This is a genomic window from Nocardia sp. NPDC051911 (assembly GCF_040681035.1).
Classification (GTDB): Bacteria; Actinomycetota; Actinomycetes; order Mycobacteriales; family Mycobacteriaceae; genus Nocardia; species Nocardia sichangensis.
Genome location: NZ_JBFAXY010000003.1, coordinates 56395 through 171436 on the forward strand (window position 1 = coordinate 56395; position 115042 = coordinate 171436).

Sequence of the window (115042 nt, forward strand, 5' to 3'; positions counted from 1 at the left end):
CTGGGCGGGTCCGTCACCTCGATCGTGACGTCGTCCTCGATCTGCAATTCGACCGCTACGGTGCTCGCGGCCGCATGCCGCACCACGTTGCTCACCGCTTCGCGCATCCGGCGCTGGGTGTCGGTCAACTGCAGAGCGAGGGCCGCCTGGTCGGCGAAGGCTGCCATCATGCCGATCGGGGGAGACCGCACCGCAGATTCAGGACGGCTGTCGCGGCTGTTCCAATTTGGTGGCCAGCACTGCGGCTTGGGTGCGGCGTTCGACGCCGAGTTTGGCCAGCAGTCGTGACACGTAGTTCTTGACAGTCTTCTCCGCGAGGAACATCCGGCTTGCGATCTGCCGATTGGTGAGCCCTTCGCCCAGCAGGGCGAGCAACGTGCGCTCCTGGTCGGTGAGACCGGCGAGCGGTCCGGTCTTGGCTTCCGCTTCCGACCGCAGCTTCGCCATGAGCGCTGCGGCTGCACGGTTGTCCAGCAGCGAGTTACCAGCGCCGACGGCGCGGATGGCATCGATGAGCGCGAGACCCTTGATGTCCTTGACCACGTATCCGCTGGCTCCGGCGAGGATGGCGTTGAGCATGGCCTGTTCGTCGGTGAAGGAGGTGAGGATCAGGCAACGCAGGTCGGGGGCGGCCGAGAGCAGTTCGCGGCACAGTTCGATGCCGTTGCCATCGGGCAGCCGCATGTCCAGCACGGCGACGTCGGGGCGGAGGGCAGGGATCCGGGCCAGCGCTTGCGAGTAGCTGCCCGCTTCGCCGATCACCTCGAGGTCCGGCTCGAGGTCGACGAGGTCGGCGACGCCGCGGCGGACGATCTCATGGTCATCGACCAGAAAGACCTTGACCATGGATGGCCCCTTTCGTCGCTCGGTCATGCTGTTCTCCTGAAGTGTACGAATCGAGGCTCTGCCACCACGGCTTCGGCCGCCGCATCACCCCGCAGCGGGCGTACGGGATTCCGATCCCTACACCGGCGGCACCGGTCGAGCGGCGGACCCGGATATGGGATGCGGTGCAGCTCTCGATATCAGCTGGGGTGAGCGACCCGGTCGAGTTCGGCGCACGCCAGCCGTTGCGCCCATGCGCGTGCCCGCTCGAGTTCGCCATCAGCCAGTGGCCCGGTCACGTCGGTGACGAGGAAATCCATCGGATCGTCCGCGAGTTCGTAACCCGAACGGCGCAACCGTTTCGCCACGCCGCGCGCGGCCGACCCCGGCAGCCACGCTGGAGTTGCGGCTTTGGTGCCGAACGCCGCAGCTCTGCTGCCCGCCGGAACGGTGAACGCCGCGTCGAGCCATTCCCTGACTCCGATATCGACGGCTACTGCTGCTGTGGTCCGCTCGGCGGCGTCGCGTCGGGTGCGTGGTCTGCTCAGTCCGAAGGCATGCGTGGGCGCGCCGACCACCAGCAGATCCACCTGTACCGCGCTCATTTGGGCGGCCGTAGCGACGTCCATGACCTCCACTGTGGCGTATGCGCCCAGACCCTCGGCGATCGCCCCGGCGATGGCGGCGGTGTTGCCGAACATTGATTCATAGACGACTCGCGCCAGCATCTCGATCTCCTCCAAGGGCCTACCTGCGGAACCTCGACGTTACGGAGAAGGCGTCGGTGGCAGCAGTGCCGAAGCGCCTCGCGCCGAGGGACTTTCGACCACGGTCGCTTCGAGGAGAGCGCGCTACCGACGAATGCCATTGCGCCCCAGCGAGGGGGTCGGAGGACTCTTTGCCCGGCCTGAGCCTCTCTCGAAGCTTGAAGTGGCCCGAGCGCGGGCGTTTCGACAGCAAGACGGACGGAGATCAGGCAGATGAAGGTCGCGGATGTACTGGCCACGGCGAAGGACTCCTTGACGGTCACGCGGGTGTATGCGGAGCCGGTCGAGCGGGACGGAACCACGGTGATCGCGGCCGCCGCGATCTCCGGTGGCGGCGGCTCCGGTGCAGGCACCGACAACTCGGGGCAGGGAGGGGCGGGTGGCGGTTTCGGTCTGGGGGCCAAACCGGTCGGCGCCTTCGTGGTGAAGAACGGTCATGTGCGCTGGACGCCTGCTGTCGACGTCAATCGGCTGGCGACGGTGATCGGCGTCGTGGCGGTCACCGCTCTCGTCGTCGGTGTTCGCATCGCAAAGATCCAGGCGAAGTAGCCGCCCGGGCCGCATGGGGTCGACGGATGGCAGCGCGATGATGCCGTCGCGCCGGGGTCGTCGAGCACCTACGCCGACATCGATCCCGACGGCCTCGCGCCGCGCATGTCGGGGATGCGCTGCGCGAGTGTCGGCGTAGGCCAGACCGGCTCATATGTTTTGTCCGGCGGGGCTTCGTGTGTATCCGCGGGCGTGAGCGATCGCCTCGGGTGTGTGGGCGAAGATGTGCGCGTCGCCGTCTGCGGGCAGGGCGCCGATCGCGGCCAGGCGGCGTCGATGGTCTTGGCGTAGACCGGACATCAGGACGGTGATGTGGCGCTGTTCGAGTTTGCCGATGGCGTCTTTCAGCACGAGTGCGCCGGTGGTGTCCAAGGCGGTGATTCCGGACATGCGCAGGATGACCACGCGTACATCTGAAACGTCGGCCAGTTCCAGCAGGAACCGATGGGCGGCGGCGAAGAACACGGGGCCATCGATGCGATAGGCGACTATGTGGTCGTGCCGCAGGTCGTCTTCCTCGGCCAAGTGGCCGCTGTCGTCGTGCTCGAGTGGGACTTGCTGGAGCCGGGCTTCTTTCGCCACCGACCGCAGAGCGAGCACGGTGGCGATGCCGACGCCGACGGCGACCGCGGTCACCAGGTCCAAGGCGACGGTGACGCCGAAGGTGATCGCCATGACGACCGCATCCCCGCGTGAGGCGCGGGCGATCGCGGCCAGCGACGCGGTCTCCACCATCCGTACGGTCGTCGCTAAGAGCACACCTGCCAAGGCTGCCAGTGGGATCTTCGCCACGAGGAGTGCGGCGAGGTAGATGATCGCGGCAAGCACGACGGCGTGGGTCAGCGCGGACAGACGCGTGCGGGCACCGGAACGGACGTTGACCGCGGTGCGAGCGATCGCACCAGTGGCAGGCACCCCGCCGAACAGGGGAGCTGCGATGTTCGCCACGCCTTGCCCGAGCAGTTCGCGGTCGGGGTTGTGGCGGGTGCCCACGGCCATCGCATCGGCGGCGGTCGCCGACAACAGAGACTCGAGTGCGGCCAGCGCCGCCACTGCCAGTGCCGGCGCGACCAGCGACCCCAACTGATCGAAGTGTACGAATCCGAGTGTGGGCGCGGGCAATTCGGAGGGAATGGTTCCGATGGGGGTCAGGTCCAGATCGAGCACCTGCGCTGCGAGGGTTGCGGTGGCCACCGCGATCAACGAGAACGGCAGTTTCGGCAGATACCGCCCACCGGCCAGGACGACCGCGGCCACCGTCAGCGTGGTCGCGAGCGCCAAATGATGCGGGTGCGAAATGTATTGTCCCACAGCGTCGAATGCCGACTGCCACACCTTCTCGCCCTCGGCGTGCGCTACCTGCAGCGCGGACGGGACCTGTTGCAGCGCGATGACAACCGCGATGCCGGCGGTGAAGCCTTCGATCACCGGTGCGGGCATGTAGCGCACAGCCCGCCCGACCCCGGCGAAGGCCAGTACCACCAGCACAAGGCCGGCCAGCAGCCCCACGGTCAGCACCCCGCTCGCGCCGTGCCGGCCGACGATCGGCACCAGGACCACCGTCATCGCGCCCGTGGGCCCGGACACTTGGAAGCGGGATCCGCCGAACACCGCCGCGATCGCGCCCGCGACCACAGCGGTGGAGAGTCCAGCGGCCGCGCCCAGCCCGGAGGAGATTCCGAAGCCGAGCGCGAGGGGCAGCGCCACCAAGGCGACGATCAGACCCGACACCAGGTCTGTGCCGGGCGAGCGGAGCGCAGGTTTCCAGTCCGACCGGCGCGGCAGTAGCGCGAGCGCGTTCACAGTGCTCTGGCCAGACGCAACTTCAGCGCGGCCAGCTGTGCACGCAGTTGGTCGGGCAGCCGATTGCCGCCGATGGTGGCGTACCACTCATCGATCGATGCGGTCTCGGCTACCCATTCGTCGATCTCGACCGCCAGCGCCGCGGTGACCCGTTCCCGGGCTCGCTCCGAGAGGCCGGTCAAGTCCAGGGCCTCGGCAGTTGGGACAAACCCGATCGGGGTCTCCACGGCACCGGCGGCACCGTCCAAGCGATCGAGGGCCCACGCGAGGACGCGCACGTTGTCGCCGAATCCTGGCCACAGGAAGCTGCCGTCGGCACTGCGGCGGAACCAATTGACCTGGAAGATCTTCGGCAGCATCGCGGGATCGGCGGCGGCGCCGAGTCTCAGCCAGTGCGCGAAGTAATCGCCGACGTGGTAGCCGAGGAACGGCAGCATCGCCATCGGATCCCGACGCACCACACCCACCGCTCCCGTCGACGCCGCAGTGGTCTCCGACGACAGCACCGATGCGGTGAACACCCCGTGTGCCCAGTCGAAGGTCTCGGTCACCAGTGGCACCGTCGAGCTGCGCCGGCCGCCGAAGAAGATCGCGGAGATCGGCACCCCAGCCGGGTCGTCCCACTCCGCCGCCACCGACGGGCACTGCTGGATCGGGGTGCAATAGCGGGAATTAGGATGAGCGGCCGTGCTTTCCGCATCCGGGGTCCAGTCGTGACCCTGCCAGTCGGTCAGGTGCGCGGGCGGAGTGTCGGTCAAGCCTTCCCACCACACGTCACCATCATCGGTGCGTGCGGTGTTGGTGAAGATCGAATTTCCGGCATCGATCGTGGCGATCGCGTTCGGGTTGGTCTGCGCTCCGGTTCCCGGAGCGACACCGAAGAACCCAGCCTCCGGGTTCACCGCGTACAGTCGGCCGTCAGCTCCGAACCGCATCCACGCGATGTCGTCGCCGATCGTCTCCGCTCTCCAGCCCGGGAGGGCTGGTTCGAGCATCGCGAGGTTGGTCTTACCGCACGAGGACGGGAACGCGGCGGCGATGTAGTGGACCTTCCCTGTGGCGAGGTGAGTTTGAGAATCAGCATGTGCTCGGCCAGCCATTCCTCCTCACGCCCGAGCACCGAGGCGATGCGCAGTGCGAAACACTTCTTGCCCAGCAGCGCGTTGCCGCCGTACCCAGAGCCGTAACTCCAGATCTCCCGGCGCTCGGGAAAATGTGAGATGTACTTGGTCGCATCACATGGCCACGGCACGTCCGCCTCGTCTTCTCGCAGTGGCGCGCCGACCGAGTGCAGGCACTTCACGAAGCCTGTCCCATCGGTGAGCTTGTCCCACACCAGCGCGCCGGAGCGGGTCATGATCTGCATCGTCACCGCCACGTACTCTGAATCGGTCAACTGCACACCGTATTTCGGGTCTTCGGCATCCAACGGCCCCATGCAGAACGCGATCACATACATCGTCCGTCCCGCCATGGCCCCGCGATAGTGCTCGGTCATCACCGTGCGCATGTCCAGTGGATCGACCCAGTTGTTGGTCGGGCCGGCGTCCTCGCGATGTTCCGAGCAGATGAAGGTGCGATCCTCCACTCGCGCCACATCGTCGGGATCCGACGCGCAGCAGAATGAGTTCGGCTTCGCCGCGAGCGGCACAAAGGTGCCCTTCTCCACCAGCAGCCCGGTGAGCCGATCCCATTCCGCCCGGGAGCCGTCGCAGAACACGATGCGATCAGGTGCGGTCAACTCCGCGACTTCGGCGACCCACGCCAGGATGCCCTCATGGTCGGTCGGCGCCTGCACGGTCGCGTTCAGGTGACGGGTCACGATATATCACTCCTTCGAAAGCTGCTAGGTGGCTAGTTTAGAAAATATGCAATCAGTGTCGAGCATCGCCCTCCCATGGCCACGGTCAGGCGGTCATTGGAGAGCTTCGACCTGGCCGGCGACGACGCCGGTGAGTATGGCCCGTGCGACGGCCAGTAGCTCGGCAATCTCGGGGGTTGTCAACTCGTAGGTCACCGACAGCCCTTCGCGGCGAGCTGTCACCAGGCCGGCGCGTCGCAAGATCGACAACTGCTGAGACAGGTTGGCCGCCTCGATCTCGATCTCGGCCAGCATCTCCGAAACGGCGTGCTCACGCTGGCTGAGCAGTTCGAGCACCCGCACCCGCACGGGATGCCCGAGTGTTTTGAAGAAGTCGGCCTTCATCTGATAGAGCGGGCGCTGCAGTCCCGGCATCGACGACCAATCCTTCCAGTCCTACCGACGGCATCTCGGCACCCACGATCGCACGTTGTTTGCAGAGTTTAGCAAACAGCATAACCACTGTTGTGGGGACGACTGTTCCTCACCAGGCGAGAGGCTCCGCCGCGGACGATATCGCGGCTCGCCGCTGGACAGATTTCCGGGGGACAGTGCCGACAGCGGGTTTACCGTGAACCCGCACGGCGTGCGAAACGACGAGTGTGAGATCCGATGGTTCTGGATGAACGCTTCTCGTCAGTCGCCGGCCGAGGCGGGATGAACGACCATGACGGGGCAGGAGGCATGCTGAACGAGGTTGTTGGCAGTGGAGCCGAGGAGCATGCCCGCGAAACCGCCGCGTCCGCGGCTGCCCACGACGAGCAACTGCGCATCCTTCGACCACGACAGCAGATGCGGACCGGGGGCCGCCATCTCCACCTTACGGGTGACGCGCACGCCGGGGAACTTCTCCTGCCAGCCCGCCAGCCGTTCGGCAAGGATCGCACGCTCGATGTCCTCGCGGACCGCGTCGAGTCGGCCGAGTTCGCCGGCGAACCGGCTGGAATCCCAATCGCTCCAGACGTGCACGGCGACCAACTCCGCATCACGGGCGGCGGCCTCTGCGAAAGCGGCCGCGATGGCGGATTCCCCGACCGGGCTGCCGTCCACACCGACCACCACCGGGCCAGAACGATGGACCGTTTCCGGTGTGGCGGAGTCTGCGCGCACGACGATCACCGTGCCCTCGGCGTGTGCGGTCACAGCCAGCAAAGTGGAGCCCAGGTGCGTCAATGTCCCGGTGTCGCCGGTCGCGCCGAGCACGACCGCGTAGGCCTCGGCGCTGTGGTCGATCAGCAGCTGCCTGCCGGTGTCGGTGGACGTACGCCTCGAGACACGCAGGCCGGGTGCGATCGACAGCGCGACATCCTCTGCGCGGGTGAGCATTTGGTTTCCCTGCTCGCGGACTGCGTCGACAATCGACGGGACCAGCACCTCGTAGTCGCCGAGTATCCAGCTGGTACCGACCAGGTCCAGCCCGTGCACGATCTCGAGTTCGCGCCCGCGGTCGGCGGCGAATTCCGCTGCCCACCGTAGGGCTGTCCACGAACCCGCCGAACCATCCACGCCGACGACAACCTTGGCGGTGGCGACATGATGCGGATCGTCGAATTGCTGCTGGCCCATGGAATTCTCCTTGCCCCTGATCGTGGCGTGCCCCGGCGGGCACCCCCGAAGCGTATGACCGGTGTGGCGGGCTTCGGTGCGGCTGATCGTCACCTCGAGTGGGGCCGAAAGACCATCTTCCGCACACCGCAGACACCGATCGGCCGTCCACGAGATCGGAGATCTGTTGCGCACAATGGTGACCTGACTCGCCCGCTACTGGAACGACGCCGCACTGGAGCGACATCAGTGGTTGAAGCCACCGCAGGCGCTACAAAGGTTGGCCGCCGTGCCGCCCGGCTGGTAGCGTCCCGGAGTCCGTGACACTGCCCGAGGAGGTGAGACCCATCAACGCTGTATCCAGTGGGTGCTCCACATCTTCTTCACGGTTGGGCGATTGACGTAGGTGTCGCCGGGAGCGCCGCGAACACGGCAATCCCGAAAGGCAATACCTATGCATTCTGTGAATTTCACTGCGGAGACATCGTTGAACGGTGTCATCGAACGCGACTTCACTGTGGGTGAGGTACCCGGCGTGCTCTTCTCGCCCCCATCCGGCTCCGGCCCCGCACCCTTGGTGCTCATGGCGCACAGCGGCGGCCAGCATAAGAGGGCGCCGGGCATCGTGGGCCGGGCGCACCACTTCGTGACCGGCTACGGTTTCCACGCCGCCGCCATCGACGCACCCGGACACGGCGACCGGCCGCGAACGACGGAGGACGAGCAGCGGATCGCAGTCCTCCGGCGTGCTCAGGCTGCGGGAGAGCCGATCGGCCCTATCATCGTCGAATTGCACACCTACCTGGCCGAGCGCGCCGTGCCGGAATGGCAGGTGACGCTGGACGCCCTGCGGGAACTGCCGCAGATCGGCGCCGACGGGCGGGTCGGATTCTGGGGCATCATGCAGGGTACCGGGATCGGGGTGCCGTTGACGGCCGTCGAACCCAGGATCATCGCGGCGGTCTTCGGCTGCCTGGGGCATGAATCCCTGCTCGAGGCGGCGGCACAGATCACCGTCCCGATCGAGTTCCTGCTCCAGTGGGACGATGAGCTGCTCGACCGTCGATCCGGTCTCGCGTTGTTCGACGCCTTCGCCTCGAAGGAAAAGACGTTGCACGCCAACGCGGGCGGTCATTTCGAGGTACCGAGGTTCGAGGTCGACAGCGCGGCACAGTTCTTCGCGCGGCATCTCGGCCAGGTCGACACGTCACCGGCCTGACGGGACAGGTATCGGCGGCCGGGCGCGAGCCGGCTGCCGATACCTCAGCCGTAGACCGCTCGCCTGCCGGCTGCGGACCTCGCTCGGGGCGTCACGGTGGATGCGCGAGATCGCCAGCGGCGGAGTGACAAGATCGCGCGGTCTGGTCGCCTGAACCGAGCCGGGTGATCATGACATGATCTCGATCATGCCGATCTCCACCAGTTCGTTCGACCATGTCCGCTTGACAGTGACCGACATCGACAGATCCCGGGCCTTCTATGACGCTGTCTTCGGATGGCCGATCGCTTGGGAGTGTCCCGCGGACGCGGACGAGGCCACCCGTGCACGATATGGGTTCCTCTTCGGCGGTGTGATCTACCAGATGGGTGATGCACTGCTCGGACTTCGCCCGGTCGCCAGTGACGAGTTCGACGAAGATCGCGTAGGACTCGACCACCTCGCCTTCGCCCTCGCCACTCGGTCGGATCTCGATTCGGCGGCTGCCTTGCTCGATGAACTCGGCATCGCGCACGCGGGAGTGAAAGACCTGGGCCCCATGTACATTCTGGAATTCCGCGATCCGGACAACATCGCGCTGGAATTGGTTGTGCGCAAACAGTGATCGCTTGCCCGCCGACATGCCGGTCGGCGGCAATGGGATTCCCGCCAAGATCACGATCGGTGACCTATGGGACCTGGTCATCGGCGCCTGCTGACCGTCCTGTGCTTCCGAGGCGAGGAACGGCGGCGCGCGTGTTGAGCGACTCGGCAGCTACCGCGAGCCTGGGGGCAGGAGCCGGCCGCTGAGAACGGGACGTTCGTTGAGGTCATCCAGAGGCACCCCGACGCCGAGGTTCTCTGCAAGCCTGTAGAACATTCCGCGGGACCCCAAGGAACCGTATTCGTGTTCTTCGGGTCGGGCGCCGAGGGCCTGCATCTCGGTGTCGAAGCGGTGCATGTCGCTGCCTGTCCGGTCGGCTGGGACGAGGCTGGTCATGGTGTCGAGTCCGGTGATGAGGCGGCCGTTCTCGGCGTACCGGAACACCACTCCCGGTTTCTCGCTGGCGTTCAGCACCAATGCCGCGGTTCCGACTGAGGCGCGCAACACCAGTCCTCGGTCTTCGATGCATTTCCAGCTACCGTGCTCCCACACCCAGGCCCAGCTTCCATAATGCCCTGCGCTGACCACATATCCGTCGGATGCGTAGAGATGGCCGCCCAGCTCGTAGTGGAAGTCATCCTGCTCGCGCACTGCCACGGTGTTCTGGTCGACGCCCATCCGCTCCAATAGCTCCCGGGCGTTGATCTGACGCGCGAAGGTGATGCTGAGCAGCGGCAGATCCCGGCCGTACATCCACCCAAGGCCACCGGTCATGGCGTTCACGACGCCCCCGGTTCGTTGATCGCGATCAAGGTCGGGAAACGCAGTCCATGATCATCAACCCAGGCGTCGTCATCAGCTGAAGCAGTCATAGCGGCTGACGCTGCCATGAGCCACCGACATCCATGGCCGGGTCCGGATTCGGGGTCTATCGCGCACGTTGGATCCGCAGTCCCTCCAGGGGCGGCGGGAGCGGATGTTCAGGTGGTGTGGGTCTGCTCGATGAGGGTCGCGGTGGCGCGGTCGAGGAATTCGCAGAACTGTTTGTGCTCGTCGGGGGTGAATCGATCGGTGAGGGCGCGTTCGAGCACGATGACTTCCTGATAGGCGCGGTCGAGCAGGTCGCGGCCGGTCGGGGTGAGGGTGGCGATCATGACTTTGGCGTGGACGGGCGACGGTTGCCGGTCGATGAGCTCTTTGTTCTGCATGCCGGTCAAGACAGTAGCCATGCTCTGCTGCGTGACCCCGCACGCGCGGGCCAGTTGGGCACCGGACATGGCGTCGTCGCGGGACAAGATCAGCAGCACCGTGTATTGGGTCATGGTCAGTCCGTAACCGCGTAGCACCGCCTCATGGTGGGCCATGAGCGCCTGCTCGGCTCGGCGAATGCGCGTGCACACGTATTCCTCGACGGGCACGTCGACCATGTCACAACTCCCTAAGTTGACTCAGCATCCTGATACTGCTTAAGTGCTCAGTATCAGGATACTGAGTCAACACAGAAAGTTGTATGTGATGAAGGCTGTTGTGCTGGACACCGATGACACCTTCCGGATCTCGGAGATCGACGAGCCCGTGGCCGGGCCGGGCGAGGTCGCGATCCGCGTCGCCTATGCGGGGGTGCAGTACGGTGACGTGCTGGTGCGTGGCGGGCACTTTCCGGTGCCGCGCCCGTTCGTGCCGGGCTTCGAAGCCGCAGGCCAGATCATCGCGGTGGGCGAGGGCGTGGACGAAGGCCGGATCGGTGAGCAGGTCGTCGCGCTGGTCGGCGGGGGCGGTTACGCCGAGGTCGCGACCGCGCCTTCGGTGCTGGCGATCAATGCCTCGCGCGTCGACGCACGCACCGCGGCAGGGTTCGGATGGGTGACTCCGACTGCCTACGACCTGATCGATTCCGTCGGCGGGGTCCGGGCCGGGGACCGTGTGCTGATCCACGCCGCAGCCGGTGGTGTCGGATCACTGGCCGGGCAGTTCGCCGCTGCCGCCGGCGCGGAACGGATAGTCGGCGTGGTCGGCAACTCCGGTCAGCTCGATTACGCGCGTCAGTTCGGTTACCACGAGGTGCTGACGCGAGAACAGTTCCCCGATGGCATCGGTGCGGAAACCTTCGACGTGATCCTCGACCCGATCGGAGGACCGACGCGGGTCGCGAGCCTGGCCCGGCTGGCTGCCCATGGCCGGATCGTGGTCTACGGCAATATCGCCACCTTCGAACCGGTCACCGTCTCGGCCAACGACCTGCTGATGCACGGCCAGTCGCTGATGACCTACAACAGCAATCTGGGCAGCCAGACCCACCCGCAGCGACTCGCCGACAGCGCCACTCGCGCGATGGCGCTGGTCGCCGACGGGTCGGTGCGCATCGATATCACCGCCGAATACGCCCTCGCCGACGTCGAGACCGCGATCGCGAACCTGGCCGGCGGAGTGACCCGCGGCAAGAGTGTCGTCCGCATCGGATGAATCACCGTCGGCGATCCGGCCGGGACACCTGCTCGAGTGTCGTGCGCTGGATCAGCCGCCTTTTCTCGTTCGGGTCACGTGTGGCCGCCACCGCGGAGCCAGTCGGTCCACGGGATGCTCCAATCGCCGTTGTGCCAGATATCGAGGGGTTCGCCGCCGGTGTTGCGGACCTCGACCACGTCGCCGGGGATGACGAAGTCGTAGAACCATGTGGCGTCGGCGGGGGAGAGGTTCAGGCAGCCGTGTGAGACGTTGGTGTTTCCTTGCGCCCACATGCTCGCGGCCAATTCGTGCACGAAGATTCCGTCGTGGCTGATGCGGACCGCGTGGTTGATGCTCGTGCGGTAGCCGAGCGCGGAGTTGGTGGGCAGGCCGTAGGTGGCGGAGTCCATGATCACCGGGTCGTTTCGGTCCAGCACGGTGTAGATGCCGGGGCGAGTCCAGAACGACATGACTCTGCCGCCGACGACCGCGGTGCCGCCCATGCCCATCGATGTGGGCATGGTGCGCACGAGGTTTCCGTTGTCGAAGACCTCGATCTGTTTGGTGTCGTCGTCGGCGACCGCGACGTGCGCAGGTCCGATGGTCACTGAAACTTGTTGGTCACGCGAGCCGTAACGGCCGTCGCCGAGCGCGCGGCCGAAGAACTCGGCCGCGATCGTTATCCTGGTTCCCGGTGCGTGATAGTGCTCCGGCCGCCAGTGTGCGTTCTGATCGTCGAGCCAGTACCAGGCGCCGGCGACGGCAGGCTGGGTGGTGACCTTCAGGTAGCGTTCCGCGGCGGTCCGGTCCACGGGTTCGTCGAAATGGGCGACGAGCACGAAACCTACTCCGTAGGTGTCGTTTTCGGCCAGCTCGACGAGATTGGACGAGCGTAGTGAGACGTCGATGATCTGTTGCGGTCGCACCGTGGTGCAGGTTGTCGTCGCGGCGACGTCGCCGGTTTCGCCCTGAGCGACGGCTTTCGCGGTGTAGGTGTGTCCGTAGCCGAGTGGTTCGGCACTGGTCCAGGTTCGATGATCGGGTGCCGATACGCCCGGCAGCGATCTGCCCGTTTCATCGATCCATTCGACCGATCGCAGCGTCCCGTCGGTGACGGTGACCGTGCCGAGACTGCGCGGTTCGACATCCTGGGTGCCGGGGGTGGGGTCGAATCGGATTGTGGCAGGTGTGGGTGGCGGCGCGAGTTCTCGCGCCCACCCCCATCCGGCCAAGGCGAGACCACCCGCACCGGCGAAGCCGATCAACAGCCGACGACGTCCCAATGCCACCGTCTATCTCCCTTCTCCGGGGTGCTGGGGCCGACCTCTGTCCGCCAGCATGCGACAGCTACGCGCCGCCCGTGAGACCGACGACCAGCATCTCCACCGATCCGCCGCACAACCGATACCGTTCCTCGATTGATCGGGGTTCTCCCGAGTGCGGATCGGCAGCGATTGCCGGCAGCTCTGGTCGGCTGTGGGGCGCTGGCAGGATAGGTCGCATGCTCATCGTCATCGGCGGACTTCCGGGGGCAGGTAAGACCACGTTGGCGCGCCTATTGGCGGCGCGGATCGGTGGCGTGCATCTGCGGGTCGACACCATCGAGCAGGCGATCGTTCGATCAGGTCTGGCCGAGCATCCCGTGGGGCCTGCCGGTTATATAGTGGGGTACGCGCTGGCCGGGGAGCATCTTCGGCAGGGGTTGACCGTGATCGCCGAATCCGTGAACCCACTGTCGATCACTCGCGACAGCTGGCTGGGCGCTGCCCGAGATGCCGGTGTCGGCGTGGTGGAAATCGAGGTGATCTGCTCGGATCCGGCCGAGCATCGGCACCGTGTCGTTTCGCGATCGGTCGACATCCCTGACCTGCCGCTGCCGGAATGGCAGCAGGTGCTCGACCGCGAATATCAGCCGTGGGATCGGGACCACATCATCCTCGACACGGCTGGCGAGAGACCCGATCAGTCGTTGCGCCGCCTGCTCGGGCGCCTCCGTGACCTCGGGACGTCCAGCGTCCTGACCAGCGGCAGCAACGATCACGAAGTTTAGAATGACGATGTGCAGCGCGCTGCAGTGACCGATCCGTCGCGTGTCGTGGTCCTCGGGTCCGGGTTCGCGGGTCTGTGGGCGGCGCTCGCGGCGACCCGGCGGCTCGACGAGCTCGGTGTGGCGGGCGGGACCGTCGATATCACGATGATCAGTTCCACGCCGTACCACGACATCCGCGTGCGTGACTATGAGACCGATCTGAGCACATCCCGCATCCCGCTCGGCGTTCTTCTCGATCCGGTCGGAATCGAGCACATCACCGGCGAAGTGACGGCGATCGACGCTGCGGCGCGAATCGTGGAATCCACCGCGGGCGCTCACGGCTACGACCGGCTGGTGCTCGCGTTGGGCAGCCAGGTGGTCAAGCCCGATATCCCTGGCCTGCGGGAGTTCGGGTTCGACATCGATACCCACGACGCAGCGACGAGACTGCAGGCTCACTTGCGCCGGCTCGCCGAGGGTCCCGCTGACCCGGCGGCCGCCACCGTAGTCGTCGTCGGGGCGGGTTTGACGGGGATCGAAGAGGCGACCGGGCTGCCCGCGATGCTCGCCGACGTCTTTGCCCCGCGTGCCGTCGCACCGCGGGTCATCCTGGTCGACCGCAACCCGTTCGTCGGCTCGGACATGGGTGTATCAGCCCGACCGGTCATCGAGGCGGCGTTGGCCTCCAGCGGGATCGAGACCAAGTTGGGCGTCGGGGTGATGTCCATCGATGAACGCGGCGTGACGCTTTCCTCGGGTGAAATGGTGCCCGCCGCCACTGTCGTCTGGTGTGCGGGCATGCGGGCCAGCCTGCTGACCGCGGACTTCGGCGTCGACCGTGACCGGCTGGGGCGACTGCCCGTCGACGATTATCTGCGTGTCTGCGGTGTGCCCGGGGTATTCGCCGCAGGTGACGTCGCTGCCGCGAAAATGGACGACGAGCATATGTCGGTGATGTCCTGCCAGCACAGCCGCCCGATGGGCCGATGGGCGGGATACAACGTCATCGGCGATCTTCTGGGCGAGCCCATGAAGCCGTTGCGGATCCCTTGGTATGTAACGGTTCTCGATCTGGGACCGGCAGGAGCGGTGTATACCGAGGGCTGGGACCGCCATGTGGTCGCATGCGGCGAGGCAGCCAAGGACACCAAGCGCGCCATCAACACTCGCCGTATCTACCCTCCGCTGAACCGCGACCGCGACGCGTTGCTGGCCGCCGCCGCACCCGACTTGCAGGCCGCACCCGAGTACGGACACTAAGGTTCGGTATCCCGATCGAGAGAAAGGCCAAGCCGCGATATTGGGGTCCAGCGAATAGAGCCGACCCGCAGCAGTTCGGGGACAACGGCAACAATCCCAATTCGTGGGAGTCCGCACATGCTGCATGAGTGCACCGATATTCGCTGCTGAGCCGGTCATCGGTGATTGCAGATGGACGTGTATCCGGCTGGGGTCTGGTAGCCCACGGCGGAATATCTGCGGTGGTGGTCTGACGCGACGCCGGGGGCGCTTGTTACCGTGGCTTATGACGAGCGAAGCCGTGCCACGACGCCGCGAGTTGCTACGTGACTTTTTGCGTGCCAGGCGGGCGCGGGTGCGGCCCGAGGATGTCGGGATTCCGGCGACGGGCCGGCGGCGCACGCCTGGATTGCGGCGAGAGGAGCTCGCCGTGCTGGCCGGAGTCGGGGTGTCCTGGTACACCTGGTTGGAGCAGGGGCGCGACATCACCGTCTCCGACGAGGTGCTCGATGCGATCGCCCGAGTCCTGATGCTGAGCGAACCGGAACGAATCCATCTGTACCTGCTGGCAGGACTCAATCCGCCCACCCTGGAGTGCGCGCCCGTAACAGCCGTCACGCCGGAAGTGCAGCAGTTGATCGATGCTTGGGACGGGCGGCCCGCGGTACTGCGCGATCGGTACTGGAATGTGCTGAGGTTCAACGACACCGCCCGGATGGTGTTCGGCTACGGCGACGGCGAACACAATTGCCTCCTCACGTATTTCACCAATCCTCGCTATCGCGCCATGGAGGAGCTGTGGGCGGCGAACGCACCCGCCATCGTTGCCGCGTATCGCGCAAGCGCGGGCATTTGCCCCGGCGACACCGATTTCCGCAGGGTGGTCGACAATCTCCGGTTGATGAGCCCGGAATTCACCGAACTGTGGGAGCGGCAGGAAGTCGGAGTTCCGGAGCAGGCGGTGAACGCGCTGCGTCATCCCGACGTCGGTGAATTGTTCTTCGACGCGACGACGTTGACGGTCGCGGACCATCCCGAATGGCAACTCGTGCTGTACAACCCGAGGCCGGGCACCGCGACCGGCGAGCGGCTGGAACGGCTACACCGCGGGCGCGTCGCCTCGCCCGCCTGACGGCCGCAAGGTGGTGGTGCCACACCCACCATAAATGCGCACTGTTTGCTTCGGGGCTGGGTCGGCACGCTGGAGCCATGACGCACGACAGTTCCCGATACAACGGCAAGATCGCACTCGTCACCGGCGGCACCAGCGGCATGGGGGCGGCCACCGCGCGGCGGCTCATCGCCGAAGGAGCGAAGGTGATCGTCACCGGGCGCGACAAGGCCCGGCTCGACGCAGCGGTCGACGAACTCGGGCATCGGGCGATCGGGATTGCCGGTGACGCAGCCGACCTCAGCGATCTGGACACCTTGGTGACGACTATCCGCGACCGGTTCGGCCGGTTGGACGTGGTGTTCGCGAACGCGGGCATCGGCGCGTTCCAGACCATCGAGGAGGTCACCGAAGACGAGTTCTACCGTGTCCTCGACACCAATCTCAAGGCCGCGTTCTTCACCATCCAGAAGACGCTGCCCCTCCTGCCGGACGGTGCGGCGATCGTTATCAACGCGTCCTTCGCCGCGTATCGCGGCGCGCCCGCCGCCGCCCTCTACACCGCGAGCAAAGCCGCGGTGCAGAGTCTGGCCCGGACCCTCGCCGCCGATCTGACAACCCGGCGCATCCGCGTCAACTCCGTGAGCCCTGGGTACATCGACACCCCAGCCTTCCAGGCCGAAGCATCCGCCGAGATCAAGTCCACGATCACTACCACGGTTGCCGCCGGCCGGGTCGGCACCCCGGAGGATGTCGCGGCGGCGGTCGCTTTCCTCGCGTCGGACGAAGCGTCCTACATCAACGGACAGGACATCCTCGTCGACGGCGGACTGATCTCGGTCATCCCGGCAGCGGTGCTGTAGCCGAGCTTCGGTAGGAAAAGCTTGTCCGAAGACGGCCGTGCTGACCGCGGGCGCGTTCGAGGGCGGCGTATCACGTATGCCCTCGAAGATCGCCGCGCTGAGTCGACGACCTGCCGACACTAGTTCTCATCGGGCGTGTGCTCGGAACCGGCGTCGAGGGGGTTCGCGGCCATTCTGACCGCGAGGCCCGACTGTATTGCGCGTGCGGCGGAGCTGCCGGGCTTACGGTCGGCCTGAGCCTGGAAGCAGGCAAGGAACTCGCCGGCGAGCCCGAGCCGGGGGTACCGCTGGAGTACCTCGGCACGGAAGGCGGGGCTGAAATCGTCGATGTTCTTTCCCACGATGTCCAGCGCCGCGGCCCGCGACAGCAAGTGCCCTTCGGGATCATCGGCCACGTCCACGTCAGGCCCCATATGCCCGGCGATGACTTCGCCGAGGCGTTCGCGGCGCTCGCTCGGCCAACCGGCGCCGGCGGCGAACACCCGGGCGACATGGCCGCCGGCCTCCTCGAAGGAGACGGTGTGACTGTCGAACTCCGGCACGAGGCTGATGTCGTGGAACATGGCAGCCGTGAACAGCAGTTCGGTGTCGTAGCGGATGCCCTGTTGACTGCCGTAGGCGGCCGCCCAGATGTAGACGCGGTGCGAGTGGTTCAGCAGGGCGGCGGAGTGGTAGGCGGCGGCTACCTCCAGGGCGGCCGATGAGGCGGCCGTGTCAGGGATCACGAGGTGGTCCACAACGCTCATGCTTCGACAGTACGGCGTGGCGGCCCGTGCTCTTGATCCATTCCGACGGCCCGATCGTCGGCCATCACTACTGAAGGCGGGCCATCGGCTACACCTTCAACTGGCCCGCCGATTGTGGACCTGAAGTGCGTAACGTCGAAGCCGACCAGTACTCCGACGACCGAAGGACCTTCATGCGAGCCATCACAGTCCGGGATCGCGGGGCTGGCATCGGCGGATTGACCCTGACCGATCTGCCCCACCCGCACGCCGCTGAGAACGACGTCATCGTGCAAGTCCACGCCGCCGGCTTCACCCGCGGCGAGCTCGATTGGCCAGGGACGTGGACCGATCGCGCCGGTCGCGACCGCACCCCGAGCGTCCCCGGCCACGAACTGTCAGGTGTAGTCGTCGCGCTCGGCTACGGCACCACTGGATTCACGGTGGGCCAGCACGTCTTCGGGTCGACCGACTGGGCCCGCAACGGTTCGCTCGCGGAGTACACCGCTGTGGAAGCCCGCAACCTGGCCCCGCTCCCCGCTGACGTCGACCACGTCGCCGCGGCCGCGCTACCGATCTCCGGTCTGACGGCCTGGCAAGCCCTGTTCGACCACGCTCACCTCGAAACCGGCCAAACCGTCCTCATCCACGGAGTCGGTGGCGCCGTCGGCTCCGTCGCCGCACAACTCGCCCAGGAGGCGGGAGCCCACATCATCGGCACCGGCCGAGCCTCCGACCGGGACGCGGCCCGAGATTTCGGCGTCCACGAGTTCGTCGACTTGGACGGAGAGCTCCTGGAGGACGTCGGCGAGGTCGACGTGGTACTCGACGTGATCGGCGGCGATATCCGCGACCGCTCTACCGCACTACTACGTCCCGGCGGCACCCTCGTCACCATCGCCGGTCCACCCACCATCCACCCTCACGACGGCCGAGTCATCTTCTTCGTCGTCGAGCCCAACCGCGAGCAACTGGCCCAACTGGCCACCCGCCTCCGTCATGGCCGGCTCATCCCGCTCGTCAGCAGCGTCTGCTCCCTGGCCGACGCCCCCGCGGCGTTCAGCCCCGACGGGCGCACCCGCGGCAGAACGATCGTCAAGGTGACCACGGACTGACGAGACCAGCTGTTTCGGCCGTCGACCGAAGCGTCCAGCTCGGAGGCGCCTGGATTAGCTCATTAGATGCTGTCGCCGAAGTCACGCGGCAACTCGACCGATGAAATGCCGTTAAACACGGAAATGCCACGGCAGAATGTGGCGATGCGAACATTTGCTCGATTGTTGCACGCTGTCGTCGCCGGGGCGCTGGTTGTGGTAGCCGGTCAGGGTGTCGCGGCCGCCCCCGCCGCGAGCGACACCCATATTCAGTTGCCCTGGCTGACGTCTGGGCCGGATGCGGTGCAGGCGTCGGGTGCGGCGCTGGCAGACGGAATCACCGGCACGGTGCTGTGGTCGCGACAGCCGAACACCCCGGTCCCGATAGCCAGCATCACGAAGGTGATGACGGCACTGGTCGTGATCAATGCCGGCGACCTCGACCGGGCCATCACCGTGCCGCAGGAAATCATCGCCTACGACACCGAGTACGACGGAAGCACCGCAGGCCTGGTCCCCGGCGAGGTGCTCACCGCGCGACAGCTCCTGTACGCGATGATGCTGCCGTCCGGCTGCGACGCCGCCTATACCCTTGCCGAAGCCTACGGGCCCGGACAAGACGGTTTCATCGCCAAAATGAACGACACCGCGCGTCAGATGGGCCTGGCGGGAACACATTTCGCCGACCCCAGCGGGCTGCCTGTCCCCACCGACCACTCCACCTACTCCACACCGGCGGACCTGGTCGCCCTCGGCCTGCGCGCGATGAGCCTGCCGGTGTTCCGGGAGATCGTCAGTTCGCAGAGCTATCACGTGCCCGCCGGCCCGGGCAACCGCGCTCACCTCTGGCAGACCACGAACAGGATGCTGCACGACTATCCCGGCACTATCGGCATCAAAACCGGATACACCGACGCTGCGGGAACCTGCCTGCTGTTCGAGACGGTCAGGGCAGGAATACCGCTGATCGGTGTGGTCTTGCACAGCTCACCCGACAGCGGCGCTGCCGCGAAGGATGACGCCGAGCGCATGGTGAACTGGGCCTACAACCCGATCTTCAGCGCGCTGCCGATCAGTTAGCGCCGAATGCGGTGAGCCCTCTGCTGATCCGGTTCCGATGTCGGCCTCCAGCTGTGGTCATGCCGCTTCGAGGGCCGGATCCGTTCGGCGACGAAGTGCCCTCCGGTGGTGGCCGTGCGGGCCGCCTCGACCACCTGTTCGCGCTGTTCGCGGTGATACCGTGAACGCGACAAACGTCCCGTCGACCGACAGTGAGTGGCCAGCGTTGGTGTCCGAGTCCGTTGTGAGTGAGGCCGAGTCTCGTAAAGGACTTCCGCGCACCAAGCGCGGCGAACGCACACGCGCCGCGCTGATCGCCGCGGCGCGCGAGGTATTCGAGCGCGACGGATACCTCGATGCCAAGATCTCCGATATCTCCAAGGCCGCCGGGACGGCGTCGGGGTCGTTCTACACCTATTTCGACGGCAAGGAAGAGATCTTCGCGGCGGTGGCGGAGCAGGTGCAGGAAGAGATGCTGCACCCTCACGTTCGCGGGCGCACGGGCGTCACCGACCCGCGCGACCTCATCGAGGCGGCCAATCGGGACTACCTTCGCTCCTACAAGCGCAACGCGCGCCTGATGGCCGTGCTCGAGGAGGTCGCCCTGATCAACGAGGATTTCCGCGAGCTGCGGATGGAACGAGGCAAGGCTTTCGCGGAGCGCAACGCGAAGATGATCAGCGCGCTGCAGGAATCCGGCCGGGCCAGCGCGGACCTCGATCCCATGATCACCGCGCACGCCTTGTCGGTGATGGTGAGCCGGATGGCCTACCTGGTCTTCGTCCAGAATCAGCGCATCCCGTTCGAGAAGCTCGTCACCACCCTGACGCAGTTGTGGGTCAACGCGCTGCAGCTCGAATCGGACTGATATATCGCGCAGGGTGGGCAGCGTTGATAAGCGATCGTTCGAAGGAAAGACCGCCATCGGTGTCGTTCCTGGTGAGCGAGGGAGCGGGATTCGTGTCCGGCCAGGTCGTCTATGTGGCCGGCGGACCTCGGGACAAGGACGGAAGGACAGCGACCGATGAAAGTATTCCAGGGCTTGGCCGAGATGGAGAAGGCCATCGGAACTCACCTCGGATACAGCGACTGGTACACCGTGACCCAGGAGCAGATCGACCGTTTTGCCGACGCGACGGGCGATCACCAGTGGATTCACGTGGATCCGGTGAAAGCGGCGACGGGACCGTTCGGCACGACCGTCGCCCACGGATTTCTTACGCTGTCTCTCATTCCGATGCTGTCCCGGCAGATCTATCGCGTCGAAGGGTTGTCGATGGGCGTCAACTACGGCGCCAATAAGGTGCGGTTCCCCGCGCCCGTTCCCGTGGGGTCCCGGCTGCGCGCGGGAGTCGAGTTGCTCTCGCTCGCGCCTGCGAACCTGGGATTCCAGGCGGTCAGCCGCGTCACCATCGACATCGACGGCGCCGCCAAGCCCGCGTGTGTCGCCGAGACGGTCGCGGTGCTGGTGCCTTGATGAGCGACCGTAACCGCGAGGATCTGCCCGGCTTGGACCTGGATCGCCTGGCGGCATGGCTGGCCGATGTCGAGCCGGATCTGCTCGCAGGGCCGCTCACCGGCCGCCTGATCGCAGGCGGGAAATCCAACCTGACCTACGAGATCAGCGACGGTAGGTCGGCGTGGATCGTGCGGCGGCCCCCGCTCGGTCACGTGCTGGCAACCGCACACGACATGTCCAGGGAATACGGACGCGCTGTACGGGAGGCTCGCGGCCCACCAGCCTCCGCAGTCTCCGGATGGAATCGTCCACGGCGACTACCGGCTCGACAACATCCTGATGGACTCCGAAGACCGCGTGGTCGCCGTAATCGATTGGGAAATGGCCACTTTAGGTGATCCGCTCACCGATGTGGCGCTCCTGCTGCTGTATCGCCGCCTCGGCGAGATCGGCGTCACCGGTGTCAGCGACGTGGCGCTCGCGCCCGGGTTCCTCACCGAGGCCGAACTGCTCGACCGCTATGCCGAACACAGCGGCCGCGACCTCGCGCACTTCGGTTTCTATCTGGGGCTCGCCGCCTTCAAACTCGCGGCGATCCTCGAAGGCATCCACTACCGCCATCTCCACGGGCAAACCGTGGGATCCGGCTTCGAGACCGTGGGATCCGGGGTCGAACCGCTGTTGCGCATCGGGATCGAAGCACTCGAGTAGAACAACCGATGACCGGCACACTCTCGACGCCCCCGGTGAGACCGTCGTGGGCGGGCGCCGGTCGGCTCGGCAGCCGGGCAGATCGCGCGCGTCGTCGGCATTGCGGGGCGGACCCGGCAATGGGCAAAGTTGAATCTGAAGTCGAATTCAAATACGGTGCGTAGGCAGCCGTCAGTCAGTACGAGGAGTCGCCATGTTCGAGCTCTCGGAGCGATCTCGCCGATACCGCGAGGATCTGCTCGCCTTCATGGACGAGCACGTCTACCCCGCGGAGGCGGTCTACCACGCACAGATGACGGAGTCCGGTGATCCGCACTTCCACCCGCCGATTCTCGAAGAACTCAAGACGGAAGCGCGCAAGCGCGGTCTGTGGAATCTGTTCCACCCGCACCCGGAGTGGGGTCCGGGCCTGACGAATCTGGAGTACGCGCCGCTCGCCGAGATCATGGGACGAAGCGCGCATCTGGCGCCCGAGGCGACCAACTGCAACGCTCCCGACACCGGGAACATGGAAGTGCTGACGCTGTTCGGCACGCCCGAGCACAAACAGACGTGGCTGCGTCCGCTGCTGGACGGCGAGATCGCCTCGGCGTTCGCGATGACCGAGCCGGCGGTCGCCAGCTCCGATGCCACCAACATCGAGCTGCGCATGCGGCCCGACGGCGACGAGTACGTGCTGAACGGCCGAAAGTGGTGGACCTCCAACGCCTTGCACAAGAATTGCAAGGTCCTCATCGTGATGGGCAAGACGGATCCGGATGCGCCCGTGCACCGTCAGCAGAGCATGATGGTCGTCCCGATCGACACCCCTGGCGTGACGGTCCTGCGCAACCTGCCCGTCTTCGGGTATCAGGACCGGGAAGGGCACGCCGAGGTGGTGTTCGAGAACGTCCGAGTGCCGCGCACCGCGCTGCTGGCCGGTGAGGGCGACGGGTTCATGATCAGCCAGGCCCGGCTCGGGCCGGGACGGATCCACCACTGCATGCGAGCGATCGGCATGGCCGAACGGGCGCTGGACCTGATGATCGACCGAGCGCAAGCGCGGACGACGTTCGGCGCGCCGCTGGCCGACCGCGCCAACATTCAGGATTGGATTGCCGAGTCCCGCATCGAAATCGAGATGGCGCGGTTGCTGACACTCCAGGCCGCCTATCTGATGGACACCGTCGGAAATCGCAACGCGCGGGTCCAAATCGCCGCGATCAAGGTGGCCGCGCCCCAAGTCGCGCTGAAGGTGATCGACCGGGCCATCCAGGTCCACGGCGGTGGTGGCGTCTCCGACGACTTCCCTTTGGCGAACATGTACGCGCATCTGCGCACTTTGCGTCTGGCGGACGGGCCGGACGAGGTGCACAAGCGCACGATCGCCCAGATGGAGTTGCGCCGCCGCGACCCTTCATGGGGCAAGCGACCGTAGCCGGACAGGACGAAGCGGCACAACCCACTTCAAGAGGAGGAACGTATGGCCGAGCCCTGTGTGGTGGTGGCGACCATGATCGCGAAGCCGGGCCAGGAAGAGCTGGTGGAGCGGACGTTGCGGACGGCCGCGCCCGCGGTGCACTCCGAGCCGGGCTGTCTGCTCTACGCACTGCATCGACGGATCGGCGAACCCGGTCGATTCGTGATGATCGAGAAATGGGCGTCGAAAGAAGCGCTGCGCGCCCACGGCCAGAGCGCGGTGTTGCGTGAGGTCAACGAGGCCTTGGGCGACGCGCTCAGTCATCCGGCCGAGGTGCTGGTCTTCGACGCGCTGCCCGCGGGCGATTCCGAACTGGGAGCGCTCTGACGCACGAACGACTGCCCGGCACGATGTTCACCGGAGCGAATATCGGAAAGTTCGTGCTAATGCTCTGAATTGGATGCGTCCGGGCTCGCGTTCTCGGCCAGCACGATGTCGGTGGATTCCTTGGTGCTCGGGCTCATTCGGGGTGCCCTCCGTTGTTCTCGCTGAACAGGTGCTTGCGAGCGTAGATCGGCGGAACGCCGAACTCACGACGGGCCGAGAGCGGCCCACAGCCGCTCGATGGTGTCCGCCGCGTCGCGGTGCAGGACGCCGGTGAGCCCCGCGTGTTCGGCCGCGACGATGTTCTGTGGCAGGTCGTCCACCATTACCGTGGCTCCCGGCTCCACATTCAAACGGGCGCAGGCGATGTCGTACGCGCGCCGCGATGGCTTGCGTACACCGATCTCGCCGGAGATGGTGACGGCGTCGAACATCGAAGCGAGGTCGAATCCGGCGTAGCAGTCGTCGCCGAGTGAGTTCGACAGCAGCCCCACACGGAATCCCGCATTCCTGACTTCGGTCACCAGCTCGATCATGGCGCTGTCGGCTCGCAGGCCGGACTGAATGCGGTGAACGAGCCCGGCTCCGTCCACCTCGACCCCGTGCGCACGCAGCCGCGCCGCGAAGCCCTGTTCGAACTCTCGCTCGCCCATGCGTCCCTCCTCGTGGGCGACCAGCAGTGCCCGGGCCTCCACGTCATCGCTGAACAGGCGCAGCGGTAGGCGGGGATCGCAGCCGATCGACTCGCCGAACTCTCGGAACGCCTCGAAGACGCTGGACGTCAGCACACCCCCGAAGTCGAACAGCACGGCGGTCGCCCGGTGCTCGGCGGGTACGGAGGTGGGACCGGTCATGAGAGTTCCTTTCCACTCCGTGCCGCCGGACGCGGCGTCACGTTGTCGAGTGCGTGCAGTTGTCGGCGGCGCGGCCGAACACTGGGCGATGTCCGGCAGTCCGAGCATGCTTTCGCAACCCGAGCATAGTTGAATCTGAGTTCATGTTCAATATCAAACGCTGGGCTAACCGCATGAGGCGCCGATGAAGAGCGGCCCCTACGCCTAGCCGTATCTTGAACGTGACATCGGATTCGGGTAACTATCGAAGTCGACTTTTCAGCACCACGAGATATCGGAGCAGTCTCTTGACCACGGTCTCCCCGCGGAGTGCTCGTCTGACCTTCCGCGCCCTCGAGCCGATCCACGGCATGATCTACTTCACCCCGCACGGCCCCGAGATGTATCGCGACCTCGGTCTGACGGATCCGCGGATGATGTACTTCGCCTCCAGGTCCGCTGCCTTCGGTCCGGTGGCGGCCGATGTCACCGTCGCCGCGTTCTTCAACTTCAATCCGGCCGCGGTGCGTGTCGCCCTGCCTGCCGCGTGGGAAATCGCATCTCCCGCAGCGATCTTGCGCGCTAGGTTGCTCGCCGTGGACCGTTCGCTGCGGCAGGCGTGGAACGGTGACATCGCCGACGCCGACGTCCGCGAGGCCGCCGGTTTGGCACGGCGTGCCGCCGAACGCGCTCGCGAGCGGCCCCAAGGGCGCGCGCTGTTCGCGGCCCATGCGGCGCTGCCCTGGCCCGACGAACCGCATCTGGTGCTCTGGCACGCGCAGACACTGTTGCGGGAGTATCGAGGTGACGGCCATGTGGCGCTACTGGCGACGGAGGGACTGGACGGTATCGAAGCACTGATCACGCACAGCGCGACCGGCGAGGTCGCCGCCGAGGTACTGCGCCTCGGCCGATCCTGGAGTGAGCAGGACTGGGCATCCGGCGTCGACCGGCTTCGTGCCCGCGGGTGGTTGGCGAACGGCGCTCTCGCTCTGAGCGAGCACGGCGCCGCCCGGCGCAGGGCGATCGAGGACAGGACCGACGAGCTGACGGTCTATCCGTACGAGGCGATCGGCGAAGACGGGTGCGCACGTCTGCGCGCTCTGGCCTCGTCGTTGGCGGTTCGGGTCATCGAAGGCGATCTGGGATTTCCGTCCGTGCTGTCGGAGCGCTACCGGCAGGCGATCCAGGCCGAATCTCGATGAGCCGGGCGAAGGTGGCCGCGGTGCGGCCGGAGATCAGCCGGGTACTCGCGGTCCCCGCCGCGTTCATCAGGGAGATTCCGCCGGAGTTCGAGGACGGCAACCGGCACATGAACGTGATGCACTACTTTCGTCTGCACGGCGAGGCGATGTGGCAGCAACACCGTGCGCTCGGCTACACCGAGTCCGGGAAGTTCGGTCTGTTCGCGATGGAGCAGCACGTCGCCTACTACCGGGAAGTGCTGGTGGGACATGAGGTCTCGGTGCACGTCTGCGATCTCGGGCGCACCGACAAGGTCGCGCGCGGCATCTCGTATCTGGTCAATCGCACCGTCGGCGAGGTCGCGAGCTCGTTCGAGTTCCTCAGCATGAACGTCGATCGGGTGTCTCGCCGCCCGGCGGAATTCGCCGACACGGTCGCCGCCGCCCTGGACGAATCAATCGCGCGCGCTCGATCGCTTGGTTTCGGCCCCGACGACGGGGTGCTCGAATTGCGTCCCTCGCTGGCTCGCGAGCGGGACTGAACAGCTCCGGCCGAGCTCATCGGCTCGACTGGAGCAATACCTCGAAATTCTTCTCGGAGAGTGGCATTCGTGCCGCGAAAGTCATCGGTGGACGAGTGGGTGGAGGACGTCCCTATCCGAATTGATGCCAGGGTATCCGGGCGCGGGCGAGTTCGGACTGTTCGTCGGCGGTGAGTGGTGCACGCCCGCTTGCTTTGGCCAATGTGGTGGTGCGGTCCCAGCCAAGGCGCGTGGCGGCTGTGCCGACACCGAGAAAGTCGGTGACGGCGGCTGCGGCCGCGGGTGTGGTCCAAGCGGGGGTGCTGAGGGCGTTGGCCAGGTCGAGGCCGTGCAGGGCCAGTTCCACGACGCGGGTGAGCAGGAATTCTCGCAGAGTCATGCCGTCGCCCCATCGAGTGACGAGGAGCCGCTCGGGCGGTTGTCCGGCGATGGCGCGCAGAGCGCGGCGGCGTTGATGGTCGAAGGCGGCGACGAGCGCCGCTGTATTCGGATGTGCGGCTGCGGCGTCCTGGGCCGCCGACACGCGTGCGGCGTTGGCGGTCGCGTCGAAGATGCGCGGGTGGTAGTAGCCGGCGGCATCGAGGTTCGCGCGGGCGGGCGGGGGAGCGGCCAAGCCGTCGGGGACGCGAGCGATCGCGGCTGTGACGTGCGCGATGAGTTCGGCGACTGTCCATGGTGGGCATGGGGTTGGCAATGTGAACTGGTGTGCCGTCAGTGTGGCGGTGGCCCGCACCCAGGCGGTGCACTCCTCGTCGAAGGCCCGGGCCACGAGGTCATCCGTAGGCGCGTCAGGCATCGACCGGCCCTCGGCGCTTCGTGCGACGCAGTGTCGCGAAGACCGCGAGGGCGGCGGTGATCGCGAGGGTTGGATGCACGATGCGGTCGCGCATGTCGACCGGGATGACGCCGAGGATGGCGTCGCCGCCCACGATGCCCAGGGCGGTTTCGATCGCGTAGAGGATTCCGACTGCGGTGACGACCGGGATGGGTCGGGTGCGCAGCCCGGCGAGCAGGGTGATACCGACTACCGCTTGCAGGGCCGCGCGCCATCCCGATCCAGGAAGGGAGAATGCCGGAGCGCCGAGCAGTGTGGTGAGCGACCGGATGAGAAGGAACAGTCCTACGACGGAGCAATACCACTGTGTGGCAGTCATCTCCGCTGATCTTCGAAAGGTATGGGCAACCACGAGACTCCTTATTGCCATGGTGGCAGTAACTGTATTGCTTATACTGCCACTGTGGCAATAGCGGAGGTGAAACGGCGTAGGCGCACCGTGGCGGAGGCTCGTGCGGAGATTCTGGGAGCGGCTGGCGCGCTGCTGCGTGAGCAGGCATCCGAAGCGGTGACCGTGAGCGCGATCATGGCCCGGACGACATTGTCGCGGAAGTCGTTCTATGTGTACTTCCCGGATCGGGTCGCATTGCTGCGCGAACTACTCGCTCCGTTGCGCGCCGAGACCGATGCCGCCATCGCCCGGTGGCGCACTGCAGCCGATCCCCGCCCGGCCGCGCGTGCCGCGTTGGAATCGGCTGCGCGGATGTATCAATGCGACGGCGCCCTGTTGCGCACCCTGGCCGTGGCCTCGCAGCGGGACGCGGAGGCCGCCCAGTTGTGGCAGGAGTTCCTGGCTCCACTGGAAGAGGTTGCGGCCGAGACGATCACGCGAGCCGACGAGCGGCTTCCCGCTGTGTCGGTTGCCCGGGCCCTGGTCGCGATGAACGTGCACTATCTGCTCGACGAGGTCGTCGGCGCCGCACCCGAGTCGGTGGACGCGGCCGTCGACACGGTCGCCGTCATCTGGGAGCGCACCCTGTATCCCCACGACTGAGACGGCGGTCGTTTCCGGCTCGACATGACCAACCCCAGAATGACCAGCAGGCCCAGGACCTATCGGTGCGGTGTCCGCGCAATCTGCGGCGCGCTGCCGGAATTCGGCTATCGCCCCGCCAGGGCGCTCAGGGCAGGTACCCGACCAGAGCCTCGCTGAGACGACGCGCCGCCTCACACGGTTTTCGAGGTGCATCGGGCTCGGCCGGACTGCTGGAGATCCCGCTGTTGTCGATCACCTAGGCCGCGAAGGCGGACTGGGCCTGCGCCGGAGCGGGGGACATCAGCGCCGCACCGGCGAGGAGGGCGGCAGGCGCGGGTCACCCCTTCGGTCAGCCGCGCACGTGCAGCCCGAAACCCGTGCGGCCCGAGGGCTCCAGCCCTTCCTTCAGTTGCAGCGAGGGGATCTCATAATCACCGAAGTTCTGCCGCCGGAACGCGATCGGCTCGGTCGAATCCAGGGTGAGCAGGCGTTGCTGCCAAGCCTTGGCGACATCCGGGTAGTCCTCGCCGGTCATCCGGTCGGTCCCGTACAGCACGAACGGCGGCAGCACTTCGATGCCCGGGTAGTAGAGGATGCCGTGGTGGATCGGGAACAGTAGATCCTCGATCGGGCCGTTGATGCCGCGGGCGGCGTAATGCGACTCCGGGCCGCCGGCGGTCACCGACAGCAGAGCTTTCCTGCCCGCGAGTGTGCCTTCGCCGAAGCGCTCACCGTACTTCGTGTCGTTGTGCTCGCCGACGCCGTATGCGAAGTGGTAGGTGAACACGCGGTCTACCCAGCCTTTGAGGATCGCGGGCATCGAGTACCACCACAGCGGGAATTGGAAAATGATCATGTCGGCCCACAGCAGTTTCTCCTGCTCGGCCGCGACGTCCGGGGTAAGCGTCCCGGCGTCGAAGGCCCGGCCGGAGTCCAGGGCGACCTTCAGCGGACTCGAGGCGTGGGGCCCGTAGTCTGCGGCGTCCACGACCGCCTTCCAGTTCATCGCGTACAGATCGCTCACTCGTACCTCGTGCCCGGCTGTCTCCAATGTGGACACAGCGAGGTCCTTCAGCGAGCTGTTGAGCGACTTCGGCTCGGGGTGGGCGTAGACGATCAGCGCCTTCATGGGAACTCCTTCGGATCAGGTGCCTTCGATCCTGAGCACCGCTGCGCCCGGTGTTCAGAGACGCTTCTTCCGCCGGACGGGACTTCCTGGTAACGGCAGGACCACCTTCGCGAGCACCACCGAGGCCATACTGGGGACGTGGACGATCTTGCGGGCTACCTGCGGACCCGGCGTTCCCGGGTCGACCCGGCGACCGCCGGCATTCCCATCGACAGGCGCCGCCGGGTCGAAGGGCTTCGCCGCGAGGAGGTCGCGCACCTGTCCGGGGTCAGCGTCGACTATTACGTGCGCCTGGAGCAGGGCCGCGCGACCCAGCCTTCCGAGCAGGTCCTCGACGCGCTCGCTCGCGTCCTGGGCCTCGATGAGACCGAACGCGGGCACCTCTACCGGCTCGCCCGGCAGCGCCGCCGCCGCGCGAAGGCGCCGAGCGGGCGGGTCCGACCGGAGCTGCTACGCGTCCTCGACCTGGTCGCCGACGCACCCGCGCTGATCATGGACCACCGCATGGACGTGCTCGCCGGAAATCGGCTCGCCGGCCTTCTCTACGGCCGACCGATGCCGGGCCTGAACACCGCCCGGCACATCTTCCTTGAGGAGGCCGAGCGCGGCCTCTACGCCGACTGGGAGAATTGCACCCTCGACGTGGTCGGGCACCTGCGCCTGGCCGCAGGCAAATACCCCGAGGACCCCCGCCTGGCCTCGCTTATCGGTGAGCTGGCGATGGGCAGTGAGCGCTTCCGCCGCCTCTGGGCCCGCGCAGACGTGCGCGCCCGCACGCATGGACGCAAGGCGTACCGACACCCGCTGGTCGGATTGCTGGAACTGCATCAGGAGAACTTCGCACTACCGGACGAAACGGGCATGGAGCTGCTGGTGCTGTCCGCGCTCCCCGGCAGCCCCGCCGAGGACGGGCTGCGTCTGCTCGCGGGGCTGGACGCGGACAGCGGTGACACGCAACCCACGATGAACGCTCAGGTTCGCGAGTAACTCAACGCCGGCCCCCGGAAACACCTTAGCTGGCTGCGAGTTGGACCAGTCCGATGTCGTTGCCGCCGATCCCCACGGTGACGAGCGTGGTGTCGGGAGTGAGCGCCTCGTACTGCGGCGCCACGGAAGCTCAGGGTGCTATCCGAGGAAGTTTCGGGAGGCGAGTGGGGAGCTGAGTCGGGCCCGGAGATGCACTTGATCATCGCCGGGCCCAACACTTCAGTCTGAAGCAGCCGTCACCCCCATAACCCGAGAATGCGCGGATTCGACGAGTCGGCCGCTATCCGCCTCCATGTCGGCCTGTCGGGCCGGCTTCACTTCAAGTGCCGGGCGAAGAACCGGTTTGCCTCCTCTCCCGCGAACTGCGGGACGCCGGTGTGCCCGCCCATGTTGGCGTGCAGCGTCTTCTCCTTGGAGCCGAAGGCGTCGAACAGGTCCAGGGCCATCTGCCGGTCGTTTCTCTCGTCGTCCCACTGCAGCAGGACATGCAGTGGAATAGTGACCTGCCGGGCCTCCTCGAATATGGCGCGCGGCACGAAACTCCCGGCGAACAGAACGGCGGCCACGATGCGCTGCTCGACCGCCGCCAGCCGGGTGCCGATGGAGATCACCCCGCCCGAATACCCGACCGGCCCGCCGATCTCGGGCAGCGCGAGAAGGGCGTCCAGGGCGGCCCGCCATTCTGGGACCGCCTGGTCGACCAGCGGGAGGACGAGCCGGTCGACGATGTCGTCGGTGACCGGCTCGCCAGCCCGTAGCACCCGGTGCAGGTCGGCGCGGACCTGCTCGGCGGCAGCCGAACGGGGCCGGTCACCGCTGCCGGGGAGCTCGATGGTGGCTGCGGCAAAGCCCTCCGCCACGGAGTGCCGGGCCCGGGCAATCAGTCGGGGGTACATCTTGTCCAGTCCGCCTGGGTGGCCGATCAGGATCAGCGGTGCCGGCGCGGATGCTGATCCGGGCGTCCACAGGACGCCGGGGATCTCGCCAAGGGTGAATTCGCGCTCGAGGATATCGTCGTCGAGGCGCTGTTCAGAAATGAATTGCACGGTGGTGCCTTTCGGGAGTGCTCTTGAACGGCGCTCCCGGACGATCTATCGCCCGACCGTGACCCCAGAGGGGAGCACCCATGTAGATACTGTGTTCACGGGTACCACCTCCTCGTTCACTTGCACGGCTTCCGGAAGGCTAGCAGTGGTCGCCGCGGTCGACCAACAGGTTTTGCGGAGGCTCCGGGGCCGGTGCCGCGGAGCCGCTCGCTTACGGTGTCCGCCGTGTCTGGTGACGAGGGTGCTGCGGTCGAACGGAGCTCAGTCGGCGAGATAGCGCAGCATCACTGCGGTGTCGAAGTGCCTCGTCTCGACCAATCGGAGCTGGATGCGCTTGTCCAACGATGGGAACAGCGGTGTGCCGCCGCCGAGCACCACGGGCAAGACGAACAGTTGATACTCGTCGATCAGCCCGTGTGGTATCAGCGAAGCCGCGAGGCTCGCGCCACCGATCTCCATGACGCCATCGCCTCCCGCCTTGAGCCTGCGGACCTCCTCGACCGCGTTCTCGCTGATCAACGTGCTGTTCCAGTGGACCTCGGTGAGCGTCCGGGAAAAGACGACCTTCGGCTTCTCCGTCCAGAGCCTGCTGAACTCCCGCTCGATGCGCGGCGCGTCCGCGGGCACATGCGGCCAGTACTCGGCCATCAGCTCGTACAGGCGACGGCCGTGCAGCGAGACCTCGATTTCGCGGTAACGGTCGTTGTGAAACTGGTGTAGCTCCTCGTCAGGGTTGGTCCAGTCGATGCTGCCGTCGCGGTCGTTGATGTAGCCGTCCAGGGACACGCTGAACCCGTAGATCAGTTTCCTCATGACGGGGTAGACGACAGCGAGTTGCGCAGATCCGTGATGGTGGCGCGGCGCTCGTAGGCGATCCAGGCGAAGATCGCGGCAAGCACCAAAGGGAAGATTCCCATCAAGGGCTTGTCGGCGATGAAAGCCTGCGTCGCTGCGGCGAGCACGGTGAGAACGGACAGACCTGCGGCAGCCAGGGCACTGAGCCGTGGCACCATCAGGCCGATACCGCCCGCCACCTCCGCAACTCCGATGAAGACGAGCAACCCGAGGGGGATGGTCAGATTCTCGGGGGCGTTGTCCGTCAGGGCGCTCGGCATAACGAGTTTCGGCCCGCCGGAGGCGATGATGAAGAACAGGCCGAGCAGGATCTGCAGGGCCCACAGGACGCGGTTGCGGACCTTGCCGGGACGGTCGGTGACGTCGCTGGAGAAGTTGGTGGTGGGGTTGGCGGTGGTCATTCCTGGTCCTTCTGGTTGGTGCGCCGCGTTGGCAGCGCGTTCACCGGATAGGACGGAGCACCGTCGGAGAACTCATCGCTGTCCACGAAGATTCTCCGGACCGCTTTACGTGGAGGAGTTTTGCTTCGATAGTGCGAGATCGTGGGTCTCACTCCGTTGATACCGCATGCGAGTAGTCCGCTACGCGGCGGTTCGTTCTGGGCGTGGCGACGAGAGTCATTCGTCGACGTTCGTTGTCTCGCGATCGCGTAGTCGGCTACTCGTGCCGACAGTTCGTGACCTGGGCATGATGGCCGGTGTGCGATAGCCGAGATCGACCGGTCGACGTACGCCTGCGAAATGAAGACCGACGCCGCGATCGAGTAGTGAAATGGTGCTCATCCATAATGCCACGCATGCGACGTGTTTCCAGCTCACGTTGGTCGAAGAATTCGCCCTGCACAGCGGCGACCGCCGACTTTCCATTCCGCACGCGGCGGAGCGGGTGCTGACCTATCTGGCACTGCTGAACCGGCCGGTCTCTCGTGGCCGCCTCGCCGGCGCGCTGTGGCCGGAGTGCGCTGATCACTGCGCGGCGCAGCGTTTGCGAACCGCCCTGTGGCGCTTGCGCCGTATCCAGGACGCGGTCGTGGAGATCAACGGCGACCGTCTTCGCCTCCATCCGGACGTGGTCGTCGATCTGGCGTATCTGACCGAATTGGCGCAGAAACTGGTTCACCAGCCGTGCTCGGAGGATCTCGCGCGCGTCCCGCTGCTGCTGGATCGCGCAGCGCTGCTGGCGGACTGGGACGAGGAGTGGGTGGTCGTCGACCGGGAACGGTACCGATTGGCCTGGGTCGCGGCACTGGAAGCGGCGGCCGAAGCCTTGCTGGAGCGTCGGCAGGTCGGCGCCGCCCTGATGGCCGCGTCGGCGGTGGCGGCGGCGGAGCCGCTCCGGGAAAGCTCCCGCAGGATTCTGATGCGAATCCATCTCGCGCAGGGCAACAAGATCGACGCCCTTCGGGAATACCGGCGATACCGAGACCTGCTGTGGGCCGAGTTCGACACCGGGCCGTCGCCGGAATTCGACGAACTCCTCCTCCGCGTCCAGAAGTGCGACGCCCCGGCGGTCGAGTCGCTCCGGAATCGCTGACACGAGTCGCACGGGCGCGGTGACGATAGACGACGAACACTGTCGGGCACTGCCGCGCTGGGCGAAACGCTGAGGTGACGGTGGTGTGACGCGCCTGAGGAACACTCCGCCAGTAGCGGACATGACCACATCAACCTCTGTTTCCAGGCGGTTGCACCATGAATTCTCGTGAACAAGTCCAAGCGGCGTGGTTGAAGCAGATCGGGGCCGCCGCAGAACGTTACGTCGCGACCGAGACCAAGCGCGAAGACATCGAGCAACGTCGCAAAATGAAGGACAGTCCGGTTGTCGACTCTCCGGAACAGATCTGCGCTCGGGCGCAGCGGCTCGCGACCAGCGGCGAGATGCCGGTCGAGGCCATGATCGAAGTCGGCCGGATCGAGCCCTCCGACCGGGTCACGACGCTCGAGCGGATCATCGGCGCCAGCAACGAACTCCAACCGGCCAACTTCCTTTCCCGCGGTGCTCGCACGGCGGCGTCGGTCGCGCGGATCTCGCTGAGCCGCAACGGCCGAGAAGTACCGCTGGGCACCGGGTTCCTGGTGTCGCCCCGGCTGCTGCTGACCAACAATCACGTACTTCCCGACCAGGACACCGCCCGGCAGGTCGTGATCGAGTTCGGCGCCGAGACGACGATCGACAACGACCCTCGCCTTCCTGCGCGATTCCGTCTCGACCCCGACTTCTTCGTCACCGATGAGCACCTGGATTTCACTTTGGTGCCGGTTCGTCCCGGCGCCGACGGCAAGCCGCTCGGCGACGCCGTCGGCTGGTGGAACCGGCTGATCATGGACCAGGGAAAGATCGTCATCGGTGAGGCGATGAACATCGTCGGGCACCCGATGGGCAGGCTCAAGGAGATCGGCATCCGCCGCAACCAGCTCGACTTGCAGCTCGATGACTTCCTGCATTACTCGACCGACACCGAACCGGGGAACTCCGGCTCGCCGGTCTTCAACGACCAGTGGGAGGTCGTCGCGTTGCACCACTCCGGCGTTCCGCGCACCGACGAGCAAGGGCGGATTCTGCGCCGTGACGGCACAGTCTGGCACGAGGGCGACGGTGACGACGCGATTGCCTGGAGGGCCAACGAGGGAGTGCGCATCAGTGCGATACTCACGCACCTGGCCGGACTGCAGCGCTCGGCGCGCGACCAGGAGTTTCTCGCCGAACTCGGTCCCAACGCCGGGCCGGTCGGCGGACCATCGGCGATCCGCCCCCGCCTCGCACCTGCCGAGGACCGCACCGAACAGATAGGTCCGGCTTCTGCGCCGCGTGAAAGCACGGAACTCCGCCACGGCGTCACCGCCCGAGCAGGCGCCTTCGGCGGCACACGTCACCTGCTGTTCCTGCATGGCCGCAGCCAGCATGGTCGCGATCCCGAACTTCTGCGCCGCGAGTGGACCGCCGGCCTCAACAAGGGCCTCACCCTCGCCGGGCTCAGCACGTTCGATCCCGCGGATGCCTTCTTCCCGTTCTACGGCGACCGTTTGGCAGCCCTGCTGCAGCCCACGGAGGAAACGGCACTCGCGCCCGAGACCATGGCCGTCGATCATGCGCTGGCAATGGCGCCGACCACGCCGCAGGCTCGCCGGCTGTACGAACAGATCCTGCAGAACGCGGCCGCGGACGCGGGCATGCCCGCCGAGGACGGGCAACCGGCCGACCGGGTCGAAGCGGAAGGACTCGGTTCGATCGGCAGCGCGATCGTGAGCAGGCTGCAGCGGCAGCTCAGCTGGCTGGCCGCCCGTACCGACCTGGACGAGCTCATCATCGCCCAAGTCTTCCGGGACGTCGCTTCGTACCTCGCCGACGAGCAGATCCGGCAAGCGGTACTCGACTGTGTCCTCGAGACCGCTCCCGCATCGGGACGGCTCACCCTCGTCAGCCACAGCCTCGGCACCGTGGTCGCGATGGATCTGCTCACCCGGCTCCAGCCCCAGCTCGACGTCGCCGTGCTGCTCACTCTCGGCAGTCCCCTGGGGCTGGACGCGGTTTACAACAAACTCCTGGTCCCAGGACCGCACCGGCCGGAGCGTGTCGGCGACTGGCTGAATGCCTGGTCCGTGGTGGATCCGATCACCATCGGATGCCCGCTGCGCCATATCTGGAAGGGACAGCTGCGGGAGATTCCCGTCGACAATCCCAAGGAACGGGCCCACAGCATCGCTGAGTACCTTGCCCATCCAGCTGTCGCGCAAGCCATCCACAACGGTGTCGCGCCGACGACGGGACCATGACGGGAGTCCGTGGTTCGTGATGGTCCGGCACCCGCGTGACACGTCGGACGCGGCCGGTGAGAGCGGCGGTGCCAGGGCCATCCCGGTCACTTGCTCAACCTGGCCGTCAGGTGCGGAACGGTGGCGAGCGAGTTCGCAGTCGTCGGCAATGACCGAGTTTGTGCCTGAGGACTGCGCGGATACTTCGCGGAGTTGCTGGAACTTTATTCCAGCAGGATTTCTACCGGCTGCTCACAGTCGTGTTCGATGTCGGCGGACCGGTGGCGGATGGCTGTCGGTGCCGCCAGAGTCGTCCCCAACGGTATGAGCTTCCCGCACCGGTTAACGCAATGTGGATTGCCGACGGATATGTGTGGGCGCTGGGTGCGGCGACGGCCTAGCGAAGAGTTCACCGTGGCCCAGCAGGTCCGTCCACCTGGTCGGGGTCACCGTTGCGACCACTATCGGGCTGACCTTCGGTGCCTGCTCTCTCGCTTGCACTCTTTCCCACTCGGCGCGGTTTGACCATGCGCCGAATACCGGCGGCCGGAGCATCGTCACCAGCTCGTTTCCGCCGCAACGCGTCGAGATCGATGACACTGGCATCAGGCTCGGCACTGCCCGGATCATCCTTCGGAGCGGGGTGCCGCGCCGCGCCGGGGTCGACCGGCCACCACCCTGTCTCCCGCTGCAGTTCCGATCGCAGTACGGGCTTGGTCGGTGCAGGATCATAGACGGAGCCACCGTCCGAGCGCCGAGTCTTTTGGAGACGTTCGCCGGCCTCTTCTGCCACGCGCCGCGGGCGACGTGGTAGTCGGGTGACTTTCGACGTGCCGTCTCCCACTCCGGGAGTCTCCACAGCCTTCATCCCTTCGTCCTGTTTCTGCGCGACCGGTCCAGCTCGTCGAACCCCTTCCGGCTGGGCCCTGGCAAGGATTCCGGTGCGTCGCTCACGTCCGTATTCTCCCTCAATAGGTAAACCGCTGGGCACCGGAGCCAGGCCCGGGCCGCCGCGAGACTGGCGGGTATACCGGAATGTGTTGCGCACGCTGGTGTGCACGACCGCGCTGCCACACGGCGTCGATCGCATCCGGAAGACCTTTCAGGCCGTCGCACACCCGCGACACCATGACCGTCGTCGGCCACGCAAGGACCTCCCCATCGATGTCTCGCCGCCCTCTTGCGCAACCGCGGCGGGAGCGCGACGGTGTGAGTGTGAGTCCCACCCCCGCCGGGCTCGTCGGACAATGCGACGGACCGTCCGATCGTTGGGAGGAAAAATGGCGAACAGGTGGACCGAGCAAGACATACCAGCCCAGAAGGGACGACTAGCGGTCGTCACCGGCGCCAACAGCGGGCTGGGGTTCGAGACGGCCCGAGCGCTCGCGGCGCACGGTGCGTCGGTGGTGTTGGCGGTTCGGGATGTCGACAAGGGCAAACACGCCGCAGACCGTATCGCCGGTGCCGTTCCCGGCGCGGACACAACCATCCAACAGCTGGACCTGACCTCGCTGGCATCTGTACGGACTGCTGCCGAACAGCTGAAATCCGCTCACGCCACGATCGACCTCTTGATCAACAACGCCGGGGTGATGTACCCGCCGAGACAGACCACCAGCGACGGGTTCGAGCTGCAATTCGGGACGAATCATCTGGGACACTTCGCGCTCACCGGGCTGTTGCTCGACCGGATGCTGCCGGTGCCGGGCTCGCGGGTGGTCACGGTCAGCAGTGTCGGACATCGAATCCGGGCGCGAATCGACTTCGACGATCTGCAAGGCGAGCGGTCCTACGATCGGGTGGCGGCCTACGGCCAGTCCAAGCTGGCGAACCTGATGTTCACCTACGAACTGCAACGTCGCCTGACCGGCAACGGCAAGACGATCGCGGTCGCGGCTCACCCCGGTGCGGCGAATACCGACCTGATGCGCAACATGCCCGCTGCGCTGCGTGCGCTCGTGCCCGTGGTCGCTCCCATCGTCACGCAGACCCCGGCGATGGGGGCCTTGCCGGTCCTGCGCGCGGCCACCGATCCCGGCGTGCTGGGCGGTGAGTACTACGGGCCGGGCGGATTCCTGGAGACCCGCGGCTACCCGAAGATCGTCGAATCGAGCGCCCGATCCCATGACATGGCGATTCAGCAACGTTTGTGGACGGTCTCCGAGGAACTGACCGGAGTCACCTTCCCGGTCTGATCGCCACCGCACGGCCGGAAGGTCGTTCGACGAAGAACCTCCCCAGGCCTGTCCACGCACCTCTAGCAGTACCTGCACTGGTGCACCGCGCCGCCTCGTCATGGGACGTGCGTGATGCCTCGGCGGATTTCGCCGGGGGAGTGTTCGATTTTCGACAGGTCACGCGAGCGTGAGGAGCGTAGCTGCCACGGGACGCTGGTGACCATCACCCCCGGTTCGAAGAGCAAGCGTGCCTTCAGGCGAAGCGAGCTCTGGTTGTGCAGGAAATTCTCCCACCAGTGACCGACCACGTATTCGGGGATATAGACAGCGACGACGTCGCGGGGATGGTCCTTGCGTAGTCGTTTGATGTAGTCGAGGACGGGGCGGGTGATCTCCCGATACGGCGACTCGATCACCTTGAGCGGGATGCTGACGTTGTGTTTGTCCCAGTCTTGATGCAACAGGCGGGTATCGGTGTCGTCGACGTTGACGGTGATGGCGGTGAGCGTGTCCGGGCGGGTGGCCCGTGCGAATTGGACGGCGCGCTGGGTCGGCTTGTGCCAGCCGGAGACCAACACCAGGGCGTGCACCCGGCTGGGCAGGGTCTCGATGCTGTCCTCGTCGACAGCCAGTTCGGTGCGAACGGTGTTGTAGTGGCGGTTGATCAGCCACATGATCAGTACCAGCACCGGCATGGCGAAAACCACGAGATAGGCGCCGTGGGCGAACTTGGTGACCATGACGACCACCAAGACGACCCCCGTGAAGACCGCGCCGAACGCGTTGATCAGCCGGCCCTGGTGGATGCGGCGCTTGTCGGCAGTTGTCGTCGCAGTCGCGAGTTCGCGATTCCAATGCCGCACCATGCCTGCCTGACAGAGTGTGAACGAGGTGAAGACACCGACGATGTAGAGCTGGATCAGGCGGGTCGTCTCGGCATCGAAGGCGTAGACGAGGCCGCCCGCGACCACCGCGAGCAGGATGATGCCGTTGGAGAATGCCAGCCGATCACCGCGCGTGTGCAACTGCCGCGGCATGTATCGGTGCTGGGCCAGAATCGAATTCAGGAGCGGGAAGCCATTGTAGGCGGTGTTCGCGGCCAGAATGAGGATGAGCGCCGTCGTCACCATCAGGTAGTAGAACGGGAGGCTGTGGCCACCGAACACCGCGGCCGCGATTTGTGCGATCACGGTCTTCTGGGCGTCGGTCTCGCAGTTGCCCTGGAACCCGATCAGATCGCAGGTGTTCTCGGTGACGCGGGTGTGGGAGATCATGGCGAGGACGGTCACGCCCGAGAACATGGTGATGGCGATCAGGCCCATGGCGGACATGGTGCGGGCCGCGTTGAGCGCTTTCGGTTTCCGGAACGCGGGCACACCGTTGGAGATCGCCTCGGCACCCGTCAACGCCGTACAGCCGGACGAGAACGCTCGCAGAGCCAGGAAAGCGATCGCCGCGGCGCTGAGACCGACGTGCTCGGCGCGGATTTCGTAGTGCGCACTCTCGGCGACCGGTGCATGTCCGAGCAGCGCCTGACCCAGACCTACCACGATCATCACCAGTACACCGACGACGAATCCATAGGTGGGGATGGCGAACGCGCGGCCCGATTCGCGCACGCCGCGCAGGTTCATCGCGGTCAGGAACGCGATGAACCCGATATTGATCAGTACGCGATGCGCGTTCAGGTCGGGGATCGCGGAGATGACGTTGTCGACGCCGGCGGCGACCGACACTGCCACGGTCATCACGTAGTCGACCAGCAGTGCCGCCGCCACGACCAGCCCGGGAAGCGGCCCCAGGTTCTCGGCGACCACCTCGTAGGAGCCGCCACCGGAGGGATAGGCCTGCACCACTTGGCGGTAGGACAGGGTGACGACCGCGAGCAGGACGACGACGCCACCCGCGACCCACGGTGTGAGATAGAGGTAGCTGAGCCCACCGAGGGTGAGGATGAGCAGGATCTCCTGCGTCGCATACGCGACCGAGGACAGCGGGTCGCTGGCGAAAATCGGTAGCGCCAGTCGCTTCGGCAGCAACGTCTCACCGAGCCGATCGCTGCGAAACGGGCGTCCGAGCACAACTCGCTTGGCGATGTCGATCGGTGAAACCACGATGAGCGAGCCTAAGGCGACTGACCTCGATCCCGCATCGCACAAACCGTATGTATTCCGTAAAAAATTGCCCAGCCCTCCGCGAGGATTCTTCAAGTCCATGTTATCTGCGCCTTTGCCGCGACCAGCGCGGTTTGCTGAAGCGCGCGTGCGCTGGCGGGCGCCTTGCGAGTGGTCGGCATCCACGGGTCGCGAACATGGGCAGTTCGGACGAGCCGCAGGCAGCCGATACCGTCATGCGGCACACCGAGCGCAGTGTTACGGCCGTTGCGCGCCTTGTCGGTCCAGCGCCACAGGACTATCGGACCGATACGTTCGCGGCGATGGTCGTCGGCGTGACTTGCTTCGCAGGCTGACTTGACGGAATCTTGATGCAGGAGCGCCGGGAAGTCTGGTCGGCATACGTATTCGTCGATCGACGGAAGTGATCTCGTGCCCGAGACATCCCAGCCCGGCGTTGCCCGAGGCCGCGTGTCCGTGGCGCTCAACGCGCGCCTGGCTCTGCTACTCGCATTCGCCTTCGCGGTGATGGCCGATCCGGTGTCGTCGGTGGCCTATGCGATCGAGGCCGCGTTGCGCGCTCTCGATGGTGATCTGGGTCTGTTGCTACCGGCGATGACGCTGGTCGTAGCGGTCATCGCGTTGGTGATCGTGAACTATCAGCAGCTCATCGCGCGGTATCCGCAGGGCGGTGGGGCATCGGCTGCCACAGGGGAGGCCTTCGGTGAGGGTTGGGCGTTCGTGCCGATCGCGGCCTTGATCGTGGATTTCGTCCTCACGATTGCGATCAGCGTCTCCGCCGGTGCCTCGGCGATGATCGCCTACATCCCTGCGCTAGCGCCCGAGCGCAGCGTCTTGGCCCTGGCGCTGGTTGTCCTCGTGGGGGCGGCAACGTGGTTCGGCCATTCGGGACGGATGGTGTTCGGTGCGATGACCATCGCCTTCATCGCCGTTTCCATGGCGGTCCTGGCGTTTGGGCTCGGTGCGCACCCTCAACCGATCGGCACCATCACCACCACTGCCGGACACCGGTCCGTGCTGGCGGTTGTGTTGGCCTTCCCTGTCGCCATGGCACTGGCGACGGGTGTGGAGGCTCCGTCTTCGGCCATCGCCCAGCTCGGTCAACTCGATGATCGGGGCCGCAGGTACTTCGGGAAGGTCACGCTATGGCTGACACTCGCCATCGTCGGCGCCATAACTTTGGGACTGACCCTGGAAGCCCATCACCTTCGCGTCGGGGTCCCGCCCGAGGGCACCACGCAGATCGCCGAGCTGGCTCGGATCGCGGCACCCGCTCCGTTGTTCGCCGCGTTCCAACTCGTGACGGCCTTGTTGTTGCTGTCCGCGGCGAGTTCGTCTTTCCAGGCCGGTCCGGGCCTGCTGAAAGCTCTGGCTCGGCACACCGATGCTGCTGGACGCAGCACCGGAATCCTGCCCCCGATGCTCGCCCGCACGAACACCCGCCACACACCGTATTGGGGCGTGGCGTGGTTCACCGGAATCGCCGCGGCTGTCACCGTGGCGGCAGGCGGCTACGACCAGCGGCTGGTCCTGTTCTACGCGGTGGCGGTGTTTCTGAGCTTCCTGGCCGGGCTGGTGGCCATGGCAGTGTTCTCCCACCGCGAGGGCCGGTTCCGTTCTCTGATGCTCAACATCGTGGGCGTTGTCGTCGTCGGATTCACCTTGCTGGTGAACCTGGCCCGCGGCGAGCCGGTGTTCAGTCTGCTCGTGGCCCTGCTCCTCGCCGCAGGCTTGCATCTGATGTGGGTCAAGGCCGGACGGCCGCGTGGGGTTGGCGACGTCGAAGCGCTCGCCGAGGGCGGCACCTGACCCACTCCCATATCGTTTCCTGGTTAGTGACTTGCTGCGCCGCAGGGGGATGGGCTGAATCGAGTCTCAGGCCGGCGGGTTCGGAGGGTGCCGCCTGTGGGTCTCGGCTATCTGCTCGGCCGCGGCAAGATGGTCGCGCAGTACGTCAGCCGGTGAATGGTCGCTGCCGAGGGCTCGCTTCGTCTGGTCGGACATTGTCTCGAAGAGTTTCACGGCCTCCTCGAATCGGCCTGCCGCGTGATAGGCGAGCGCGAGTCCGTTGACCGAACGCGCGGTGAGGGAGTCGTCGGGGCCGAACTCCTGCTGGTCGATGTTCGCCTCGTACAGGGGAATGGCTTCCTCGAATCGGCCTGCGGCTCGGAGGGTGTCGGCAAGCGCGTTGCGGGTGCTCCGGAGCCGTGGATGGCCGGGAAGCGCGCGGTGGTACTCGGCGAGATTCGTCTTGAACAAGTCGATCGCGGTGTCGAGGTGACCGGCTGAGCGGTACGCGGCCGCGAGGTTGTCGCGAGAGGCGAGGGTGGCGTGGTGGTCTGGTCCGAGGACGCGCAGTCGGTCGGTCAAGGTGGTTCGGTGGTTGGTGAGGGCGTCATCGATGCGGCCTGCCGCGTGGTAGGCGGCGGCGAGGTTGTACCGGTAGGTCAAGGTGTCGGGGTGGTCGAGACCGAGTTCTCGCGCGCTGGCGGAGACGTTGGCCTCCAGCAATGGAATGGCCCGTCCTGGTTGCCGCACTCCCAGGGCGTCGGCGAGGTTGTTGCGCGCCTTCAGGGTGTCGGGATGGTCGGGACCGAGAATCCGGAGGCGATCACGCAGGGAGGCTTCCTGTATGGCGATCGACTCGTCCCAGCGTCCGGACGCGCTGTAGGCGATGGCGAGCCCGCCCTGAGTGAGCAGGGTGATCGGGTGGTCGGAACCGAGTATCCGGGGAAAATCGGCGATATTCGCTTCGAAAAGTGCGATGGCGTCCGCGAGCCGCCCGGCCGTCTGCAAGGCACAGGCGAGGTTGTGGCGGGTTATGAGTGTGTCCGGGTGTTCCGGCCCGAGGACCCGCAGCCGCTCGACGAGGTTTGCTTCGCCGAGACGGACGGCGTCGTCGGCTCTGCCGATGGCCTCGTAGATCTCGGCGAGATTGTTGCGGCAGGCCAGCGTGACGGGATGATCACCTCCGAAGATCCGCATGGCGTCGTCGAGGTTCTTCCGCAGCAGCGGGACGGCCTCGTCGGTGCGTCCTGCCGCCCCGTAAGCGCGGGCGAGTTTGTGCAGGCAGAGGAACGAATCGACGTGATCGGCACCGAGTACCCTCAGGTAGACGGGCAGAAGATCCTCGAAGATGGCGATCGCGTCCGCGAGGTGACCCGCCGACAGGTGGACCTGAGCGAGCCCGCCGCGAAAGTTGAGGGTCTGGTACGCGTCCGCACCGAATACCTGCTGGCTGTGCGCGATGTTCTCGGTGTGCAGGGCCCTGGACTTGTCCAGGAACCCGGCCTGGAGGTACGTGTCCGCCAGTTGAAAGCGCATGGCCAGCGTGACGGGATGGGCAAGTCCGAGAACCTGCCCGGCGTCGGTCAGGTACGCCTCGAGCCGGGCGGCTGCTTCATCGAGCCTGCCGCAGGCGGCGTGGGCCCGGGCCAGTAGATATCGGGCAGTGAACGTATCGGGATGCTCGCCGCCGAGGATCTGCTCGCTGGAGATGACGACATCCTGCGCGAGGGTCAGCGCTCTGGCGGTGTCGGCGGCCTCGGTCAGCTGCTCGACGGCCCATCTGCGAACGGCGATCATTGCCGCGGCATGTTTTCTCGTGCTGTTGTGCACCATTCCGGTGTCCCACAGCGCGTCGATCTGATCGACGAGATGCGCGCCGTCCTGCCGGCGCGCCCACGCCTGCGAGGGCGGAAACGTATTTCGCATGATGATGGCGAGTGCGGACCGGACGAGTTCGACCGTGGACCGCGCGGCAGGAGCCCGATTACGAAGTGCCGCGGTCGCTCGCCGGAACAAGCTGATGGACTGCGTATTCGAACCGCGTTCGCGCAGCACGCGGCTCACGAGCCGGTGCATGATCAGCGCCTCGCCGGAAGTCGACCAGGACAGCAGGGAACCAGCCACACATCGTTCCAGTGCCTCGTCGATTCGCCTGGGGCTGGTGGCGAGCAGGGATCGGTGCACGCCACCGGGCGAGAGCATGGCCATCGCACCCAGAAGCCAGGCGACGTCGGCCGCGAGCTGGTAATCGCCGGTGACGCCCTCGGTGGTTTCGATGCACAACGAGATCGCCTGGACGACCGACCGGGGATAGTCGTGACCGGCGGTGCGCCGCAATACGGTCGGCAATGGGCTGTCGTGCAGCAGCTGCCGGTACTGCGCGTAGCCGAGGCGGCGACCGACCATCGTCGCGGCGGCGGCGGACAGTGCCAGCGGCAGGTCACCCAGGTCCTCGGCGACCTGATCGGCACCGTCGTCGCCGAGTCCGGTCGAGTCGGCGAGGTAGCGCACCGATTCAGGGCGAGTGAAACAGGTGACGTCGACCGCCTCGCCGAAGGCCGCGAAGGACCGGTCGACGCTGGTGATCACGATGCGCGTGCGGCCGCCGGTCGGCAACAGCTCCCGGAGGTGGTCGGCGTCGGTGGCGTTGTCGAACACCAATAGCGCCGCGACGGTGTCTCCGGAGAGGTGATCGCGTAACCGCCGGGCCGACACCGCCGAGTCGCCGTCGGGGTCGGCGACGCCCAGCCGCTGGGCGATATCGGCGAGTCCGGACAGTGTGCTGTCCGGCGTTTCGGCATTGACCCACCCCACCAGACCCTGTCCGGAATCGAACAGTGAGCGTGCGTGAGCGGCCGCCAGGTGGGTCTTGCCCGCGCCGCGCAGTCCGGTGACGACGACGGCCGCCGCAGGGCGCTCCAGTGCTCGACGCAGACGTGCCAGCTCGTCGCGGACGACGAATCGTGGTGGCTGCCGGGGGATCCGGCCGACGACTACCACGCTCGTAGCCGGAGACGACACGCGAATGCCTGCTGTGAGATAGATGTCGCGGGCGTGAACGTCGGAGAGCGTAGTGACGATATGGGTGGTCAGCGCGGGGGCGTCGGTCGAGGCCGCCGCGCTCAGCCGGGGTGTGACGAGTCACCGGCCCCCGCATCGATGTCCTCGATGTGGATATCCCCGCTGAATCGTCCGCCGTGCACCCGCACACCGGTGCCGGTTGCCGTGACGCGGCTGATCCGCAACGCGGCGGCCTCTACCATCTCCAGGTCGACGCCGGCGGCTCCCACGTCCGCTCGCGCTGCCGCGGAAATGAGTTCTGTTGCTGTGGTGAGTAATTCGTGGTCATCGGCGGCGCCGTACGCCTCCAGCGCGCCCGCGAGGGCTTCCCGTTCGGCGGCGGCGTCCGGGTCCGCCTCCACCTGTGCTAGATCCACATCGCGATAGCGGCGGGTGAGTAGACCCTTCAACGCCGCATACGCGTCGGTCACGGATTGCTTGGCAGTATCGGTGAGACCGGCGGCGGCGCCGACCGCGACCGCGGTGGCGACTATGGTGGCCGGGTCCATTCGAATTCCCCCTCTGTGGCGACTCGGACGAGTAGCTCAAGTGTGCACGATCGCGGCAAAGCCAACCTTTTCCGTGAATGATTCTGCGTGCTGCCCGGGGCCGGCCGCTGAGCATGCCGTTCCCAGCGATCACTGGAGACGGCACTTGCGCTCAGTTCAGTGTGAACGTCGCGCTACCCGAGATCAACGCTGCGGTGACACCGGCACGAGCCAAAAACCGTTGCGGCTGTTTGCGATTGGGAGCCATGCCCGGTTTGTCGGGCTGCCCGGCAACTCATCCCGGCCGCCGATCGGATATGCGGACTCGGATACCACAGCCCGGAGAAAGTCACCTTCCGCGCGACGGTTCGGTGTCGCGAAATTGGCGTTCCGGCACCGGGTTTCGTTGTCGATTGATAGCATTCGAGCCGCTGTCGGGCCACTGGATCGGGGGCGTTGATGGAGGTGGAGGACGTCCACCACGCGTACGGCAGACGGTCGGTGCTGCGTGGCGTCGACATAGTGCTGCCTCCGGGGACGCTGGTGGGCATCGTCGGTGAGAACGGGGCGGGTAAGTCGACGCTGCTGAAGGTTCTGTCCGGAGAGCTGCGACCGGACCGGGGGAGGGTCCGCCACCGTGGGCGGTTCGGTTACTGCCCTCAGCAGGTGATCCTGAACGACGCTTTCACAGTGCGTCAGCACCTGAACTTCTTCGCCGAGGCCTATGCGATCCCGGACCTGCGCCGCGCGGAGGAGACCATGGAGATCTTGCGTTTCGCGGAGTACGCCGGTGAGCGGGTCGGGACGCTGAGCGGCGGTACGCGGCAAAAGCTCAACCTGACGCTGGCGGTGATGCATGATCCACAGGTCTTGCTGCTGGATGAGCCGTATCAGGGTTTCGATTGGGAGACGTATCTGCGTTTCTGGGATCTGGTCGCGGAATTCCGTGACACCGACCGGTCGGTCTTGGTGGTCTCGCATCTGGCTCACGACACCGACAAGCTGGACCAGGTGTGGCGGTTGCGCGACGGCGTCTTACGAGGCGGACAGGAGAATGCCGGATGAGTGATCGTGTGCGCTTGTTCGTGATCGCCACGCGCTACGGTCTCATCGAGCACGCGCGTAACCGTTTCGCCATGCTGTTGGTGGCCTTCTTCCTTCCCATATTGATCACCGTGGTCCGCGTGGCCGTCACGGACCTCGAGGTGCCGTTCCGGCTTCGAGACACCGGTCTGGTTCTGCGCGCCAACGGTAACGAGCTCGCTCAGGTCAGCGGCGCCCTGATGGCGGTCTCGCTGATCATAGGGTTCATGATGTTCGCTGCCACTTTCAGCAGCGGCGCATTCGACCGGCGCCTCTCGATGGCGGGGTACCCCCGGGTCTCTTCGGGTTTGGCGAAGATCGCCTGCCTGGTGGTGGCCTCGGTGGTGGTTTGCGTGTACGCCACGGCGGTCATCTGCTGCTACTGGTCGCCGCGGCAGCCTGTCCTGCTCGCCGCGGCGCTTTTCGGCGCGGCGATGACATACGGGGCGCTGGGTGTGGCTTTCGGCGCGCTGCTGCGCCGAGAGGTGGAGGGGATGTTCGCCATCGCGATGATCAGCTGCTTCGACATGGCCGTACAGAACCCCATCGCCAGTGCTGGGGCGGACAGCGATTTCGTGCGCTGGCTGCCCTCCTATGGGGCCATGCAGGCTTCGACCACAGCCGGTTTCTCCGACGCCACGCCATTGACGGGATTCGCCGTACAACTAGCCTGGTTCATCGCGAGCGCCCTCGTCGGTCTGATCGCTTTCCATCGGCGCACCCGTTCCTCTCTTCGACCTACGATGTGGATGCGCATCTGGAGCCCGAAGGGGTCCGGACAGTCGGTGATGCACTGAGGATGCATCTCGCACGACCACACGGTGGAGGTGCGGGACTCTTGCCGACTGCGGGGCTTACGACAGCGTAGGAGCCGGTTCGTCGGCCGGGAGGTAGACCTCACGGCGCAAGCGTTCGAGATCCGGCGCTGCGACAGCGGAGGTCTGCGTATACCGATTGCTTTCACGCCCCCAGAGCCCCACGCTCGTAATGTTCACATACATCTCCGCGTAGTCCTTCCCCTGCCCCGCCAAGCCGGGAAGAACGCGCAGGAGCGCGGGGACGTAGTGGATTATCGCCTCGAGCTGGGCGCGCTGATCCGCCACTTGGCGCCGCACTTGGTCCACGGCTTCGTCGCGAGTGCAGCCGGTTTCGTGACAGACCGCCCGCACCAGGTTGTAGGGAACTCGGTCTGCCTCGTCCTGATCCAGTCCCACCAGGTCGTTCTCCACGAAGGTGACCCAAAAGGCGAGTTCCTCGAGACGGCGGATCACGGGGTGTTCGCGCAGCGTCGATGGCAGTTCCCGGTCGTGGTACACCTCCATGCAGGCGATGGCGGTTTCGATCCCACTGGTCGACATCCGCATCGGCAGGTAGTCGGCCGTGGAAGGGACGTAGCCACTGATGCGATGATGGGCTTCGCGTTCGGCGGCTTCGAACCACTCCTCGATGCCGTCGAGGAACCGCTTCTGCCAGCGGATGGTCCGGCCCTCGCGCAGGCGCGGCCATATGCTCGCCCAAGCCGTCGGAATCGCGCCGGGCCGCCACGGTTTCTCCGGGTCCTGGCGCAACGTCGCCACCATGCCACGTCGCAAGGCGGTCACGGCTTCCGGGTCCCTCAGCTGTGGATCCTCGAAAAGGTCATCCCAGGCGAGGACCAGCACGGCCATGCCGTAGGCGGTCTGTTCCCGGGCCTCGTTCGCCGCTGGGGCCAATGTTTGCGCCGGGATCTGGATCGCCCCCGTCCACCGGTGGTAGTCCGCCTCGGTAGAGGAGACGGCAAGGCCGGTGTCCACCAGCCAGTTCCGCAACCATCGCCCGAGCTGCGCCGGAAGCCCATCGCCGCGGGTTCGAGGCGGCTGCGTCGACCGCCGGGGGACCGCGCGACCAGGAGTTCGCCGGTCGAGTATGGACCGGGCGTAGGCGGTGATCGCGTGGCGAGCGCCCGGATCGACGGGCAGAGTGGCGAGCTGACCGGCGGCCCGGTCCATGAACTCATCAGCCACCGCTTGTGCTTCGTCCACGGCGCCGCAGGCGATGACGATCTCGCGGGCGCGCGCGGCTTGCTCGAGCGTCATTCTGCTCTGCAACAAGCGAGCAAGGCTTCTGTTGCGGGCGGCCGCGCGGATCACGGGCAGTGTGTAAATGCCCGCGGACAGATCCGCGTTGACGGGCTTACCCAGTTCTTCGGTGGTGGAGGTCAAATCGAGGATGTCGTCATACAGCTGGTAGGCCAGTCCGAAGTACCGGCCGAACTGGGCCGACGCCTGTTGCTGATCGTCGGGCCTGCCGGCCTGCATCGCGCCCACCCGGCATGCCAGCGAGAGCACCGCCGCCGTCTTGCCGTCGATCGCGTCCAGGTAGGACTGCTCGCCGCGGGAGGCCACGTAGAGGTCGGCGGCCTCGATCACCATGCCCGCGCACATCCGCTCACCGGCGATTGCCCCCGCCAGGACTTCCCGCCCGCCGAGTTCGGCCAGCATGCGCACACTTGTGAGCATCACGGAGTCCCCACCCAACACGGCCATATGCGAACCCCACACCACATTGGCACTGGGACGGCCTCGACGCTCGTATGCGTGATCGATGACGTCGTCGTGGTAGAGCGAGCCCAGATGCAGCAACTCGACGGCAGCGGCGGCGCGCACCGCCCGGTCGTCGGCCGGGGCCGCGGGATCGGTGAGCAGGTAGTACGACAATAGGGTCAATGTGGGACGGACCAAGCGGCGCGAGGTATCCGGGCCTTCCGCTGTGAGCGCCGCCAGTTCAGGCCTACCCTCCAGCCGAACGGGTCCGAGAACGTCACGGACCCGGTCCAGGTCCGCATCCAGATGGGGGAAGACAGCCGAATCGATTTCACGTGGCACGCGGGCACTCTCCTGACTGGTTGCATCGGTCATCCAGAACACCGCCGATCAATGGCAATGAGACACCATGTCGCTGCGGAACATGTTGGTATCGGCCGAAATTGAGGCCCGATCCGCAAGTGCGGTGCAGCTCGACCGGACATCGGGAGGGTGCGCCGCGCATCGAGCGATGCCCGATTTACAGCGGGAGTTGTTCCAGGAGGTCATGCTGCGCGAGACCGCCGCCGGTACCTGGATCGACGTTCACGCGGCGCGCTGGCAGGCGACGTTCACCTTCTACGCTGTCTTTCGGCCCGCAGATCGTTCGCGATCGTCGACCACCAGCAGGGCCTCTCCGCTGAGCGTGCTCTGGTGATGGCGCGGCCGTGCTGGCACCTGCACGACTCCAGTTGCTCGAAGACTCCCGCGACGGCGAATCAGTCTGCCGTGGTGCAGGTCTGATCAGCGGGGATGCAGGGTTATCCGGGCGTTGTAGGCGGGGCTGAGGCCGGTGTGATAGCGACGTGGGGGCTCGACGAGACCGGTGGCCGCACCGATGCGACGATGCTCGAGAATGGTGCGGAAGAGGATGCGCGCTTCCGCCAAGGCGAATTGGGCACCCAGACAGCGATGCGCGCCGGCGCCGAAGGTCAGCCAGGTGCGGCCGTTCGGCGGCTCGTCGAGGAAGCGTTCAGGGCGGAAGGTCATCGGGTCCGGGTAATGCCGTGGTGATTCGTGAATGAGGAGAATCGGGACTATGACGATGGCCCCCTTGGGGACGTGGACTCCGTTGACCACGGTGTCGCGCAGTGCGCGCCGCCCGGTGAACGGTGACACCGGGCGGATTCGCATTGTTTCGGCGACCACGGCGTCGAGGTATGCGTCGAGCCGGGCGGAGTCGCCTGCGTCGACCGCTGCATCGAGCTCGGCCATGGCTGCCGGGTGGACGGCCAGCATGGCGGCGATCCAGCCGAGCGTGATCGCGGTGGTCTCGTAGGCGCCGAGCAGGATGCCACGCATATTGCGGGCCAATGCGGCGTCGTCGTGCTGATCCAGTTCGGTGCCGACATACCGCGACAGCACATCCTTCCGGCCGTTTCTGTCACCGGGCGTGGACCGGCGCGCGGCGATTTCCTCGATGATGAGGGCGTCGACCTCGGCCTGGCGGCGGCTGAGCGGTGGGTAGGGCAACGTGTAGCCGCCGACCAGCGGGGTGAGCAAGGTGACGGCGAGAAAACCGCGACTTTCTATTTCCCCGAACCACCGGCTCACCGCCTGTTTCAGCCGGTCCTTGCGGGGCGCGGCCACGTCGCCGAAGACGACGCCGAGCAGCACGCCGATGGCCAGGTCGTAGCCGACCTTCAGAAACTCGAACGGTTCACCGACAGGCCAGCTCGGCAGTTCGCGCTGGACCACCTCCACCATGAGGTCCTCGTAGGACCGGAGTGCCTTGCTCTGGAACGGCGGTGCGAACAGCTTACGTTCGCGGCGATGTTCGTCACCGTCGAGGAAGATCAACGTCTGCTTGCCGAACATCATGTCGTGGCTGGAGAAGCGGCTCAGCACCTGCCCGACCGAGAAGTCGTCGTGGTTGGCGAACAGTCCTCGCACATCGTCCATGTCGTAAGTGACCAGCATGGTCGGAAATCCTGGCGGCGAGACGACGAACCGTTCGCCGAATTCCAGCAAGGGGGAACGGTGCGTGCCGGGGCGCATCAGTCCACCGATCTGCGCGATGTGGCGGGTGCGTAGCCTAGGGAGTTCACGCAGAGACAGCGTGGCATGCGACATGTAGCCATCCTTAACCCGTCGCTCGGCGACTCGCAAACATGAAATCCCCGCAGTGGCAATAGATACCGGGCCTATCACCGCTTCGCACAGGCGAAGTCGTCGACGTGCCGGTAAGGATCTTGTACTCGAGTGTTCAGTGCATCACCGCGCGAAGGCCACCCGGCGCCCCGCTGACGTGGGCCCGGGCGTCGGTCCTCGGTGGGGCGCCGATTGGATCCCCGGCCCCGTCGCCGTCATCGTCGGCCGCCACGACCAGCCCAAAAACCTGCTCGGCGCGGTGAGCGCCCAGGACTACGAACCACCGTCGACGGTTTCGATCACCGGCAGCCACGGCACGGCGTGGGGTTTGAAGGACTGGTGTACCGGGGTGAGCGCGCTGTGGTCGTCGAGGGCCATCATCGTGATCCCCATGGCGGTGCCGCCGTCGTCGATCGCGGCGACGAGCGAGCCACAATTGGGGCAGAAGCCGCGTTTGGTGGTCGGGAAGGTTGCGAACCAGGTCGGCTCACCGCCCGCACCAGTCCATTCGAACTTCTCGAGCGGGAAATCGACCCAGGCTGTGACCGGCCCGCCGGCCAGCTTCTGGCAGTGCGGGCACGAGCACAGGTGCGGCCATCCGGCCTCGGCACAGGCGCGGAACCGGATCTGCCCGCACAGACAGCCACCCTCATACATCGGAATTCCCCTCTCTACCGAAAAGTGTTGTGAATACAGCTAATTCGCGCATCGCGTGACAGCCTTGACGTCCGCCCCGGTCAGCGTAATGGAACGCGGCGGGCCGAGCGGGGACTTGCGGCTGTGCCATGTGTCAGAACACCGCGGACTACTGAAAGAGTCTGATGTCGCGTGCCCCGGTGGCGGCCATGCAGAGACGTTCGGATGCCGATGCCGACTCCGACACTGCGGGCCGGACGGCCCACCGTCCCGCGCTCGGCGCGGACCGCGGCTCAGTTGCCGGGTTGGCGTCGCGGTCGTGACTGGTGGGGTAGCCGTCGTTGTACCACTGGCCGTTCGCGTCGCGGGTCCGCCCTTCGAATTCGGTGCCCCCAACGTTCTCCCCGGGCCCAGGGGGCGCGGTGTCCGTCGTGTTGGCCATGAGCTCGTTGCCGGCGACCTCGTTGGGCGGCGTGCCCAGCGGGCTCAGTACTCGAACGTCCCTCGCGCCGGCGAGGTCCCGTCCTCGCGGTTGCGCATCTCTGCCCAGGCCACTGCGTTCGCCGATGTGGTGTCGGTCGGTTGGTAGGCCAGGGTGTGTTTGGTGCCAGCGGTGTATCCGACAGCAGTCACTGCTGCGGATCCCACCATACGGATCCGTCCTCGCCGTTCGGCTCACCCGGTCTCGAATTCCGCTCTTAGCGCGGCGAACAGCGTGTCCACCTCGGGGCCGAAGACCAATCCCGTGGCGTACAGGGTCGTCATCGCGGCATCGAGGGCGTCGGGTCGGTTCGCGTCGATGATGGTGGGCAGTGCGAAGGACGGACGGTGGATCGGACCCAGGTCGAAGGGGTTCGCCGTCGTACCGGCCGAACCGAGAACCATCGTTGCTTCCATTGCGCCGACGTGTTCGTCATCCGGCGGGCCGAAGTCCTCATCGTGCAGTCGGGTCATGGCCGCGTCTACGTCGTCGAACGGGGGCGGTAGCGGTCGGCCGTCCCGCAGCGCCGCCAAGGCGGGCCGCACCCATGGCCGGTCGCTGAGGCCTGCTTTCGCGCAGGCTTGGGCCGCCGACCAGCGCGCCAGGCGCCGCAACTCGGGATCACCCATGGTGGCGATCGCCTCGGCGATCGCGCGGTCATGGCGTGCCAGGTCTTCCGCGCCCGGGTGATCTTCCAGCCGGGGTATCGGCTCCCCGCCCCAACGCTGCCGCTGGAAAGCGGCCGCTTGCGCCGGTAGTTCGTCGATGTGCAGGCGGCGAGAGCCTTTGTCGTCGACTACGACGACCCATTCCTCCGCGTCGACCGACGCGGTGACCTCGGGTAGCGGGACATTCTCGGGCACACCGTATCCGGGCATGTTCCACTGCATGGCCGGTAGCGGTTCGCTGCCGTCGTCCGGCCAGAGCCGGATACGCCACACATCGCCGGGTTCGGTCGACCCGGGCCAGCCGTAGTTGACGAATCCACGGCCGCTGATCTCGATCAGGTACTGGCCCTCCGGAACCGGGCAGTCGACCGCGCCGTCGGTGGGCGACGACAGGCACAGTGTGCCCTCCGGTCCGACTCGCAACCGGGTCTCACACACTTGCTGCCACTCGGCGCGATCGCCGGGCGGCCGCTCGTCCCAAACCTGAACCGTTACTGGCATATGGAAGTTGTTCTGGTGCGGGCTCAACACCACCACCGCCAGCCCATCGGAGGCGAACGGGTGCGCCGCCAGCGCCCGGTCGAGCAGTTCGAGTTCCTCGACCGGGCTCTCGACGCCACCGTCGATGCGGAACTGCCCGTAATCCATGAACAGAATCACGGTTTCCTCGCTGACCGGCCGCCTGAACACGGTGCTCATCGCGTCATCCTGGCACGCGAGGCACGTCTCGGCCCGAGGGCGACGTTCCCGGTCAGGGGGAGTCTGCATGCCGGACCAGCGCGGCGGCATGCGGCGCGACGGGCGCTGTGCGTATCTCCGAGTGCAGTCGGACAACCGTATGGTCCGTGGCCGTGCTGCGGATCGGCGGCATGTCGAAGGCCAGCGGCCCCGTAGCCTCGGACCGTTGCTTGACGCCTACATGGAGGTCGTGACGTAGAGTGCGGTTTCGGGGGGACAAGCCGGGACCGCCGTCGGGTGCTCCTCCGGACCGGCCTCCTGCCCGCTCCGGAGGCCGCCGGCACGACCGCGTGGCCATGGCTGAATCGAGGTCGGCGCCCACGTGGAGACCGCAGCGAACTCCCTTGACGCAGTGACGTCCTCCTCACCGGGCGCAGCGATATCCCGCGGCGCGGCGACGACCCGCGACATGGCGCGCCCGGCGCGTCTGCACGCCCACAGCGCCGTCTCCACGGCCCTGGCGCTGCACAGCGATCACGCGTTGCGCGAACTCGTGGACACGGCCACGCCGATCGGCGCCGGTATCGGCGGGAAGTCGGCGCTGCTGGAGGTCGCCGGAACCCCGGTCTTCATGAAGCGAGTGCCCCTCACCGACCTGGAACGGCAGCCGGAGCACGTCCGGTCCACGGCGAACCTGTTCGACATGCCGCTCTTCTGCCAGTACGGCGTCGGCCTCATCGGCGGGCCGGGCTTCGGAGCCTGGCGCGAACTCGCCGTGCACACCATGACGACGAACTGGGTGCTTGCCGCCGAACACGAGGGCTTCCCGCTGATGTACCACTGGCGGGTGCTGCCGGACACGACGCCGCTGCCGGAGGAGCTCGCCGCCATCGACCGTGCCGTCGCCTACTGGGACGGCCGACCGCAGGTACGCCACCGGATCGAGGCCCTCCAGAACTCTTCGGCGAGCATCGCGCTGTTCCTGGAATACATCCCGCAGAACCTGCACGAGTGGCTCAACGCCCAGATCGAGGCGGGCGACGTGGCCACCGACCGGGCCTGCGCCATGGTCGAGCGGGAACTGGCCGCTGGCACCGCGTTCATGAACAGCCGCGGGCTGCTGCACCTCGACGCGCACTTCTGGAACATCCTGACCGACGGTCGACGCCTCTACTTCGGCGACTACGGCCTCTCGCTCTCCTCGGCGTTCGACCTCTCGCCGGAGGAGGCCGCGTTCTTCGACCAGCACCAGAGCTACGACCGCGGCTACACCGCAACCTATCTGGTGAACTGGCTGCTCACCGCCCTGTACGGGCTCCGGCGGGAGGACCGGGAGGCGCGCGCCGCGATGGTGCGCGCCTTCGCCGAGGGTAAGCCGCCGGAGGGCATCCCTGGGCAGGCCGCCACGGTCATCACCCGGCACGCGCCGATCGCCGCGGCGATGTCCGTGTTCATGCGCGCGTTCCAGCAGGAGAGCCGGAGCACCCCGTACCCGGACCAGGAGATCCGCTGCCTGCTGGGCGGCCAGGCCTTTCGGAGCCCTGACGTTAGGTGACCACCGTGTCCTCGGAGCGAACATGTAGTCGGCGAACACCGATCGACATGACGGACATGGGGTGTTCCGGCCCCGTTCATCGACAAGGCGTGGACTCTTCCCCAACTATGCGGACCGTTCGGAGTCGTTCTGGCTGTTTGCCGACGCGCCGACGCCACCGACGCGTGCGCTGACCAGACCCACGATCAGGTCCACGGTGAAGTCGAACTCGCGGTCGCGGTCGAAGCGGGCGAGGTGGGCAGCGGCAAGGCGGACCTGGGGCAGTCCGGATGACTCGAGGGTGCTCTGCCGTTCGGCGATTTCGCCGGGGTCCGCGGTGCCGTAGGTGGGCCCGGCGGAGGCTTCGCGCAGCAAGGTTCCGATCAAGGTGGCCAGCAAGGCGCGCATCAAGTGAACGGCGTCCTCGGGGCTGCAGCCGGTGCGGCGCAGTACCGCGAGAGCGGCCTCGACCGGAGCCAGGCCTGCGGCCGATGAGAGCTGGCGGGTCAGGACCAGAGTGGCGGCTTGGGGGTGGGCGAGGGTGATCCTGCGGAACTCATGCGCCCATGCTCGGAGGTCATCTTCCAGTGAGCCGGTCTCCTCCGGTGGACGCAGTTGCTCGAGCAGGTATTCGGCGACCGCGTCGAGCAGGTCGTCCTTGTCCCGCACGTAGTGGTAGAGGCTCTTGGCGTCTACACCCAGCGAGCGGCTGACCGACCGCATGCTCACCGCACCGACACCTTCGGCGTCGATCACCGCCAGAGCTGCCTCTCGGATCGCCGCACGGGAGAGCCGACCCTGCGCCTTCGGTGGACGCCCGCGACGGGCCGAGGCCTGGCGGGTCGAGGTCGGTGGCGTCGCGGGTGCGGGGTTCATGGCTTCACTCTGGCATATTTCCCACGTTGTGGGTTTACTGGATTGTGCCGATCAACCTGCCCGGCCACAGCCGCGAGCATGGAGCCGTGGCGGTCGATGCGGCCAGCTCGGGGTGACCGCATGGACTTGGTCGTCGGTCATCGGCAGCTGAGCACGTGATGGCTCGGAACCGCCGTGCAGGCGTCGAGGCAGGTCGAGAAAGTGGTGAGTTCCGCCGACCGAAAGCCTGCACCGGCCCTCGCTTCGGAGTTATCGTTGAAGTCCCTGCTGGAGGCCATGGTCGGGGTGCACAACAGACCTCCTGGCTGTGGCCTTGGGATACGACATGCACGCACCGACCGCGTCGCTCGCCGACAACCTCAGCATGCCGCCGCTCGCGAAGCCAGTCGCGGCGGTCGATGCCACCGCGCTGGTCCGGCTGGCAGGGGCAGATGCCAACTCGCCCGAGTTGAGCTTCATCGTGGGTAACGAGTCGATCATCAGTGGTCCGCCAGTGCACCGTGAAGTCGGCGGGCTGTTCACATTTGCCGCCGATCTGGCGGTATCCAGCAAGTCGCGGCGTCTATGGCCTTCCGAATCGAGCGGTCGACGTCTGCCGTCTTACATCCCGGACTGCGGCCGATGCGTCGACGGAACCTGTGTCGGCGCGGACGCCGTCCTGAGCCTGGCTCAGACTGAGAGAAAAGGAATACGACATCCGTAGTGCTTGATCGTGAGGAATGGCCCGAGTGGCTACACCGGTCAGAATAAAGGTCTTGTCATGCAACAGTCTTCCGCTAGACCGATCGCTACCGGGAATAGGCTGTCCGACGGAGTTTTCCCGCTTTCGGCGGCCCAACGCGGAATTTGGTTCGCCCAGCACGTCGCAGGCGATGTCCCGATCTCTATTGCCCAGTACGTCGACCTGGCGGGATCGATCGACCTCGACCTGCTCGCCCCGGCAGCGCGCCGAGCCGGGCGCGAGTTCGGCACCGGGTATCTGCGCCTGATAGAAAGCGACGGTTATCCGTTCCAGTGCGTCGACACCACGCTCGACGATCGTGCACGCGTTGTCGACTTCCGAGGTGAGCGCGATCCCGCGGGCGCGGCTCATGCCTGGATGCGCCACGAATACTCGGCGCCCCTCGATCTGATGAACGATCGGCTGGCCTGTGTCGTCATGCTGCGGATCGCCGACGACCGCTGGTTCTGCTACTGGCGGATGCACCACATCGCGCTGGACGGCATGGGGGTCTCGGCCATGGCGCGCCGCACCGGCGAGCTCTACACCGCGGCGATCGAGGGGAGGCCGCCCCCTGCCGCACAGGCCGAGGACCTGAGGAAGATCGTCGATGCCGATCAGGCGTACCGCAGCTCCGACCGTTTCGCGGCCGACCGGGAGTATTGGCTTCGGCACCTGGACGGGATCGCCGACCCGGTGAGTCTGGCGGGCCGTACCGCCGAAGTGGACGCGCATCCCAGACGTGTGGAGGCGGCGCTGACGCAGGAAACGGCTGCGTTGCTGGAGGTGGTCGCGAAGGCGGCGTCGTCCGGTGTGGCGCCTACGGTGGTCGCAGCCTTCGGCGCCTATCTGGCTGCGATCACCGGTGCTCCAGAGGTGGTCTTGAGCCTGCCGGTCTCTGCGCGCACGACGGCGACGATGCGGCGCTCCGGCGGCATGATCGCCAACGTCGTCCCGGTGCGACTGAGCTTGCGGCCGACCACGACCGTCGGTGAACTGATCCGGGCAGCACAGGCTGAGCTGACCGGCGCGCTGCGGCGGCAGCGCTACCGCCAAGAGGACATCTTCCGCGACCTCGGTTGGCCGATGGACGAGGTAGCGACCTTCGGTCCGTCGGTGAATTTGATGATGGTGGACACCAGGGTTCAACTCGGTGCGGTCACCGGACGAGCGCATGTGCTGACGGCCGGGCTGATCGACGACCTCTACGTCAATCTGTATCCGGGCGTTGGGGGCGAGAGCACCCACATCGACTTCCAGGGCAACGCTAACCTGTACAGCGATACCGAATTGATCGCTCACCACAGCCGATTTCTGCGGTTCCTGCGCAGGTTCCTCACCGCTGGACCGGACGCGGCACTGTCCACGATTCCCGTCGTACCTGATAACGAGCTCGCCGAACTCGCACCGGCACGCGGACCGACGAGCGTCTCGCCGCGCACGTTGCCCGAAATTCTCGCCGCGGGTGCGGGAATCGACCCCGGAGCGATCGCTGTCCATAGCGGGTCAGCTCGGCTGACCTACCGCCAAGTGGACGAATACACCAACCGGCTGGCACGCATCCTGATCGCCGCCGGTGTCGGGCCGGAACGCGGTGTGGCGATCTCGATTCCGCGCTCGATCGATTCCGTGCTCGCGATGCTCGCCGTGGCCAAGACAGGCGCCGCATTCGTGCCGATCGACCCGACCTACCCTTCGGACCGGATCGAGCATATGGTCGACGACAGCGGCGTCGGCATCGGCCTCACCGTAACGACCGCGCGAAGTCTGCTTCCGAATCGGGTGGACTGGCTGATCCTCGACGAGGACGAGACCGGCCGGGACATCGCGGAGCAGAGTGCGGCCGCGGTCGACGATACGGTGCGGCACGCTGCGGTGCTGTTGGATCAGGTCGCCTACATGATCTACACCTCAGGGTCGACCGGATTGCCCAAAGGCGTCCTGGTCACACACCGTGGCTTGGCGAATCTGGTCGCAAACTCCGCGCAGGGTTTCGGCGTCGCCGCGGATTCCGTGATGGCACATGTTGTTTCGCCGAGCTTCGATATTTCGGTCGAAGAGATCCTGGTCAGCTTCGCCGCCGGTGCGACGCTCGTCGTTGTTCCGCCATCGGCGTACGGCGGTGAAGAGATGGCAGCGGTTCTGCGCGCGGAAGGTGTGTCCCACCTGGACGCCACACCGGCGGTCGTGGGATCCCTCGACCCGGCGACACTACCCAGCCTGCGCACTGTCGTTGTCGGTGGTGAGAGCTGCCCAGGCGAGTTGGTGGCCAGGTGGTCCGGTCGTTCTGTACTCAATGGGTACGGGCCCACCGAGACCACGGTCACGGCGACCTTGAGCGACGCGTTGAGACCCGCTGGGCCGGTCACGATCGGAAGTCCGGCTCGCGGTTTCTCGGCGGTCGTGCTCGATTCCTGGTTGCGGCCGGTGGCTCCCGGGACGATCGGGGAGCTCTATCTCGCCGGGGCGGGTGTGGCGCGCGGCTATCATCAGCGTAGAGGCCTCACTGCCTGCCGATTCGTAGCGAACCCTTACGCGTGCGGCGAGCGGATGTACCGCACCGGAGACTTGGCTCGCTGGACCGAGAGTTCCGGGAGATTGGAGCTGGATCATCAGGGTCGCAGCGACTTCCAGGTGAAGGTGCGCGGCTTCCGTATCGAGCTCGGCGAAATCGATGCCGTTCTGCGACAGCACCCCGGCGTCGACTTCGTGGTCACCCTCGGCAAGGAGACCGACTCGGGTTCCACCGCGCTGGTGTCGTACGTGCTGCCCGAACCAGGTGCCAAGGTCTCTGTGGACGCGTTGAAAGCGGCTGCGGACAAGGCGCTTCCGGCCTACATGGTGCCCGCCGCGGTGGTAATACTGGACAGTATTCCGCTGACACCGCTGGGCAAGGTAGATCGCACGGCACTGCCAGAACCAGAGTTCGGCTCGGACGCGTCTGTGGGCAGACCACCTTCGACCCCACGGGAGCAGGCGCTGGCCGCGCTGTTCGCCGAGGTTCTCGGGCTGGATTCGGTGGGCGCCGACGCGAGCTTCTTCGCACTCGGTGGCGACAGCATCTCGGCCATTCAACTGGTCTCGAAGGCGAAGTCCGCCGGGATCGGCCTCAGCGCACGAGATGTATTCGAGCGCAAGACCGTTGCCGCTCTCGCAGCGGTGGCCACCGAGGCGCGCACTCCGGTGGCACGCGAGCTGCCCGGCGGTGGCGTCGGCGCCGTCGAACTCACACCGATCGTGCACGCGATGCTGGACCAAGGACAGACCTGGCGCAGGCTCGGCCAAGCGGTCTTGGTCGGTCTACCGGCCGACGTGGACCACACACGATTGGTCGAGGCCGTGCAAGTGCTTCTCGACCATCACGACCTACTGCGCTCCTCGATGCGAAACACCGATCACGGCTGGGAATGGGTTGTCGCACCAGCTGGTGCGGTCGAGGCAGGCACCTTGGTGGACATCGTGAGCGCCGATCGCAATGGCGATCCGACGTTCGATGACGAATTGCAAGCTGCCGCGGACCTGCTCGATCCGGAGGCCGGAGTCGTCGCACGCTTCGTGCTGATCGAACGAGCGGATGCTCCTTCCTTGTGCTGGATCGTGCTGCATCACCTGGTGATCGACGCGGTGTCATGGCGCACCCTGCTGCCGGATCTGGCGACCGCGGCCGAGGGCCTCGCCCTGGCTCCGGTCGGCACCTCGTTTCGGCGTTGGGCGCACGGACAAGTCGACCATGCGGCAGGCCGCAGCGCCGAACTGCCGGTCTGGCAGAACATTTTGGCGACGCCCGATCCGCCGATCGGCACGGGCGCTTGGGACCCGGCCCTCGACATCGCCGCCACCGCGGGGACTTTCCGGACCATCGTCGTTCCGGATGTCGCGAACTCGGTACTCACCACGGTGCCGGACCTTTTCCACTGCGGTGCCGACGATGTGCTGCTGACCGCGCTCGCGATGGCGGCATGCCGCTGGCGTGATCGAAGGTCATTGCTTCTCAGCATGGAGGGCCACGGACGCACGGAGGCCGTCCTGCCCGGCGCCGATGTCGCGCGCACCGTGGGCTGGTTCACCACGGTCCATCCGATCGCCATCGATCTGACGGGCGTCGACCTCGCAGACGCTTTCACCGGTGGCCCCGCGGCGGGCGCCGCGATCAAGACCACGAAGCAACAGTTACGCGCGGTGCCCGACAAGGGTGTCGGCTTCGGCATGCTCCGGTATCTGAACGCCGACACCAAGAATGCGCTCGTGGACGCGCCGACCCCGCAGATCAGCTTCAACTATCTGGGCCGGGTGCCGACCGACAGCGAGGCCGGGGCCTGGTTGCCGCAACGCTTCGCGGCAACGCGGGACGAGCGAGCGCCGCTGGCCGCGGTCGTCGATATCAATGCCGCACTGACCGACTCCGGGCTGGAAGTGACGTGGGCATACGCAGCTCGGCTGCTCGAGGCCGTGGACGTCGAAGAGTTCGCCGATCTCTGGGCAGCCGCGCTGCGGGCACTGGCCGATCACAGCGGCAGGCCAGGAGCCGGAGGACACACTCCTTGCGACTTCGACCTCGTCGCGGTGACGCAGGCACAGATCGACGCCTGGGAACGCACCTATCCGACTCTCACCGATGTCTGGCCGCTGTCACCATTGCAGCATGGCCTGCTCTTCCATGCGCTGTACGATCCCGAAGGCGCCGACGTCTATACGGTGCAGTCGCTACTCACGCTGACGGGTACCGTCGACACCGCGCGACTACGCTCCGCCGCGCAGACGCTGGTGGCACGGCACGACATCCTGCGGGTCGCGTTCGTGGAGACCGATGAAGGGCCCCGCCAACTCGTCGTCACCGACGCCGACATCTGCTGGCGGGAGATCGACCTGACCGGAATCGCGGAAGCCGAGCAACGACAGCGAGAACTCGACCGGCTGATCGCCCTGGACGCGGGCAGCCGGTTCGAATTGACCCGCCCGCCGCTCGTGCGCTGCACGCTCGTGCGTACCGCTCCCGCGCAGTACCGGTTCGTGCTGACCAACCATCACCTTGTGCTGGACGGCTGGTCGACTGCGCTGCTGGTGCGGGAATTACTCACGCTCTATGCCACTGCGGGCGACACCTCCGCGCTGCCGCCCGCGCACTCTTACCGCGAATTCCTCTCCTGGCTGCGCCAGCAGGATCATGCTGCGTCGACCGCCGCGTGGGCACAGTACTTGGCAGGTATCGACATCCCGACACGGGCGGTCTCGACATCGACCGGCACGGAGGCGACAGGGACCGGGACGGTGTCCGCCGACCTGTCCCAGGACATCGTCGCACGTCTGCAAATGGCCGCGCGCGATTCGGGCACCACGGCGAACACGATAGTGCAGGCGGGTTGGGCGATGCTGCTGGCCGTGCTGACGGGCCGATCCGACGTGGTATTCGGCGCGACGGTGTCGGGCAGGCCACCCGAGCTGGCCGGTGTCGAAGAATCGGTCGGTCTTTTCATCAATACGTTGCCGGTGCGTGTACGGTTCGATCCCGCGGAGCGGGTCGCCGACCTACTGGCTCGCATGCAGAGTGAACAGGCACGGCTGATGGATCATCAGCAAGTCGGGCTCGCTGCGATTCACAAGACGGTGGGCTTGGCCGAATTGTTCGATACGCTCACCGTTTTCGAGTCGTATCCGCTCGACCGAGGCGCGTTGTCGGCGCTGCCGGACATCGCGGGCATGCGGGTAGTCGACGTCGAGGGCACCGATGCCACGCCGTATCCGTTGAATCTCATGGTGGTTCCGCTGCCCGGCAGCGACGGGCAGGCCATGCTGCGCATCAGCGTGAAGTACCACGCCGACCAGTTCGTGCCGGAAACAGCGCGCCTACTGTTGGATCGCTTGATCCGGTTCCTGACTCAACTCGTAGGCAACCCACAGGCGCTGGTGTCCGAGCTACAGTGCTGCGACGACGCGGAGCGCGCCACGCTGCTGTCGGTGCGTGGACCGGCGTCGATGCCGCCGCGAACACTGCCCGAAATTCTCTGTGCCGGAGCACGGATCGACCACAGTGCCATCGCTGTTCGCGCGGGCGAGATAACGATGTCCTATGGCGAGCTCGACGCCTGGTCGAATCGTCTTGCCCGCGTCCTACTGCGCCGAGGCGCGCGGCCGGAAATGTGCGTCGTGCTTGCTCTCGGTCGATCGCTGGAATCGGTGGTGGCGGTGTGGGCAGTTGCCAAGACCGGCGCGGCGTTCGTGTCGCTCGATCCTTGCTATCCGATCGAGCGGATCGAGCACATCCTGGCCGACTCGAAGGCGGAGATCGGCGTGACGGTGACCCGCGAGACGCTACCGGGAACCATCGACTGGCTGCTGCTCGACGACCTCGATACGCGCCGCCGGGTCGAGAAGGTCTCCGCAGCACCGATCACCGACGCGGAGCGTGGGAGTCCCATCCGCATCGACCACGCGGCGTACCTGATCTACACCTCGGGCTCCACCGGCGAACCCAAGGCTGTGCTGGTCAGCCATCGCGGGCTTGCGAATCTGGTGGCCGACTTGACCGAGTCACTGGACTTGGATCCGGCGGTCGGCGTCCTGCATGTGGCGTCACCGAGCTTCGACGCGTCGATCTTCGAACTGCTGACAGCACATGGCGCGGGCGGCGAACTCGTGATCGCGCCGCCTGACGTATGTGCGGGCGGAGAGCTGGATCGACTGCTGCGCGCCGAACGGGTCACCCATGCGTCGATCACGCCGTCGGTACTGGCCACGATGGATCCTGGCGGACTCGATCAGCTGCGGGTGCTTGCTGTTGGGGGCGAGCCCGCGAGGGCTGAACTGATCGAGCGGTGGTCGAATGAGCGTCGGATGGTGAACCTGTACGGTCCGACAGAGTTCAGCACTTGGGCGACCTGTCACCGCGATCTCGCCGCGGCAGCGCCGATCACCATCGGCGGGCCGATCCGTGGCGCCGCGACCATGGTGCTCGACACCTGGTTGCGTCCGGTGCCGGTCGGCGTCGCCGGTGAACTGTACCTGGCCGGTCCCGCGCTCGCCCGCGGCTATTTCGGCCGTTTCGAGGCGACCGCGACACACTTCGTCGCCGATCCCTACGGCCAGCCGGGGGAGCGGATGTACCGCACCGGCGACATGGTGCGATGGGTCATCGGGGCCGACCATACATACGAGCTGGAGTTTCTGGGCCGCAACGACTTTCAGGTGAAGATCCACGGCCTGCGGATCGAACTCGGCGAGATCGATTCCGTGCTGTGCCGCGATGAACAGGTCGAGTATGCGGTGACGACAGGCCGCGCCGGGCCGACAGGGGCAACCGTACTGGTGTCGTATGTGCTGCCTGCCGAAGATGTCACGGTCGACGTCGCGCATCTGCGTATGGTCGCGACCGCTGCCCTGCCCGCGTACATGGTCCCTTCCGTGTTCGTCGTGCTCGATACGATTCCGCTCAACGCGGTCGGCAAGCTCGATCGGACCGCCTTGCCCACACCTGAATTCGCGGACGGGCAGGCCGGGTACCGGCCACCCTCGACACCGACCGAAGCAATTCTCGCCGACATCTGCGCGGAGCTGCTCGGTGTCGACAAAGTCGGCGCCGACGATTCCTTCTTCGTTCTCGGCGGCGACAGTATCCTCGCTCTCCAGCTGGTATCCAGGGCCGAGCGGCGGGGCGTCCACCGCACGCCGTTTCAGGTGTTCCAGCACCGCACCATCGCCGCATTGGCCGCGGCCGCCGGGCGCATGGCCGATGAACTGCCTCCAGTCGACGCCGGACCCATGCTCGACGTCGTGTGGCCGATCCGGCTCGGCGGCAGCGAACCCGCGCTGTTCTGCGTGTCTCCGTCCTCCGGAGTCGCCTGGCCCTACTCGGGATTCGCGGATGTGCTGTCGCCGGGCAGGCCGATCTATGGGCTACAGGCACCGGGCCTGGGCGGCGGCGAAGCACTAGCGCGATCGATCGAAGAGTTGGTCGATCGGTACATCCACGAGATCCGGATTCTGCAGCCGACGGGTCCACACCACCTGCTCGGGTGGTCGTTCGGCGGGCTCGTCGCGCACGCGATCGCCACGAAGTTGAGGAACGCCGGTGAGCATGTAGGACTTCTCGCGCTACTCGACACGGACTCCGCGGACATCGATGGTGACAGCATCGAGCAGCTTTCCGCCGGCGGCTTCGTCAGTACTTTCGGCCCGATGTTGGGTATTCGTGGTGTGCCCGCCGATGCGTCCGCGGAAGATGCCGCCGATCTGATTCGTGCCCGACTGGGCGGTGTTTCGCCGATCGACGCGGGCACAATCGAGCGTCTGACGCGGTGGTACAACATAGTGGCACAGATCAGAACCGGATATCATCGTCCCGTATTCGGCGGGGACGCAGTGTATTTCAGTGCGACCGTCGACGCTTCCGGCAACTCGGGCCCCGGTGGATGGCGGCCCTACGTGACCGGCGAGATCGTCGATCACGATATCGGAGTCACCCATGACGAACTGACCGCACGACACGTGTTGCCGATCATCGCGCGCGTACTCGACGAGCATTTGGCCGGTCGAAGATGAACCTTCAGGACAGGCCGGCATGTCACGGCAGCTCGCGGAGATAGGTTGGGTCGGTCCGGGTCTGCGGAACAGTCATGACTGACTGTCGATCAGTGTGATGCGGGCGGGATGCTCTGCTCGTACTGGAAAATGTTGTGGGGGTCGTACTTCGCTTTGATCACGCGCAGCCGCTCGAAGTGCTGTCCGCCCCAGTAGGCGGTTCCCCACTCTTGCATTCCGACGTTCGGTACGTTGACGTAGGCGCCGTTCGCGTAGGGCCGCAGCGCCTGGCTGAACTCGGCGGTCCAGGCCTGGGCCTGCGAGGTCAGCGGGTCGCTGACGCCTGGTTGTGTGGAACGAGTCCCCCAAGCTGCGCCGATCTCACCGTAGAAAAGCGCGTCGCGATGCGCGAACGCCGTGCCGCCAGGGGGTTCCGTCTTGATCGCCCCACCGAAGGCATCGACGAAGTAGTTGCTGTCCTCTGTGGGAGCGTTCCTCATGAAGTCGCCGATGATGTCGATCGCCTCCTTCGGGAACGGCTCTTTGACGAACTGCGAGAGGAACTTCCAGTTCGCGGGCTCTTGCGGGAGCGGGACCTGGGCTCCCGCGAAAATATCGCCCCAGTTACCGACCTGCACCGTGACATCGGGGCTACCGACCGACAGGATCGCGGCCAGCATCTCTGTGGCCTGTGCCGCCGCCCCCTCCACGAGCCACGCGGACAGCAGGATCTGGGACTTGTGGACCTCGAGCTCGGAACCCAGACGGCTGTCGGCGGACGGTACCGTACGCTGCCACGCCTCGAAGACCCCGTACAGGTCCCCGAGTCCATCCCACGTCGCCTGCACATAGGCGAGATGCTCGAGCGGATACACCTTGTAGGTGAGCTGGGTGACGATCCCGAAGTTGCCGTTGCCCGCGCCGCGAAGCGCCCAGAGCAGGTCCGAGTGGTGCTGCGAGTCCGCGTTGATCACCTCGGCGCAGTCGTCACCCGACGCGACGACGACCTCGGCCGCCATCAGGCTGTCGCAGGCCATGCCGAGCCAGCGGTTGAGTGGCCCGAGTCCACCGCCGAGCGTCGCACCGCACACGCTTACGCTGCCCTCGCTTCCGGTTGTGATCGCGAAATTCTGCTTCGCGAGCGTCGTCACCGCTTCCAGCTGGTTCAGCCCGGCGCCGACCGTCGCGATACGAGCGCCAGGGTCGATCCGGACCGACTTCAGCCGGCTGACGTCGATCACGATGCCGTTGTCGACGTTCGACCAGCCCTCGAGGGCGTGGCGGCCGCTGCGTACCCGCAACGCGACGTTGTGCTGCCGCGCCCACGTCAGGGCGTTCACCACGTCCTGGGTGTCCTGCGCGAAGACGATGACCAGCGGATAGTGCGAAAAGAGCTGATCCCAGCCGAGTCGGGCCTCCGTGTACGACACGTCACCGGGTCGGACGATGTGGCCGGTCAGCGTCGCGGGCGGGCATCCCGGGCTTTTTTCGGGGACGCTCGCGTCCGCGATATCCGGCGTGTCTGCGCCTGTGAGGCCCGAAACAACGACTGCTCCTACGCCGACGGCCGTCGACGTCCTGAGCAGGTCACGGCGAGAAAGATCACTCAAGGCCAAGTCCTCTCGATCGGCTACGCCAATACCGGGCTCCCCATGGAACTCTTACCCGCCAACCGCCGGGCAGTCCTTCGTTCTCGATTTCCGAACGGTAACGGGTGACGTGGCGGTGCGTTCCGACCCGCCAATCGAGGACGATCACAACCGCCCGAAGGCGTGACTCAGTAAGATTCGGACTCGGGCCGTGTCGGTTACGCGCGTCCCCTTTGCGTGTTACTCAGCCTCCAGAGATGGAGCTGCCCGACAGGTATGGCTCATTAAGCTGGCTGGGTGGAGTTCACAACGGATTTCGAGCGTGGTGGGTGGCTGCTGGCGCGCGTCGGCGAACACGGGGTCGGCGGCGTCGCTGGTACCGGCTTCGAGGCTTATGCGCGGATCCTGCACCCGGTCGAGGCGACCCGCCGCGATGTCACGGTCACCGACGAGTGGGGTAGTCCCGAGATCGTGGAGGAGGCGAAGTGGTCGTGGGCCGAGGTCGCCGTGCGCAACGGCAGAGTGATGCATCCGCTGGTGCAGTGGCGCAACCTCACCGACGATGAGGACGAAGCGGCGATGTCGTTCGATGACGGCTGGAAAGTCGGCCAGACCGTCGAGGGGTGGTTCGACCCGAGTCTGCTGGCCGCGCTCACCGTCCACCTTCGCGCAGCCACCGAGGCACCGGAAGAGGTGACGGCTGGAGTGTGGAATGGATTCGGCGAGCTGAACACATCCTCGGGTGCGGTGTTCGTCGCGTCCACCGACGGCGATCCGCAGAACCTCGAGCGCGAGCGAGCTCGAATCGACGCCGAGCTGGCAGCGTCTGTCGCGCCACAGGTCAGACGAGCGGTCCGGACCGGGCCTTTCCTGCGGTGGCCGGGACGCGACTTCATGCTGTTCGACACCAGTCTCTCCGAACTCGCCGACCCCAGCTGGGTGCATGCGGCGGGCCTGGGATGGACGACCGACTTCCCCGGAGTGACGCCCCAGCTGCTCTGGCCCGCCGACCACGCATGGGTCGTGGCCAGCGAGATCGACTTCGACTCCACGATCGTCGCCGGCTCACGGGCTCTGATCGACGCGGTTGTGGCCGACGATCGTTTCGAGGCCTTCGAGGTCGCCGAGAATTCGGATCTGAGCTGGTACGGCGACACAATCAACTCCGCGCCGAAGGACTGAGATGTCGGCGAGAGCTCGACCAGGGCGTGCAGCCGAGGGGGTTGGGCCTGGCGGGTGGTGTCGGCCAGCCAGCCGCCAGACCCAACACCTCCAGTCTGGAGAACATCCGTTCTCAGACGCGGAGAATTTGCAGGAGTTTGCGGGTTCAAAAGAGTTCACAGCTTTTCGACGCCGATTTTTCGGGCAGTCCCAAGGAGTAGGCCCGGTCTGCGATCCCAGGCTGCGAGTGCTCTTGCTGGGACGGGCGGGACTCCGACCTTGGCCGCACATGCGATGCCGCAGCGTCGGATCGAACTCTCTTGTGCCGCGAACACATTCGAACTGTGATTCCCAATGCCGCGACCAGCTCGCCAATCGCAAACGGATTCGTCCTGGCCCTCATCATCGAGTGGCTCGAATCATTGGGGGACACAAGCTGGTCGTGGCGGCCGACTGCCGACGCCGGACCTCGTCGACTGACCTGTAGTCGCCGAGACCGCCTGCCGGAATCGACCGCCGCGCCCTGTCCCGTCGGAGCGCTTTCGCGCTGTACCGGATCGGAGCTCGCGTGCCACCGAGTGCGGGGCACGGGCATCAGTTCACGCTGAGGTGGGGTTGAACTCGGCAGTGACGCGGTCCACGAAGTTCTTGGCTTCGGGGCTGTCGTGGTCGGTGGGCAGCTCCACGGGCTGTCCGTTGAGCGGGACGGTCGCCGGCCGATGGTTCGCCAGTACCTTTCCGGCACCGTCGCCGAGCGGTAGACCGGCCAAGGCCAAGACCCGGTTCATCACGGCGTCGGTGCCGACCGGCGGGAGGGCTACGACGCCCTGCGGCCACTGCACGCCTCCGATTTCGAAGAACTCATGGTAGCCGCCTATGTGCTGGTACCCGACCTGCGCAAAGTACAAATCATCCGGCGTCGAGCCTTGCGTTTGATTGATCTTATCGTTGAACGTGCCGTGGAATACGCCGCTGGCGGGGTCGAAGTGTGCGTATTGGCCTGATACGGATGCCTGTATCTCGAGCACTTCGAACAGAACCTGCATACCACCGGGAGCAGGCTGGTTGTTCTTGGAGTAGAGAGCCTTGGCGCCATCGATATCGGGCGGATTCCACATGTGCGGGACGATGTCGAGGTCGTTGGCGTAGCGCCGAACTCGTTGCAGGCGTTGGGTGGTGTAGTTGACGAATTCCTGATTGCAGAAACTCGGTCCGGCGGTCGAGAGCACGCTGATCCTGGCTTTTTCGGAACTGTCCCAGAGCCACTGGGTGTCGCGCAGGAACAGCGCCAGCGTGAGTGACAGGGCACCGCCGAGGCTGTGGCCGGTGACGGTCAGGTCGATCGCCTTGTCGCCGAGCGAACTCAGGAACTCTGGCAACGTGTGACCGGCGCCGGGACGCTGGCCTGAGGGTTTGATATTGAGGAGGGTTTTCACCCCGATAGCAGTGCCGATCGTGTGCCAGGCGGCATTATTCGCGAACCACGGCGTCTGGAGAATGAAGGAGTCCTCGACGAGCCAGTCGAACACCAGTGCGTCGGTGCTGCCGGCCATCGCGATCACGTACCGGGAGGGATCCTCTGTGCTTCGCACCATGTACAGGGCGTTGACCGCGTACAAGTCGGTGTCGAACAGCGCGACTCCCGGACCCCAGACGATCTCCCACCCTCCGATGACGTCCCGGTTGGTGTCGAGATACTGCTGGATCTTCTGTGAGAGGGTGTCCTCCAGGTCGCCGTCTTCTTTGCTGATGCTGTTGACCAGATTCGCGTACTCGCACAGCTGGTATGTGATCTTGTCTTGCAGAGACGGCTCATTGATCGTCGTGGATTGTGCAGTCATGTACCGCTCCTTACCGTATGAGTTTCATCCGAAACAGAGAGGAGAAAGCGGTGACGCGAATTCACACGCTAAGTCGGGACAGAACATCCCGAACCGGTAGCTGTGTATAGGAGTCTAGACGATCCACCACACCTGCGGGCGAATAATCTGCCTGTCCGCGACCTGACGTCGTCGCCCGCGGACGGTCGGTAAACCTCCCGGCTGCGCGCCGAGAGGGTTTACCGATTATTGTAAATTTCAACTCAGCCGCAGACCCACAGGGCATCGGCCTTGTTGTCACCGTCGGCGGGCACATTGCCCTTGCTGTTGTCGGGGACCGAGACGAGCAGTTGCCACTCCTGACCGGTCCAGTTGTAGACGCCGACCGTCTTCCCGGTGCGGTTCCAGTACGAGCTCAGACGATCTCCATTTCCTTCGTTGCCGATGTCGTGCAGCAGGCAGTTGCTGTCGACCTGCACGAACATGCCGGTGCCGTTGCGGTGGTCGTAGCCGCAGAACAGTCCGCCCGGGCAGTCGTAAGCCGCCGACGCCGGTGCCGGCGCGAGGGCCGCGCCGTATCCAGCGACCGCGAGGGTAGCCGCCGCCGCGACGCTGAGACGACGAAACAATGTGAGTGAGAACATGATTGACCCTTCGAAGCCGATGGGATCGAGTATCGGTGCGGCGGAAATGCGCCGCACTCATGATGGTGGACCGGACCGCCCGCGACTATCCACCTCGCGCGAGTTCTATCCGGGCTGCGCGGCGGGTTCGGCGCGGCGCGGCGTTTCAGGCGCGCAGCGTCACCGACGGCGGCACACCCCATCGCCGTCGGTACAGGGCTGAAAAACGGCCCAGATGCCAGAACCCCCAGTCCGCGGCCACCGCCGCGACCGTGGTCATGGTGGGGTCCGCGGCGGCCAGCGCGGTGTGCACGCCCACCAGCCGGGCTTCACGCAATCGCGCCGTCGGTGTGGTGTCGAGGTATCGCCGGAAGCCCTCTTGCAGGCTCCGCACCGAAAGTCCCACTGCCTCAGCGATGTCGGTGATGGTGAGCATTTCGTGCGCATGGTCGGTGATGAGTTGTTCGGCCAGGCGGATGGGACGCGGCGTCGACTTTCCGGGTGCGTCGTCGAGCAGGAGCTCGGTATAGCTGTTCGGCTGGGCCAGCAGGAGTTGGGACATCATCAGCTGCTCGATCTGCGGCCGCAGCCGCGAATCCAGGAACAGGCCGGGGCCTTCGGCGTCGTCCTGCAGCATGCGCAGCGATTCGAACCAGGTCCGGGCGGCCGGTGACCGCAATTGCATGGCGACGGCCATCCGCAGCGGACGATCCGGCGGCCGGCCCAGCATCCGCCGCAAATGGTCGTCCAACGCGGCACGGTCGAATCGGACGAGCAGTTGCCTGCTGCTCTCGTGCCAGTTCATGTCCAGGGGCGCGTCCGGGTCCGGAACCGAGGCCACCGCAGGGTCGGAGGCGATATCCGCGGTCCCGTTGAGCACCCGGGCCCACCCGGCCAGCGGTATCTGAACCAGGCGGAAGGTTTCGATGGGCTCGGTCCGGATCCGAACTTGAACCCCGTAATGCTTGTAGACCAGGCCGACATCGCCGTACCGGACGACATTGCAGCTGGCCTCCATGGTGGAGGCGCTCGGATCGAGCCGGTGCTCACGCAGAATGCCGCTCATCCCCGCCCGGGCCACCTCGGGGTCGGCGGTCCGAAAATAGCGATGCCTCGACAGCGGTTCTACGAACATCCCGACTGCCCTCCAAGCAGCAGGCACCGCGCGAACGGACCTGGATCAGTGGATATCTAAGGTATTGTCCGCCGAAACCTACGGGCACGCAGTCGGTTTCACACTCCAGGAAATCGGCGAGATCTTGGGTAGATCGACCGATGCCACCAAGATGATCGCCAGCCGGGCTCGTCGCAACGTCCAAGCCACAGATCAGCCGACGGGCCTCGGTCGTGATCATCGAGAAATCGTCCAAGCCTTCCCTGGGCGGCGATTCGAAGCGCTCCTGCGCGTCCTCAACCCGAACGTGAAGCTGACCGTAGACACCTCCGACCAGGGGTCAATGGTCCGATGGCGTGGAAGCGGCGCTGGACGGGTGGGCCCGTCTCAGGTGTGGGGATACTCGTTTCGGCGGTCCGGTCCTTCGCGGCTGACGTGGCATCGCTTTGAGGGTTTACGGTCGCATCCCCTGGTTAGGTGACCACAACGTTCAATCGAACGTTCAAGGTTACGATCGGAGGGTGTGAACCTCCGGTCAGAGCCTCCCCTCCGGCGCAAGCAACGCACCCCAGACTTCGCGTTGACCATGGACGAGATCAGGGCAGTGACGGCTTTTGCCATGTCCTCGGCAGAGCAGGTACTTCCGCTGTTCGAGGCATGTCACCCCGATGACAGCAGACCCCGCGACGCGCTCGCCGCCGCAGCCGCGTTCGTCCACGGAGGCCGCCGCTCTCGCGCCCAGCGGGTGACGGCACCTGCCGCCCACCGTGCTGGGCGAGAAGCGGCGGCGCCCGTGCCGTTTCACGCCGCGATGGCCGCGGGCGATGCCGCCGCATCGGCGTATCTGCATCCGCTGGCGGATGCCGCTCAGGTCAACCACATCCTGCGCGCGTCTGCGCACACCATCCGAGTATTCGAGCTGCGCCCCAGCGACGAATACGGCGACTCGGTCGAGCGCATCGTCGACCTCGCGGCGCCACTGGTGATCGACGTCCTCCGTCGTTATCCGAGGATCGGCGCCGGCACGAACCGGGTCAGCCAGCTCGTGCACCAGCTCGACAACCGCCTGCGAGATGAGCGCACCCCGTCACCGCGGCACGAGCGAGGGGCGGAGCGGCGATGATCCTGCCCAAGGTCCGAGACCCCCGGATGGTGACGATCCGTCGGGGTGGCCGCCTGACCGATGCCGACCATCAGCTGCTCGCGCTGTGGGCGGCGGCATGCGCCGAGCACGTTCTCGGCCATTTCGAGCACGAACAGCCCGACGATCCACGCCCACGAGACGCCATCGCCGCCGCCAGAGCGTGGGCGCGAGGCGACATGCCGATGATGCAAGCCCGGGCAGCAGGCGGACACGCGATGGGCGCCGCCCGCCCGCTGACCGGCGCGGCCCGGTTCGCCGCCTACGCCGCCGGACAAGCCGCATGCGTTGGACACGTCGCCGAACACGACCTCGGTGCCGCCGCCTACGCGATCAAAGCCGTTCGAAGCGCGCATCCCGGCAATCCCCAGGCGGGCCGGATCGAGCGTGACTGGCAGCGAGACCAGCTCACCGACCCCATCCGCGCCCTGGTCCTCGAAGACCAGGCCCGGCGCAACAGCATCTGCTGGTCGGTCTTCTCCGACTGAGCCGCACAGCATCTCCGCCGTATCGACCGCTGTCCTGGCAGTTTCCGGTCAGGGTGATCCGGTCTTCGAAGGGACCGCGAACGCGGTGCGTGCGGGCTTCCACCTCAGCTGGGAAATTCAACATCGACAGACTGTCCGTAGTTACGGAGCGAATGCTCTGTTATGCTCCGGCCATGCCCCGCCCTCGTGTACACGCTCTGGATCAGCTCATGGATGCCGCAGAACGGTTGGCAGTCGACTCCGGACCCGCTGCGGTCACCGTCCGCGCGCTCTCGGAGGCCGCGTCGGTGTCCAATGGCGCGATCTATCACGCCTTCGGCTCCCGCGCCGGGCTGATGGGACGTGTCTGGCTGCGCGCCGCGCAGCGGTTTCTGACTTTGCAGCGTGAGGCCGCGGATCATGCACTGGCGCACGGGGGTGCCGTCGAGGCGGTCGTCGCGGCCGCCGACGCCCCTGCCGAATTCTTGGTGCAGCAGCCGGTTTCGGGGCGTTTCCTGCTGACCGTGCCCCGCCGGGAACTCCTCGGTTCCAGCGAGATCCCCGACGACATCGCCGAGCAACTACGCCGACTCGATCAGACCCTGACCGAGCTGTTCGTAAATCTGTCGCGCGGCGTGTTCGACCGCGCCGACCGTGAGGCCGTCGCCGTCATCCGTGATTGCGTGGTGGAACTGCCCACCGCGCTGCTGCTGCGCGGCCGCCGGAGCCCCGATACCGCAGTGCGCCAACGCCTCGCCGCGGCGGTCCGCGCGGTACTGGCCGTACCCCTGCACCCCACCACAACGAAGTGAAAGGAAACACCATGACCGCGAACCTGCACTACCAGGACAAGATCGCCGTACTGAACCTCGGCGACGACGAAAACCGTTTCTCCCCGGACTGGCTCGACACCGTCAACACCCACCTCGACGCTATCGAGCGCGACGCGCAAGGGCTGGTCACCACCGGCAGCGGCAAGTTCTACTCCAACGGTCTCGACCTGGACTGGCTGATGGCCAACGGCGACCGCGCCGAATGGTACGTCGGCCGCGTCCAGGAACTGTTCGCCCGCATCCTCACCTTCCCGCTGCCCACCATCGCCGCGGTGAACGGCCACGCCTTCGGCGCCGGCGCCATGCTGGCCACCGCCCACGACTACCGCGTCATGCGTGAAGACCGCGGCTACTACTGCTTTCCCGAGGTCGACATCAACATCCCCTTCACTCCAGGCATGGCCGCGCTCATCCAGGCCAAGCTCGGCCCCCAGGCCGCCGTGACAGCGATGACCACCGGTTACCGTTTCAACGGTCCGGACGCCCTGGCTGCCGGGCTCGTCGACGCCACCGCCGCCGATACCGAGGTCCTCACCACCTCCACAACCCGGCTCACCCCCATTCTCGGCAAGGACCCCGCCACCCTCGCCGCCATCAAGACCACCATGTACAGCGCGGTCACCACCGCACTGCGCTGACACCGCTCGAACCGAGGAAGACCGTCGATGACAATCACCACGGACAAGCCGGCCGGCACCAATCTCGCGCTCTGGAACACACTGCAGCGCTTGCCATTCGGCAACTGGTTCTTCACCCAGGCGCTTTGCTTCAAAGCCCCCTATTTCCGCAGCGTGCACCCCCTTCTCCAAGAGCTGCGACCCGGACTGTGCCGGGTCAGCGCCCCCAACCGGCGCAGCGTCCACAACCACCTCGGCACCTACCACGCCATCGCCTCGTGCAACATGGCCGAGCTCGCCGGCGGCATGATGACCGACGCCACCATCCCCGCCACCCACCGGTGGATCCCGGTCGGCATGACCGTGGAATACAAGTCCAAGGCAACCACCGCAGTGACCGCCGTCGCCTCCCTCGACCCCATTCCCGACTTCGGCGACGAACCCACCGAACTCGTCGTCCCGGTCGATATCCTCGACGCCGACGGCAAAGCCTTCGTCACCGCCCGGATCACCATGCACGTTTCCAAGAAACGCTGACGCCCACACCGGCTCACAAGCCCCTGGCACCACGCTGCGCGAACCAGGTGATCAGAAACGACTCGATCTTTCGCTTGGCCGCGCGTACCACCCGGCTGCCAGTTGCCAGATCGTGCAGGGCCAGGCGTTTTCCCGCGGGATTCGCCGCGAGGAAGAGGCTCACAATGAGCGCTAGGAAGCCGATAACGGCGATCCCATTGAGTATGGCTGATTCCGGATTGGATCCCGACAGGGACATGAATACGAACGGCAGGAAGATGATCAGCATGCGCGAGGCTGCCGGCAACAATTCCAGCCTTGGCCGAGCCTACTCTCCCCCCCGCGCTTCGTTACTCAACTGACAAAGGGAGCGTGAGCTGAAAGGTCGGTCAAGGCAGCCGCGAGTGGCGATCGAATCCAATGCGCTGATCGATTCGGCCATGGACGGCGTGCTGTCCGTCGGCGAGGCGTATAGGCTGATCCAGCAGGGTTTGTCCGGTGGTGACGCGTTCGGTCGCGAGGCGCGGCGGAGAGACTGCGCAGCCGCTCCGAAACAGCAGTAGCCGTGGATCGCCCGAAACCGGATCGCCGTGGCGGCAGGTCATAAGAGAGATCCGCCGACGACCCGGACATCGGTGCAGCCGTCCCTAAGGCGAACGCAACCGCATCGAGATCCGCGTCCGCGCCGCTATGGCCGCCCAAGCGCAAGTCGAGGGCCGCTATCTCGGCGGCCGACCACTCTACGGGTACCGTGGAGACGGCACTTGCGCTCAGTTCAGTGTGAACGTCGCCGTACCCGAGATCTGCTCCATCTCCCTGTTGTTCGAGTCCAGCGCGACGATTCGAGCCTCCACCCGGCCGACGCCCGGAGCGGTGCCGAAACCGACGATGACGCCGTCCACCGTGTCTTGAACGACACCGTTCACGACGCGGTGCTGCTGCCCGTCCGCGTACCCGGTATCGAGGTTCTTGAAGCGCACAGCGACCTTCCAGTCCGAGCAGTTTTCCCCGGTCTGGGTGACGTTCACCCGCACGCCGAATGTGCCGGCCTTCTCCTGTCGCACGGTGACCGCGTCGATGATCGCCGAGCAGCTGGTCGGAACCAGGCGCGTCAGCGTCGGCGAGAACGGAAAGCCCGGGTCATGCGGTACCGCGGGAGATGGCGCGGCGAACCCGACCATCCCGGCGGCGGTCAACGCTGCGGTGACACCTGCGCGAGCCAAAAACCGTTGCGGCTGTTTGCGATTGAGAGACATGTCCGGTTTGTCGGATCACCGGCAGCCGGTGTTACAACAGTCGTCGCGTTAGTAGAGTCACTGTAACGTCTGGCATGGATACTGGTCGGGATCGCTTCGCCCATCGCGGGTACCAGGAATGCTGGCACTCATTCGAAAGTGTTGTCGTCGCAGGCGCTCACGCGCCGCGTGCACCGAATGCCGATGCGTCCCATCCTGTCGCGGAAGGGCGGCGTCACCTCATAGCGTCGCCGCGCGACCAGGAATGTTGGTTCGCCGGACGATGGTGATTGCCACCGACCTGATCGAAAACGGACTGGCGCTCGCACCACGTCGCAGGCGGCTAGAAGCACTCTGGTCCCTCATACTGTCCCGGCACCCGGTTACCAGCAGCAACCTTTACCCGGCCCGATCCGACCGTGGCCGGACCCACCCCCACGCCGCACGGCGCGGAAGCGCTCACCGGCCGGGCACCATGCGGAAGCAGTTCGTTCGATTGATGTCGGGCCATCCGGCCCCAGTCGGATCGGTGTGTCAGCGAGGTCGGATCCTTGCGGTCAGAGCCCGCTGCTGCCGAGGGACAGTACGCTGCTTCCGGCGCTGAGCAGCAGCGACAGAATCGACAAGAAATTCACTTCAGACCCTCTTTCTCCTGGTCACCGCCAGGGCTCTCATAGGCTGGCCCGGGAAGGTTTCGAGCGCTTCGGCGCCTCGTTTGCGGACCGCTGGCTGCAGCGTAAACACTCACCGCGGCCCGCCAGCGGGTTGCACTGCCCACCTCTGGCAACAACCGACACCGAGCAAGCTCCATGGCGTGTCCTGCCGCGCGATCGGTGAACCAGACCAGCTGCCGCAACATCAAGCAAGACCCGGCCGAGTGGGCGATCCTCGGCAACGCGCCGTCGCGCCTCGGCGGCCTGGGAGAAGCGGATATGTCCGGCCGACAGCAGGAACGAGAGCGCACCGGTAACGAGGTGGTCGAGCAGGGTGCGGTAGGTGTGCGTTGAAACAAACTCGGCACCCAAGGACGCTGCCCGGGGCATGATCCGGGTGAGAACGACCTGTGACGCACCCGCAGAGGTCGCTACCCGGTCGAGCCGAACTCGGCGCCGCTGCCGTCCTCGATCGCGCCGTCGACGAACAGTGCAGATCGAATACATGCACTCCACCGGTGCAGGCAGGTTTGACTGAGGTGTCCGACAGTGGGTGCCCTGGGATGCCGTCAAGCCAGACTGAACCACCGTCCGTTCTCTTGGCACTGGGCCGCCTCCGGGCATTCTGTTGCCGATCGCGTGCGGCCGCATGAACTGGGTATCACACTCGAACACCGAAAACGGCGAACAGCGGACGGATGAGAGTCACCTGAAGGGACAACCGGACGCTGCATGTCGATTGTTGTCGGACGATCGGAGGAGAGCGTCATGGCGGTGCGCGACCGGACCTACCTCGTTCGCCTCGACCCATACCTGCGCGACGAGAGTGCGCCACACGGCGGCGTTCGAGGGGTGTTCTTCGACTGGCTGCAGACCGTCGATGCCGAGCCCGTCGAGCTCTGCGGCGCCGATCGCGTCGTCATCTGCTGTTCGCCGGAAGCCGCCGACCGCATCCGCGACCTCGAGTACGTCCTGGACGTCGAACAGCGCGCCTAGATATCCGCGCCCGATAGCGTCGCCCGAGCAGACGTTCACCCCGGCCGGGTGCTGGAGACGGATGATCAGCTGGGAGCGTGTACAGGCGGTCAGGTCGGGTATCAGCCACGTGAGGTGGTCCAGACTGCTGCTGTGGCAGCTGACCACGCTCAGCCCGACCCGGCTACCCCGCACACCCTGTCGCTCGGGCTAGCGCGTGGGCCCGCTGCCCGGTGGGGTGATCGATTCTTGGTGGGCGTATTTGAGGCAAACGCCTCATGCGACCACGGAGGCGGCGGACCGATGATCAGGGCATGACAAAGCAAGTTCAGGAATCACGGAGATCACCGGTCACGACCGAATCGACATTCGAACCACCGACCGTCGAGCGAGGCGGTAAGCGTACTTCAGATCACGCACTCGGCGTGCCGGGCGGCGGGCGGGTCGATGCGGTCAACGTAAGCAGGAAGGTCGGGACGCGGCAAATTCTCCAGGAGCTGTCGTTGTCGATCGAACCAGGCGAATTGGTCGCCATTGCCGGCGGCAGTGGCGCAGGAAAGAGCACATTGCTGGAGATCCTCGCGGGACTTCGACCACCATCTGCCGGGGAGGTTCGGCATGACGGCGTCGTGCGCGGGGCCCGAGTCAGCGCCGATTCCCGTATCGGCTACGTGCCCCAAGAGGACATCATCCACCTTGAGATGCCCCTGCGCCGCACGCTGCGCTACGCAGCGCGGCTGCGGCTGCCCGCAGGCACATCGGCGGCCGAGGCGGACCAGGTGGTCGAAGAGACTATGCATGATCTCGACCTGGCTGATCGGGCCGAGGTGCCGGTCCGTGCGCTCTCCGGCGGCCAGCGCAAGCGGGCCAGTATCGCCGTGGAGCTACTGACCCGGCCGCACCTTTTCTTCCTCGACGAACCCACCTCCGGACTCGATCCATCGACCGCCGCCGACGTGATGCGCCTGCTGCGCCGACTCAGCGAGCGCGGAGTCACAGTCGTCCTCACGACGCATGAGCCGGCCGGCATCGACCGGTGTGACCGGGTGGTATTTCTGGCGCGCGACGGCCACCTGGCTTTCACCGGCAGCCCGGCCGAGGCTCGGCGCTACTTCGGCGTGGAGGATCTCGCCGAGGTGTACGACCGGCTGGCTCGTGAGCACACCCCCAAGATCTGGGCGAAGCGATTCGCGGACAGCGGTGGGCAGTCGAAAGCCCGGCTCGGCTCGGCTCTAATGCCCGCACCTGCCACCAGTTCAGACGTGAAGCGCACGGGCCCGGTCCGGCAATGGTGGCTACTTACCCAACGCAATGTCGATGTTCTCGTTCGCAACCGGCTGACCCTGGCGGTCCTGCTCGGGTCACCGGTGCTGGTCACCGCGATGATGGCGACGCTGTTCAAGCGCGGCGCGTTCGATCCGCATAGCGAAGCCGACCTCGGCCCGGCCCAGATCGTGTTCTGGATCGCATTTGCAGGCTTCTTCTTCGGCCTTACGTACGGCCTGCTCCAGATCGTCGGGGAAATGGCCGTCTTCCGGCGGGAGCGCCTGGCCGGACTCAACGTCGGCGCCTACGTGACATCCAAGGTGACATCGCTGCTTCCGGTGCTGGCAGGAGTGAGCGCGGTGCTCCTCGGTGTGCTGCGGGCGCTCGGTCGGCTCCCCGCCGTTGGGTGGGACGTGTCCGCCTTCCTGTTTCTGACGATTGTGATCGAGGCGGCCTCGGCATTGGCCCTCGGATTGCTCGCCTCGGCCGCGGTCTCCAATGCCGCGCAGGCCGCCCTCGCCCTGCCGATGCTCTGCTTCCCTCAGGTTCTGTTCGGTGGCGCCATAGTCCCCGTTGACGAGATGGCCTTCCCGGGACGCCTGATGAGTCTCGGCCTATCCAACCGCCACGCATTCGAAGCGCTGGGTCGCGACCTGGATCTCGACCGGTACACCGCCACGCTGCCGGCCATGTCCGCCTACGGTGACACCTTCCACGGAGGCACCGGCGCCAGTCTCATCGCGCTCGCCTCGTTTGCCGGTGGCCTCATGCTGGCCACGGTATGGGTCTTGGATCGTCGATCCCGGCCCGGCGCGTCCCGGCGATGAAGGCCCAGCGCAGTCGGTCCCGCCATATGTCTGAACAGATGTCGGCGGGACCCGGGCGTGCGGCAGTTCCGCACTTCCGCGTGCACAGTCTGACGTCCAGACCGGCCCGTCGGTACGAGTGCAGGGCCGAAACGGCACCGAGTCGCTGCCTGGGCCACGAACCGGACGCGCGCTGTCAGCTCGGCCAACCGGTGATCGGTCCGACTGCTTCAATCTTCCACGGCCGCGTTGACCGGGAAGCCAGCCAGACCCCGATCGATCGCGGCGAGACTGGCCTGCGTGCGGTTGTTGACACCGAGCTTGGTGTAGACGCGTTCGACGTGGTTCCGTGCCGTTTTCTCGGCGATGAACAGTTCGGCGGCGATTTCTCGGTTCGAGCGGCCCTGCGCGACGAGTCGCAGAATCTGCACCTCGCGGTCGGTCAGCCCGGCTGGCCAGGGCGTCCGCCGCGATATCCGCGGACCGGCCACCGCAAGCACGGCCGCAGCCGATTCGGCGTCGAAGCGTCCGGCACGTGCCTCCTTGTGTAACTGATCGGCAGCGTCGCGAGGATCGAGCGGCGGCCGGTCGGGCCGCGGCTCCAGCAGTCCCTGATAAGCCTCCGCCGTGGCAAGCAGCCGGTCCTGGGCGGTCAACTCCGCGCCGGCGATCCCCCGGGGGAAGCCGGACCCGTCGATCCGTTCCCGGTGCTTCATCGCGACGGGCACCACCGACTCCAAGCCGTTAACTCGGCTCAGTATCCGGCCGGTCAGATCTGGATACATCCGTACCCGCTCCCATTCAGCCGTAGTGAGCGGCCCTTTCTTCTCCCAGATCTGATTGGACACTCCCATTTTGCCGAGGCCGTGCACTAGGCCGGCACGGTAGAGAAGCGTGATGTCCGACGGCGACATGCCCAGGTGTCGGGCTGACGCGGCCACCAGATTCGCGACGCCACGCGAATGCCCCAGTGTGAAAGGAGATTTGAGATCGACGAAATCAGCCATAGCCTCGAGTAACTCGTCGCTCTCCTCGGCGGTCAGGGTTCGGTCACGATCCGGTGCTCGGGCCAACGCGTGGGTCCATACGTCGATTTCGAGTAACCCGTCCACGATGGCCGCCGCGTCACGATCGAACACCGCCGCCACGGCTGGACTGAACTGACTGCCGCGCCGAGAACGGAGCACATCCTTCGCGTGCTCGAGCCCACCCGTCCGCAGGTGTACCTCGATCACGTCTGCGACGTGAGCGATGTGGATCTCGACCGGGATATCCTCGCCGCGAGAACCGTTGGGCAATCCCCGGCCGTCCCAGCGTTCGAAGACATAGGCCAGCGCCTTTCCGACCTGCCCGTCCAAGCCCATCCGATCGGAGAGAACCCGGGCGGAACTGCAATGCGACTGGATCAGTGTGGCGACCTGGCCGCGAGCCGCGACCAGAAAGGTGGTGGCACGGAGGCCGCGCTCCCAGCCCGGCAATCCGCGTCCAACATGACTCATCATCAGCCGCAGAAACGGCAGGCCGGTCATGTCCACCGTGTAGGTGTCGGCCCGGAAGGCGATGTCGTCGCCGAAGAGCGCGGAGAGTTCGTGGGAATCGGCGTGACAACCGATCCACCCGACCAGATTGGCGTAGTACACGGTCGCTCGCTGTTGGAGGTCGAGCCCCATCCGCTCGGCGATCCGTGTCGCGATCAAGGACGACCGAAGCATGTGTTCCATCGGCTGACCCAGACCGAGGTCGATCGCAAGCGATATCGCGGCCAGCAGTTCAGCTCTACTCAGACCCTTCCGCGAGCCGGGCAGCGTCCCGTGCGGGTGCATCTTCCCATTGTCCACCCGAACAACGGTCATCTCGGCGGAAGACGAGACACCGGCCTGATCAGCCCGCGGGCCCCACGGCAAGATCAAGCCATCCGATGCCGATTCAGGGACGTGCCTTACACACGCCGACGTCGTGAATCAGCTGCCCGATCCGACAAAGCAGACCTCTACCAGGCCCTCTACGGCTGCCCGTCCACGATCTGGGAGTGGGCGCCCCACTGGCGCAGCGTTTCGACGATTTCGGCCGCCGCCACTTTTGGGAGCCGGATGGCGGGTGTGGGCGGTGGGGAGCAGGTGACCCTCAGGCTCGGCCAGTTAGACCGAGATCAGATCGACCGGAGATCAGACACTCCCAGGGAAACCGCCGGAACACTTTAGCGAGAAAGTCCCGTATCCCGCCCTGGGATAGTCCGCGTCCGCGCACGTCTCGGCGTCGCCCCTCATCTGTCGGGTCGCCGGAGTTCCACGGGGGCGAAAACGGCGGCGTTGCGTCGAGGCAATGCGCGGACGTGGAAGGCGCTCCGGGCGCCGTGTCGTCAGCTGGGTGAGTCGACGGATCGGGTGAGTGCGAGGTAGAGCCAGTGGTGCGCGGCGCCGACGGTGGGGGTGTTGGTGATCCGGTCGGTGAGGCGCCAGTAGCGGAGGACGCGGTGATCGGCGTCGGTTGCGCCGCTGAGTAGTTCCTGGCGGAACTGTGGCGTGTCGCGGGTGCCGCGGGCGGCGGCGTGGGCGTCGACGAACTGGTCGAGCTCGAGGCCGGGCCGAGGCGGCTGACCGGTGAGCAGCCGGTGGCCTGCGGCCTGGCATGCCTGAGCGACGCCGGTGAGGAGCTCGCGCTGGTGGCGGATGGCAGTCCGGTCCGATCGCCAGAACTGGCGTGAGATCTCGGTGTAGAGCGCGGGAACGGTGAGGAGAGATGCCAGTTCGGCGTAGGCGGCGATGTGGAGGACAGGTGGGTCGTGCGGTAGGTCGGGCACGTTCATCGCGATGAACTCGTCGAACAGCCCCGGTGGGATGGGTGCGAGTACGCGTCGCCAGAACGCCACGATCGCGTCGTGTGTGCGGTGGCGGTCCTGGACTGCGGCCAGCACTTCCAAGCGAGCGGCCCGTTGGGCCGACGTGGCGTCTTCGACAGCCCGCAACGACGCACGCCGCCATGCCAACGCGGCCAGTTCGGTGTCCAGCGCGCGACGTTCGGCGGCGACCGCGTCGGCAAGGGGGACGGTGCCGGCGAGAACGTCCGCTATCGCGGGCAAGGACACCCCGAGCGCACGGAGCCGGCGCACCAGCAGCAGCCGATCGACTGCGGTGCCGGAATCGAAGATCCGGTGTCCGCCGGATGTGCGGTGCGAATCCAAGATCCCGTGATCGCAATAGAAGCGGATGGTGCGGACCGGCACACCGGTCAGCCGCGACAACTCCCCGATGCTCACCGAGCCGGTATGTCGTGTGTCGTCGGTCACGATTGCTGGAACCTCCACCCGGGTGGAGTTCCTACCGTACTGGCACACCCCCGCTGAGAAGGAGCAAGCCGATGACCGGTAGCACAACGATGACGAACGACCGGATGTGGCGAGCGGTCGCCGCCGAGCGGGCGAGCCTCGTCGAGCTTCTGGAAACTCTGTCGGAGTCCGACTGGAACCACAGTTCCCTGTGCGAGGGCTGGCGGGTCCGTGATGTCGTCGCCCACATCGTGCTCTCCGCGAACCCTGGCCTCGCCTGGATTCTGGTCAACGTGCTCCGTGCCCGCGGAAACTTCGACCGCGCCATCCGGGAGACCGCGATCCGTCTCGCCGACCGCGCCACGTCCACCCAGTTGCTCGCCGTGCTGCGCGAGGGGATGATGCTGCGTGCGACGCCGATCGGCACCACCGCCGCCGACCGACTGATGGACCTGCTGGTTCACGGCCAGGACATCGCGGTGCCCCTCGGCCTCAATCGGCCGATGCCCGTCGATGCCGCGCGATCGGCTCTCGAAAGAATCTGGGAAACGAATGGGTTCCGAGCCCGTGAGCTGTCCCGGTATCGCCTCATCGACACCGACACCGGCTGGACCGTCGGCACCGGACCCCTCGTCGAAGGCCCGGCCGCCTCCCTGCTCCTACTGATCACCGGTCGCCGCGCCGGTCGGGAGCACCTCACGGGCGAGGGCGTCCCGCGACTGAACCTTCGGTAGCCGGCGACAATTCGGAGCTCGTGTCTTCCGCGCCCGTCGCAGGGGCAGAGTATCGGAATATACGAACGCGTCTGCATGGCACTTACGCTGTGCACCATGACATCGGGGAGGGCACCGCAGCCAGTGAATGGCTGGCGCGTGCCCTCGCCGAGTGGTGGGAACCAGTCCAGAAGGACGCGAGCACCGGCTGGTGATCAGGGGCCGGGAGTACAGGATCTTTGGTCCGTTCCTCTTCGGCGCCCTGCCGTCGTGCAGCCGTCCGAACAATTGGCCGAAGGTGTCGAATACCGCTGGCGGGTAGAGCAGTTCGCGGTCGAAGGCCTCGCCGCTCGGTGGTATCGGCGGTGGGTGTGTGGAGTCCGTTGTGGGTCGACAGCGCGGGCAGCAACTGGGCTGGCTTGGAATTCGGCGATCAGTCATACCAGGTGTTGAATGGCGAGCAAGACCTCGATACTCTGGGCCGATGCTGGCCGAGTTCTTCGAAGGCATGGCGCCAGAAAGCAGGGGCCATGGTCACGTCGGGTGATTTGCCGGGACTGGATCTACCGCATATCGACGCGCACTCCGAATTAGGCGGCCTCGGCGCCGTCGAGCTGCACCATCCCACCCAGGACATCGACCAAGACGGTCTGCTCGACAGCGTGACCATCACCGGCGACGATGCCATGCAGGTGTGGACCGACGTCGATCACGACGGCTTCGCCGATCACGTCAAGGTGGTGGAGAACGACGGCGACTATACCGCCTGGGAGTTCCATCGACACCCGGACGGAACCTCGGAGTGGATTCGGACGGATCAGGGGCGGCTGGGCATGTGAGCGGCGCCGCCTTCGGACAGTTGACGTTCGAGATCGCCATCGCGGAACCAACCTCATGAGTCAGCACAGCTGCAGTGGTTGGATGCGAAAGCTGTGACTGAAAGAACGACGATGGCTTGACCACGAAGACATCTTGCAGCGGCTCGGGCTGCGGATGGGCTGGGTCGGCGCTCGGCGGGTCTGCCGATGAGATCGGTCGGTGTGCTGGAGTTCGGGTTTCGTGGCGACGCGGGGGTTCGCGGACGAGGAGTTTTTGAGATCGGTTGGCAAGCCATCCCGTTGAGGGAGGGTGCGGCAGCGCCGGGTTGGGCTAGGTCGGAACTGCGCCGACACTCGTTGCACGACACCACGCGGATGGTTGTCGAATCGATCTCGTCGCGGGCGCGGAACCACCCCGATACCGTATCCCCCTCAGCGGCGAAACAGTTCGAACTGGCTGCCGGTTTGACGGCAGAACCAGGTCTTACCCAGCTCTTCTTGACCGAATTTAGCCACCCCATTCGCGACACAGGCTCCGTGAGTGGGGTAGTAGTCAACGGTTTCATCGGCCGCCGCCGAACCGGCCGCGCCGAAGGAGAAGGCCGCGATCATCGCCCCACTGATCAGATACTTCACCATGACGGGGAGTTTATAGCGTGACACTACTGCGCCGCGCCTGAAATACGTTGGCCAGGTGCAGGTTCCGTCGGTGTCGAGGACAAGGTGGCCGAAGAAGGACTGTGTTGACCGTGACAGCACGGTTGTTTTCGGAGTTGTGGCATTGATTGCAGGGCTGGCGTGGAGTACCTGCCGCGACAGGTACTCCACGGAGTGATCACGGGTCGGCTCAGCGCGGCCGAACGGCGCCTGGTGGGGGTCGGCGGCCAGCAGGACCCGGTCGTGGATGCGGATGCCCGCGCCGCGACGGACCGGCGCCTGCAGCGACAGGTGCCCCTACTTGCTGACACCGCGGCGGCCGTAACCAGGGCGGGTGATCACGATCAACCCGCCGGCGATCCGCCACGACAGCAGATCCCGGGCCGCCAGTCCAGCGCCGTCAACACGGCTTTGTCGATCACGCGGCCGTTGGCATCGACCGGGCGGATGCTGTGCACCGCGGTGCTCGGCGGGTGTTTCTCGACAACGCCCAGAGGCGGACCAGGTGCACCCGCAACCGATTGATCGCCCACGGCGCGGTCGACCGTCGAGAAGGACGGAAGCACTGGTAGAAGTGTGTCCTCCGTCGCATCCTGGCCCGGCTGGAGAACTTGTCAGGCTGACGGGCTGAGGTTGTTCATGATCAGGCAGAGAGTGAACGCGAAGCGGTCGGGCTCGGTGCCGGAGATCAGCTCGGCGGCATAGCGCCGGGCCTGCGGAAACGTGTCGGCGGGCAGCGCGGTGAACCGGCGCACCAGCTCCGCGCGGCTGACTACGTACTCCTGATCCGGGTATTTCCGGCGGTGCTGGACCAGTGACTGTTCCAGGGCGTAGGCGCTGACGTACAGGGACAGTGTGTCCAGCGTCCAGGCGGCAATCCGGGGTTCGATCCCGCCCGCGAGCAGGCTCGCGAACATCCCCTCCCGGCCCCGCAACGCCTCGAGGTTGGTGGGAACCATGGCCAGTGCGGCGCGCGAGACGCCGGGGTACTCCAGGTAGCGGTCGCGGATCTGGGTGAACACGTCGAGGAGCTGACTGCGCCACGTGGCCGGGTCCGGTTCGGGAATTACGATCTCTGCGCTGAGCCCGCTGACGGGGACGGGTGAGCCTGCTGCTCGGCGCGATGCGCTTCCGTACCCCGCCGAAGGGGGCGGCCGAGGCGCTGGCACCCGAGCTGACCCTGCCCGATATGCGCGACTACGTGCGCTGGGCCACGATCGTGCCGCCGAACGGCTCACTCGGCGCCGCGACCCCACAAGAGGCCGTGCTGTCCAGGATGCCGGGCCGGCACCCCGACCTACGGGCGCTGATCGAACAGGCCGATCCGGACAACAGCACCCTGCTCTCCATCCGAGTGGTCGAGCCCGGCGAACGCTGGTCGCCCGGTCCGGTCACGCTGCTCGGCGATGCCATCCACGCCACCTCACCGACCGGAGGCAACGGCGCCAACACCGCCTGCGCGACGCCGACCTGCTCCGCCGCTGCCGCACCGGCGGCCGCGACTCCTCGGCGCGATCGGCGACTACGAGCGCCAGATGCTCGAATGCGGCACCGAGGCCGTCCGCTTCAACCTCAGGCGCTGCCCGCCATCGCCCCGCAGACAGAACCGACCTGACACAAACCGAAGGTGTGCTGACTCTGGCTGACCTCGAAGCCCCATCCGGACATGGGTAAGGCAATCCGTGGGCCGCACGGTGACGATGCATCCAGATTCTCCGGCTAACGCTCTTCGACGGAACTGCGCCCTACCGCGCACTCTGCCGCCGCGTCGGCGGTAGCTGGTGGATCTGCGTCGATAGGCCGAGACTGTAATTGCCTGCCCGCGCCATACGGCACGCGACCACACGGGTCGCGCTCGCCTCGGAACCGCCAGATCGGGCGAGGTGCGTGGGTCTCCGCCTATCGACATAAAGGAGGCTGGAAATGAATCACTCAGACTTGGACCCGACCTTCTATCGGAGCGCAGCGGAGGCGGCGGCCGCGCCACCGGAGCGGCTCGCATACGTTGTTGCGTTCGACCGCGCGGCACAGAAGCCAGATGCGCTGTCAGTAATCGATGTGGATCCGGGCTCGGCTACCTACGGCCGGGTGGTGGGCTGGACCGAGGTACCCCACCTGGGCAACGAGCTGCACCATTTCGGCTGGAACGCCTGCAGCAGCGCGCTGAAGCACGAGGGCCACCAGATTGAGGGACTGGCTCGGCGGTACCTGATCGTGCCGGGTCTGCGCTCGTCGCGCCTGTACGTGTTCGACACCCAGCCCGACCCACGCCAGCCCACCCTGTCCAAGATCGTGGACAGCTCCGAGCTCGCGGCCAAGGCCGGCTACTCCCGTCCACACACGCTGCACTGCGGGCCGGACGGTGTGTTCATGACCTGCCTCGGCGGGGCGGACGGATCGGACGGGCCGGGCGGGATCGCGCTGCTCGATCACGGCACGTTCGATGTGCTGCGGCAATGGGAGACCGACCGTGGGCCGCAATACCTGGCGTACGACGCCTGGTGGCATCTCAACCAGAACACGCTGATCAGCAGCGAGTGGGGCACCCCGGCCATGATCGAGAACGGGCTGAACCCGGAGCTGCTGCTGGCCAACAAGTACGGCCACGCGATCCACTTCTGGGACCTCAGCGCCGGTCGGCACCAGCAGCGGATCGATCTCGGCGAGCGATACCAGATGGCACTCGAGCTGCGCCCGTCGCACGATCCGGACGCCGCTTGGGGGTTCGTCGGCGTGGTGATCTCGACCGAGGATCTGTCGGCCTCCGTGTGGCGTTGGCACCGCGATAGCGGCGTGTGGGCGGTCGACAAGGTGATCACCATCCCGGCCGAGCCAGCCGATCCCGACCTGCTGCCGCCGGCACTGAAACCGTTCGGCGCGGTGCCGCCGCTGGTCACCGACATCGACCTGTCGGTCGACGACGCATACCTCTACGTCTCGTGCTGGGGTACCGGGGAGCTGAAACAGTTCGACGTGCGCGATCCGGCTGACCCGAAAGAGACCGGGTCGGTCCGGCTCGGCGGGATCGTGGGCCGCACCGCCCACCCGGCCGCGCCGAACCAGCCGCTTGCCGGCGGCCCCCAGATGGTCGAGATCAGCCGTAACGGTCGGCGGGTCTACCTCACCAACTCGCTCTATGGCGCATGGGACGACCAGTTCTACCCGGATGGGGTTGGCGCCTGGATGGCCGTGATGCGCATCGGTCCCGACGGCGGAATGACCATCGACGAGTCGTTCTTCCCGCACGACGAGGACTTTCGAGGTCTGCGGGTGCACCAGGTGCGCCTCCAGGGCGGCGACGCCTCCTCCGACTCCTACTGCTACCAGTAGTCGGGTCGAGCGGGGACCCCTGGATCTCCACCGCGTATGCCCGGTCGGCGAAGTGTCCCACACGTTCAACCTCGGACACGCTGTTGGCGCTAGGAGATCGTCCCCAGAGGTGCTCGCCGAAAGCCCCAGGCGCCTTGGGGTTTGAACTCAGCAGCCTCGTCGGTGTAGCGGGAGGATCGTCGTGTCGGTTGGCATGCTCGGCCGGGCTGCTTCTGGGTGGTCAGCAACGCGAAGTCGACGTGGTTGTTCTGTTCTGCCGCCCGTGGTCTCGAGCCGGATTATCAAGAGCCATCCTCTGCCGCGCCGGCACGAACAGCGTCGGTTTGTCCTATTCGCAGGCGATGCCGTCCTTATCGCGGTCCAGTTCTGATCTGTAGCCGGGTTCTCCCCGCCGTAGCGGCGCGGCGCCCGCGGCCTTGGCGGCGGCGCAGTTGGAGTAGTAGACGCTGGGAGCTGCCGGTCGCGGTGGCACCGGCACGGCCGGCGCCGGAGGTGTCGGTACCACTGCCGCGGGCGGGGCAGGCGCGGTTGCCTCTGAGCCATCTACCAGTCCCGACGATGAGACCGCACGTCTGGCACCTCGGAAGTCGCTGTGCTGGAGACGGGTTGGTCCTCACTTCGCGCGGAGCTGGGCGCGGACGGTCGGTGTCCGTCCCTGTCGGTGATGTCCGGCCAATCCAGCTTCGCGTGGAATCGGAGGGGAGGGTTGGATCGGTCTCGTGTCCCAACCCTCTTGGCCACGCCTGCAGATTCCGCGGCCGCGCAATCGCACGGCAACCCATCAGGCGCGACTGCCTCGCGCTCGATGGGTTGCCCGCCAGTGCCGGCGTCATCAGCCATGTACACCAGCATTCGATGCCCGGCAATCCGCTGGCGATGCTCAGCGACGCGGCGATCTCGGCATGGGCTTGCCTGGGGGAGCGACCAAAACGGGCCCTATGCGACCGTTCCGCGCGCGGAATGAGCGCGCGGCTTGGCGCGCGACTGACCTTGTGCCGCACTGCCGTTGCGACGGCCGCCGCCTTGGCGCGGTCCGCCGCTGCCCCTGCGCGGTCCGCCAGTGCTACGGTGCGCTCCGCTGCCGCTGCGGCGGTCGTCTTCCCGTGCCGCCCGGTCGCTGTAGGAGGGCGCGACGAATGGGGCGACCGTGCCGACGAGCTCGGCCACCACGGGCGAATCGGCGGTGACTCGTTGCGGGGTCACAGTGATCTTGGCCTTGCGCATGAGGTCGGCCAGGTCGCGTCGTTCGCCGGGCAGCACCAGGGTGATCACTTCACCGGAGTTGCCTGCCCGCGCGGTACGGCCCGAACGGTGCAGGTACGCCTTGTGTTCGGCGGGCGGATCAACGTGCACGACCAGTTCCACACCGTCGACGTGCACGCCGCGCGCGGCCACATCGGTCGCCACCAGCACCAGGGCATCACCGGCGGCGAAGACCGCGAGGTTGCGGTCGCGGGCGCCCTGCGAGAGGTTGCCGTGCAGATCGACGGCCGGGATTCCGGCGAGGGTCAGCTGCTTGGCCAGCTTGCGAGCCTGATGCTTGGTGCGCATGAACAGGATTCGCCGACCCGAGCCCGAGGCGAGCCGGTGTACGACCTCACGCTTGGCTTCGACGCTCGCGGTTTCGAAAACGTGATGGGTCATGGCGGCTACCGGGGAGTTCGCCTCATCGACGGAATGCAGCTCGGCATCCGGCAGGAAGCGGCTGACCAGCTTGTTGACGCCGTTATCCAGGGTGGCCGAGAACAGCAGGCGCTGACCGTCGTTCGGGGTGGCCGCGAGAATGCGGGTCACGCCTGGCAGGAACCCGAGGTCGGCCATGTGGTCGGCCTCGTCGATCACGGTGACCTCGACGGCGTCCAGGGAGATCAGACGTTGGTTCATCAGATCCTCGAGCCGGCCGGGGCAGGCGACGACGATGTCGACACCGGCGCGCAGCGCCCGGACCTGCCGGTTCTGCGGGACCCCACCGAAAATCGTGGTGACTGTCATGCGATAGGCCGCGGCGAGGGGTTCCAGCGCGGCCGTGATCTGGGTGGCCAATTCCCGAGTCGGCGCCAGCACCAGGCCGGTCGGGCGGCTCGGTGCGCGCCTACCGGCGAGACCGCGGCCGAGACGGTCGACCATCGGGATGGCGAAGGCGAGCGTCTTGCCGCTGCCGGTCCGGCCACGGCCCAGCACATCGCGTCCGGCCAGCGAATCGGGCAGGGTGTCGGTCTGGATCGGAAAAGGTTCGGTGATCCCGGCGCGAGTCAACGCCTTCACCAGCGGTGCGCTCACACCGAGCGCGGCGAAAGAGATGTCAGCAGAACTCATAGATGTTGCGGTGCCTTTCGGACATCAGGTGGTGCCCGAGCCGTCTGTGGACCTTCGGGGTCCGCGCCGGGGGCACGAAGTGGCGAGATTGCCGATGGGCAAAATCGATCGCCGTAAGAAGAGCGGATGCGGCAAGCGCTGGTTGCGAAGCGAATGCGATCTACGACGCTTGGCGTGACATGTCACGCACTTGATCAACAATAGCCTGTGATGGGCGGTTCGTACTCATCGGGTGAGGTTTCTCGCTTCTGGCCAGGGCTGGGTCGCCAGGCTCGTGTTCGAAATCTCCACCCGCGATCAGCTCCCGAGGCCCGCATGACGCGCTTACCGTCGCCAGGTGCGAGCAGATCTTCCTCGACAAGGCTTCCGGCAAGCTTGCGTCTCCTCCGGAACCGGACAAGGTGGTGGCCACTTCGCGGACCGTCCAACGCCACCGTCATCATCGACAAACTCGAGGCCCTGCGACTGATCGAGTGGCAAACCCACCCCACTGACCGCCGGGCCAAACAGTCGACACTCACGTCCGAATGCGCCGAACTCCGGAAGAGTGGCCGTGGCGCTGGCGGCCTCCGACCCGGACGCTGCTCGTGCGGCCGTGCGGGCGATCCTCGACTGGATGTCCGGCGCATGACTATCTGTGCCAAACACTGAGGGTTCGATCTTTACCGCATCGGGCACGGCGCTGATCCGCTTATCGCGCCCGCCTGCGGTGTGTGTTCGTCGCGAATGGCTTTTCGCCGCTGGTCATTACGCGGGAACACCGGAATCGGAGTGCACTGCTGATGCCGAGGGTGTTGACCGCCGCTCGGGTCAATGGCGCGCTGGTTCGATGTCGAGCGCGCGTTGAAGCTGGCTAGCCCACCAGCGCAGGTGAGCGGTCGAGTCTTGCGCTGCCGCGCCGGTGAGGCCGGCGCTCCGACGGAAATCGACCCCGTAGAGGGGCTCGGTTGCCATCGCCTGGTGGAGGGCGGCGACCGCGAGCCGTGTCTCGTCGATGGAACTTCCGGGAGGCCGACTCCGATGCAGGGCGTCGACGACCGGGTCGAGCATGCCGCCACCGCGGTCGCGCCAACCCGCCGCGTGCAGCGCCACCGCGAGTTCGCCGTAGCCGCCCCGATACACGGACTCGAGCGACTCGACGAGCTCGAGGACATCGGTGCCATGCTCCAGCCATGCGGCGATGACGTCATGGAGCGCGGCTCGAAGCCGGCGTCCACCATGGCGAAGGAGTTCGGCGAGCAGCTTGTCGCGATTGCCGAAGTGGTGGGAGACGCCGGCGTCGGTCATGCCGACCCGCGCTGCCACTGCGCGCACCTGTACAGCGGCGACGCCTCCCTCGGCCAGGAGCGAAGCCGCGGCATCGAGGATCAACCGACGGGCTTCGTCCGGTGGTCTGCGCGTTCTCGAATTGCTCACCCCGGAATCGTACCTTGACTAGCCAAGGTTTCACTGCGTATCGTTACCTCGACTGCTCAAGGTAAATCGGAGAAGGTATGTCGATGGTCGAAATCATGGCGTTGAGAAGGAGATTCGGCACCGAGGTGGATCGACGATGACAGACATGACCCTCACGCTGCCCGACGTCACACTTCGAGCCACGGTGACCGGCGCGGGCCCCACGGTCCTGCTGCTTCACGCGGGCCGAGAGCGTCGCGACGTCTGGGCGCCGGTCACGGAGGGGATGATCGAGTGCGGACTGCGTACGGTGGCCTTCGATCTGCGCGGGCACGGCGAGAGCTCCGGGCGGGCGACCGCATTGCGGGTGATCGCCGACGACGTGATCGAGATGGTGGTTCGCGAACCGGCGCCGATCGTCGTGGTGGGCGCCTCCCTCGGAGGGTTGGCCGCCGTCGCCGCCCTCGCGGAGTCGTCCGTCGCGCAGCGTGTCGCCGGCCTCGTGCTCGTGGACGTCGTCCCCGATATCGATGCGGATCGCGCCCGGCGCTGGCTCGACGACCACGGACTCCTCGCCCGCGATACCGAGCTCGTCGACGACATTCTCGCGTCCCGCTCCGAACTCCACGCGATCATCGCGGCATCGGACCTGCCCATCCTGCTCGTGCGGGGAGGACCACGGTCTCCGCTCGGCGACGCCGACGTGGACCGGCTCCGCATGACCAACCGGCGTGTCACCGTTACCCGCGTACCGGACGCCGGGCACCTCGTCGCTCGCGACGCCCCTGCGGAACTCGCGCGCATCGTTTCGGCGCACGCCACCAAGTGGCTCGGGACCGACGACGTCGTCCGCCGCGCGTTCGAGCTACAGCGCACGCTCGGCGCCGAGCAGATCGATCACCCAGGCGGGACCCTGTTCGAGCACCTACGCCGGGTGCACGCCCTCACGGTCGAATGGAACTCAGCGCCACGAACCCGGCTGGCGTCGATCTGCCACGCGTCATACGGCACCGATGGGTTGCCGCATGCCCTGCTGCCGATCACGGATCGCCAGCGGCTGGATCACGTCATCGGCCCCGACGCGGCGGCGCTGGTATACCTCTACGGCGCATGCGATCGCTCGCGCACCTACCGCGAGCTCGGCCGACGGCCCTTGCCCGTGACCGACAGATTCAGCGGCGGCTCGAAGACGATCGGAGGAACGGAACTCCGTGATTTCGCGGTCCTGACGATCGCAAACGAGCTCGACGTCGCCCGCCACGCCCGGCTGGCACCGTCCATTCGCAGCGATATCCGTGACCTCGTCGCCGCGCTGGCTGTGTACGCGCCGGTCGAGGCGGCGGTAGCGCTTGCCGATGAAGCGCTCGCTCGAGCGAGCGTCGAGTGAGCCCAACCGGCTGCTCGAAGCCGTCTGGGTGCTCGGCGAGATTCCGTCCTCGACGGCGCCGGCACCGCAGCTGAGAGGCGCACGCTGGTGCCTCGCCGACTTGTTCGCCGACCGGCTCTCCTCCAGGTGAAATCGCGCCTCGAGCATATGGCCGACCTCTTCGGCTCGGATCAGCGCGCGGCGTGACTGCAGTGTGATTCCGTCCCCCGTGCCGTCGGCAGCTCCGAAGCAACTCTCTGCGAGCCGGTTTGCCGCCGGTAGGGCGATAGACGAGCTTGGTGCCGCGTCGATGGCGCCAGTTCGATCAGGCCCAGACCTGATGAGCGCCGGGAAGGGCGGGTGGGGTCAGGGCGATGGTCTGGGGCCGGGGGAGAGCATGGCGACAAACGATCAACCGCGGAAATGTCGTTCGCGACGCGGTGACGGCGGTCGGCAGGCAGGCCTTTGACATGGCGCAGCAGCTGAGATCGGGATCGGTGGCATTGGACCGTGAGGTTCCGGCGTTGTTCGATACCTGGAAGGGGAGTGCCGCCGATGCTTATCGCGAGGGGTGGGATGACAGGACGGCGCGGTGAAGGCATGGGACGCGCTCTGCGTGACCTGGTGCGCGTCAGTTCGGCAGCCAGTTCAGCTCGTGCGCCAGGGTTTTGGCGACGGCACGGATGCGGCGGTGTAGCGGCGACTGCTCGCGTGGGAGGACCAGGTGGAGCGTCAGGCTGGGCGCGCCCCGCAGCGGTCGCCAGGTGAGACCGGCTGGTTGTGCCGTGACCGCGGTTTCTCCGGCCGGGGCGAGGGTGAGCCCGTCGCGTAGGTCGCGCTGAGACATGTCGAAAGAGACTGCGAGCGTGTGGAATCGGGGGGTCGGCCGGATCTCGCGGAAAAGTGCGGACAGCTGATCGTGGATCACGGGATTCGCCGCGCGGTCGGGGAGTCGCAGCGGATACGCGGCCGCATCGGCGATCTCGATCTCCGGATGTTCGGCCAGCGGATGATGCTGTGCCAATTGGACCCCGACGCGCACACGCCGCAGCAGGAACCGGCGCACGCCACGACCCGGCTGTTCACCGCGGGTGATCCCCGCATCGATGCGGCCGTCGGCGACCGCGGGAGAGATCTCCGGTGTCGCCATCGGGACCGCGCCGACCTCGAGTCCCGGGCTGCTGCGAATGAGCCTGTCCACCAGGGCCGGTGCCGTCTCGGCTCCCGCGCTGAGGCTGTATCCGATGCGGAGCGTGCCCAGTTCACCGGCCCCCGCATTCCGGGCGATGTCCCATGCCCGGTCCAGCGCCGCCAGCGCGGGCGGCGCGGACTCCGCCAAAGCCGCACCGGCCGTGGTCAATACGACGCTACGCGTGTTGCGAACCAGCAGGGCAGTACCGAGTTCCGCCTCCAATCGGCGCATCCGGGCGCTGAGTGCGGGCTGTGCGATCCCGATCCGTGTGGCCGCGCGGGTGAAGTTCAACTCCTGCGCCAGCACCAGAAAGTACCGCAGGCTCACCGTATCCGGCGCCACATGCCCTCCCCGCCGATTGATAACGATCCGTTCTGAGTCTATCGCGTACCGGTCTTTCCCTCGACCGCGCATCAAGCCCTAACCTGCGCATATGACGATTCGGCTGACCGCAGTACCCGTCGCCGGGATCGATCGATCTGAATATCGACTCGAAGTCGGACGTGTCCGGCCGAACACAGGAGGTTTCCATGGCTAAGGGCTACTGGGTCAGCGTCTACCCCGCCATTTCCGACCCTGAGAGGCTGACTGCATACAACAAGCTGGCCCGTCCGGCTGTCCAGGCTGGGGGCGGGCGCGTCCTGTCCCGTAGCGGTCGAGTCGTCGCCCACGAGGCCGGAATCACGCAACGCGTAGTTCTGATCGAGTTCGACAGCTTTGAACAGGCCGTCGCGGCATACGAGAGCGAGGCATACCAGAAGGCGCTGGTGGCCCTACCCGACGGCATCGAGCGCGACTTCCGCATCATCGAAGGCATCGACTGACCGGCGGGCCCAGCCATCGCTGAGCATCCGTCACCTGTACAAACACGGTGCTGAACGAGGTTCAACGAAAAGAGCTTCGCACCGACCTCGGTGCGAAGCTCTTCACAAACAAACGCGAGCGCGCGGAATCAGATGGCGCGGACGTCCTGGGCTTGAGGACCCTTCTGGCCCTGTTCCACCGAGAACTCGACACGCTGACCCTCGTCGAGGGATTTGTAACCCGAGCCGCTCACGGCCGAGTAATGCACGAAGACGTCCGGGCCGCCTCCGTCCTGAGCGATGAAGCCGAAGCCTTTTTCACCGTTGAACCACTTCACACTGCCTTGAGCCATGCTGTAAACAACTTCTTTTCTGTAGTGAGCCGAGCAAATTCTTGGTGAAAAGCCCGTACTCAACCTCTCACTATGCCACAACCGTCGCCGTTCGCTCGCCTCACGCAGTGATCGGAGGGCCGGGCCTACGGGCTGCGGACGGCTGAACGTCACGCCGAGACCGACCGCCGCAGACGATTCCCGTCCCGGCGCCGACCCGTGCGGGTATTCGCCCCGCTCGGCAACCCCGCGAAGCGGGACTTGTCCTCGGATGTGGACCGCGGGACCGCAGCCGGTCACGCCGGGTGTGCGGCGGGCTGGCGGGACCAGGCTGTGCTCTGCACTCCCGATCGATGCGGGGTACCGGAGAACCGAACGATTCCCAACACCTCACACGGTCCGCAGTGAGCGTGGATGCGGTGTTTTCGCCGGGGTGTGGTGAGGGTATGTCGCCGATGTAGTGCTGTCCGCGTAGAGGCCGGTACTGAGCGAGCGGAAGGAGGGGTGCAGGGTGGGAATTTCGACACTGGATCAGGCGCGCGCCAAAGGCGCTGTTGGCGAGTGGGATCTCGAGGTTGTGTCGTTGGGGCAGCTGCGGGCTGCGGTGCGGCGCCTGCTCGCCCCGCTCGCCGGTATCGGGGTGGAGGACGCGGTGCAGGTGTGTGACGAGTTGGCCGGCAACGCTGTCGTGCATGCCCGCGCCCCGCGTGGTTGCCGGTTGATGGTGGCCGACCACGGCGGCTGGTTGCGTGTGGAGGTCGACGATGCTTCGCCCGTGCCTGCGCGGATCCGCCGACCGGATCACACGGGTGGGCGCGGGTTGATCCTGGTCGATCAGCTGGCCACCTGCTGGGGTGTGGACTACCACGGCGGCGGCAAGACGGTGTGGGCCGAACTCGGCACCCGCGGCCCCGGCTGATCGGAGCTCAGCTGCCGTGGTCCGGCGCGGGCGGGTTTTGCCGGGTGAGTTCGGCGTTGAGCTCGTGGGCTTGGGCGAGTTGGTCTTCGAGGACGGTGATGCGGCACGCTGCCTCTAGCGGTGTGCCCGCATCGACCAGCGCGCGGACCCGCGCGGCGATCCGCAACTGTGAGCGGGAGTAGCGGCGGTGCCCGCCCGGTGAACGCTGCGGTGTCAGCAGGTCGGCGGCGTCCAGGCCGCGCAGGAAGGCGGGGGTGACGCCGAGGACTTCCGCGGCCCTACCCATGCTGTAGGCGGGGTAGTCCTCGTCATCCAGCCGGTCGGCGGCACTGGAAGCGTCGGTCGGGTCGGTCGGGTCGTTCGATTGCTGCACAACACCTCTGGGGTCAACGTCGTCAGGCCCCGGCGCGTGGTGCGCCGGGGCCTGGGATCGAGGGGGTTTTCACGTCGATCCCGCCGGTCGGGCGGTAGAGCCGACCGCGGGAACCACGCCCGGCAACAGCCCGGGACGCGGAATCTGGGAAGAGCTGTTCAGTCACCACCTCCTGAGTTGCCGGACCTGTCTGCGAAAGTTCGTCATCCCCTCCGGCGGTCCGGCCGACTGCACCGGATTCTCTTCTCCGCCGGAGGGGATGTGGATCTTGCTTCCGGTGCAGTTCACCTGCCCGGCCAACCAGACATCTCATCTCCAACGAAAGATAAAGTACACCCCGCCCTCCCGAATGTCTACACCCTGCGATACAGATTTTTCTGCATCACGGGTAGGGGTTTTCTGCACGCCGTACATCCTGTCGATCATGTTCCCGCGCCGGCGCGCTTGGTCGCCGCCTCGGACTCCGCTGCGAGGTCGGCGCCCGAACCGATGCCCTGCTGATCGGCGACCAGCGCCGCACGTCGGTCGCGCTGGTCGTCGTAACTGCGGTGTACGGCGGCGACGAGCACGTCGAGCTGCCGCTCGAGCGGTGGGTGCCGCTCGGGTGGTGCGACCGTCAGGAGGTCTTCCAGTGCGGCGCGTAACCGGCGCGATGCCTGGGGGGAGGCGGCTCCGGCGAGGCAGAGCTCGTCGAACGCGAGCCGGACGTAGCCCGCCCAGCTGAGCGTGCGCTCGATGAGCCGAACCTCGCCGCCGTCGTCGTGGTGCCGGCCGGAGGGGAAGTCGCGGTTGGCGAGCTGCCGCAGGCAGTCGTGCAGTCGGTCGATCACCATCACGGCGGTGGTCGGGTCGGTGAACGGTTGGGCCAGACCACGCTCGGCAATGTCGACCAGCTTGCGGAAGCCGTACGCCGGGTCATCGCCGTGAGTCCGCTCCGCGGCGAGGACGACGAGGCCTGCGACACGGGCGTGGTCGAGACGGACGGGGTCGCCGTGCACGCGGAACAGCGGCGCGCCTGCTGGTACGAAGTCGCCCATGAGGGGGACCATCTCCATCACGCAGCCGGCCTCGGACGCTGCTGCGACCAGCGCGGGACGATCCAGGTCGATAACGAGCCCCGGTTCGGGCGAGACCACGACATCAGGCTGGGCGTGCGGCGGCCCCTTCGCTGGGTACTTGCGGTCCAGCTGCTCGTGCAGATGATCGCCGACCAGGTCGATCAGGCCAGAGGCGCGCAGCGCGTTTCCCGAATGGTGGATGTAGAGGAACAACGTGGCGATGCTGGCCAGCATCAGCAGGTAGGCCACCGACACGGTCAGGCCTGGCACCGTACCCTCGCCCACGGCGTTGACTTCGCGGATCGCGAGGATCGCGAAGATGAACGTCGAGGCGAACAGCCCGTAGGCCAGCTGGCTGCTGCGGTCCTGGAGCAACGCCCGCACGATGCGCGGCGAGAACTGGCCCATCGCGAGCTGGACGGCCACCGTCGTCACCGTGAGCACGAGCGTGGTCAGGGTGACCATCGCGGCGGCGATGGTGCTGAGGATGTTGGACACCGCGTCCGCCGAGCCCGTGATCGCCACCGGGATCAGCCGATCGCCGAACTGCCGATCGATCGCCACGGTCACGAACGACAGCCCGATCGAGGCCAGCACGCATAGCAACGGCGTGATCCACAGGCTGGACCGCAGCCGATGACGGAACCGCAGGCACACCATCAAACGCCTTTCTCTTCCGGCCGTGGCCGAAAATCGCGGTGCGGCCGGCGGGCAGCGGGGCCGCTTTGTCAGGCTGTCCGCGACGGTGCCGTGTCGACGTAGTTCCCTGCTCACATCGCCGTTGCGGCTGCCTCGGAGACAGCCTTGTCCTGCTCTCCGGTGCCGCCGCTGACGCCGACCGCCCCGACGACTTGGCCGTTGCGCCGCAGCGGCACACCGCCGGCGAAGATCATGATGCGCCCACCGTTGGAGGTATGTATCCCGTAGAACTGCTTGCCCGGACCCGCGTCGGCCGCGAGGTCCTCGGTCGAGATGTCCAGCGCTCGGGCGGTGAATGCCTTGTTGATCGAGATGTCGATGCTGGCGATCCATGCGCCGTCCATCCGCACATGGGCTACGAGGTTGCCGCCGGCATCGACCACCGCAATATTCGACGGCGACTCGATCTCGGCGGCTTTGGCCTGCCCGGCGGCAATCACCCGCTGTGCATCGTCGAGGGACACCGAGGTCTGGTTCATTGTCATGACGCACCTGTCCCGGTCTTCGCGAACTGCTTGCGCTGCAGTGCATTTGCCATCGTTGCGCTCCTCTCGGTGCGGGGCCGCCTCACGGATGCATTACGACTTTGGTCCATCCGTCGTCGCGGGCATCGAAATGCTGGTAGCCGGACTCGGCCTCAGCCAGCGGGAGTTCGTGAGAGACGATCCACGACGGTTTGGCCCGGCCTTCATGGATCAGGTCACGAAGCTGGCGGTTGTAGTGCTTGACGTTGGCCTGTCCGGTTCCGGCCTTTTGACCCTTGAACCAGAACTTGCCCATGTCGAAGGCGATCTTGCCCTTCTTCTCCAGCTTGTCGGGCGCGTCGGGGTCTTGTGGCAAGAAGATGCCCACCACGCCGATGTGCCCGGTGAACCGCACCGAATCGACCAGCCGGTTCATGGTCATGGCCGAATCCTCATTTCCCTGCGGGTCATGGGCCTGATAGCCGACGCACTCACAACCCTTGTCGGCGCCGTGCCCGTTGGTCTGCTCCAGCACCTGCTCTACCGGGTCGCCCTTCGAGTCGTCGATCGGTATGACGCCGATCTGCTCGGCCAGGCGCAACCGGTCTGGATGGCGGTCCACTATCATCACCTTGCTCGCGCCCTGGATCATCGCCGAATATGCCGCCATCAAGCCCACAGGGCCGGCCCCGTAGACCACCATCGAATCGCCGGGCTGCATATCGGCCAGACGGGTGCAGTGCCAACCGGTCGGGAAAATGTCCGCCAGCATCACATAGTCGTTTTCTTTGTCCTGAGCATCCTCAGGCAGCCGCAGACAGTTGAAGTCGCCGAACGGCACCCGCAAATACTCGGCCTGTCCGCCCCAGAACGGTCCCATCCCGGCGAAACCATACGCGGCGCCCGCCATCTTCGGATCCGGATGCACCGTCAGGCAGAACGCGGTCAACCCTTCCTCGCAGTTTCGGCAGAAACCGCAACCAATGTTGAACGGCAGGCACACCCGGTCCCCGGAGGTGACCTTTACCACCGCATTGCCCACCTCGGCGACGATCCCCAGGTTCTCGTGACCGAGGACCATCCCGGGCTCCAGATCGGTGCGGCCCTCATACATGTGTAGATCCGACCCGCAAATGTTGGTGCTGGTGATCTTTACCAGCACATCGGTCGGCTGCTCGATCCTCGCATCGGGCACATCCTTCACATGAACCTCACGGGGTCCGTCGTACACAAGCGCTTTCATCTCGATACTCCTGACATGCGGCGTTTCCGGTCGACGCCCGGCGGCCACAGGCGGTTACGTGTGCGCGACAGACCGAACGAACCGTTCTGCTAGAGCAGCCGAGGCGACAGCGCACGCAACGGAAGAACACACCAAAACTAAGGCACACCACCATGTTTCGCGTCATGAACAACAAGCAGTGGGTGCATTCCAGGCGTCGCGTTCTCCACCCTGGAGTCTCCTCTTTCGGCTCCGCGATCGCTAGGGGGGTCGAGATCGGTCTCATTGATTTGTGGGCTGGGCTCCTTCTCTTCACCGGTCGATGATGTGATGCTGGATCATGTCCACCACCTCGAACAGGAGACCCGCCATGGCCACCAAGGCGCTGCTGGTCCGACTCGAAGCCAAACCCGGCAAGGAAAACGCGGTCGTGGAATTCCTCCGATCGGCGCTGCCACTCGTCGAGCAGGAGCCCGGCACGAAGCCCTGGCTCGCGGTACGGTTCGGCCCTTCGACGTTCGGCATCATCGACGCATTCCCAGACCAGGCCGCCCGCGAAACACATCTCAATGGGCCGGTCGGCAAGGCCCTCGGCGAACGCGCCGACGAACTCTTCGCCGCGCCGCCCGAAATCAGCAACCTCGACGTGCTCGCCAACAAGCTCTGAACCACCGACTGGAAACAGCCCCCCGCAAGCTCGACAGAACCGCGTCACCCACCTGACCGCGAACTTTGGTACGCGAGTCCGCCGAACCTGTCGGATTCTCGGTGCGCAACGACGAGGTGAGCGCAACAGATGACGATGCCTCGTCGGTGAAGTCCTCGCGCAGGTGACCGCTGTTCCTGGCGCGAGCGGGCACGGAGCCGTGACTCCCGGTGCTCCCGTGGCTACACTGTGTGGCGTAGTTGGCTTCCACTTCCGACCTGCTGGGACCTTGTCACACCGCTCAGCAGTCCCGATCTTTCGTATCGGAGTTCTACTCGTGGAAGCACTGAAGTAGTGGCTGATGCCCGGAGTGCGCGCACCGGCCGCCTCGAGCGGGTTCCGGCACTCCTATGCCCCAGCCGGGGTGTGGACGCCACCGCCTCCCGTTCTGTCGACGCCTACAGGCGGATGAAGAACTTTCAGCGGTTGAGCCGTCCGTGAGTTCAAGCGGTTGACCGACCGGCCAGACGCCGAACTGGTTCACGCAGGCTCGGCGAACACCGAATCATCGACGCCCAGGGGGCGTGATGTCAGAGTCCGATCGCGGAACCTCGCCGATACGTCTGAACCAACCTGCCCGCCAGGTAATGGCAACGTTCGACGACTACGCCGACGCTGAAAGCGCCGTCGACTACCTCTCCGACCAGCATTCAACAGTCGACGACGAACTGGCCGTCGGCGGACGCGACATCGAGCTGGCCGAGCAGGTCGTCGGCCGATTGAACTACGGCTGGGCCGCTTTGCGAGGCGCCGCCGCGGGTGCGCTGACGGCGCACTGTTCGGCTGGATCTTCGGATTACTCGACTGGGTCCAGCCGTTGCTCATCGGCCTCGTGCTCGCCTGCTACGGGCTGGTGTTCGGCGCTGTTGTCGGCGTCCTGCTCGGCCTATTCATGTACGCGCTGCGGGGCGGTCGGCGCGACTTCACCTCAATCCAGTCATTACAACCACGTCACTACGAAGTCCTTGCCGACGTCGAGGTCACGGACGAAGCCGTTCGCCTGCTCACCGGCCGGACCGATCGAAAGGAATGAGTCATGGCGACCGCTGTAGGTATCGACCTGGGCACCACGAACTCGGTCATCGCAAGCTGGCAAGGCGGCGAGCCGGGGGTGATCTCCAATGCCGAGGGAGCGCGGACGACGCCGTCGGTGGTGGCCTTCACCGAGAGCGGGGAGCGGCTGGTGGGTCAGCTCGCCCGACGGCAGGCGATCTTGAATCCGAAGGGCACAATATACTCCGCGAAACGCTTCATCGGACGTCACTACGACGAGGTCTCCGAGGAGGCCAAAGCGGTCAGTTTCGACGTCGTGCCGGGTGACAACGGTGAGGCTCGATTCGACGTGCGGGGCAAGAAGTACGCGCCGGAGGAGATCAGTGCCCTCGTGCTGCGCAAGCTCGTCGACGACGCGAGCAAGTTCCTCGGTGAGAAGGTCAAAGAAGCGGTCATCACCGTTCCCGCGTACTTCAACGACGCGCAGCGCAACGCCACCAAGGACGCCGGCCGGATCGCGGGCCTCGAGGTTTTGCGAATCATCAACGAGCCGACCGCCGCGGCACTGGCATACGGCATGGACAAGCAGACCCACGAGACCGTACTGGTCTTCGACCTCGGCGGCGGCACCTTCGATGTGAGCCTGCTCGACGTCGGCGAGGGAGTGGTCGAGGTTCGTGCCACGGCCGGCGACTCCCACCTCGGCGGCGACGACTTCGACCGACGTCTGGTGGACTACCTCGCCGACGAATTTCAACGGGCGGAGAACATCGATCTGCGCAAAGACGCCCAGGCGTTGCAGCGCCTCTTCGAGGCAGCGGAGAAAGCCAAGGTCGAGCTGTCCTCGGTGACGCAGGCCCAGGTCAACCTGCCCTTCGTCACCGCTGACGCGAACGGTCCCAAGCACCTCACCACCACGATCATGCGATCGAAATTCGAGGATCTGACGGCGGATCTGGTGGAACGCTGCCTCGACCCGGTGAAGCAGGCGATGAGTGACGCCAAGGTCACCGCCAACGACATCGACGAGGTGATTCTGGTCGGTGGTTCGACACGTATTCCGGCGGTGCAGGCGCTGGTTCGCCGGCTCACCGGCGGCAAGGACCCCAACATGAGCGTCAACCCGGACGAGGTCGTGGCGCTCGGTGCCGCAGTCCAGGCGGGCGTGCTCAAGGGCGAGGTCTCCGATGTGCTGTTGCTCGATGTCACCCCGCTGTCCCTCGGCGTCGAGACCCAGGGCGGGGTGATGACCAAGATCATCGAGCGCAACACGACGATCCCGGTCCGGCGCAGTGAAGTGTTCGCCACCGCGGAAGACAATCAGCCCGCAGTGGATGTCGTGGTCCTGCAGGGCGAACGCGAACGGGCCGCCGACAACCGGGTGCTCGGTCGGTTCCGGCTGGAAGGCATCCGCCCCGCACCCCGTGGCGAGGCCCAAGTCGAAGTCACGTTCGACATCGACGCCAACGGCATCCTCCACGTCACCGCCCGCGACAAGGACACCGGTAAGGAGCAGAGCATCACGATCAGCGAGCAGAGCAACCTCGACCAGAGTGAGGTAGAGCGCATGCTCGCGGAAGCCGAACGGAACCGGGCCGAGGACGAGGCGCTGCGAAAGGCGGTCGACGCGCGCAACGCGCTCGATTCGGTTGCCTATCAAGTGGAACGGCGACTCGCCGAACTCGGCGACAGTGCTCCACCGCACGACAAGGCACGCGCCGAGATGCTGATCGCCGATGCCAGGAAAGCTGTGGAAGACAATGCTTCCCCCGCGGAGGTAGAGCCACTCACCTCGGAGCTGCAGCAGCTGCTCTACGGGCTCGCACCGGTCCAGTCCGGCGGCGGAGACGGACACCGGGCAGGCGGCGGAGAAGCGGCGTCGTCGGATGACGACGACGTGATCGACGCCGAATTCGATCGAAGCTGAGGCACACGATGGAAAGGTCCGCAGATCATTCGACGACCGAGTCGGCTACCGACGGGGATCAGACCGAGACGGCGCCGGATCGCACCGACACGGGGGCCGAGCTGGCTCAACTCGAGGACCGCTGGCGCAGGGCCCTTGCAGATCTGGACAACCTGCGCAAGCGGTTTGCCAAGGATCTGGACCGTGCCCGCGCCGCGGAGGTGGCGAAGGTATCCGCTGCGTGGCTCCCGGTGCTGGACAATTTGGAGCTCGCGCTGGCCCATGCTGGCAGCGATCCCCAGGCCGTCGTCGAGGGCGTGAAGGCGATCCGGGACCAGGCGGTGCAGGTGCTGGCGCAGTTCGGCTTCGAGCGCCACGACGAGGTCGGTGTGCCGTTCTCCCCGGAGCTACACGAAGTGGTCAGCGTGGTGGCCCAACCGGACGTTCCCTCCGGGACCGTGATCGAGGTCTTGCGCCCGGGCTATGGAGAGGACGGTCGGCAGTTACGTCCCGCCTCGGTGGTCGTCAGCCGACCCGAGGGGTGAGCACCGATGGCGCGTGACTACTACGAAGTGCTCGGTGTCCCGCGCGGCGCAGGCACCGACGAAATCCAGCAGGCGTACCGCAAGCTGGCGCGCAAGTATCACCCCGACGTGAACAAGGACCCCACTGCGGAGGACAAGTTCAAGGAGGCCAACGAGGCCTACCAGGTGTTGTCCGACCCGGACACCCGGAAACGTTACGACCGATTCGGTGAGGACTTCCGGCGTGTGCCCGAGGACTACGACGAACGGGTCCGGGCCGGCGCCGGTGGGTACGGCGGCGGGGGCAGAAGGGTGCACTTCGGTCGAGGTTTCGGTGGCGAGGGCGCCGTCGACTTCGAGGACCTCTTCGGGCAGATGTTCGGCGGCGCCGGCGGGTACGGGCCGATTCCCGGGGCCGACCAGGAAGCGGAACTGGAACTGACTCTGGAACAGGCGTATCGGGGCGGCAAACGCACACTCAGACTGGACGGACGCCAGTACGACGTCGACATTCCCGCCGGTGTCCTGGACGGCCAGCGAATCCGGCTGGCCGGGCAAGGCGGGCGGAGCAACGGTGACGCGCCGCCCGGGGATCTGTACCTCGTGGTGCGCATCAAGCCGCATTCCCGCTTCCGGATACAGGGTCGCGACATCTACGTGGACCTGCCCGTATCGCCATGGGAGGCGGTGCTCGGGTCGACCGTCGTCGTTCCCACCCCGGGTGGCGAGGCGAAAGTCAAAGTGGCGCCGGGCTCGTCGACGGGAAGGAAGCTGCGGCTGCGCGGAGAAGGAATGCCCAATCCGCGTGGCCCCAACGGCAATCTCTACGCCGAGATCAAGGTGATGGTGCCGTCGAAACCGACAGCACGCGAACGTGAGCTGTTCGAGCAGTTGGCCACCGAATCGAACTTCGATCCGAGGAAAGATACATGAGCACCCCGACCCCGGTCACCCGGTACGTATTGGTTCGCCGTCCCGGATTGTCGCCAGATGCCTTCGCCGAACGTACCGGGCTACACCCGGACCTGGCACGAAGGCTTGTGGCGCTCGGCCTGCTCGACGCCCACCGAGACGCCGGCGGCGAGATGTCGTTCCAACCATCCGAAGTGGCCCATGCCGCCCGCATCCAACGGCTGCGGACCGGTCTGGGCCTGAACTACTCGGCAATCGGGCTCGTACTCGATCTGCTGGATCGAATCGAGAAACTCGAAGCAGCTTCCCGCGGAAGGAGGGCACCCCATGGACACCGGCAGCCTGACTGAAAAGTCACGAGAAGCCCTGCAGGAAGCCCAGAATGTAGCGACCAGAATGGGTCACACCGAGGTCGACGGAGAGCACCTGCTGCTCGCGTTGGTCGATCAGCGGGAAGGGCTGGTACCCCGACTGCTCGAGCAGGCCGGCGCCAACGTCGATGCCCTGCGATCCGATCTGGAACGTGAACTGTTGCGTAGGCCGAAGGTCAGCGGCCCGGGTGCGACGCCCGGTCAGGTGATGATCACCCAGCGCCTGGCCAGGCTGCTCGACGCGGCGGAACGGGAGGCGAAGCGACTCAAGGATTCCTACGTGTCGGTGGAGCATCTCGTGATGGCCCTCTCCGAGGAGGGGTCGGCCACTGCGGCAGGCAGGGTCCTCGCCAGTCATGGGGTCACGCGAGAGTCCTTCCTCACCGCCTTGACCACCGTGCGCGGCCACCAGCGTGTCACCTCGGCGACCCCGGAGGGGGCCTATGAGGCGCTGGAGAAGTACGGACGCGATCTCGTCTCCGAGGCCAGGGCAGGCAATCTCGATCCGGTCATCGGCCGAGATGCCGAGATCCGCAGGGTAACTCAGATCCTGAGCCGGAAGACGAAGAACAATCCGGTGCTGATCGGCGACCCCGGCGTCGGTAAGACCGCGATCGTCGAGGGCCTCGCCCAGCGGATCGTCCGCGGCGACGTGCCCGAGGGCCTGCGCGACAAGACGATCTTCTCGCTCGACATGGGTTCCCTGGTGGCCGGCGCGAAGTACCGCGGCGAGTTCGAGGAGCGACTGCAAGCGGTGCTGTCGGAGGTGAAGGCGGCAGAGGGGCGCATCCTGTTGTTCGTCGACGAGCTACATACCGTTGTGGGCGCGGGATCAGTCGGCGGCGACGGGTCTCTCGATGCCGGCAACATGCTCAAGCCGATGCTCGCCCGCGGCGAACTACACATGATCGGCGCCACCACTCTCGACGAATATCGCAAGCACATCGAATCCGATGCGGCACTGGAGCGTCGCTTCCAGACCGTTCTCGTCGACGAGCCCAGTGTCGAGGATGCGATCTCGATTCTGCGCGGACTTCGGGAACGCCTCGAGGTGTTTCACGGCGTGAAGATCAAGGACGGCGCCCTGGTCGCCGCCGTGACCCTCTCGCACCGGTACATCACCGACCGCTTCCTTCCGGACAAGGCGATCGACCTGGTCGATGAGGCATGCGCTCGGCAACGCACCGAAATCGACTCGATGCCCGCCGAACTCGACGAGCTCACCCGGAAAGTGACCCGGCTGGAGATCGAAGAAGCCGCGCTGTCCAAGGAAACGGACGCGGCCAGCAAGGCGCGCCTCGAAGAGCTGCGCAAGGAGCTGGCCGACCTACGGGCCGAGGCCGACGCCAGGCACGCTCAGTGGGAGGCCGAGCGGCAGGCGATCCGGCGGGTGCAGGAGCTGCGGGGAGAGCTGGAACGGTTGCGCCACGAGGCCGAGGAGGCCGAGCGCAACTACGACCTCAACCGGGCCGCCGAGTTGCGATACGGCGAGATCACCGAGCTGGAACGCAGACTCAGGGCGGCGGAGGAGCAACTGGCCACCAGGCAGGGCCGGAATCCATTGCTGCGTGAGGTGGTCACCGAAGACGAGATCGCAGAGATCGTGGCCGCATGGACGGGTATCCCGGTCGCCCGGCTGCAGGAAGGCGAGCGGGAGAAGCTGTTGAAGCTCGACGAGATCTTGCACGAGAGGGTCGTCGGTCAGGACGAGGCGGTGCAACTGGTCGCAGACGCGGTGATCCGGGCGAGGTCGGGTATCCGTGACCCACGCCGGCCGATCGGTTCGTTCATCTTCCTGGGCCCGACGGGCGTGGGAAAGACCGAGCTCGCAAAGACGCTGGCCAGTGCCCTCTTCGACAGCGAAGACAACATGGTGCGCCTGGACATGAGCGAGTACCAAGAGCGGCACACGGTGAGCAGGCTCATCGGTGCGCCCCCCGGGTACGTCGGCTACGACGAGGGCGGCCAGCTCACCGAGGCGGTACGCCGCAAGCCGTACTCCGTGGTGCTCTTCGACGAGATCGAGAAGGCCCACGCCGACGTCTTCAATACCCTGCTGCAGGTGCTCGACGACGGCCGGATCACCGATTCTCAGGGCAGGCAGGTCGATTTCCGGAACACGGTGATCATCATGACCTCCAACATCGGATCCCTGTATCTCCTCGAGGGAGTCACAGCCGACGGCGAGATCAAACCGGATGCCCGGGAGCGCGTGCTGGCCGAGCTGCGCGGGCACTTCCGTCCCGAATTCCTCAACCGGGTCGACGACATCGTGTTGTTCACCCCGCTCACGCTGCCCCAGATCGAGCACATCGTCGAGCTACAACTCACCGATCTTCGCAACAGATTGTCGCAGCGGCAAATACATCTGGATATCACGCCGGAAGCGCGCCGGCTCATCGCCGAACACGGTTTCGACCCGGTCTACGGCGCGCGGCCGCTGCGGCGGTACATCGCCCACGAGGTGGAGACGAGGATAGGTCGTGCGCTGTTGCGCGGCGAGATCGAACCGGGTGGCACCATCCGTGTCACGGTGGCCGGCGACGAACTCGCCGTCGCGTATGCGGAACCCGCCGTCGCGGCGGCCTGAGAAGAGGTGCCGTCGTGGGATCCGAAATGGTGAAGTGCCCGAACTGCGGCAAGGTCAACAGGGTGGCGGCGGCCGGGGAAGGAAAACCGCGCTGCGGGAACTGCCACGAGCCGCTGCCCTGGATCGCCTCGGCAGGGGACGACGACTTCGCGGAGGTCGCCGAGAAAACTTCGGTGCCTGTGCTCGTCGACCTCTGGGCGACGTGGTGCGGCCCGTGCCGCATGGTCAGTCCGGCGCTCGAGCAGCTCGCCAGGGAACGCGCGGGTCGAATCAAGCTGGTGAAGATCGACGTGGATGCTGCGCCCAGGACGGCCGAACGGTTCACCGTCCGCGCCGTACCGACTCTGCTGGTGATGGACCGAGGCGAGATCCTGGCTCGTCAGGCGGGCGCCGCTCCGGTACCACAACTGCGCACATGGCTCGACCAGGCGCTTTCGGAAAAAGCAGGCAAGGAGACGAAGCCATGACATCTGTCCATGTTGACCCACACGTGACCGCGATCCGTCCCGTCGTACCCCGGACTCCGCAGGGCTGCGAGGAATGTCTTCGCCTCGGCACCCCGTGGGTACATCTGAGGCTGTGCCTGACGTGCGGACACGTCGGTTGCTGCGACTCCTCGCCGGGCAAGCACGCGAGCGCGCACGCTCACGCCATCGGCCATCCGATCGTCCAGTCGATGGAGCCAGGTGAAGATTGGCGCTGGTGTTATGTCGACCAGAACTTCGTCTGAGAGCGCCGCTCCCGTCCGCGACATTCCGCCGCTCGACGAGACTCCGGATGAGCTCGGAGGATACCCGCGGCTGACGGACGACCAGGTCGCGACACTCGAGGTCGGTGGCACGCGTCGAGCGGTTCGCCCCGGCGAGGTGCTGATCCGAGAGGGCGAACCCAGCAGCGACTTCTTCGTCATCCTCTCGGGCAAGGTCGCGATCATCGACGAGGGCGACGGAGACGGCGAACGCCGGTTACTGCGCGTGCATGGTCCCGGCCGATTCCTGGGCGAGCTCGGACTGCTGGAAGGCCAGGTGGCGTTCTTCACCGCCGAGGCGATCGAGGACGGCGAGATACTCGTCGTCCCGGCCGACCGGGTGCGCGAGCTGGTTTCCCACGATCCCGTGCTCAGCGATCTCATCCTGCGCGCCTACCTGGTGCGCCGGCACCTGCTGATCGGGCTCGGTTCGGGATTCCGGATCATCGGCTCCTGCTATTCACCGGATACGTTGCGGCTTCGGCAGTTCGCCATTCGAAACCGATTGCCCCACAGATGGATCGATGTGGAGCAGGACGAACGGGCGGAGCAGCTGCTGCGCAGCCTGGACGTCGCCCCCGAGGACACCCCCGTCGTGATCTGGCACGGCGAGAAGGTGCTGCGCAATCCCACGAATGCGGAACTCGCCCGCATCGTCGGGCTTCCGGTCCCGGACTCGGTCCACGACGCGGCCCAGGACGTGTTCGACCTCGTCGTGGTGGGTGCGGGACCGGCCGGTCTGGCCGCGTCCGTGTACGGCGCCTCGGACGGGTTGAACACGGTGACACTGGAGTCGTTCGCCGCAGGCGGCCAGGCCAGTACCTCCTCACGGATCGAGAACTACCTCGGCTTCCCGGCAGGGATCTCCGGCGCCGAATTGGCGGAGCGAGCCGTGATCCAGGCCGGCAAGTTCGGCGCCCGAATCCTGGTGTCGGCGGAGGTGAGCGGTTTGGGGTCCGAGGACGGCCACCACGTGCTCCGGCTGGCGGACGGCGGCACGGTTCGCGGCCGGGCCGTCGTGCTCGCCACCGGGGCGCGATACCGCAAGTTGGCGGTTCCGGGAATCGAGGTGCTGGAGGGGACGAGCGTGTACTACGCCGCAACCCATCAGGAGGCGCGGATGTGCGGCACCGACCCGGTGGCCATCGTCGGCGGCGGAAACTCCGCCGGACAGGCCACCGTCTTTCTCGCGGACCGTGTCTCCCAGGTTCACCTGCTCATCCGCGGCGGTGACCTCGGAAAGAGCATGTCCCGGTACCTCGTCGACCAGATCGAACGCCATCCACGCGTGACCGTCCACCGGAATACCGAGATTCGAGAGGTCCACGGCGAGAAGTACCTCGACCGGATTGTGGTCGAGAACAATCACACGGGCGAACAGGACACCCTCCGGGTACACGCACTATTCGTCTTCATCGGGGCGGTGCCGCACACCGGGTGGCTGGCCGACGCGATCGCACTCGACGACCACGGCTTCGTCCTCACGGGCATGGACGCGGTCTACGCCCGTGAGGACGGCAACCGGCGGACTGGCGACCGGCCGTCGAGGACGCTCGAAACAAGCCTGCCCGGCCTGTTCGCTGCCGGTGACGTCCGCACCGGCTCCGTGAAACGTGTCGCCTCCGCTGTCGGTGAGGGAGCGATGGCGGTTCGCCAAATCCATGAATACTTCGACAGGAGCTGACGACATGCCAGTGATGGGTACCGTGAAATTCCAGCAATTCTTCCGGGCAGCGGCCGGCCTGCAAGTCGACCGGAACGACGTCAAGCGCTACACGGATTTCATCGACGACAAGATCTACGATCTGATCCTCATCGGCAAGGCCTCGGCAAAGGCAAACCTGAGGGACGTGATCGAACCGTGGGACCTGCCGATCACCAAGGGACTGCAGGAGAGCATCCACCGGTTCGAGAAACTGGATGAGGAGATCGAACTACAGTCTGTGCTCGATCAACTGGCGGCCCGGCCGCCGTTGGACATGGCCCTTTCCGAGGCGACCGAGCAGCGACTGCCGCTGATTGCCGGAGGCTTGAGCGTGGCGCTGGCGCACACATTCGTCACGATCGAACCGGACCGTAAGAACCCCGGGACCGCCGAATGGAACATCGCCTTCGACATCTTCCATCTCCTGCTCTGACCACCGCCCGTGCCCGGCGAACCAGCAGACCGCCGCTGGCCGCGACGGCTCATCTGCTGCGAAATAGTCTGCACGGCAATGTATCCCTTGAGCGTGCGTTGGTAGAGCAAACAAACTCGCGCAGATTGAGTTCCGGGTATGTCAACCCGAGACGAGCGGTCAGCGACGGGCACCTAACCGCCACATAGAGTTGTAAGTGACCCGCCCCATCGGCGACTGGCAATCCCGCATGCTGCTACTGGATCTGCCCCGGGAATGCGACGCGGGCGGTTATAGTAGCTCTCAGGGTGAGTATGGGCAATCTGCTGTTCAACGTGGTGTCCGTCCCCGGCGCGTTGGCCCGCTACCATCGGCGTGGTTCACTGCGAAGTCACAGCGTGAGCGGAGCTGACCCAGAAGCTGGGGCCGTGACCGTCGGCACGGGTGACAGCGGGTCTCGGCGATCGCGCTCCTCCTGTCGGTATGTGTTGTGCGTCATATCAGGAACTGGTTCGACAACTTCTCCGACCTTTTGTCGGCTGCGAACCCACGCTGCCACAAGGAAATCGAGAGTTGAGACGACAGTGATGTTTCGTAAGGGCGCTGCGGTGGCCGCCATGGCTATCTCGGCTTTGTGTATCTCGGGGGGAACCGCGACGGCGGATCCCACGCAGGAGACTCCGGATGTCCATTTCCAGGCCAACGTGGTCGACCGCTCGGTTGTGCTCACCGTGGATGCCGGGGCGCTCACCGTCAGCGATGACCATCTGCAGTTCATCGATCGGAGCGGAACGTCCGTCGCGACTCTTCCGCTGACCTACGTCCACGGTGGCAGCGCGATGCCGATCGCCGCGCAGCTGGACGGCGATACGGTCACGCTGACCCCGAGCGCCGACCCCGCCGACGCGCGCCCGATCAGCGCGGCGACAGCTCAGGAGATCGATGCACTGTCTCATCCGAATTACAACGCGGCCCTCGGCAACTTCAGCATGTCGATGATGGCTGCGGCGACTGTCGGGAGCCTGCTGGGTAGTGCGATCGGCGGCGGCATCGGCTGCGTCGCCGGCGGCATCGTCGGTGGAGCGACCGGGGGTGTGGTGTCGATCGGTCTGCTCGCGGTTCCGGCGGCGATCGGCGGTTGCCTCATCACCGGCGCCGCACTGGCAGGCATGGGCGCGGTCGCGGGCACCGTAATCGTCGGCGTCCCGGCGTTGATCGCAGCCGGTATCCAGTTCTGGAACGACACCCACTGAGCAGTCGGTAGGTCCGGAAGTCGTGGTCGGGTGCCGGACCCTCCACGACGCCGAGCTCAGGTCCGAGCCGGAGCGTCCAGCTCCTTCGCTGACGTTGGCCGCCAAGCATTCCGGTGGCGCCGACAACCATGGTGACATCCAGTCGGCGTCCTCCAGTTCTGGTTCGTCGAGCGATACGACCGCGCGCTGGCTCGGCGGGATCGGCATTGTGCTGGGCGCCCTGGGCCTGCTTGTGGCACTCGGTATGGGAGTGGCTCGTCGCAGGTCCTGATCATGCTCGGCCGCTTGATGTTCGGCTCGTCGGTTTCGCAGCCTGCGGCGAGGCCGTGATCGAAACCCCGCGGGACAGTGCCGGCATATGAGTGTCATGATGGACGGCGTTATGAACACTGTGCCCGCGCCCCGGAACGCGCGGGCGGCACGTGCCATCGTGTTCGCGGGAATCGCGGTGTTGTTGTCGGCGCTGGGGCATGGGGCCTCGGCGGGGCACAGCGTGTCGGTGTCGGCTTTCATCGTGGCGTTTGCCGCGACGGGTTCGATCGCGTGGGCGCTGGCCGATCGTCAGCGTGGCTTCTTCGCCATCGGCGGTGGGCTTGCGGTGATGCAGGCGGTCTTGCACGTGTGGTTCGGCATGTCATCGATGTCGGCCGCTCACGCCGCTTCCCAAACCATTGATCCGCACAGTGATGCGGGCATGTTCGCCGCGCACGCGGCGGCCGCGCTGGTGTGCGCGGTGTGGCTGTGGCGCGGGGAACTCGCCTTCTTCGCGCTACTGGCGACGCTGTATACACGGATTCTGGCGCCTCTGCTTCTGGTTCTGGTGCATCCGTCGGTCGACAGCGAGCCCCGAACCGTGGTGGAAGCCGACCATCGCATCGAGACGCTGCGCGCGGGCGTGCTGCGTCATGTGATGGCGCGGCGTGGGCCTCCGGTGGGCGCGGTTCGGTTCTGAGAGTTCGCCATCGGAGGCAGTCACGCCTTGTGCTGCCGGTGGAGGCAGTGCTGCCCGGCCGATCGTCGATCGGCGCGATTCGGCGCTGCCGGTATTCCGGGGGCGAACGTAGCCGCTCGTGTCATCGATGCGCGTGAGCAAGCCGTCAGGGTCTGCCGCGACGCCGGTGCGCACACCCGGCCCCCGTCCAGCGGCAGTCGGTCCTCTACGCCGGTGTGCGCACCGTGCGAGTCCGGCTGCCGGTCTCTCCGCACCGCCGAATGGTGGTGTCGCGAACAGAAATTGTGCGAATGTTTTCTCCTTCTCCGCTGTCGGCTGCCTGCCGCGGCGACGGTCCTTCTCCTCGATCGGCTCTAAGCGCTGGGCGCTTTCTCGTGTGCCGGATGCGTCGATGTGGAGGCCGCGGATGTCCGACGAACTCCTGACCGCGCTGGCGTTGTCGGCCGGTGCCGGCAATCGAAAGGCGTTGGAGCAGTTCATCCAATCGACGCAGCGCGATGTGTGGCGTTTCGTCGCGCACCTGACCGATGTCCAATCCGCTGACGACCTGACACAGGAGACGTTCTTGCGGGCCATGGGCAGTCTGCCGCGGTTCGCCGGGAATTCGACCGCACGAACCTGGCTGCTGTCGATCGCTCGCCGCGTGGTGGTGGACCGGTTCCGCAGTGTCGCCGCTCGTCCGAAGACGACTCAGGTGCCGGAATGGTCGCAGATTCTCGAGCAGCGGCCTGATCGGCGTACGCCGGATTTCGCCGAGGAGGTGGCGTTGAACGACCTGCTGTGCAGTCTGCCGCAAGAGCGGCGCGAGGCGTTCGTGTTGACCCAGGTCTTGGGTATGTCCTATGCCGAGGCGGCGCAGACGGTGGGTTGTCCGGTCGGCACGATTCGTTCTCGGGTGGCCCGTGCCCGCGAAACCCTCGTCTCGGTGG

General features: G+C 66.2%; 99 protein-coding genes and 6 pseudogenes. 60 read left to right on the top strand and 45 right to left on the bottom strand.

The window, feature by feature from the left end:
* Positions 1-198: 198 nt before the first annotated feature.
* A complete protein-coding gene (locus tag AB0L97_RS04940; RefSeq protein WP_364425703.1) occupies positions 199-846 on the bottom strand; it encodes a response regulator transcription factor in 648 nt (215 codons plus the stop codon).
* Between the two features lie 179 nt (positions 847-1025).
* The gene (locus AB0L97_RS04945; protein WP_364425341.1) at positions 1026-1553 is read right to left on the bottom strand and encodes a flavodoxin domain-containing protein; all 528 of its coding nucleotides are present in this window, start codon (positions 1551-1553) and stop codon (positions 1026-1028) included.
* Between the two features lie 252 nt (positions 1554-1805).
* On the opposite strand from AB0L97_RS04945, the gene AB0L97_RS04950 reads away from it, so the two are divergent.
* Positions 1806-2141 carry a spore germination protein GerW family protein gene (locus tag AB0L97_RS04950; protein ID WP_364425343.1) on the top strand — a complete coding sequence of 112 codons (336 nt, stop codon included), beginning with the start codon at positions 1806-1808 and terminating at the stop codon, positions 2139-2141.
* Positions 2142-2291: 150 nt separating this feature from the next.
* Here the strand turns inward: AB0L97_RS04950 and AB0L97_RS04955 are convergent, their stop codons facing one another.
* From AB0L97_RS04955 to AB0L97_RS04970, 4 genes and pseudogenes are all read right to left on the bottom strand, one after another.
* Positions 2292-3944, bottom strand: a complete 1653-nt coding sequence (locus AB0L97_RS04955; protein WP_364425345.1) for a SulP family inorganic anion transporter — start codon at positions 3942-3944, stop codon at positions 2292-2294.
* A pseudogene (locus AB0L97_RS04960) lies at positions 3941-5769 on the bottom strand (phosphoenolpyruvate carboxykinase (GTP)). The gene AB0L97_RS04955 and the pseudogene AB0L97_RS04960 overlap by 4 nt, the downstream one beginning before the upstream one ends.
* Positions 5770-5859: 90 nt before the next feature.
* Complete coding sequence (locus AB0L97_RS04965) at positions 5860-6180, bottom strand: metalloregulator ArsR/SmtB family transcription factor (RefSeq protein ID WP_364425347.1); 321 nt, start codon at positions 6178-6180, stop codon at positions 5860-5862.
* Positions 6181-6441: 261 nt separating this feature from the next.
* Positions 6442-7371 (bottom strand): universal stress protein, encoded by a 930-nt coding sequence (locus tag AB0L97_RS04970; protein ID WP_364425349.1) that lies wholly within the window; start codon positions 7369-7371, stop codon positions 6442-6444.
* 442 nt (positions 7372-7813) lie between these two features.
* Between AB0L97_RS04970 and AB0L97_RS04975 the strand changes: the two genes are divergently transcribed.
* Together AB0L97_RS04975 and AB0L97_RS04980 are read left to right on the top strand one after the other, a co-directional pair.
* Positions 7814-8569 carry an alpha/beta hydrolase gene (locus tag AB0L97_RS04975; RefSeq protein ID WP_364425705.1) on the top strand — a complete coding sequence of 252 codons (756 nt, stop codon included), beginning with the start codon at positions 7814-7816 and terminating at the stop codon, positions 8567-8569.
* A 187-nt stretch (positions 8570-8756) separates the two neighbouring features.
* A complete protein-coding gene (locus AB0L97_RS04980; RefSeq protein WP_355078161.1) occupies positions 8757-9173 on the top strand; it encodes a VOC family protein in 417 nt (138 codons plus the stop codon).
* A gap of 150 nt (positions 9174-9323) precedes the next feature.
* Here the strand turns inward: AB0L97_RS04980 and AB0L97_RS04985 are convergent, their stop codons facing one another.
* Positions 9324-9926, bottom strand: coding sequence for a DUF6461 domain-containing protein (locus AB0L97_RS04985; protein WP_364425707.1), 603 nt, complete (start codon positions 9924-9926; stop codon positions 9324-9326).
* Between the two features lie 206 nt (positions 9927-10132).
* Positions 10133-10579, bottom strand: coding sequence for a MarR family transcriptional regulator (locus tag AB0L97_RS04990; RefSeq protein WP_355078160.1), 447 nt, complete (start codon positions 10577-10579; stop codon positions 10133-10135).
* Positions 10580-10667: 88 nt separating this feature from the next.
* On the opposite strand from AB0L97_RS04990, the gene AB0L97_RS04995 reads away from it, so the two are divergent.
* Positions 10668-11615, top strand: coding sequence for a zinc-binding dehydrogenase (locus AB0L97_RS04995; RefSeq protein ID WP_364425352.1), 948 nt, complete (start codon positions 10668-10670; stop codon positions 11613-11615).
* Between the two features lie 74 nt (positions 11616-11689).
* On the opposite strand, the gene AB0L97_RS05000 is transcribed toward AB0L97_RS04995, so the two are convergent.
* Positions 11690-12886: an Ig-like domain-containing protein gene (locus AB0L97_RS05000; protein WP_364425354.1), complete on the bottom strand. Its 1197-nt coding sequence runs from the start codon at positions 12884-12886 to the stop codon at positions 11690-11692.
* Between the two features lie 212 nt (positions 12887-13098).
* On the opposite strand from AB0L97_RS05000, the gene AB0L97_RS05005 reads away from it, so the two are divergent.
* The 4 genes from AB0L97_RS05005 to AB0L97_RS05020 all read left to right on the top strand — a co-directional run bounded on the left by AB0L97_RS05005 (position 13099) and on the right by AB0L97_RS05020 (position 16842).
* Positions 13099-13647 (top strand): AAA family ATPase, encoded by a 549-nt coding sequence (locus AB0L97_RS05005; protein WP_364425356.1) that lies wholly within the window; start codon positions 13099-13101, stop codon positions 13645-13647.
* Positions 13648-13671: 24 nt separating this feature from the next.
* Positions 13672-14889 (top strand): FAD-dependent oxidoreductase, encoded by a 1218-nt coding sequence (locus AB0L97_RS05010; RefSeq protein ID WP_364425709.1) that lies wholly within the window; start codon positions 13672-13674, stop codon positions 14887-14889.
* Between the two features lie 265 nt (positions 14890-15154).
* Positions 15155-16000, top strand: coding sequence for a helix-turn-helix transcriptional regulator (locus tag AB0L97_RS05015; protein ID WP_355078156.1), 846 nt, complete (start codon positions 15155-15157; stop codon positions 15998-16000).
* Between the two features lie 77 nt (positions 16001-16077).
* Positions 16078-16842 (top strand): glucose 1-dehydrogenase, encoded by a 765-nt coding sequence (locus AB0L97_RS05020; protein ID WP_364425359.1) that lies wholly within the window; start codon positions 16078-16080, stop codon positions 16840-16842.
* A 119-nt stretch (positions 16843-16961) separates the two neighbouring features.
* On the opposite strand, the gene AB0L97_RS05025 is transcribed toward AB0L97_RS05020, so the two are convergent.
* Positions 16962-17588: an HD domain-containing protein gene (locus AB0L97_RS05025; protein WP_364425361.1), complete on the bottom strand. Its 627-nt coding sequence runs from the start codon at positions 17586-17588 to the stop codon at positions 16962-16964.
* Between the two features lie 173 nt (positions 17589-17761).
* Here AB0L97_RS05025 and AB0L97_RS05030 point away from each other — a divergent pair, with 173 nt between their 5' ends.
* The 7 genes from AB0L97_RS05030 to AB0L97_RS05060 all read left to right on the top strand — a co-directional run bounded on the left by AB0L97_RS05030 (position 17762) and on the right by AB0L97_RS05060 (position 23676).
* Positions 17762-18682 (top strand): NADP-dependent oxidoreductase, encoded by a 921-nt coding sequence (locus AB0L97_RS05030; RefSeq protein WP_364425363.1) that lies wholly within the window; start codon positions 17762-17764, stop codon positions 18680-18682.
* A 66-nt stretch (positions 18683-18748) separates the two neighbouring features.
* Positions 18749-19741, top strand: a complete 993-nt coding sequence (locus AB0L97_RS05035; RefSeq protein WP_364425365.1) for a serine hydrolase — start codon at positions 18749-18751, stop codon at positions 19739-19741.
* 223 nt (positions 19742-19964) lie between these two features.
* Positions 19965-20588, top strand: coding sequence for a TetR/AcrR family transcriptional regulator (locus tag AB0L97_RS05040; protein WP_356964162.1), 624 nt, complete (start codon positions 19965-19967; stop codon positions 20586-20588).
* A 156-nt stretch (positions 20589-20744) separates the two neighbouring features.
* Positions 20745-21197, top strand: coding sequence for a MaoC family dehydratase (locus AB0L97_RS05045; protein WP_364425368.1), 453 nt, complete (start codon positions 20745-20747; stop codon positions 21195-21197).
* A gap of 285 nt (positions 21198-21482) precedes the next feature.
* A complete protein-coding gene (locus AB0L97_RS05050) occupies positions 21483-21890 on the top strand; it encodes a phosphotransferase (RefSeq protein WP_364425711.1) in 408 nt (135 codons plus the stop codon).
* 193 nt (positions 21891-22083) lie between these two features.
* A complete protein-coding gene (locus AB0L97_RS05055; protein ID WP_355078148.1) occupies positions 22084-23307 on the top strand; it encodes an acyl-CoA dehydrogenase family protein in 1224 nt (407 codons plus the stop codon).
* A gap of 45 nt (positions 23308-23352) precedes the next feature.
* Positions 23353-23676: a putative quinol monooxygenase gene (locus tag AB0L97_RS05060; RefSeq protein ID WP_364425370.1), complete on the top strand. Its 324-nt coding sequence runs from the start codon at positions 23353-23355 to the stop codon at positions 23674-23676.
* Positions 23677-23879: 203 nt separating this feature from the next.
* Here AB0L97_RS05060 and AB0L97_RS05065 read toward each other — a convergent pair whose 3' ends face one another.
* A complete protein-coding gene (locus AB0L97_RS05065; protein ID WP_355078146.1) occupies positions 23880-24527 on the bottom strand; it encodes an HAD family phosphatase in 648 nt (215 codons plus the stop codon).
* Between the two features lie 287 nt (positions 24528-24814).
* On the opposite strand from AB0L97_RS05065, the gene AB0L97_RS05070 reads away from it, so the two are divergent.
* Together AB0L97_RS05070 and AB0L97_RS05075 are read left to right on the top strand one after the other, a co-directional pair.
* Positions 24815-25711, top strand: a complete 897-nt coding sequence (locus AB0L97_RS05070; RefSeq protein WP_364425373.1) for a hypothetical protein — start codon at positions 24815-24817, stop codon at positions 25709-25711.
* Positions 25708-26232 carry a thioesterase family protein gene (locus tag AB0L97_RS05075; protein WP_364425375.1) on the top strand — a complete coding sequence of 175 codons (525 nt, stop codon included), beginning with the start codon at positions 25708-25710 and terminating at the stop codon, positions 26230-26232. Before AB0L97_RS05070 ends, AB0L97_RS05075 begins: the two co-directional genes overlap by 4 nt.
* 112 nt (positions 26233-26344) lie before the next feature.
* On the opposite strand, the gene AB0L97_RS05080 is transcribed toward AB0L97_RS05075, so the two are convergent.
* Both AB0L97_RS05080 and AB0L97_RS05085 read right to left on the bottom strand, forming a co-directional pair.
* The gene (locus AB0L97_RS05080) at positions 26345-27001 is read right to left on the bottom strand and encodes a maleylpyruvate isomerase N-terminal domain-containing protein (protein WP_364425377.1); all 657 of its coding nucleotides are present in this window, start codon (positions 26999-27001) and stop codon (positions 26345-26347) included.
* A 19-nt stretch (positions 27002-27020) separates the two neighbouring features.
* On the bottom strand, positions 27021-27386 hold the full coding sequence (locus AB0L97_RS05085; RefSeq protein WP_364425379.1) for a hypothetical protein: 366 nt from the start codon (positions 27384-27386) through the stop codon (positions 27021-27023).
* Positions 27387-27470: 84 nt separating this feature from the next.
* Here AB0L97_RS05085 and AB0L97_RS05090 point away from each other — a divergent pair, with 84 nt between their 5' ends.
* Positions 27471-28061, top strand: coding sequence for a TetR family transcriptional regulator (locus AB0L97_RS05090; RefSeq protein WP_355078141.1), 591 nt, complete (start codon positions 27471-27473; stop codon positions 28059-28061).
* Positions 28062-28392: 331 nt separating this feature from the next.
* Here the strand turns inward: AB0L97_RS05090 and AB0L97_RS05095 are convergent, their stop codons facing one another.
* Positions 28393-29172 carry an NAD(P)H-dependent oxidoreductase gene (locus AB0L97_RS05095; RefSeq protein ID WP_364425382.1) on the bottom strand — a complete coding sequence of 260 codons (780 nt, stop codon included), beginning with the start codon at positions 29170-29172 and terminating at the stop codon, positions 28393-28395.
* A gap of 138 nt (positions 29173-29310) precedes the next feature.
* Between AB0L97_RS05095 and AB0L97_RS05100 the strand changes: the two genes are divergently transcribed.
* Positions 29311-30159 carry a helix-turn-helix transcriptional regulator gene (locus tag AB0L97_RS05100; protein WP_364425384.1) on the top strand — a complete coding sequence of 283 codons (849 nt, stop codon included), beginning with the start codon at positions 29311-29313 and terminating at the stop codon, positions 30157-30159.
* Between the two features lie 34 nt (positions 30160-30193).
* Here AB0L97_RS05100 and AB0L97_RS05105 read toward each other — a convergent pair.
* The 4 genes and pseudogenes from AB0L97_RS05105 to AB0L97_RS05120 form a co-directional block, all read right to left on the bottom strand.
* A pseudogene (locus AB0L97_RS05105) lies at positions 30194-30289 on the bottom strand (SGNH/GDSL hydrolase family protein); the annotation flags it as partial.
* A 184-nt stretch (positions 30290-30473) separates the two neighbouring features.
* Complete coding sequence (locus AB0L97_RS05110; RefSeq protein WP_364425386.1) at positions 30474-31205, bottom strand: alpha/beta hydrolase; 732 nt, start codon at positions 31203-31205, stop codon at positions 30474-30476.
* A 261-nt stretch (positions 31206-31466) separates the two neighbouring features.
* Positions 31467-32018 (bottom strand): dihydrofolate reductase family protein, encoded by a 552-nt coding sequence (locus tag AB0L97_RS05115; protein ID WP_355078137.1) that lies wholly within the window; start codon positions 32016-32018, stop codon positions 31467-31469.
* Positions 32015-32461 carry a DoxX family protein gene (locus AB0L97_RS05120; RefSeq protein WP_364425388.1) on the bottom strand — a complete coding sequence of 149 codons (447 nt, stop codon included), beginning with the start codon at positions 32459-32461 and terminating at the stop codon, positions 32015-32017. The genes AB0L97_RS05115 and AB0L97_RS05120 overlap by 4 nt, the downstream gene beginning before the upstream one ends.
* A 370-nt stretch (positions 32462-32831) precedes the next feature.
* Between AB0L97_RS05120 and AB0L97_RS05125 the strand changes: the two genes are divergently transcribed.
* The 3 genes from AB0L97_RS05125 to AB0L97_RS05135 all read left to right on the top strand — a co-directional run bounded on the left by AB0L97_RS05125 (position 32832) and on the right by AB0L97_RS05135 (position 38007).
* Entirely contained in the window at positions 32832-33593 is a 762-nt protein-coding gene (locus AB0L97_RS05125) for a BTAD domain-containing putative transcriptional regulator (RefSeq protein WP_364425390.1), read from the top strand.
* 158 nt (positions 33594-33751) lie between these two features.
* Complete coding sequence (locus AB0L97_RS05130; protein WP_364425392.1) at positions 33752-35833, top strand: serine protease; 2082 nt, start codon at positions 33752-33754, stop codon at positions 35831-35833.
* Between the two features lie 1259 nt (positions 35834-37092).
* On the top strand, positions 37093-38007 hold the full coding sequence (locus AB0L97_RS05135; protein WP_364425394.1) for an SDR family NAD(P)-dependent oxidoreductase: 915 nt from the start codon (positions 37093-37095) through the stop codon (positions 38005-38007).
* Positions 38008-38105: 98 nt separating this feature from the next.
* Here the strand turns inward: AB0L97_RS05135 and AB0L97_RS05140 are convergent, their stop codons facing one another.
* A complete protein-coding gene (locus AB0L97_RS05140; RefSeq protein ID WP_364425396.1) occupies positions 38106-40103 on the bottom strand; it encodes an APC family permease in 1998 nt (665 codons plus the stop codon).
* A gap of 432 nt (positions 40104-40535) precedes the next feature.
* Between AB0L97_RS05140 and AB0L97_RS05145 the strand changes: the two genes are divergently transcribed.
* Complete coding sequence (locus AB0L97_RS05145) at positions 40536-41933, top strand: amino acid permease (protein ID WP_364425398.1); 1398 nt, start codon at positions 40536-40538, stop codon at positions 41931-41933.
* Between the two features lie 66 nt (positions 41934-41999).
* On the opposite strand, the gene AB0L97_RS05150 is transcribed toward AB0L97_RS05145, so the two are convergent.
* A complete protein-coding gene (locus AB0L97_RS05150; RefSeq protein ID WP_364425400.1) occupies positions 42000-44933 on the bottom strand; it encodes a tetratricopeptide repeat protein in 2934 nt (977 codons plus the stop codon).
* 101 nt (positions 44934-45034) lie between these two features.
* On the bottom strand, positions 45035-45481 hold the full coding sequence (locus AB0L97_RS05155) for a hypothetical protein (protein WP_356964133.1): 447 nt from the start codon (positions 45479-45481) through the stop codon (positions 45035-45037).
* Between the two features lie 438 nt (positions 45482-45919).
* Here AB0L97_RS05155 and AB0L97_RS05160 point away from each other — a divergent pair, with 438 nt between their 5' ends.
* Both AB0L97_RS05160 and AB0L97_RS05165 read left to right on the top strand, forming a co-directional pair.
* Positions 45920-46525, top strand: a complete 606-nt coding sequence (locus tag AB0L97_RS05160; protein ID WP_364425713.1) for an ABC transporter ATP-binding protein — start codon at positions 45920-45922, stop codon at positions 46523-46525.
* Entirely contained in the window at positions 46522-47340 is an 819-nt protein-coding gene (locus tag AB0L97_RS05165) for a hypothetical protein (RefSeq protein ID WP_364425403.1), read from the top strand. The genes AB0L97_RS05160 and AB0L97_RS05165 overlap by 4 nt, the downstream gene beginning before the upstream one ends.
* A 57-nt stretch (positions 47341-47397) precedes the next feature.
* Here the strand turns inward: AB0L97_RS05165 and AB0L97_RS05170 are convergent, their stop codons facing one another.
* A complete protein-coding gene (locus AB0L97_RS05170) occupies positions 47398-49407 on the bottom strand; it encodes a polyprenyl synthetase family protein (protein WP_364425405.1) in 2010 nt (669 codons plus the stop codon).
* 67 nt (positions 49408-49474) lie between these two features.
* Between AB0L97_RS05170 and AB0L97_RS05175 the strand changes: the two genes are divergently transcribed.
* Positions 49475-49762, top strand: a complete 288-nt coding sequence (locus AB0L97_RS05175) for a hypothetical protein (protein WP_364425407.1) — start codon at positions 49475-49477, stop codon at positions 49760-49762.
* Between the two features lie 86 nt (positions 49763-49848).
* Here AB0L97_RS05175 and AB0L97_RS05180 read toward each other — a convergent pair whose 3' ends face one another.
* The 3 genes from AB0L97_RS05180 to AB0L97_RS05190 form a co-directional block, all read right to left on the bottom strand.
* Positions 49849-51177 carry a cytochrome P450 gene (locus AB0L97_RS05180; protein ID WP_355078127.1) on the bottom strand — a complete coding sequence of 443 codons (1329 nt, stop codon included), beginning with the start codon at positions 51175-51177 and terminating at the stop codon, positions 49849-49851.
* Positions 51178-51468: 291 nt separating this feature from the next.
* Entirely contained in the window at positions 51469-51852 is a 384-nt protein-coding gene (locus AB0L97_RS05185) for a GFA family protein (RefSeq protein ID WP_364425410.1), read from the bottom strand.
* A gap of 654 nt (positions 51853-52506) precedes the next feature.
* Positions 52507-53679, bottom strand: a complete 1173-nt coding sequence (locus AB0L97_RS05190; protein ID WP_364425412.1) for a hypothetical protein — start codon at positions 53677-53679, stop codon at positions 52507-52509.
* A gap of 391 nt (positions 53680-54070) precedes the next feature.
* Here AB0L97_RS05190 and AB0L97_RS05195 point away from each other — a divergent pair, with 391 nt between their 5' ends.
* Complete coding sequence (locus tag AB0L97_RS05195) at positions 54071-55213, top strand: protein kinase family protein (RefSeq protein ID WP_364425414.1); 1143 nt, start codon at positions 54071-54073, stop codon at positions 55211-55213.
* Positions 55214-55318: 105 nt separating this feature from the next.
* On the opposite strand, the gene AB0L97_RS05200 is transcribed toward AB0L97_RS05195, so the two are convergent.
* Positions 55319-56068, bottom strand: coding sequence for a TetR/AcrR family transcriptional regulator C-terminal domain-containing protein (locus tag AB0L97_RS05200; protein ID WP_364425416.1), 750 nt, complete (start codon positions 56066-56068; stop codon positions 55319-55321).
* A gap of 325 nt (positions 56069-56393) precedes the next feature.
* Here AB0L97_RS05200 and AB0L97_RS05205 point away from each other — a divergent pair, with 325 nt between their 5' ends.
* Complete coding sequence (locus AB0L97_RS05205) at positions 56394-56771, top strand: hypothetical protein (protein WP_364425418.1); 378 nt, start codon at positions 56394-56396, stop codon at positions 56769-56771.
* Positions 56772-56828: 57 nt separating this feature from the next.
* Entirely contained in the window at positions 56829-65324 is an 8496-nt protein-coding gene (locus tag AB0L97_RS05210) for an amino acid adenylation domain-containing protein (protein ID WP_364425420.1), read from the top strand.
* An 89-nt stretch (positions 65325-65413) separates the two neighbouring features.
* On the opposite strand, the gene AB0L97_RS05215 is transcribed toward AB0L97_RS05210, so the two are convergent.
* A complete protein-coding gene (locus AB0L97_RS05215) occupies positions 65414-66733 on the bottom strand; it encodes an FAD-binding oxidoreductase (protein WP_364425422.1) in 1320 nt (439 codons plus the stop codon).
* 456 nt (positions 66734-67189) lie between these two features.
* Here AB0L97_RS05215 and AB0L97_RS05220 point away from each other — a divergent pair, with 456 nt between their 5' ends.
* A complete protein-coding gene (locus tag AB0L97_RS05220) occupies positions 67190-68074 on the top strand; it encodes a hypothetical protein (protein WP_364425424.1) in 885 nt (294 codons plus the stop codon).
* Positions 68075-68652: 578 nt separating this feature from the next.
* Here the strand turns inward: AB0L97_RS05220 and AB0L97_RS05225 are convergent.
* The 3 genes from AB0L97_RS05225 to AB0L97_RS05235 all read right to left on the bottom strand — a co-directional run bounded on the left by AB0L97_RS05225 (position 68653) and on the right by AB0L97_RS05235 (position 71562).
* Complete coding sequence (locus AB0L97_RS05225) at positions 68653-69894, bottom strand: hypothetical protein (RefSeq protein WP_364425426.1); 1242 nt, start codon at positions 69892-69894, stop codon at positions 68653-68655.
* A 242-nt stretch (positions 69895-70136) separates the two neighbouring features.
* Positions 70137-70517 (bottom strand): peptidase inhibitor family I36 protein, encoded by a 381-nt coding sequence (locus AB0L97_RS05230; protein WP_364425428.1) that lies wholly within the window; start codon positions 70515-70517, stop codon positions 70137-70139.
* A gap of 145 nt (positions 70518-70662) precedes the next feature.
* On the bottom strand, positions 70663-71562 hold the full coding sequence (locus AB0L97_RS05235; RefSeq protein WP_355078112.1) for an AraC family transcriptional regulator: 900 nt from the start codon (positions 71560-71562) through the stop codon (positions 70663-70665).
* Between the two features lie 634 nt (positions 71563-72196).
* Here AB0L97_RS05235 and AB0L97_RS05240 point away from each other — a divergent pair.
* The 5 genes from AB0L97_RS05240 (at position 72197) to AB0L97_RS05260 (ending at position 75205) form a co-directional block, all read left to right on the top strand.
* Complete coding sequence (locus tag AB0L97_RS05240) at positions 72197-72733, top strand: putative immunity protein (RefSeq protein ID WP_364425715.1); 537 nt, start codon at positions 72197-72199, stop codon at positions 72731-72733.
* On the top strand, positions 72730-73239 hold the full coding sequence (locus tag AB0L97_RS05245; RefSeq protein WP_355078110.1) for a putative immunity protein: 510 nt from the start codon (positions 72730-72732) through the stop codon (positions 73237-73239). Before AB0L97_RS05240 ends, AB0L97_RS05245 begins: the two co-directional genes overlap by 4 nt.
* A gap of 173 nt (positions 73240-73412) precedes the next feature.
* Positions 73413-74030 (top strand): helix-turn-helix domain-containing protein, encoded by a 618-nt coding sequence (locus tag AB0L97_RS05250; protein WP_364425431.1) that lies wholly within the window; start codon positions 73413-73415, stop codon positions 74028-74030.
* 11 nt (positions 74031-74041) lie between these two features.
* The gene (locus AB0L97_RS05255; RefSeq protein WP_364425433.1) at positions 74042-74689 is read left to right on the top strand and encodes an enoyl-CoA hydratase/isomerase family protein; all 648 of its coding nucleotides are present in this window, start codon (positions 74042-74044) and stop codon (positions 74687-74689) included.
* A gap of 27 nt (positions 74690-74716) precedes the next feature.
* Complete coding sequence (locus AB0L97_RS05260; protein ID WP_364425435.1) at positions 74717-75205, top strand: hotdog fold domain-containing protein; 489 nt, start codon at positions 74717-74719, stop codon at positions 75203-75205.
* A 13-nt stretch (positions 75206-75218) separates the two neighbouring features.
* Here the strand turns inward: AB0L97_RS05260 and AB0L97_RS05265 are convergent, their stop codons facing one another.
* On the bottom strand, positions 75219-75473 hold the full coding sequence (locus AB0L97_RS05265; protein WP_364425437.1) for a hypothetical protein: 255 nt from the start codon (positions 75471-75473) through the stop codon (positions 75219-75221).
* 115 nt (positions 75474-75588) lie between these two features.
* On the opposite strand from AB0L97_RS05265, the gene AB0L97_RS05270 reads away from it, so the two are divergent.
* Positions 75589-75747: a hypothetical protein gene (locus AB0L97_RS05270; RefSeq protein ID WP_364425724.1), complete on the top strand. Its 159-nt coding sequence runs from the start codon at positions 75589-75591 to the stop codon at positions 75745-75747.
* Positions 75748-75954: 207 nt separating this feature from the next.
* Here the strand turns inward: AB0L97_RS05270 and AB0L97_RS05275 are convergent, their stop codons facing one another.
* Positions 75955-76440: a hypothetical protein gene (locus AB0L97_RS05275; protein ID WP_355078097.1), complete on the bottom strand. Its 486-nt coding sequence runs from the start codon at positions 76438-76440 to the stop codon at positions 75955-75957.
* 788 nt (positions 76441-77228) lie between these two features.
* On the opposite strand from AB0L97_RS05275, the gene AB0L97_RS05280 reads away from it, so the two are divergent.
* The 3 genes from AB0L97_RS05280 (at position 77229) to AB0L97_RS05290 (ending at position 80140) form a co-directional block, all read left to right on the top strand.
* Positions 77229-77426 carry a hypothetical protein gene (locus AB0L97_RS05280; RefSeq protein WP_364425440.1) on the top strand — a complete coding sequence of 66 codons (198 nt, stop codon included), beginning with the start codon at positions 77229-77231 and terminating at the stop codon, positions 77424-77426.
* Between the two features lie 414 nt (positions 77427-77840).
* On the top strand, positions 77841-78068 hold the full coding sequence (locus tag AB0L97_RS05285) for a hypothetical protein (RefSeq protein WP_355078095.1): 228 nt from the start codon (positions 77841-77843) through the stop codon (positions 78066-78068).
* Between the two features lie 257 nt (positions 78069-78325).
* Entirely contained in the window at positions 78326-80140 is a 1815-nt protein-coding gene (locus AB0L97_RS05290) for an ATP-binding cassette domain-containing protein (RefSeq protein WP_364425442.1), read from the top strand.
* A 209-nt stretch (positions 80141-80349) separates the two neighbouring features.
* On the opposite strand, the gene AB0L97_RS05295 is transcribed toward AB0L97_RS05290, so the two are convergent.
* Positions 80350-81942, bottom strand: a complete 1593-nt coding sequence (locus AB0L97_RS05295) for an HD domain-containing phosphohydrolase (protein ID WP_364425444.1) — start codon at positions 81940-81942, stop codon at positions 80350-80352.
* Positions 81943-82478: 536 nt separating this feature from the next.
* Positions 82479-83405 (bottom strand): MerR family transcriptional regulator, encoded by a 927-nt coding sequence (locus AB0L97_RS05300; protein WP_364425446.1) that lies wholly within the window; start codon positions 83403-83405, stop codon positions 82479-82481.
* A 71-nt stretch (positions 83406-83476) separates the two neighbouring features.
* On the opposite strand from AB0L97_RS05300, the gene AB0L97_RS05305 reads away from it, so the two are divergent.
* The gene (locus AB0L97_RS05305) at positions 83477-84118 is read left to right on the top strand and encodes a maleylpyruvate isomerase family mycothiol-dependent enzyme (RefSeq protein ID WP_364425448.1); all 642 of its coding nucleotides are present in this window, start codon (positions 83477-83479) and stop codon (positions 84116-84118) included.
* A 362-nt stretch (positions 84119-84480) separates the two neighbouring features.
* On the top strand, positions 84481-84936 hold the full coding sequence (locus AB0L97_RS05310) for a DUF6802 family protein (RefSeq protein WP_364425450.1): 456 nt from the start codon (positions 84481-84483) through the stop codon (positions 84934-84936).
* A gap of 411 nt (positions 84937-85347) precedes the next feature.
* On the opposite strand, the gene AB0L97_RS05315 is transcribed toward AB0L97_RS05310, so the two are convergent.
* Complete coding sequence (locus AB0L97_RS05315; RefSeq protein ID WP_364425452.1) at positions 85348-85554, bottom strand: hypothetical protein; 207 nt, start codon at positions 85552-85554, stop codon at positions 85348-85350.
* Between the two features lie 632 nt (positions 85555-86186).
* Positions 86187-86741, bottom strand: a complete 555-nt coding sequence (locus AB0L97_RS05320; protein WP_364425454.1) for a TetR/AcrR family transcriptional regulator C-terminal domain-containing protein — start codon at positions 86739-86741, stop codon at positions 86187-86189.
* Here AB0L97_RS05320 and AB0L97_RS05325 point away from each other — a divergent pair.
* Together AB0L97_RS05325 and AB0L97_RS05330 are read left to right on the top strand one after the other, a co-directional pair.
* Entirely contained in the window at positions 86675-87187 is a 513-nt protein-coding gene (locus AB0L97_RS05325; protein WP_364425456.1) for an FAD-dependent monooxygenase, read from the top strand. The two genes, AB0L97_RS05320 and AB0L97_RS05325, sit on opposite strands and share 67 nt — an antisense overlap.
* Before the next feature lie 308 nt (positions 87188-87495).
* Positions 87496-88902 (top strand): selenium-binding protein SBP56-related protein, encoded by a 1407-nt coding sequence (locus AB0L97_RS05330; RefSeq protein ID WP_364425458.1) that lies wholly within the window; start codon positions 87496-87498, stop codon positions 88900-88902.
* Between the two features lie 328 nt (positions 88903-89230).
* Here AB0L97_RS05330 and AB0L97_RS05335 read toward each other — a convergent pair.
* The 3 genes and pseudogenes from AB0L97_RS05335 to AB0L97_RS05345 form a co-directional block, all read right to left on the bottom strand.
* Positions 89231-89380: pseudogene (locus AB0L97_RS05335) on the bottom strand (excalibur calcium-binding domain-containing protein); the annotation flags it as partial.
* Positions 89381-89838: 458 nt separating this feature from the next.
* The gene (locus tag AB0L97_RS05340) at positions 89839-91218 is read right to left on the bottom strand and encodes a DEAD/DEAH box helicase (protein ID WP_364425460.1); all 1380 of its coding nucleotides are present in this window, start codon (positions 91216-91218) and stop codon (positions 89839-89841) included.
* Between the two features lie 810 nt (positions 91219-92028).
* The gene (locus AB0L97_RS05345) at positions 92029-92589 is read right to left on the bottom strand and encodes a TetR family transcriptional regulator (RefSeq protein WP_364425462.1); all 561 of its coding nucleotides are present in this window, start codon (positions 92587-92589) and stop codon (positions 92029-92031) included.
* Positions 92590-92770: 181 nt separating this feature from the next.
* Here AB0L97_RS05345 and AB0L97_RS05350 point away from each other — a divergent pair, with 181 nt between their 5' ends.
* Entirely contained in the window at positions 92771-94000 is a 1230-nt protein-coding gene (locus tag AB0L97_RS05350; protein WP_364425464.1) for an alpha/beta fold hydrolase, read from the top strand.
* 610 nt (positions 94001-94610) lie between these two features.
* On the opposite strand, the gene AB0L97_RS05355 is transcribed toward AB0L97_RS05350, so the two are convergent.
* Positions 94611-95513, bottom strand: a complete 903-nt coding sequence (locus AB0L97_RS05355) for a LysR family transcriptional regulator (protein ID WP_364425466.1) — start codon at positions 95511-95513, stop codon at positions 94611-94613.
* Positions 95514-95701: 188 nt separating this feature from the next.
* Here AB0L97_RS05355 and AB0L97_RS05360 point away from each other — a divergent pair, with 188 nt between their 5' ends.
* Positions 95702-95995 carry a DUF1330 domain-containing protein gene (locus AB0L97_RS05360; protein ID WP_364425468.1) on the top strand — a complete coding sequence of 98 codons (294 nt, stop codon included), beginning with the start codon at positions 95702-95704 and terminating at the stop codon, positions 95993-95995.
* 128 nt (positions 95996-96123) lie between these two features.
* On the opposite strand, the gene AB0L97_RS05365 is transcribed toward AB0L97_RS05360, so the two are convergent.
* Positions 96124-96327, bottom strand: a complete 204-nt coding sequence (locus AB0L97_RS05365; RefSeq protein WP_067806012.1) for a cold-shock protein — start codon at positions 96325-96327, stop codon at positions 96124-96126.
* Positions 96328-96817: 490 nt separating this feature from the next.
* Here AB0L97_RS05365 and AB0L97_RS05370 point away from each other — a divergent pair, with 490 nt between their 5' ends.
* Positions 96818-97225, top strand: a complete 408-nt coding sequence (locus AB0L97_RS05370; RefSeq protein WP_364425471.1) for an ATP-binding protein — start codon at positions 96818-96820, stop codon at positions 97223-97225.
* Between the two features lie 7 nt (positions 97226-97232).
* Here AB0L97_RS05370 and AB0L97_RS05375 read toward each other — a convergent pair whose 3' ends face one another.
* From AB0L97_RS05375 to AB0L97_RS05390, 4 genes are all read right to left on the bottom strand, one after another.
* On the bottom strand, positions 97233-97598 hold the full coding sequence (locus AB0L97_RS05375) for a MerR family transcriptional regulator (RefSeq protein WP_364425473.1): 366 nt from the start codon (positions 97596-97598) through the stop codon (positions 97233-97235).
* A gap of 422 nt (positions 97599-98020) precedes the next feature.
* A complete protein-coding gene (locus tag AB0L97_RS05380) occupies positions 98021-99316 on the bottom strand; it encodes a DUF2254 domain-containing protein (RefSeq protein WP_364425475.1) in 1296 nt (431 codons plus the stop codon).
* Positions 99317-99426: 110 nt separating this feature from the next.
* Positions 99427-99840: a heme-binding protein gene (locus tag AB0L97_RS05385; RefSeq protein WP_355078076.1), complete on the bottom strand. Its 414-nt coding sequence runs from the start codon at positions 99838-99840 to the stop codon at positions 99427-99429.
* 82 nt (positions 99841-99922) lie between these two features.
* Positions 99923-101062, bottom strand: coding sequence for a glutathione-independent formaldehyde dehydrogenase (locus tag AB0L97_RS05390; protein ID WP_356964064.1), 1140 nt, complete (start codon positions 101060-101062; stop codon positions 99923-99925).
* A 349-nt stretch (positions 101063-101411) separates the two neighbouring features.
* On the opposite strand from AB0L97_RS05390, the gene AB0L97_RS05395 reads away from it, so the two are divergent.
* The 14 genes and pseudogenes from AB0L97_RS05395 to sigC form a co-directional block, all read left to right on the top strand.
* A complete protein-coding gene (locus tag AB0L97_RS05395) occupies positions 101412-101708 on the top strand; it encodes an antibiotic biosynthesis monooxygenase (protein ID WP_355078074.1) in 297 nt (98 codons plus the stop codon).
* A gap of 566 nt (positions 101709-102274) precedes the next feature.
* Positions 102275-102780 (top strand): annotated as a pseudogene (locus AB0L97_RS05400) (general stress protein).
* Positions 102781-102783: 3 nt separating this feature from the next.
* The gene (dnaK, locus tag AB0L97_RS05405; RefSeq protein WP_364425478.1) at positions 102784-104667 is read left to right on the top strand and encodes a molecular chaperone DnaK; all 1884 of its coding nucleotides are present in this window, start codon (positions 102784-102786) and stop codon (positions 104665-104667) included.
* Between the two features lie 8 nt (positions 104668-104675).
* A complete protein-coding gene (locus AB0L97_RS05410) occupies positions 104676-105191 on the top strand; it encodes a nucleotide exchange factor GrpE (protein ID WP_364425480.1) in 516 nt (171 codons plus the stop codon).
* Positions 105192-105197: 6 nt separating this feature from the next.
* Positions 105198-106103, top strand: a complete 906-nt coding sequence (locus tag AB0L97_RS05415) for a DnaJ C-terminal domain-containing protein (RefSeq protein WP_364425482.1) — start codon at positions 105198-105200, stop codon at positions 106101-106103.
* Positions 106100-106428, top strand: a pseudogene (locus AB0L97_RS05420) (chaperone modulator CbpM). Before AB0L97_RS05415 ends, AB0L97_RS05420 begins: the two are co-directional and overlap by 4 nt.
* On the top strand, positions 106410-109043 hold the full coding sequence (gene clpB, locus AB0L97_RS05425; RefSeq protein ID WP_364425485.1) for an ATP-dependent chaperone ClpB: 2634 nt from the start codon (positions 106410-106412) through the stop codon (positions 109041-109043). The pseudogene AB0L97_RS05420 and the gene clpB overlap by 19 nt, the downstream one beginning before the upstream one ends.
* Positions 109044-109057: 14 nt before the next feature.
* Complete coding sequence (gene trxA / locus AB0L97_RS05430) at positions 109058-109510, top strand: thioredoxin (RefSeq protein ID WP_364425487.1); 453 nt, start codon at positions 109058-109060, stop codon at positions 109508-109510.
* Positions 109507-109773 (top strand): UBP-type zinc finger domain-containing protein, encoded by a 267-nt coding sequence (locus AB0L97_RS05435; RefSeq protein ID WP_083865197.1) that lies wholly within the window; start codon positions 109507-109509, stop codon positions 109771-109773. Before trxA ends, AB0L97_RS05435 begins: the two co-directional genes overlap by 4 nt.
* On the top strand, positions 109751-111475 hold the full coding sequence (locus AB0L97_RS05440; protein WP_364425490.1) for an FAD-dependent oxidoreductase: 1725 nt from the start codon (positions 109751-109753) through the stop codon (positions 111473-111475). The genes AB0L97_RS05435 and AB0L97_RS05440 overlap by 23 nt, the downstream gene beginning before the upstream one ends.
* A 13-nt stretch (positions 111476-111488) precedes the next feature.
* Positions 111489-111929, top strand: a complete 441-nt coding sequence (locus AB0L97_RS05445; protein ID WP_355078196.1) for a DUF1931 family protein — start codon at positions 111489-111491, stop codon at positions 111927-111929.
* Positions 111930-112525: 596 nt separating this feature from the next.
* Positions 112526-113161: a hypothetical protein gene (locus AB0L97_RS05450; RefSeq protein WP_364425492.1), complete on the top strand. Its 636-nt coding sequence runs from the start codon at positions 112526-112528 to the stop codon at positions 113159-113161.
* Between the two features lie 454 nt (positions 113162-113615).
* Positions 113616-114113, top strand: coding sequence for a hypothetical protein (locus tag AB0L97_RS05455; RefSeq protein ID WP_364425494.1), 498 nt, complete (start codon positions 113616-113618; stop codon positions 114111-114113).
* A 391-nt stretch (positions 114114-114504) separates the two neighbouring features.
* A pseudogene (gene sigC / locus AB0L97_RS05460) lies at positions 114505-115038 on the top strand (RNA polymerase sigma factor SigC); the annotation flags it as partial.
* Between the last annotated feature and the right edge of the window lie 4 nt (positions 115039-115042).

Bases quoted from the DNA above. Each gene is read 5' to 3' on its own strand.
- AB0L97_RS04945 (WP_364425341.1), bottom strand. From the start codon at position 1,553: ATGCTGGCGCGAGTCGTCTATGAATCAATGTTCGGCAACACCGCCGCC.
- AB0L97_RS05025 (WP_364425361.1), bottom strand. From the start codon at position 17,588: ATGAGCGTTGTGGACCACCTCGTGATCCCTGACACGGCCGCCTCATCG.
- AB0L97_RS05060 (WP_364425370.1), top strand. From the start codon at position 23,353: ATGGCCGAGCCCTGTGTGGTGGTGGCGACCATGATCGCGAAGCCGGGC.
- AB0L97_RS05065 (WP_355078146.1), bottom strand. From the start codon at position 24,527: ATGACCGGTCCCACCTCCGTACCCGCCGAGCACCGGGCGACCGCCGTG.
- AB0L97_RS05020 (WP_364425359.1), top strand. From the start codon at position 16,078: ATGACGCACGACAGTTCCCGATACAACGGCAAGATCGCACTCGTCACC.
- AB0L97_RS04995 (WP_364425352.1), top strand. From the start codon at position 10,668: ATGAAGGCTGTTGTGCTGGACACCGATGACACCTTCCGGATCTCGGAG.
- AB0L97_RS05315 (WP_364425452.1), bottom strand. From the start codon at position 85,554: ATGGTGAAGTATCTGATCAGTGGGGCGATGATCGCGGCCTTCTCCTTC.
- dnaK (WP_364425478.1), top strand. From the start codon at position 102,784: ATGGCGACCGCTGTAGGTATCGACCTGGGCACCACGAACTCGGTCATC.
- AB0L97_RS05275 (WP_355078097.1), bottom strand. From the start codon at position 76,440: ATGTCTCTCAATCGCAAACAGCCGCAACGGTTTTTGGCTCGCGCAGGT.
- AB0L97_RS05115 (WP_355078137.1), bottom strand. From the start codon at position 32,018: ATGAGGAAACTGATCTACGGGTTCAGCGTGTCCCTGGACGGCTACATC.
- AB0L97_RS04940 (WP_364425703.1), bottom strand. From the start codon at position 846: ATGGTCAAGGTCTTTCTGGTCGATGACCATGAGATCGTCCGCCGCGGC.
- AB0L97_RS05035 (WP_364425365.1), top strand. From the start codon at position 18,749: ATGCTGTCGCCGAAGTCACGCGGCAACTCGACCGATGAAATGCCGTTA.
- AB0L97_RS05285 (WP_355078095.1), top strand. From the start codon at position 77,841: ATGGCGGTGCGCGACCGGACCTACCTCGTTCGCCTCGACCCATACCTG.
- AB0L97_RS05390 (WP_356964064.1), bottom strand. From the start codon at position 101,062: ATGAAAGCGCTTGTGTACGACGGACCCCGTGAGGTTCATGTGAAGGAT.
- AB0L97_RS05230 (WP_364425428.1), bottom strand. From the start codon at position 70,517: ATGTTCTCACTCACATTGTTTCGTCGTCTCAGCGTCGCGGCGGCGGCT.
- AB0L97_RS05395 (WP_355078074.1), top strand. From the start codon at position 101,412: ATGGCCACCAAGGCGCTGCTGGTCCGACTCGAAGCCAAACCCGGCAAG.
- AB0L97_RS05130 (WP_364425392.1), top strand. From the start codon at position 33,752: ATGAATTCTCGTGAACAAGTCCAAGCGGCGTGGTTGAAGCAGATCGGG.
- AB0L97_RS05295 (WP_364425444.1), bottom strand. From the start codon at position 81,942: ATGCACCCGCACGGGACGCTGCCCGGCTCGCGGAAGGGTCTGAGTAGA.
- AB0L97_RS05305 (WP_364425448.1), top strand. From the start codon at position 83,477: ATGACCGGTAGCACAACGATGACGAACGACCGGATGTGGCGAGCGGTC.
- AB0L97_RS05240 (WP_364425715.1), top strand. From the start codon at position 72,197: ATGGACGAGATCAGGGCAGTGACGGCTTTTGCCATGTCCTCGGCAGAG.
- AB0L97_RS05185 (WP_364425410.1), bottom strand. From the start codon at position 51,852: ATGTATGAGGGTGGCTGTCTGTGCGGGCAGATCCGGTTCCGCGCCTGT.
- AB0L97_RS04970 (WP_364425349.1), bottom strand. From the start codon at position 7,371: ATGGGCCAGCAGCAATTCGACGATCCGCATCATGTCGCCACCGCCAAG.
- AB0L97_RS05255 (WP_364425433.1), top strand. From the start codon at position 74,042: ATGACCGCGAACCTGCACTACCAGGACAAGATCGCCGTACTGAACCTC.
- AB0L97_RS04965 (WP_364425347.1), bottom strand. From the start codon at position 6,180: ATGCCGGGACTGCAGCGCCCGCTCTATCAGATGAAGGCCGACTTCTTC.
- AB0L97_RS04980 (WP_355078161.1), top strand. From the start codon at position 8,757: ATGCCGATCTCCACCAGTTCGTTCGACCATGTCCGCTTGACAGTGACC.
- AB0L97_RS04950 (WP_364425343.1), top strand. From the start codon at position 1,806: ATGAAGGTCGCGGATGTACTGGCCACGGCGAAGGACTCCTTGACGGTC.
- AB0L97_RS05450 (WP_364425492.1), top strand. From the start codon at position 112,526: ATGGCTATCTCGGCTTTGTGTATCTCGGGGGGAACCGCGACGGCGGAT.
- AB0L97_RS05075 (WP_364425375.1), top strand. From the start codon at position 25,708: ATGAGCCGGGCGAAGGTGGCCGCGGTGCGGCCGGAGATCAGCCGGGTA.
- AB0L97_RS05265 (WP_364425437.1), bottom strand. From the start codon at position 75,473: ATGCTGATCATCTTCCTGCCGTTCGTATTCATGTCCCTGTCGGGATCC.
- AB0L97_RS05120 (WP_364425388.1), bottom strand. From the start codon at position 32,461: ATGACCACCGCCAACCCCACCACCAACTTCTCCAGCGACGTCACCGAC.
- AB0L97_RS05340 (WP_364425460.1), bottom strand. From the start codon at position 91,218: ATGAGTTCTGCTGACATCTCTTTCGCCGCGCTCGGTGTGAGCGCACCG.
- clpB (WP_364425485.1), top strand. From the start codon at position 106,410: ATGGACACCGGCAGCCTGACTGAAAAGTCACGAGAAGCCCTGCAGGAA.
- AB0L97_RS05200 (WP_364425416.1), bottom strand. From the start codon at position 56,068: ATGAACCCCGCACCCGCGACGCCACCGACCTCGACCCGCCAGGCCTCG.
- AB0L97_RS05175 (WP_364425407.1), top strand. From the start codon at position 49,475: ATGTCGCTGCGGAACATGTTGGTATCGGCCGAAATTGAGGCCCGATCC.
- AB0L97_RS05415 (WP_364425482.1), top strand. From the start codon at position 105,198: ATGGCGCGTGACTACTACGAAGTGCTCGGTGTCCCGCGCGGCGCAGGC.
- AB0L97_RS05015 (WP_355078156.1), top strand. From the start codon at position 15,155: ATGACGAGCGAAGCCGTGCCACGACGCCGCGAGTTGCTACGTGACTTT.
- AB0L97_RS05155 (WP_356964133.1), bottom strand. From the start codon at position 45,481: ATGGACCCGGCCACCATAGTCGCCACCGCGGTCGCGGTCGGCGCCGCC.
- AB0L97_RS05280 (WP_364425440.1), top strand. From the start codon at position 77,229: ATGGCGTGTCCTGCCGCGCGATCGGTGAACCAGACCAGCTGCCGCAAC.
- AB0L97_RS05095 (WP_364425382.1), bottom strand. From the start codon at position 29,172: ATGAAGGCGCTGATCGTCTACGCCCACCCCGAGCCGAAGTCGCTCAAC.
- AB0L97_RS05250 (WP_364425431.1), top strand. From the start codon at position 73,413: ATGCCCCGCCCTCGTGTACACGCTCTGGATCAGCTCATGGATGCCGCA.
- AB0L97_RS05235 (WP_355078112.1), bottom strand. From the start codon at position 71,562: ATGAGCGGCATTCTGCGTGAGCACCGGCTCGATCCGAGCGCCTCCACC.
- AB0L97_RS05030 (WP_364425363.1), top strand. From the start codon at position 17,762: ATGCGAGCCATCACAGTCCGGGATCGCGGGGCTGGCATCGGCGGATTG.
- AB0L97_RS05165 (WP_364425403.1), top strand. From the start codon at position 46,522: ATGAGTGATCGTGTGCGCTTGTTCGTGATCGCCACGCGCTACGGTCTC.
- AB0L97_RS05045 (WP_364425368.1), top strand. From the start codon at position 20,745: ATGAAAGTATTCCAGGGCTTGGCCGAGATGGAGAAGGCCATCGGAACT.
- AB0L97_RS05330 (WP_364425458.1), top strand. From the start codon at position 87,496: ATGAATCACTCAGACTTGGACCCGACCTTCTATCGGAGCGCAGCGGAG.
- AB0L97_RS05435 (WP_083865197.1), top strand. From the start codon at position 109,507: ATGACATCTGTCCATGTTGACCCACACGTGACCGCGATCCGTCCCGTC.
- AB0L97_RS05160 (WP_364425713.1), top strand. From the start codon at position 45,920: ATGGAGGTGGAGGACGTCCACCACGCGTACGGCAGACGGTCGGTGCTG.
- AB0L97_RS05350 (WP_364425464.1), top strand. From the start codon at position 92,771: ATGACAGACATGACCCTCACGCTGCCCGACGTCACACTTCGAGCCACG.
- AB0L97_RS05180 (WP_355078127.1), bottom strand. From the start codon at position 51,177: ATGTCGCATGCCACGCTGTCTCTGCGTGAACTCCCTAGGCTACGCACC.
- AB0L97_RS05135 (WP_364425394.1), top strand. From the start codon at position 37,093: ATGGCGAACAGGTGGACCGAGCAAGACATACCAGCCCAGAAGGGACGA.
- AB0L97_RS05055 (WP_355078148.1), top strand. From the start codon at position 22,084: ATGTTCGAGCTCTCGGAGCGATCTCGCCGATACCGCGAGGATCTGCTC.
- AB0L97_RS05260 (WP_364425435.1), top strand. From the start codon at position 74,717: ATGACAATCACCACGGACAAGCCGGCCGGCACCAATCTCGCGCTCTGG.
- AB0L97_RS05290 (WP_364425442.1), top strand. From the start codon at position 78,326: ATGCGACCACGGAGGCGGCGGACCGATGATCAGGGCATGACAAAGCAA.
- AB0L97_RS05360 (WP_364425468.1), top strand. From the start codon at position 95,702: ATGGCTAAGGGCTACTGGGTCAGCGTCTACCCCGCCATTTCCGACCCT.
- AB0L97_RS05365 (WP_067806012.1), bottom strand. From the start codon at position 96,327: ATGGCTCAAGGCAGTGTGAAGTGGTTCAACGGTGAAAAAGGCTTCGGC.
- AB0L97_RS05125 (WP_364425390.1), top strand. From the start codon at position 32,832: ATGGTGCTCATCCATAATGCCACGCATGCGACGTGTTTCCAGCTCACG.
- AB0L97_RS05205 (WP_364425418.1), top strand. From the start codon at position 56,394: ATGCACGCACCGACCGCGTCGCTCGCCGACAACCTCAGCATGCCGCCG.
- AB0L97_RS04985 (WP_364425707.1), bottom strand. From the start codon at position 9,926: ATGACCGGTGGCCTTGGGTGGATGTACGGCCGGGATCTGCCGCTGCTC.
- AB0L97_RS05005 (WP_364425356.1), top strand. From the start codon at position 13,099: ATGCTCATCGTCATCGGCGGACTTCCGGGGGCAGGTAAGACCACGTTG.
- AB0L97_RS05245 (WP_355078110.1), top strand. From the start codon at position 72,730: ATGATCCTGCCCAAGGTCCGAGACCCCCGGATGGTGACGATCCGTCGG.
- AB0L97_RS05190 (WP_364425412.1), bottom strand. From the start codon at position 53,679: ATGAGCACCGTGTTCAGGCGGCCGGTCAGCGAGGAAACCGTGATTCTG.
- AB0L97_RS05385 (WP_355078076.1), bottom strand. From the start codon at position 99,840: ATGACAATGAACCAGACCTCGGTGTCCCTCGACGATGCACAGCGGGTG.
- AB0L97_RS05210 (WP_364425420.1), top strand. From the start codon at position 56,829: ATGCAACAGTCTTCCGCTAGACCGATCGCTACCGGGAATAGGCTGTCC.
- AB0L97_RS05380 (WP_364425475.1), bottom strand. From the start codon at position 99,316: ATGGTGTGCCTGCGGTTCCGTCATCGGCTGCGGTCCAGCCTGTGGATC.
- AB0L97_RS05085 (WP_364425379.1), bottom strand. From the start codon at position 27,386: ATGACTGCCACACAGTGGTATTGCTCCGTCGTAGGACTGTTCCTTCTC.
- AB0L97_RS05445 (WP_355078196.1), top strand. From the start codon at position 111,489: ATGGGTACCGTGAAATTCCAGCAATTCTTCCGGGCAGCGGCCGGCCTG.
- AB0L97_RS04990 (WP_355078160.1), bottom strand. From the start codon at position 10,579: ATGGTCGACGTGCCCGTCGAGGAATACGTGTGCACGCGCATTCGCCGA.
- AB0L97_RS05440 (WP_364425490.1), top strand. From the start codon at position 109,751: ATGTCGACCAGAACTTCGTCTGAGAGCGCCGCTCCCGTCCGCGACATT.
- AB0L97_RS05225 (WP_364425426.1), bottom strand. From the start codon at position 69,894: ATGACTGCACAATCCACGACGATCAATGAGCCGTCTCTGCAAGACAAG.
- AB0L97_RS05410 (WP_364425480.1), top strand. From the start codon at position 104,676: ATGGAAAGGTCCGCAGATCATTCGACGACCGAGTCGGCTACCGACGGG.